The sequence below is a fragment of the Kitasatospora sp. NPDC094019 genome (genome assembly GCF_044764505.1).
GTDB lineage: Bacteria > Actinomycetota > Actinomycetes > Streptomycetales > Streptomycetaceae > Kitasatospora.
This window is the reverse complement of sequence record NZ_JBIWIF010000014.1, coordinates 94,297-208,116: the sequence shown is the minus strand read 5'-3', so window position 1 is coordinate 208,116 and position 113,820 is coordinate 94,297. Positions and strand designations below refer to the sequence as shown.

Here is a 113,820-nt window from a genome sequence, read left to right as displayed (position 1 = left end):
ACTTGAAGTGCAGTCCCGGCTGCCAGGCCGTGCCGACCTTGCCGAGGCTGGTCGGCACCCCGACCTCGGTCGGATCGACCACGTGCACGAAGGTGGTGAGCCCCAGCAGCAGACCGAGCGCGCCGGTGAGGATCCCGCCGAGGGTGACCGGCCAGGACCCGACCTTGCGCCACCGGAGCACGAGCAGACCGACACCGACGGCCAGGAACAGCAGGGAAAGGATCAGCATGGCGAGGTCTCTCGGACTCAAATGATCACACCGGACGGCCGCAGCCTAGACAGCCCGCCCGCCGCCGCATAAGTCACGTCAGCCGATGTTCACGCAGGAAACCCCGGACGTTGGCCGAGGCGGGCGGGTGGCGGCCGACGCTCCGGGTCAGAGCACCGGCTGCGTCGCCTCCAGACGCTGGACGGCGGTCCGGACGGCGTTGGTGAAGGTCCAGAACAGCGGCAGGGTGTTGGCGGCGCGCTCGGTCCTGGTGTTCCTGCCCGGGGCGAACAGCGCGGTGCGCAGCTCGGTGGTCAGCTCCAGCTGGGCGCCCATGCCGAGCAGGCTGCGGTTGCAGATGTTGTCCGGCGAGATCCCCGCGATCTCCTCCTCGCCCGAGGCCGTCACCGCGCGGATGCCCGCCTCCGCGAACTGCTCCGTCAGGTACTGGCGGAGGACGGGGTTCAGTCCGCCGACCAGCACCGCGGCGGCGCCGGTCTCCAGACCGGCCTGGGCGGCGGTGCAGCCGTGCAGCGAGAGCACGTTGAGGCTGCCGGCGCACATCGCGCGGGCGACGGTGTCGTCGTTGTGGGTCGAGGTGACGTGCAGGGCGCTGTTGCCGGAGGAGCGCAGGCCCTCGAACATCCAGAAGTCGTGCACCGGTCCGGCCGCCGGGGTGGGGGCGAGGTCGGCCGGGTGGTAGCCGGCGACCGCGAGGCACAGCTCGGAGGTGCCGCCCTCGATGCCGCCGCCGTGCGGGGCGATGACGGTGGTGCGGACGATTCCGGCACGCGCGGCCGGGTTCTGGTCGTCGACCGCGTGCCGACGGGAACGCCGGCCGTAGTCGACCCCCTCCACCAGCGTCGGGTCCTTGTAGAGCGCGGTGTTGGAGGCGTAGTCGTCCGCGGCGTGGGCCGGGGTGGCGCCCAGGGTGGCACCGGCGGCGGCGAGGGCGGGGACGGCGGCGAGCGCGGTCATCAGAGTACGACGGTTCATCACGGACCGTGAGCATGACAGAGAGCGGTGGTTCCGGCAAACCTCTGTTCGGCTCGCGGTCAGGGTCCCTCGCGGCGGCCCGAGCGGACGGACACCTGGCCCGGGTCGTGGTCCCCGGCGGCGGAGAGGCCGGTCTGGGCGGCGACGAGTTCGCGGTAGGGGGCGCAGCGGGCGAGGAGGGTGGCGTGGTCGGCGGCGTCGACCACGGTGCCCTGGTTCATCATGATCACGTGATCGGCGTGCTGGACCGTGGAGAGCCGGTGGGCGACGACCACGACCGCGCTGCGGCGGGCCAGTCGGTCGACGATCTCGCGGAAGCGCAGTTCGTTGAGGCCGTCGAGCTGGCTGGTGGGCTCGTCGAGGAGGACGATGTCGGCGCCGGTCAGGAGGGCGCGGGCCAGCGCCATCCGCTGGCGCTGGCCGCCGGAGAGGTCGAACTCCCGGCCCAGGACGGTGTCCAGGCCGTGCGGGAGCCGGTCGACGTCCTGGGCGAGGCCGACGGTGGTCAGCGCCCGGGCCAGTTCGCCGTCACCTGCGGTGCCGGTGCGGCCGAGCTGGAGGTTCTCCCGGGCGCTGGCCTCCAGCAGGGTGAACTCCTGGTCGACGTAGGCCATCCGGGCGCGCAGCGGGCCCAGCGGCCAGGTGCGGATGTCGTGGCCGAGGATACTGACCGATCCGGCGCCCGGCCGCACGAAGCGGCCGACCAGGGCGAGCGCGGTGCTCTTGCCCGCGCCCGAGGGGCCGACGACGGCGGTCAGACCGGTGCGCGGGATGCTGAAGGAGGCGGAGTCCAGGGCGGGCCGCCCGGTGCCGGCGTGGGTGTAGGAGACGCCGCGGAAGACCACGGCCGGCGCGTCGGGCACCGGGGTGGGGGTGGGGCGGGCCTCGTCGTCCGGGTCCGCCTCCCGGGGCAGCATCAGCAGTTCGTTGCAGCGGTCCCGGGCGGCGAGTCCGGCCTGGAGCCGGCCGAAACCGGTGGCGAGGGTGTTCACCGACGGGACGGTCTGGAGCAGGTAGAGCAGGAAGGCGGCGAACTCCGCGACCTGGAGGTGGCCGGCCGCCATCCGGGCGCCGCCGGTGAGGATCACCGCGATCATGGCGAACTGGTTGCCGAGGGTGAGCGCCGCCGGTACCAGGGCGCCCAGCCGGGCTCCGGTCAGGGACACGACCCGGAGTTCTTCGGCGTCCTGCTCCAGCACCCGGTCCGCCAGCGGCTCGGCCCGGCACGCCTTGATGGTGGTGAGGGCCTCCAGGTTGGCGGTGAAACGCTGGGCGATCCGGCCGACCGCGTCCTGCCGGCCGGTGACATTGGCCCGCATCCGGCGCGTGATCAGCAGCACCAGCGCGGTCAGACCGGCCAGGGCCGCGACGGTGACGGCGGTGAGCACCCAGTCGATCCACACCATCACCGCCAGGGTCGCCAGCACCCCGAACGCGGCGAGCGGGAGCTGCATCGCCACCTCGACCACCTGGCCGAGCAGTTGGGCGTCGGAGGTGACCCGGGCGGCGAGCTCGCCGGTCCCCCGGGCCCGGACCACCGGCAGCGGCAGGCGCAGGGTGTGGGCCATCACGGTGGTGCGCAGGCGGTAGGTCATGCCTTCGCCGACCCGGGCGAGCTGGAAGCCGGAGAGCGCCTGGGCGGCCGCCCCGACGACGGCGGCCGCGGCCATCAGCAGCAGCCCGGGGGTGAGGGAGCGGTGGGCGGAGAAGTCCCCGACGATCCGGCGGACCAGCAGCGGGAGCGCGAGGGCGGCGAGGGTGGCCACCACGGCGAGGAGCAGGGCGGCGGCGAGGCGGACCGGCTGGACGGCGAGTTCACGGCGCAGCCGGACGGGCGCGGGAGCGGTGACGGCGGCGTCGTCGTCGGCGGGCTGGGCGGCCACGGGGCACCTCTCTGCCGAACGGATCGGCGGATCGTCGGGTGGTGGCAGAGGCGGCGGAGGCGGTAGCGGGGCCGGGGCGGGGACGCGAGAGGGCCGCGGCGTCGTGACGCCGCGGCCCGGGGGGGGGGGGGGGGGGGGGGGGGGGGCCCCCCCCCCCCCCCCCCCCCCCCCCCACCGCCGTGCCGTCGTCGGCGGCTCGGCGGCCGTCGGCGACTCAGTGGCCGTCGGCGGGGATGGTGCCGAGGCGGCCGGCCTGGAAGTCCTCCATGGCCTGCTGGAGTTCGCGGTGGCTGTTCATGACGAACGGGCCGTAGTGGGCGACGGGCTCGCGGATGGGGAGGCCGCCGAGGAGGACGACCTCGAAGTTGGGGTCGCGGGAGTCCTGCTTCTCGTCGGCGCGGACGGTGATCGAGTCGCCGTCGCCGAAGACGACGGCCTGGCCCCGGTGGAAGGGACGGTCCTCGGCGCCGGCCGTGCCGCTGCCGGCGAGGCCGTAGGCGAGGGCGTTGAAGTCGCGGCGCCAGGGCAGGGTGATCCGGGCGCCGGGGTTCACCGAGACGTGGATCATCGTGATCGGGGTGTGGGTGGCGCCGGGGCCCTGGTGGCCGTCGAGGTCGCCCGCGATCACCCGGAGCAGCGCGCCGCCGTCCTCGGTGCTGAGGAGCTTGACGCTGCCGCCGCGGATGTCCTGGTACTTCGGCGCGATCATCTTGTCCGAGGCGGGGAGGTTCACCCACAGCTGGAGGCCGTGGAAGAGGCCGCCGGACCGCACCAGGGACTCCGGCGGGGTCTCGATGTGGAGCAGACCGGAGCCGGCCGTCATCCACTGGGTGTCGCCGTCGGTGATGGTGCCGCCGCCGCCGTGCGAATCGCGGTGGATGAACGTCCCGTCGATGATGTACGTGACGGTCTCGAAGCCGCGGTGCGGGTGCCACGGGGTGCCCTTGGGCTCGCCCGCCGCGTAGTCCACCTCACCCATCTGGTCCATCATGATGAACGGGTCCAGGTACTTCTGGTTGATCTTGGCGAAGGCGCGGCGGACCGGGAAGCCCTCGCCCTCGAAGCCCTCGGGGGCGGTGGCCACCGTGAGGACCGGCCGGGCGCTCGTGACGGCGGGGTCGGGAGTGGTGACGCGCGGGAGGGTCAGCGGGTTGTCGACGGTCACGGCGGGCATGTCGGCCTCCTTCGGGGGGACGTTCCTCTGGCCTACGTCCACGAGATTAGTTCAATCCTCAACAAGAAGCAAGTTGAATTTTGAACCAAATGGGTGAGGCGAGCCGAACGGCGGGCCCGGCCGGCCCCCGGCCCGGCGTCAGTCGCCCGTCAGCCGTACATCCGGCGCATGGTGAAGTCGACCATCTGCTCGACCGCCTTGGCGTCGAACACCATCCGGTGCTCGCCCTCCATGTCCAGCGCGAAGCCGTAGCCGGTCGGCAGCAGGTCGAGGACCTCGGCGCCGGTCACGGTGAAGTACTTGGACTCCTTGCCGGCGTACCGCCGCAGCTCCTTGAGCGAGCTGAACATCGGGATCACCGGCGTCGGCGTGTTGTGCAGGGCCAGGAAGCCCGGCCGCTCGCCGCGCGGACAGTGCACCTTGGAGGTGATGAAGATGGCCTGGAAGTCCTCCACTGCCATCGAGCCGGTGGTGAAGGCCCGGACGGCGTCCGCCAGGGACGGCGGCGAGGGCTCCGGGTAGAGGGACTGCTGCGCCCCCGGCGGCTGCTCGCCGTAGGGGCCGGGGCCGGGCATGCCGTTCATGCCCGGCTGCGGCCCCGCCTGCTGGTAGGGATCGCCCGGGTATGCGTTCTGGTCATAGCCGTACACACGGACAGGCTATCGGGAGCGCGGCCACCCGTGCGGGCGTCGATCCTGACAAGGAGTGGCCGCCCCGGCTTGTGGGACGTGACCACGTTCATAGCGGAATCCACGAGGGATTCACCGGTGAGGGCTTGAAACAAGTTACCGCTGGGTAGCATCATGATGCCTACTGGTGGGTACGGGGCGCCCGAACGCGGCGGTCTCCCGGAAGCGACGAACCGGAGAAAACGGCCATGGGTCACTACAAGTCCAACCTGCGGGACGTGGAGTTCAACCTCTTCGAGGTGTTCGGCCGCGAGCAGGTGTACGGCACCGGACCGTTCGCGGACATGGACGTCGAGACCGCGAAGAACATCCTCAGCGAGATCGCGCGCCTGGCCGAGAACGACCTCGCCGCCTCCTTCGTCGACGCCGACCGCAACCCGCCGGTGTTCGACCCCGAGACCAGCACCGCGCCCGTCCCGGCCACCTTCCGCAAGAGCTACGACGCGTACATGGACGCCGAGTGGTGGCGCCTGGGCATCCCGGAGTCGATCGGCGGCCAGGTCACCCCGAGCTCGCTGATCTGGGCCTTCGCGGAGCAGATCCTCGGCTCCAACCCGGCCATCTGGATGTACTCCTCCGGCCCCGCCTTCGCCGGCGTCGTCGCCGAGGAGGGCACCGAGGAGCAGCTGGAGGTCGCCAAGCGGATGACCGACCGCCTGTGGGGCTCCACCATGGTCCTGACCGAGCCGGACGCCGGCTCGGACGTGGGCGCCGGCCGCACCAAGGCGATCAAGCAGGAGGACGGCTCCTGGCACATCGAGGGTGTGAAGCGCTTCATCACCTCGGGCGAGCACGACATGTCCGAGAACATCATCCACCTGGTGCTGGCCCGCCCCGAGGGCGGCAAGCCGGGCACCAAGGGCCTGGGCCTGTTCATCGTCCCCAAGTTCGACTTCGACTGGGAGACCGGCGAGCTGGGCGAGCGCAACGGCGTCTACGCCACCAACGTCGAGCACAAGATGGGCCTCAAGGCGTCGAACACCTGTGAGATGACCTTCGGCGCCAAGCACCCGGCCAAGGGCTGGCTGCTGGGCGAGAAGGTCGACGGCATCCGCCAGATGTTCAAGATCATCGAGTTCGCCCGGATGATGGTCGGCACGAAGGCCATCGCCACCCTCTCCACCGGCTACCTGAACGCGCTGGAGTACGCCAAGGAGCGCGTGCAGGGCGCCGACATCTCCCAGTTCCTGGACAAGACCGCCCCGCGCGTCACCATCACCCACCACCCGGACGTCCGCCGCTCGCTGCTGACGCAGAAGGCGTACGCCGAGGGCATGCGCGCCCTGGTGCTCTTCACCGCGTCCGTCCAGGACGACATGATGGCCGCCAAGCTGCGCGGCGAGCACGACGGTGCCGCCGAGCGCCTCAACGACCTGCTGCTGCCGATCGTCAAGGGCTACGGCTCGGAGAAGTCCTACGAGCAGCTCGCCCAGTCCCTGCAGACCTTCGGTGGCTCCGGCTACCTGCAGGAGTACCCGATCGAGCAGTACATCCGGGACGCCAAGATCGACACCCTCTACGAGGGCACCACCGCCATCCAGGGCCAGGACTTCTTCTTCCGCAAGATCGTCAAGGACGGCGGCCAGGCGCTCACCGCGCTGTCCGAGCAGATCCAGAAGTTCCTCGGCTCCGCCGAGGGCGGCGACGCCCTGGCCGTCGAGCGCGAGCTGCTCGCCAAGGCCGCCGGCGACCTGGAGGCCGTCGTCGGCAAGCTGCTCGCCGACCTCTCCTCGGTCGAGCAGGACGTCAAGAACATGTACAAGGTGGGCCTCAACACCACCCGCCTGCTGATGATCTCCGGCGACGTCGTGGTCGGCTGGCTGCTGCTGCGCCAGGCCGCGGTGGCCCTGGCCAAGCTGGAGGCCGGCGCCTCGGAGAAGGACGTGCCGTTCTACCAGGGCAAGGTCGCGGGCGCCCGCTTCTTCGCCAAGAACATCCTGCCGACCGTCGCCGCGCAGCGGCTGATCGCCGAGGGCATGGACAACGAGATCATGGACCTCGCGGAGGGGGCGTTCTGACGCCGCCCGCACCGACTGCCTGACCCCACCCTCACACCGAAGGGCCCGGTCCCACGACCGGGCCCTTCGGTGTGTCCCGGGGTGGTCCGCGGGTACGCGGTGGGCGTCCGGGCAGGCGATCCGACAGGTGTTCGGACAGCGCCCGGACGGTGCCCGCACGGCGCCCGGACGGTGCCCGGCGGGTGTCCTGCGGGTGTCCTGCGGGCCGTCAGATCCCGTCAGTTCACGTTTCTGTCTGCGTTCTGCATCCGTTGGGATGCTCCGAGTGTCATGTCCGTGTACGGGCATATGCTCAAGGTGCGAAGCCGATCCCCATTCGGCCTCGGCCCTCCCTCGACCCAGGAGCAGCATGTCGACCGCCGCCAGCCAGGCTTTCTTCGACCGGACGCACACCGATGACCTGATCGCCTTCCTCGGCACCTCGCCATCGCCCTACCACGCGGTCGCGAGCGCCGCCGAGCGGCTGGAGAAAGCCGGCTTCCGGCAGGTACTGGAGACGGACGCCTGGGACGGGGTCGCCGGCGGCCGGTACGTCGTCCGCGGCGGCGCGCTGATCGCCTGGTACGTGCCGGCCGGAGCGGGCCCGGAGACGCCGTTCCGTGTGGTCGGCACCCATACCGACTCGCCCAACCTGAGGGTCAAGCCGATCCCGGACACGGGGACGGCCGGCTGGCGGCAGGTCGCGGTGGAGATCTACGGCGGCGTGCCGCTCAACACCTGGCTCGACCGGGACCTCGGCCTCTCCGGGCGGATCACCCTGCGCGACGGCAGCCGGCGGCTGGTGCAGCTGGACGAGCCGCTGCTGCGCGTGCCGCAGCTGGCGATCCACCTGGACCGCCAGGTCAACGAGGGCATGAAGCTCGACAAGCAGCGCCACCTGACGCCCATCTGGGGCCTCGGGCCGGTCGACGAGGGCGCGCTGGTCGCCTACGTCGCCGAGCGCGCCGGGGTCGACCCGGCCGAGGTCAGCGGCTGGGACCTCATGACCCACGACGTCCAGCCCGCCGCCTACCTGGGCCGGGACCGCGAGCTGCTGGCCGGTCCGCGCCTCGACAACCTGCTCTCGGTTCACGCCGCCACCGCCGCGCTCGCCGCCGTGGCCACCGCGGCCGAGACCGAGGGCGCGGTGCTGCCGTACATCCCGGTGCTGGCCGCCTTCGACCACGAGGAGACCGGCAGCGAGTCGGACACCGGCGCGCAGAGCCCGCTGCTCGGCAACGTCCTGGAGCGCAGCGTGTACGCGCGCGGCGGCGGTCTGGAGGACCGGGCCCGGGCGCTGGCCGGCACCGTCTGCCTGTCCTCCGACATGGGCCACGCCGTCCACCCGAACTACAGCGAGCGGCACGAGCCGGGCCACCACCCGATGCCGAACGCCGGGCCGATCCTCAAGGTCAACGTCAACAACCGGTACGCCACCGACGGCGTCGGCCGGGCGGTGTTCACCGCGGCCTGCGAGAAGGCCGGCGTGCCGTGGCAGACCTTCGTCTCCAACAACGCCATGCCCTGCGGGACGACGATCGGCCCGATCACCGCGGCGCGCCTCGGCATCCAGACCGTGGACTGCGGCATCGCCGCGCTGTCCATGCACTCGGCGCGCGAGCTGTGCGGCGCGGAGGACCCGTACCTGCTGGCGAGCGCGATCAAGGCGTTCCTGGAGGGCTGAGCCCCTCCCCCGGTACGCGGAAGGGCCCGGAGAGCACGCGCTCTCCGGGCCCTTCCGCGTGGGTCGCGGCGGGCGGGCTACTCCATGCCCGCCAGGACCAGCGGCAGTCGGCGCGCGCCGTCGGCGGTCAGCCGCACCGGCACGCCCCAGTCCTGCTGGTGGACGTGGCAGGCCGGGTACTCGATCGCCGGGTCGTCGTCGCAGGAGGCCGCCATCGCCGAGACGTGCAGCACGCCCTCGGTCACCTCCCCGGAGAGCACCAGCTCACGGGAGAGCGCCGGGTCCGCGCCCGCGCCGGAGACCAGCAGCTCGGGCGGGGTGGCGCTGACCAGCAGCCGGGTGGACGGGCCGTAGCGCTCGTCCAGCTTCTGACCGGTCGGTGCCTGGAACACCACGTCCAGCCGCAGGGCGCCCGGCGCGACCTCGGTGGCGGCCCGCCGGGTGCGGTGCGCCACCGCGTCCACCCGGACCGCCTCCTCGGGCAGCCGCAGCCGGGTCAGCCGGTGCCGGGCGGACTCGATCACCACGATGTCCTGGTCCACCAGCACCGCGCCGGACGGCTCGCGCAGATCGGTGGCCAGCGTGCTGACCTCGCCGCTCGCCGGGTCGTAGCGGCGCAGCGCGTGGTTGTACGTGTCGCTGACGGCCACCGAGCCGTCCGGCAGCACGGTGACGCCCAGCGGGTGCTGGAACAGCGCCTGGTCGGCGGCGCCGTCCCGGTGCCCGAAGTCGAACAGGCCGGTGCCGACGGCGCTGCGCACCTCCTTGGTTTCACGTGAAACCCAGCGCAGCGACGAGGTTTCGGAGTCCGCGACCCAGAGCCGCTCGCCGTCCGCCGACACCGCCAGGCCGGAGGGCTGGGCGAACCACGCCTCGGCGGCCGGGCCGTCGACCAGGCCCTCGTTGGTGGTGCCGGCCGCGACGCCGACCGTTCCGGCGGCCGGGTCGTACGCCCACAGCTGGTGCACGCCGGCCATCGCGATCCAGATCCGGTCGTCGAACCAGGCGACGTCCCACGGCGAGGAGAGGTCGACCTCGTGGGCCGGGCCCTCGGTCGCCGAGCCCTGCCACCACTGGCGGCCGGTGCCGGCCAGGGTGGTCACCGCGCCGTCCGCGAGCCGGACGCCGCGCAGCGCGTGGTTCACGGTGTCGGCGACGACCACGTCGAACCCGGCGCCGACGCCCTCGGGCAGCAGCACCAGGCCCTGCGGCTCGCTGAACCGGGGGGCGGCGCCGTCCACCAGGCCGCGCACCCCGTCGCCGATCCGCCGGACCACGGTCTCGCCGTCCGCCTCCAGCTCGACCAGCGAGTGGTGCCCGGAGTCGGCCACCAGGAAGTGGCCGTTCGGCAGCCGGACCGCCTTGCCCGGGAACCTGAGGTCCCCGGCGACCGGCTCGGGCGCCACGTACGGGCCGTCGCCGCGCCGCAGCGTCCCCTTCGCCGCGTGCTCCGCCTCCAGCTCCTCGACCAGCCGGGCGATCGCGTGCGCGTGCCCCTCGCCGGCGTGCTGGGCGACCACGTACCCCTCGGGGTCGATCACCACCAGCGTCGGCCAGGCCCGCACCGCGTACTGCTTCCAGGTGACGAGCTCCGGGTCGTCCAGCACGGGGTGGTGCACCTCGTACCGCTCGACCGCGTCCACCACCGCCCGGTGGTCGGCCTCGTGCACGAACTTGGGGGAGTGCACGCCGACGATCACCACGGTGTCGCGGTGCTTCTCCTCCAGCTCCCGCAGCTCGTCGAGGACGTGCAGACAGTTGATGCAGCAGAAGGTCCAGAAATCCAGGACGGTGATCTTGCCCCGGAAGTCGGCGAGGGTCAGGTCCTTGCCGCCGGTGTTGAGCCAACCACCAGCGCCGACCAGTTCAGGGGCGCGGACGCGTGCACGAGAAGCCATGAGGCAATCAAACAGCACAGCCGCGCCCCGCATTCCGGACGGGGCGGACTCAGGAGGCGGAGCGCGGCCTGCGCTGGTGCTTGCCCGCCTTGTAGGCGTCGACCGACTTCCGTGACGAACGCCAGACCCCGTCCGTTCCCTGCGCGGCGTTCAGACGGCCGCGCTGCGCCGCCTGGCGGAGGGCCGCGAGGGAGAGCTCCGCGTCGACGAGTGCGGCAAGCGGCACCATGCGGGCGGGACCGGCCACGTTGGGGACGATGAACCGGTTGAGGTTGTCCTCCATCGCCCGCGCGACGAGTTCTCCGAGGGCCCCGCAGTCGCCCGCGTCAGCCCTGCGGAGCGCGGCCAGGTAGGCATCCCGCTGGCGCTTGAGAATGATGATCGGCGGATATCCGAGCCGTACGAGGACGAGGTTCATGACGAGGCGGCCGGTTCGGCCGTTGCCGTCGAGGAACGGGTGGACGCGTTCGAACCCGTTGTGGATCCGGGCCAGCTCCTCCGGCAACGGGCGTCCGAGATCCTGGCCCGACTCGATCCGCCGGCCGAGGTCGCAGACGTCGGCCACCCACTGCTCAACCTGCGCCGGCACCAGCGGCCAGGGAGGCGGTGTCATTCCCTCGGCGAAGGGGGCGATGTCGTGCTCGCGGAAGTTGCCGGGGCCCTCGCGGTCCCCAGCCTCGGGATGAGGGGCGACGTTCCAGACCGGGGTCATGGCCACGTGGTGGACGTGGCGGATCTCCCCGAGGGTGACGAGGCGGCCGTCGTGCCAGGAGTCCGGTTCCAGCGCCTGGCCGTAGACCCAGCGCGCGGCGTCGGCGTAACCCTGGACCTCGTTGTACTCGCTGAGCGGTTTCGCCCCGACGGCCCGGCCCTGGTCCAGGAGCGCCTGGACCTCGCGGAGTACCAGCGTGTTGCCCTCGAGGGCGGTGGAGTGGTGCGCCTCCTCGTGCCAGATGTCGTCCCAGATCTCCCGGGCCTCCCTGGGGCTGGGGAGCCCGCCGAAGCGCTCGTTCAGCTCTGCCAGCGCTCCGCCGAGCCGGTTGTAGACGGTGCTGCGGCTGGGCCCGCCTCGTCCGGCCACCGTTGTTCCTCCGCTCCTGGAGTTGATACATGCCCGGAACAGCTAATTGAACTTATCAACTTCAGGGAGGTCCGGGCCCGGATCACGCAGGTTTTCACTCGGGAGTGGGACGGTGCGGGGCAGCGCCCCACGAGGGGCCGGCGGTCAGACGATGAGGTGGGGGAGGAAGCGGGCGCCCTGGTGGGTGATCGGGCTGTCGTCGGTCTCGCGGATGCCGAGGCCGGCGGCCTCGCCGTCGACGACCCAGGTGCCGAGCACCGGGCGGTTGCCGTCGAAGTCGGGCAGCGGGTGCAGCTGCTGGTAGCAGTGGCCCTCGGCGCCGTAGCGGTCCGGTTCCCCGGCCCCGTCCGGGCCCGATGCGTTATCTTTTGCCGATCCTTGACCGCGGGACCGGGCCCCACGCGGGCGGCCGCCCCCACGAGGAGCGACCTGCGACACGGACCCGGGGGGCTGGACAACCCATGAACGACATCCTGCACGGACTCGGCGCGGCGGCGGCCTTCGGCGGCGTCGGGGTCGTCCTGCTGCTGCTCGGCATCCTCCTGGTGGACGCCCTCACGCCGGGTCGGCTGGGCCACCAGATCTGGGTGGAGCGCAACCGCAACGCCGCCGTGCTGCTCAGTTCGGCGCTGCTGGGCATCGGCGGCATCGTCTTCACCGCGATCCTCTACACCTACGAGGACTTCGGGAAGGGCCTGGCCTCCACCGGCTGCTTCGGGCTCCTCGGCCTGGTGCTGATGGCCGTCGCGTTCTGGTTGGTGGACGTGCTGACGCCGGGCAAGCTGGGCGCGATCCTGGTCGACCCGGAGCCTCACCCGGCGGTCTGGGTGACCGCCAGTTGCAACCTGGCGGTGGCGGCGATCGTATCGGCCTCGATCGCCTGAACTTCGGCGGAGCCGGACGCCGCCGCGGGACCGGGTGTCTCCTCGGCGCCGCCCAGCACGTGCCGCCTGCCCCAGGCGCCCAGCGGGGCCAGCGCCTCGTTGAGCCGCCGTCCGGCCGCCGTGAGCGAGTACTCGACCCGCGGCGGCACCTCGTCGTACGGGACGCGGTGCACGATCCCGTCCGCCTCCAGCTCGCGCAGATGGGCGGCGAGCACCTTCTCGGTGATCCCGGGGACGTGGCGGCGCAGCTCGCCGAAGCGCAGGCTCGGCCGCTCGCCGAGGGCCCAGAGGATCAGTACCTTCCACTTGCCGCCGATGACGTCCATCGCGGCGTCGATCCCGCACACGTACGCGCCGGGCCTCGGTGTCGTCGCCATGCCCCTGCCCCCGCCCCTCCGCCGACCTGTTCGCTCACCTCAGGGTAACCACCCACTCCCAAGTGCGTACTTGAGCACAGCAGGGACGGGCGACGAGCCTGGTGGGCATGACGACGAACGACACCGACACCCGTCCCCCGACCACCGGTCCCGCCCCGCTCACCCTGCTCGGCCTCGGCGCGATGGGCACCGCGCTGGCCGGCGCCTGGCTGTCCGCCGGGCACCCGCTCACGGTCTGGAACCGCACCGCCGCCCGCGCCGAACCGCTCGCCGCGAAGGGCGCCGCCGTCGCCGCGACCCCGGCCGCGGCGGTCGCCGCCAACCGGCTGGTGGTGGTCTGCCTGCTGGACGACGAGTCGGTCGGGGAGGCCCTGGCCGGGGCCGACCTGACCGGCAAGGACATCGTGAACCTGGTGACCGGCACTCCCGGCACGGCCCGCGCCCGGGCCGCCTGGGCGGCCGCCCGCGGCGCCCGCTACCTGGACGGCGGCATCATGGCCGTCCCGCCGATGATCGGAGTCCCGCTGGCCGGCCCGTACGTGTTCTACAGCGGCTCCAGGGAGCTGTTCGAGGAGTACCGGGAGGCCCTCGCCGTCCCGGCGGGCACCCACTGGGTGGGTGCGGACGCCGGGTTCGCCGCGCTGTACGACGTGGCCCTGCTGAGCGCGATGTACGGGATGTTCGCCGGGGTCGCGCACGCCTTCGCGCTGGTGCGGGAGGAGGCGGTCGACCCGGGCGCGCTGGCGCCGCTGCTCTCCTCCTGGCTCACCGCGATGTCCGGTTCGGTCGCGACCACGGCGCGGCAGCTGGTGGCGGGCGACTACACCGAGGGTGTCGTCTCCGACCTGGCGATGCAGGTCGCGGGCGTGCCGACCTTCCTGCGCACCGCCGAGGAGCAGGGCGTGAGCGCCGAACTGCTCACGCCCTACTTCGACCTGATGCGGCGCCGTCTGGAGGCCGACGCGCGCAACGGGGCCGAGGACCTCACCGGCGTGGTCGACCTGCTGCGCGGGTGACCGGCCGGGGGCTGCTCGGCGGCCGGCCGACGGGTCGGCCGGTCACCGCTCGCCCGACCACCGCTCGGCCGGTCACCGTTCAGTCGGCCGCAGTTCAGCCGGCCGCCCGGCGGTCGGCCTCCGGACGGCGGCGGAGGGCCGGTTCGGTGAGCGCGCGGGGCTGCCAGACCCCGTCCGGGTGGTAGACGTTGGTGCCGGGCGGCACGATCGCGTCGATCCGGTCCAGGGTCGCGTCGTCGAGGACGAGGTCGGCGCCCTTGAGGGCCGCCGCCAGCTGGTCCTGGGTGCGCGGGCCGATGATCACCGAGGTCACCGCCGGGTGCGCGAGCGGGAAGGCCAGGGCGAGTTCGGGCAGGGTGCGGCCGAGGCCCTCGGCGACGGCGGTCAGCTCCTCGACGGCGTCCAGCTTGGCCTGGTTCACCGGCAGCGCCGGGTCGAACCTGGCCGGCATCAGGGCGGCGCGACCGGTGGCCATGTCGATCGGCCGGTCCTTGCGGTAGCGGCCGGTGAGGAAGCCGGAGGCGAGCGGCGACCAGGTCAGCGCCCCCATGCCGAGCCGCCGCACGGTCGGCAGGACGTCCCGCTCGATGCCGCGCGCGAGCAGCGAGTACGGCGGCTGCTCGGTCCGGAACCTCGGCAGACCGCGCCGCTCCGCGACGTGGTGGGCCTCGACGAGATCCTCGGCGGGGAAGGTCGAGCAGCCGAAGGCGACGATCTTGCCCGCCGAGACCAGGTCGCCGAGCACGGCGAGGGTCTCCTCGATGTCCGTGCCGGGGTCGGGCCGGTGCACCTGGTAGAGGTCGATCCGGTCGGTGCGCAGCCGCCGCAGGCTGTCCTCGACCGCGCGGACGATCCACCGGCGGGAGTTGCCGCTCCGGTTGCGGCCCTCGCCCATCGGGAAGTGCACCTTGGTGGCGAGCACCACGTCGTCGCGGTCGCCGCGGGCCTGGAGGGCCTTGCCGACGATCTCCTCGGACTCGCCCCCCGAGTACATGTCGGCGGTGTCGACGAAGTTGATGCCCGCGTCGAGCGCGGAGTGGACGATCCGGGCGCAGTCGTCGTGGTCGGGGTTGCCGATGGCCCCGAACATCATGGTGCCGAGGCAGTAGGTGCTGACCTCGATGCCGGTGCCGCCGAGGACGCGGTAGCGCATGGTGGTTCCTCCTGGGTCGTCGCTCGTGCGCGGCGCGGGGCCGTTCGGCGCCGGGGCCGTGCGGTGCGGTGCGGTGCCCGCCGTGCGGTGCCGCGGGTGCCGACCATAGGACCTGGAGTGCGCTCGAACGCAAGGGGTGCTTCCCCCTGCCGGGGGAGCCGGCTCGTCCCGGCGGGCGAGGTCCCGGGCGGCCGGGCGCTGCGAGCGTGGGGGCATGACGACGACGAACAGGTGGGCGGAGGCGGGTTCGGGGCCGGGGTCGGGGGAGGTCGGGCCGGGTCGGCGACGGCGCCGCCGGCCGGTGGACGGGCGGAGCGTGGCGATCTGGGGCGTCGGGTACGCGGGGCTCGGAGCGGGCTGCGCGCTGAGCGGGACGCCCTTGGTCGGCACCACCGCCGGGCCGGGCTGGGCGGTCGCGGCGGTCGGCCTCGCCGCGGTGGCGGTCGGCGCGGCGGTCGCGGTCCGCGGTCCGGTCCCGGCGCTCCGGAAAGCCCTGTGGGTGCTCTGCGCGGCAGCCGGCGCGGGCGCGTTCTCGCTGCTGATGGACGTGCTCGCGCTGCTCCTCGGCCAGAGTGTGGACAGCGGTCCGGCTGCCGCGCAGCACGCGCTCGCGGCCCTCGGGGCCGTCCTGCTCGCGGCCGTGGCGCGGGCCGGGCGTCCGGACGCGGGCGGGGTGCGTGCGGTCGGTCCGTCGGCCGCCCCCGGAACGGTTCAACTCGCCGCCCTCGCCGGGAGTTCGGCCTTCGTCCCGTACATCGCGATGAAGCTGTTCTGGGCGTCCGGAGGCAGCTTCGCCGGGGTGGACGGGGCCGACCTGCACGCCGCCGCCGAGCGCAACGGCGCCTCCGGGCTCTGGCTCGCCCTGGAGTCCTGGGGGCTGGACGCGACCGCGCTGCTGGCGATGCTCGGTGTCCTCCTGCTCCAGGGTCTGGTCCGACCCTGGGGACAGGTGTTCCCGCGCTGGATCCTTCCGCTGGCCGGGCGTCCCGTCCCGCGCTGGCTCCCGCTGGTCCCCGCCCTGCTGGGCGCGGGCACGCTCGTCCCGTACGGGGTGCTGGGCCTGGGCTGGGCGGCGCTGGGCACGGCGGGGGTGGTCGGGGTGCCGCGCGGAGACTTCCCGACGCCGGGGGACACCCTGCTGGTCGCCTGGATCGGGCTGGGCGCGTTCGCGGTGTACGGGGTGGCGCTGGCGGTGGCGGCCCGTTGGTACTGGCGGCGCACCGCCTGATCCGCCCGATCCGCCCGCCCCGGAGCGGACCCGGAGCCGGCCCGGCCCGCGCCGGGGCCGACCGCGGGCTTCCGGAGGGTGTTGCCGAAACAGCAACGAAAGTTGCTTCCGGGGTGGTGGTCGGCGCAGCCTGGCGGTGGAGGTGATCGCGATGAGCGACACACACAGCGACGTGCGCGTCCGGGCCGCCGAGGGTGGATACGACGTAGTGGTGGTCGGCGGTGGCGCCGCCGGGCTGAGCACGGCCCTGGTCCTGGCCCGGGCGTGCCGCCGGGTGGCAGTGGTCGATGCCGGACAGCCGCGCAACGCCCCGGCCGCGCACCTGCGCGGCTTCCTCACCCGCGACGGCCTGCCGCCGGGAGAGCTGCTGGCGGCGGGCCGGGCCGAACTGACGGGCTACGGAGTGGATCTGCTCGACGACCGGGTGGACCGGATCGTCCCGGTGCCGGGCGCCGGTGTCCCCGACTTCGACGTCCGCCTGGCGGACGGCCGGACCCTGCGGGCCCGCCGGGTGGTCGTCGCCACCGGCCTGCGCGACGGGCTGCCGGAACTTCCGGGGCTGGCCGCGCGCTGGGGCCGCGACGTGCTGCACTGCCCGTACTGCCACGGCTACGAGGTGCGCGACCGGCCGCTCGGGGTGCTGGGCACCCACCCCGGATCGGTGGGGCAGGCACTGCTGATCCGCCAGTGGTCGGCCGACGTCGTCCTCCTCGCGCACACCCTGGACCTCTCCGCCGACGACCGGGCCCGGCTCACCGCCCGGGGCGTCCGGATCGTCGAGGGCGAGGCTTCGCTGGTGCTCGTCACGGACGACCGGCTGCGCGGCGTCGAACTCGCGGACGGCGCGGTCGTGCCGTGCGAGGCGCTCTTCCTCGTCCCGCGGTTCGAGCCCCGGGACACCCTGCTGTCCGGGCTGGGCTGCGAGCGGGACGCGCAGGGCCGGATCGGCACCGACCGCGAGGGCCGCACCGGTGTGCCCGGGGTGTGGGCGGTGGGCAATGTCGCCGACCCGCGCGCCCAGGTGGTCACCGCCGCCGGGGCCGGCTCCGCGGCCGCCGTCGCGCTCAACCACGACCTGGTCGACGAGGACGTCGAGCGGGCCCTCGCCGCCGCCACCGCTCCGCCTGCCACCGCTGTCCCCACCGCCGCACCGGCGCGGTGACCACCCATCTCGAACGAACGGAGTACCCGATGACCGGGCACACCCACCAGCACGGGCACCAGCACGGCCACGGCCACCAGCACGGCCACGACGGCGAGTTCGACTGGGACGCCCTCGCCGTCCACCTGGAGCGCGAGGCGGACATCCAGTCCCCGGCCGTCGCCGGGGCCGCGCACTGGCTGCGCGGACTGCTGGACGGCACCCCCGTCCGGCGGGTGCTCGACGTGGGCAGCGGACCCGGGGTGATCGCCGGAGTGCTCGCGGACGCCTTCCCGACCGCCGAGGTGGTGGCGGTCGACCAGTCGGCCGCGCTGCTGGAGCGCGCCCGGGTCCGTTCCGTCGGCCGCGTCGGCACCCGGCAGGCCGAGCTGCCGGCCGACTTCGGCACCCTGGGCAGCGCCGACCTGATCTGGTCCGGCAACGCGATCCACCATCTCGGCGACCAGCAGGCCGCGTTGACCGCCCTGGCCGGGACGCTGCGCCCCGGCGGCCTGCTGGCCGTCGCCGAGCGCGGGCTGCCCGCCCGCTACCTCCCGCGCGACCTCGGTCTCGGCCGTCCCGGGCTCCAGGCCCGGCTGGACGCGGCGCACGAGGAGGCGTTCGCGCAGATGCGCGAGGCCACCCCCGGCGCGGTCGCGGTGGTGGAGGACTGGCCCGCCATGCTGGCCGTGGCCGGGCTGGTGCCGAGCGGCAGCCGGACCTTCCTGGTCGACCGCCCGGCCCCGTTGGACCCGGCGGCCCGTGAGTTCCTGCACGTCCAGCTCTCCCGGCGGCGCGAGCAGTTGGACACCCGGCTGGACGCGGACGATCTGGCCGTCCTGGACGCCCTGCTGGACCGGGAGGCGCCCACCGGCGTCCTGGCCCGGCCGGACGCCTTCTACCTCACCGCGGTCACCGTCCACACCGCCCGGGCGGCCGGTGACCGGTGACCGGTGGGGCGTTTCCTGTGGATCGGTCCGGGGCTCACCGGTCGGGCTTGCGGTGCCGTCCCGTCCCCTTCCGCAGCAGCGGCACCGGGGTGTCCGTCTGCGGGAACACCGGCCCCGGCGCGGACTCCGCCCCGGGGCGGACGATCAGCGGGTACGCCTCGGCGTAGTTCTCGGCCACCGCGACCGGCTGCCAGGTGTGGCCGTCCCACTCGACCACCAGGCGCGGCACGTCCTGGAAGAGGTGCGCGGCACGGCGGGGGCCGGGGGCGAGGGTGATCGCGTCCCTGGTCCCCGGCGCCCGGCGGCGGCGCGCCCGCTCGGCGTACCACTCGGCCAGCGGCTGGTCTGCCGGTGACCCCTCCTCGGCGTCCATCGTCGGCGCCTCCCTCGGGTATCGGTCGGGGACGGCCAGTCTTGCCGATCCGTCCCCGGCCGGGCGATTCCACGATCGGGTGAAAACGCCTCCGGCGAGGGGGCTCAGAGCCCGGAGGAGAGCTTCAGGGTGACCGCGCCGGCGATGATCGCGGCGAAGGAGACCAGCTTGGGCAGGGTGATCCGCTCCTTGAGGATCAGCGCGCCGAACACCACCGTGCCGATCGAGCCGAGCCCGGTCCAGATGGTGTAGCCGACACTCACGTCCAGGGTGCGCAGGGCGAGGCTCAGCGAGTAGATGCCGCCCGCGGCGGCGGCCAGGGTGAGGACGGAGGGCCACAGGCGGGTGAAGCCCTTGGTGGCGTTGGTGCCGAGGGCGAAGACGATCTCGAAGACGACGGCGACTGCCAGGTAGGCCCAGGCCATGACGGTTCAACTCCTTGGTGGGGATGCCGGTTCGGCGGTACGGAGGGCTGTGGGCGGGGATCAGGCGGAGGCGGTCGCTGAGCCGGCGGCGGGCGCGGTGGCCGTCGCGGCGGCGTCGCGGCCGCTCGGCCGGTCGGCGAGCTTGAGGCCGAGCACCCCACCGATGATGAGGACGAAGGCGAGCGCCTTCCCGGCGTTCATCTCCTCGTCGAAGATCAGCGTGCCGAGCACGACCGTGCCGACCGAGCCGATGCCGGTCCACACGGTGTAGCCGACGCCGACGTCGAGGGTGCGCAGCGCGAGGCTGAGGAAGAAGATCCCGCCGGCGGCCGCGGCGGCCGTCAGCAGGGACGGGCCGAGTTCGGTGAAGCCGTGGGTGGCGTTGGTGGCGAGGGCGAAGACGACCTCGAAGACGGCGGCGACGAGCAGGTGGATCCAGGCCATGGGACGAGCCCCCCGAGTAGTTGTTGCATGTATGTGCAAACACTTTCTGCTGGGCAAGAGCATGCATGTACAAGTAAGCTTGTGTCAACCACCCAGCCCGGCAAGGGAGGACCCCCGTGCCCACCACCTCGTCCGACCCCAGCCCGGACGCCACCCCGTCCGAGGCTCCCCGCGGCGCCGCCGACGCCCGGATGTGGAACCGGCTCACCGCGCTGCACGCCCAGGTCGAGGGGCGGCTCGCCACCGTCCTGCAACGGCGGCACGGCCTCGGGCTCTCCGAGTACCGCGCCCTCGGCCTGCTCGCCGAGGCGCCCAGGTCCGAGCTGCGGATGCAGGAACTCGCCACCGGCCTCGGCCTCAACCAGAGCTCGGTGACCCGGCTGGTCGCCCGCCTCGCCGCCGCCGACTTCACCTATCGGGACCTCTGCCCGGACGACAAGCGCGGCGTCTACACCGTGCTCACCGACGCCGGTCGCGCCCGTCATCGGGAGGCCCGGGCCACCTACGAGGAGGCCCTCACCGGTGCCCTCGACGAGGCCGCCCTCGGCGCCCCCGAGCTGGCCCCGCTGCTGAGCGCCGCGCGCGGTTCGCTGGCCTGAGCCGGGCGGGCGCGCCCGGTCCCGGCTGCCGCGCCCGGAACGCGGCTCGGCCGCCGCCCCCGGGAACGGGAGCGACGGCCGGGCGGTCGTGCGCCGTGCGTCTTGCGCCGTGCGTCTTGCGTCGTGCGGGTCGAGCCGTGCGCCTACTCGCCGCCGCCGAAGCGGGCGCTCCAGGCGGCCAGGTCCTCGTCCGTGATCTTCGCGAACAGCACCGGCGGCACGGTGAACGGCGTCCCCGCCGGCACCGCGTCCAGCGTCCGGGCCCCGGCCGCGTCCACCCAGTCGAGGGTGCGCGCCGGAGCGTCGCCCGGCAGCGCGAACGCCTCGCGCATCGCCTGCGCCGCCGTCGGGACGAACGGCTCGGAGACCACCGCGTACAGGTGGATCAGGTTCATCGCCGTGCGCAGCGTCAGCGCCGCCGCCTCCGGATCGGTCTTCACCTGGAGCCACGGCGCCTTCTCGTCCAGGTAGGCGTTGCCCGCGCTCCACAGCGCGCGCAGACTCTGCGTCGCCTTGCGGAAGTTGAGCGCCTCCAGCTGGGACTCGTAGTCGGCCAGCAGCTCCGCGATCTGCGCGCCCAGGCGCTCCTCGGCCTCGCCCGCGGCGTGCCCGGCGGGCACCTCGTCGCCGAACCGCTTGCGGCTGAACGACAGCACCCGGTTGACGAAGTTGCCGAGGGTGTCGGCGAGGTCCTTGTTGACCACGGAGGCGAAGAGGTCCCAGGTGAAGCTGGAGTCGTCCGACTCGGGCGCGTGCGCCATCAGGAACCAGCGCCAGTAGTCGGCCGGCAGCAGCTCCAGCGCGACGTCCGTGAAGATGCCCCGCTTCTGGCTGGTGGAGAACTTCCCGCCGTAGTACGTCAGCCAGTTGAACGCCTTGACGTAGTCGACCTTCTTCCACGGCCGGCGCGAGCCGAGCAGCGTCGCCGGGAACATCACGGTGTGGAAGGGGACGTTGTCCTTGGCCATGAACTCGGTGTGGCGGACGGTGTCGTCGGCCTCGTACCACCAGGACTTCCAGTCCCGGAGCTCGCCGGCCGGTGCCTGGTCCGCCCACTCCTTGGTCGCGCCGATGTACTCGATCGGCGCGTCGAACCAGACGTAGAAGACCTTGCCGGAGGCGGCCAGTTCCGGCCAGACATCGGCCGGCACGGGCACGCCCCACTCCAGGTCGCGGGTGATCGCGCGGTCCTGGAGGCCCTCGGTCAGCCACTTGCGGGCGATCGAGGAGGCGAGCACCGGCCACTCGTCGGCGTGCGCGGCGACCCAGTCCTCCACCTGCCCGGTCAGCTTCGACTGGAGCAGGAACAGGTGCGTGGTCTCGCGCACCTCCAGGTCGGCGCTGCCGCTGATCGCGGAGCGCGGCTCCAGCAGGTCGGTCGGGTCGAGCACCCGGGTGCAGTTCTCGCACTGGTCGCCGCGCGCCTTGTCGTAGCCGCAGTGCGGGCAGGTGCCGACGATGTAGCGGTCGGGCAGGAAGCGGCCGTCGGTGTTGGAGTACACCTGGCGGATCGCCCGCTCCTCGATGAAGCCGTTGGCGTGCAGTTCGCGCGCGATCTCCTGGGTGATCTCCCGGTTCTGCGGCGAGGAACTGCGGCCGAAGTAGTCGAACGACAGCCGGAAGCCGTCGTACACGGCCTTCTGCTGGTGGTGCGCCCGCGCGCAGAACTCGGCCACCGGCAGCCCGGCCTCCTGGGCGGCGAGTTCGGCGGGGGTGCCGTGCTCGTCGGTCGCGCAGATGTAGAGGACCTCGTGGCCGCGCCGGCGCAGGTAGCGGGAGTAGACGTCCGCAGGCAGCATGGACCCGACCATGTTGCCCAGGTGCTTGATCCCGTTGATGTACGGAAGGGCGCTGGTGATCAGGTGCCGAGCCATCCTCGGATGCTCCGATTTCTCCCGCACGCACCCCTGTTCCGGAGTGCTGTGACAGGCGCAGGCTCTGGGCAGGCGGCGGGATTCGGGCACAGTCGCCGACTCCCGGTCGGCCGGCCAGAGCGACGTTCCACTGTGGGCTGCGCAATCCTATCCATGGCCGCCCGGTGCCCTCGCTCGTATTTTTCGGCGCCCTGCGCGCCCCGGCCCCGGGCCGGAGGCGTGGGAAGTCGGACGGGCCGACTTCCCACGCGGGGGCCGGAATTGTCCGGCGACTCCTAGGCGACGAAGTGGTCGAACTCGCCGGCCTTCACGCCGAGGACGAAGGCGGCCCACTTGCGGGGGGTGGTGCGGACGACGACGGCGTCGTTCTTGGGGTCGCGGAGTTCGACCATGCCGTCGACGGTGCGGATTTCGAGGGCGTCCTCGCCCTCGCCGCCGGGGGCGGCCTTCTGCCAGGTGTCGATGTCCATGGGGACGGGTCCCTTCGGGATGGGGTCAGCTGTGGGTGAAGTGGTCGAACTCGCCGCGCTTGACGCCTTCGAGCCAGAGCGCGAACTTCGTGGGGGTGGTGGTGACGATCGATTCGGGGGCGTCGGACTCGCGGATCTCTATGCGGCCGGCGGCGGTGCGCACTTCGACGCACTGGTTGCTGTTGCCGCTTGTCGAGGACTTCTGCCAGTCGGTCATCGGGAGTGTCAGCCTTTCAGGTCCGTCATGATGCGCTTGATGAAATCGCCGGACTCCTCGGGGCCGAGAGCGAGGGAGTCGGACTCGGCGACCATGGCGCGATAGGCCGCCAAGTCCGCTTCGGAGTCGATGAACTGGGGTCCTTGGGTCAGGTCGATCTGAACGGTGTCGAGGGCGGGAACCGGGCCCCGGGCGAGGAAGAGGTCCTCGCCCGAGCCGGGATACGTGTCGACGCTGAAGGGGATCGCGCGGAGCGTGACATCGGGGCGCTCGGCATCGTCGAGCAGGCTGGCGAGCTGTTCCCGGAGGACCGAGGGGCCACCGAACTGCATCCGTAGCGCGGCTTCGTGTATGAACGCCGTGAACGGGCGGCCTGCGGAGAGGACTTGTTGGCGCTCGGTGCGGAACGCGGTCCGTACGTCGGCGTCCTGGCGCGGCAGCGGCGGGCGCAGACGGGCGAACATCGCGGCAGCGTAGCGGCTGGTCTGGAGCAGGCCCGGGATCGAGGTCGTGTTCAGGACGAGGAGTGATTCGGCGTGGTGTTCGAGTTCGGCGATGTCGAGCATTCCGGCGGGGACCCGGCCCCGGAAATGGTGCCACCAGTGCTTGCCGCGGTCCCGCGTCATCAGGGTCAGAGCCTCGACGAGCGATGGATCGGCGCACTTGCAGGCCGACGCCCAGGAGCGGAGGCGGTCGGCGCTGATACCCGATTTCCCGTTCTCCATCTGCGAGATCTTGGGGACGTCGGTGCCCAGCTCCGCCGCCATGGCCTTGGGGGTCAGGCTCGCGTGCTCGCGCAGCCTGCGCAGTTCCGAGCCGAGGCGCTGCTGGCGCACGCTGGGCGACAGGCGTGGTGGCATGCGTGTCTCTCCTCGGCCGGGGCTTTCGCTGCAGTTTGCCGCGCCGTGGACAGCGGGTCCACAGAGTAGCTCTATCGGGTGAAGTGCTCCATAAGTAGTAGCAACAATTGCCCCTTGAACCTAGTGTCATCGGCGCAGGGCAGCCTGACGGCCCGCCAAGACTCCGAAGACTGGAGACAGTCGATGTTGCTTCCACTCCTGCGCCCCCTCGACGCCGACCCCCAGCGGGAATTTCGGGTCGATCTCTTCCCGCCCGCGAGCCTCGAAACGGTGGGGGTGGTGCGGCGGCTGCTGCGCGACCTGCTGGTCACGGCCGGCGCCGATCCGGACGGGCCCTGCCTGATCCTCTCCGAACTCCTCGCGAACGCCCTGCTCCACGGCGCCGGGGCACCGTCCGTCGCACTCGAACTCCGGTGCGGCCGCCTGCACATCACCGTCGCCGACGGGTCGACCGCCGTGCCCGCGCGACCCGAGCCGGATTTGGCTCGAACGTGTGGGCGGGGGCTTGACCTCGTCGCCGCTTTGGCCGATGACTGGGGTGTGGAACTCATCGGGGTGTGCGGCAAGGCGGTCTGGGCCGTGGCGGCGGTCGATCGCTGATGGCCGTGGTGTTGCTGACCGGTCTGCTGGTCTCGGTGGTCTTCGTCGGAGTGGTGGCGCAGATCATCGCGACCCGTCAGCCGAGGGAACGACGCTCCGGCGGAGGGGACTTGGCGCCCCGCAACGACAAGTAGCGCTCAGCCCGCGGCGAGCCGCTGCTCCAGCCGACCCTTCGCCTCCGGCCACTCCTCGCGCAGCATCGAGAAGTACGCGGTGTCGCGCCAGACGCCGGTGGCGCGCCGCTTCTCACGCCGGTGGACGCCCTCGAACTGCGCGCCCAGCCGCTGGATCGCGTTGCGCGAACGGTCGTTGAGCGCGTCGGTCTTCCAGAACACCCGGCCCATCCCCAACTCCTCGAAGGCGTGGACGAGCAGCAGCAGCTTGGCCTCGGTGTTCACCGCCGTGCGCCACACCGACCGCGCGTACCAGGTGCCGCCGATCTCGACCAGCTCGTCCTCCGCGTGGAACGCGTAGTAGCCGGTGACGCCGACGGCCCGCCCGCTCGCGAGCTCGATCACGGCGAACTTCACGGCGCTCCCGGCCGCCACCTCGCCGAGCCGGACGTCCAGCATCGCGCCCAGCTCCTCCTCCGAACCCGGCGCGCTGAACGGGACCCAGCGCCACACCTCGGGGTCCGGGCCGACGGTCGCCCACAGGTCGGACAGGTGCCGCCGGTCGAGCGGCTCCAGCCGGATGTGGCTGCCGGTGAGGGTGGTGGGGGAGGGAAGCTTCGCGGTCATGATCGAAAGGTAACCCGTGTCTGCACTAGGCGCAATCGATTATTGCCTTAGTGCAAAGACCCCGGGGTAAGAGAAGAGCCCCGCGGGTCGACCCGCGGGGCCCTGCTCGGAAAGCCGTGCGGCCTAGACGAACGAGTTGATCTGGATCGTCTCGTACCGGCCCGGGCCGACGCCGATGGCGGAGATCGGCGCGCCCGACATCTCCTCCAGCGCCTTCACGTACGCCTGGGCGTTCTTCGGCAGCTCGGCGAAGGTCTTCGCCCCGCTGATGTCCTCGGTCCAGCCGGGGAGGTTCTCGTAGATCGGCTTCGCGTGGTGGAAGTCCGACTGGTTGTACGGCAGCTCCTCGACGCGCTTGCCGTCGATCTCGTACGCGACGCAGACCGGGATCTGCTCCCAGCCGGTCAGCACGTCCAGCTTGGTGAGGAAGAAGTCGGTGAGGCCGTTGACCCGGGTCGCGTAGCGGGCGATCACCGCGTCGAACCAGCCGCAGCGGCGGTCGCGGCCGGTGGTGACACCGCGCTCGCCACCGATCCGGCGCAGCGCCTCGCCGTCCGCGTCGAGCAGCTCGGTCGGGAACGGGCCGGAGCCGACGCGGGTGGTGTACGCCTTCAGGATGCCGATGACCCGGTCGATCTTCGTCGGGCCGATGCCGGCACCGGTGCAGGCGCCGCCGGCGGTCGGGTTCGACGAGGTGACGAACGGGTACGTGCCGTGGTCGACGTCCAGCAGGGTGCCCTGGCCGCCCTCCAGCAGGACGACCTTGTTCGCCTTCAGCGCCTCGTCCAGGACGAGCGTGGTGTCGGCCAGGAACGGGCGGAGCTTCTCGGCGTAGCCGAGGTACTCCTGGACCACCAGGTCGGCCGGGATGGCGCGGCGGTTGTAGAGCTTGACCAGCAGCTGGTTCTTGTCGTGCAGCGCCGCTTCGACCTTCTGGATCAGGATCGACTCGTCGAAGAGGTCCTGCACCCGGATGCCGACGCGGTTGATCTTGTCCGCGTAGGTCGGGCCGATGCCGCGGCCGGTGGTGCCGATCCGGCGCTTGCCGAGGAAGCGCTCGGTGACCTTGTCCAGGGTGCGGTGGTACGGCGTGATCAGGTGGGCGTTGCCCGAGATCAGCAGCTTGGAGGTGTCGATGCCGCGCTCGTCGAGCCCGCTGAGCTCGGAGAGCAGCACGCCCGGGTCGATCACGACGCCGTTGCCGATGACCGGCGTGACGTTCGGGCTGAGGATGCCGGAAGGCAGGAGGTGCAGCGCGTACTTCTGGTCGCCGATGACCACCGTGTGACCGGCGTTGTTGCCGCCCTGGTAGCGAACGACGTAGTCGACGGAGCCGCCGAGGAGGTCGGTCGCCTTCCCCTTGCCCTCGTCTCCCCACTGAGCGCCAACGAGCACGAGTGCCGGCACAGGCGTACACCCCTTCCGGTTGGGGCATCCTGCGTAGGCCGCAGTCTGCCCCGAGATAGACGAAGCCCCTGGCGCAATAGCGCAAGGGGCTCTTGCACCGAGAGATTACCTGAGGAAGGACCGGTTGTGTCGTCCCTGTCCACGCCCGCAACCGGCGGCCCGGAGCCGCTTCTCCTGCTCCTCGACCCGGCGGCCCGGCAGTCCGACGGGGAGTCGGTGCGGATCGCGAAGGACGTTCTCTCGGGTGGGACGGACGTCAAGGTGGCCTGTCCGGAGACGCCCTCCGAGCTCGACCGGGTGCTTTCGCACCGGGGTCGGAGGCGACCGGTGGTGATCGGTTCCGACCTCGCGCTCCAGCGGGTGCTCCAGGCGCTGTACCGCCAACGCGAGCTGGGCGCCGACCCGGTGGGCCTGGTACCGGTCGGCCGGCCGGAGGAGCTGGCGGCGGCCCGGGCGCTCGGGGTGCCGCCCGCGCCGGTCGCGGCGGCGCGGGCGGTGCTGACCGGAGCGGTCCGGAAACTGGACCTGCTGGTGGACGACGGCGGCGGGGTGGCGCTCGGCGGGGTGCGGATCTCGGGCGCCGGGGCGCGGCGGCCGGGAGGCCGTCCGGGCGGGTGGCGTTCGCTATGGGCGAAACTGGCTGCGGCCGAGCAGGCGACCGCACTCACCCCCGGACCGATCGGGGCGGCCGGGGGCGGGGAGCACCCGGGCCCGGCCGGCGGGAGCACCCGGCCGGGCCGGGCCGCGCCGACCGCCCGGCCGGACCGGACCGAGTCGGTCCGGGGCGAGCACAGCGCCCGGCTGCGGGTCGAGGCGGACGGCCGGCTGCTCGCCGACGTCCACCGGCCGGTCCGGGTGGTCCAGGTGACCCTGCCCTCCGGCGCGGCCGCGGGCGAGGGCGTGATGGAGATCGTCGTCCGCGCCCCCGGCGCCCTGCTGCGGGCCCGGGCGGCCAGCATCTCGGTGGCGGGCCGGGGCTTCGGCTACGAGGCGGACGGCCGCCCGGTCGGCCCGGTGCGGGCCCGCACCTGGACGGTCCACGCCGGGTGCTGGGGACTGCTGCTGCCGGTCACCCAGGACGCTCCCTAGCTGTCCCTGAGTCACCCCGGACCGCCCCGGGGCCGCCCCTGGGCCGTCCGTGCGGCGCGCGGCGCCGGGTGAGCAGGCTCACGTTGGGCGAACGGCGGACCAACGCCGGGAGAAGCGCCCGCCGCGCGCGGAACGCGCCAACGGGCGCGAACCGCAAGGGCAACCGCGTCGCCGCCGAATTCGGGACCGCCGAAATCCGGGTCCGGTAAGGGGTTTTGTCTACGCGCGTTACGGAGAGCGGGCCGCGCGACAGCGGCCGCCCGGGGTCCGGAAGGCCGGGCCGACTGTCCTAGACTCGAAGGCGTGCCACGTGGTGACGGAAGACTCAACCACGATCTTCTTCCCGGTGAGAAAGGCCCCCAGGACGCGTGTGGCGTCTTCGGTGTCTGGGCTCCCGGCGAGGAGGTCGCCAAGCTCACGTTCTTCGGCCTTTACGCCCTGCAGCACCGCGGTCAGGAATCCGCGGGCATCGCAGTGAGCAATGGCTCCCAGATTCTCGTCTTCAAGGACATGGGACTCGTCTCCCAGGTCTTCGACGAGGCATCCCTGGGGTCGTTGCACGGGCATATCGCCGTCGGACACGCCCGCTACTCGACCACCGGTTCCTCGGTCTGGGAGAACGCCCAGCCGACCTTCCGGGCGACCGTGCACGGCTCTCTGGCCCTCGGTCACAACGGAAACCTGGTGAACACCGCCGAACTGGCGGCCATGGTCGCCGAACTCCCCGGGGAGGAGCACGTCTCCCGCTCCGGGCGTTCGGCCGCGACCAATGACACCGACCTGGTGACCGCGCTGCTCGCCGGCCACCCGGAGCTCTCCATCGAGGAGACGGCCAAGGCCGTCCTGCCGAAGGTGAAGGGCGCGTTCTCGCTCGTCTTCATGGACGAGAACACGCTCTACGCCGCCCGGGACCCGCAGGGCATCCGCCCGCTGGTGCTGGGCCGGCTGGAGCGCGGCTGGGTGGTCGCCTCCGAGACGGCGGCGCTGGACATCTGCGGCGCCTCCTTCATCCGCGAGGTCGAGCCCGGCGAGCTCATCGCCATCGACGAGAACGGCATGCGCACCTCGCGGTTCGCCGAGGCCAAGCCCAAGGGCTGCGTCTTCGAATACGTCTACCTCGCCCGCCCGGACACCTCCATCGCCGGTCGCAACGTGCACCTCTCCCGGGTGGAGATGGGCCGTCGGCTGGCGAAGGAAGCCCCGGCCGACGCCGACCTGGTGATAGCGACGCCCGAGTCCGGGACCCCGGCCGCGATCGGCTACGCCGAGGCCAGCGGGATCCCGTACGGCTCCGGCCTGGTGAAGAACGCCTACGTGGGCCGCACCTTCATCCAGCCCAGCCAGACCATCCGCCAGCTCGGCATCCGGCTGAAGCTGAACCCGCTGCGCGAGGTCATCCAGGGCAAGCGCCTGGTCGTCGTGGACGACTCGATCGTCCGCGGCAACACCCAGCGCGCGCTGGTGAAGATGCTCCGCGAGGCGGGCGCGGCCGAGGTCCACATCCGGATCTCCTCCCCGCCGGTCAAGTGGCCGTGCTTCTTCGGCATCGACTTCGCGACCCGCGCGGAACTGATCGCCAATGGCATGACGATCGAGGAGATCGGCCGCACCCTCGGCGCGGACTCGCTCTCCTACATCTCGATCGACGGCATGATCGAGGCCACCAAGCAGCCGAAGGACCGGCTCTGCCGGGCCTGCTTCGACGGCGAGTACCCGATGGAGCTGCCCGACCCGGCGCTGCTCGGCAAGCTGCTGCTGGAGGCCGAGATCAAGGGCAGCCAGCAGGCCCCCGCGGTCCGCGGCAAGCCGACCAGCGGCAGCGACCTGGACGGCGTCCAGTCGCTGCTCGGCGGGGCGGGCGCGGCCGACGCGCTGCGCCGCCCGTAAGAACCCTGGGTGGGGTCCCGCGAACCGGGGCCCCACCGCTGTTCCGTCCCCCACCACAGACCCGAAAGGGCCGCACAGCAGTGACTACCGACCAGAACGGTGCCACCTACGCCGCCGCCGGCGTCGACATCGAGGCGGGCGACCGCGCCGTCGAGCTCATGAAGCAGTGGGTGAAGAAGGCCAACCGCCCCGAGGTGGTCGGCGGTCTCGGCGGCTTCGCCGGCCTCTTCGACGTCTCCGCCTTCAAGAACTACGAGCGGCCCCTGCTGGCCTCGGCCACCGACGGGGTGGGGACCAAGGTGGCCATCGCGGCCGCCATGGACAAGCACGACACCATCGGCCACGACCTGGTCGGCATGGTCGTGGACGACATCGTGGTCTGCGGCGCCGAGCCGCTGTTCATGACCGACTACATCTGCGTCGGCAAGGTCGTCCCGGAGCGGGTCGCCGCGATCGTCAAGGGCATCGCCGAGGGCTGCGCCCTGGCCGGCTGCGCCCTGGTCGGCGGCGAGACCGCCGAGCACCCGGGCCTGCTCGGGCCGGACGAGTACGACGTCGCGGGCGCCGGCACCGGCGTGGTCGAGGCGGACGCGCTGCTGGGCGCCGAGCGCGTCCGGGCCGGTGACGTGGTGATCGCGATGGCCGCCTCCGGCCTGCACTCCAACGGCTACTCGCTGGTCCGGCACGTGCTGCTGAACCAGGCCGGCTGGAAGCTGGACCGCAAGGTCGAGGAGTTCGGCCGCACGCTCGGCGAGGAGCTGCTGGAGCCGACCCGGATCTACTCGCTGGACTGCCTGGCGCTGATCCGGGCCGCCGAGGTGCACGCCTTCTCGCACGTCACCGGTGGCGGCCTGGCGGCCAACCTGGCCCGGGTGATCCCGGCCGGGCTGCACGCCCGCCTGGACCGCGGCACCTGGACCCCGCTGCCGGTCTTCCGGACCGTCGCCGAGGTCGGCAAGGTGGCCACGCTGGAGATCGAGAAGACGCTCAACATGGGTGTCGGCATGGTCGCGGTCGTCCCGGCGCACTCGGTCGACACCGTGCTGTCGGTCCTGGAGGACCGGGGCGTGGAGTCCTGGGTGCTGGGCGACATCGTCGACCGCACCGCCGAGCACGCGGACGGCGCGGCCCTCTACAACGCCTACGAGGGCTTCGTGGCCGGCTGAGCACGGCGCGGCGTGAACACGGGAGGGCCCCGTCGGCAGCGAGCCGGCGGGGCCTTCGCGCAGGGTCCTCGGGAGGGGGCCGCGTGCGAGGTTCTCGTGCGGGGTTCTCGTCCAGGTCTCCGGGCGGGGCCCGGAGCGTGCGGGTCTTCGGGACCCTCGCACGGGCGGCCCGCAGGAGTGCGGGAACGCCGAAGACCGGCCTGGTGCCCGAGGCACCGGCCGGTCCGGTCAGACTGGGAGACTACGCGCGGCGGTGGGCCCTGGAGGGCCCGGTACCCGACTCTGCGTCGTCGTCCTCGTCGTCACCGGCGTAACGAGCCGCGTACTCCGCGTAGGGATCGTCGTCCTCCTCGTCCTCCTCGATCGGCTCCGGCTCGATCGGGGAGGTGGAGGGCGATACGCCCAGCTCGCTGGAGAGACGATTGGCGTCGAACCCGCCGCTGTTGTACTTCAGCTCGCGGGCGACCTTCGTCTGCTTGGCCTTGGCCCGGCCGCGCCCCATGGGTCGACCCCCTCAACGATGGGGCTCACGGCCCCGAGTCTGACACGTGTTCATGATCAAGAGCGGCCTGCCCGAATGGGGAGGACCGTCCCTTGGAGCATTAACGGTACCTGTTTCTGCCGCTGGACGGTACGTCGTCGGTGTGACGTGGCGCGCACCGGCCGCACCCGCGACCAGGTCGTCCCAGGTCAGGGGAGGTTTTGCGGCTTTTTGCACGCTGTCCGGAGGTGTCTCGGGTCCGTTGTTCCCGGATCGATTATCCCCCCTAGGGGGGCTTCGGATCACCCGATCGGAGGCAGAATCGAGAATCCGGTTCCACATCGTGATGCGCGGGGGACGGCGGCCGCCCGTCCCCCGCGCACACCGGTCCGGATCAGCCCCGGCGGGCACCCGGCAGCAGCACCGAGCGCAGCGCGCTGATCTCGCGCATCCGCTTCTCCGCGAGGCGGTCGGCCGCGACGGCCGGCGGCACGCCGTCGGCGGCGGCCCGGGTGAAGATCTCCAGGGTGGTGTCGAAGATCTTCGTCGCCTTGTTCTTGGCGCGCTCGAAGTTGAAGCCCTCGATCTCGTCGGCGACCTGGATGACGCCGCCGGAGTTCACCAGGTAGTCCGGGGCGTAGAGCAGGCCGCGGTCGGCGAGGTCCTTCTCGACGCCCGGGTGGGCCAGCTGGTTGTTGGCGGCGCCGCAGACGACCGAGGTGCCGAACTCGCCCAGCGCGGCCACGGTGTCGTCGGTCAGGGCGCCACCGAGCGCGCAGGGGGCGTAGACGTCCAGCTTGGCCTGGAGCAGCGCGGTGGTGTCGGCGACGACCTCCACGTCCGGGTGGGCCGCCCGCACGCGGTTGACGGCGGTCTCGAAGGGGTCGGTGACGACCACGGTGGCGCCGTCCGCGACCAGGTGGCCGACCAGGTAGTGGCCGACCTTGCCGACGCCGGCGACGCCGACCCGCTTGCCGCGCAGGGTCGGCTGGCCCCAGCGGGCCTGGGCCGAGGCGCGCATGCCCTGGAAGACGCCGAAGGCGGTGAGGATGGAGGAGTCGCCGGCGCCGCCGTGCTCCGGGGAGCGGCCGGTGACGAAGTCGGTCTCGCGCGCCACGACGTCCATGTCCTGGACGTAGGTGCCCACGTCGCAGGCGGTGATGTAGCGGCCGCGCAGCGACTCGACGAAGCGGCCGTAGGCGCGGAGCATCGCCTCGTTCTTGTCCTTGTTCGGGTCGCCGATGATGACGGCCTTGCCGCCGCCGAGGTCGAGGCCGGCCAGCGCGTTCTTGTAGGACATGCCGCGGGAGAGGTTGAGCGCGTCCTCCAGCGCCGCCTCCTCGGAGGCGTAGGGGAAGAACCGGGTGCCGCCGAGGGCCGGGCCGAGGGCGGTGGAGTGGATGGCGATGATCGCCTTCAGTCCGGAGGAGCGGTCGTGGCAGAGCACGACCTGCTCGTGGCCGTCGCCGGTGGCGCCGTCCTGGGAGTTGCCGAAGATCCTGCCGAGCACGCCGGGTGCGGAGTGCGTGGTGGCGGCGGTCTGTACGTCGGTCACTGTGGTGACTCCAGTATTCGAGGCCCGCTGCGGTGGTGCGGGCGCCTAGGGCGAAGCGTAGTCGCGCGGGCCCCGCCGGTCGGCCGCCTTGGCGAAGCTCGGTCCCGCTGTCCGGATGCTGGGACGGCAGGGCCGCCAGCAGCCCGTTCGCGCACTTCGGGTGCGTCCGCGAACGGGCCGCCGCAGGACCGGTCCGACCGGTCACTCCCGGGCGGCGGGGGGTGCGTGGGACGATGCAGGGCGTGACCGTCGTCCGTACCTCCGTGCTGCCGCCCTACGCCGCGCACCTGCGGGTCTACGAGCCGCTGGCCGCCTACCCGGAGCCCGAGCGGGCGCGCTGGCAGGCGTACGCGGCGGAGCACGGGCCGGACGCGCCCGAGGCGGGCCGCTCGGTGGCCGCGGCGGCCCTCGCGGAACAGCGCTCGGCCCTGGCCGAGTTGATCGGCCGGACCCCGCGCGCGCTGCCGGACCGGGAGGCCGAGCGGGCCTTCGTCCGGCTGGTGGACGGGGTGCTGTACGTCTGCCCGTGGGCGACCAGGCTGCGCACCTGGCAGGCGCTGGAGGAGTTGCGGGCGGGGGCGCCGGTGACGCTGCTGGACACCGCGCTGCCGCCGGCCACCCGGGAGGTGGCGGAGGCGGACCGGGAGCGCTGGCGGGCCGACCACCCGGACGCCCGGCCGTGGATCCTCACCAGCCGCTGGGAGGTGCCGGTCCGGTGGTTCCTCCCGTTCGGGGACGAGGATCGATGCTTCGTTCCCGCAGAGAGGGGGGAGAAGGGGGAGGAAGGGGAACGGGGGGACGGGGCGTCACTGTTCTATCTGACGCCCATGGCGCAGGCGCGCCGCCGGGTGGCCCGGGCATACCGGGCGCTGCGCGAGGCGGTGCCGGAAGGGGAGCTGGTGCGGGGGGCCGAGCAGGTCGGGCGATGGCTGGAGGAGTTCCATCCGCGGTCGCTGGTGGAACTGGACTACGGGGGACTGGTGCATCTGCTGGGGCCGGAGCGGCTGCTGGCGGACCGTTCGGCGGGGGAGCTGGAGGACGGGCTGCGGGCGCTGCGGGCGGGGGACTCGGAGGAGGCGCTGCGCGCGTACGAGGCGCTGACGGGGCGCTGGCGGCGGGTGCTGGCGCTGCGCCATGCGAACTGAGCGGCCGGAGCCGCCGCGAGGGCCGGCCCGGGGCGGTGGGCGGACCGGGCCGAGGCGGCGTCATCGCTGGCCGCCCGGGGTGTCGGTGGTACTTGTAAGACTGTAAGAGTCCTACGGCCCGAGCTGCATGACCAAGGTCCTGGTTCGGGTCAATACCTGCCGAACGTGACACTACTCACCGTTGACGCGAACTTACCCCTATGTGCAAAAATGGGACAACCAGCCCAACTTCACGCGGGCATGCCCACTTTTGGGTGGTTCTGGAGTCGATGCGTGCTTTGCGGCGAAACAGAGGGTCTGGTCCGCTCGTAACCGAATGTCACTATAAGGTGACTGCCCGTTATGGGGTGGTCCATCGCCATCCGTCGGCCTTGAACCCGTGAGGGGTCAATTTTGGCGGTTTGGTCGATAGGGCTGGACGGATGGTGTAGTTGTAGACACCAGGACAAGCCGTTCGTCCTATAACCGACTCGGCCCGTCTATGCCATTTCGGGCATCGCGGGCCAAGGTGCAGAATTTGAAGGATAGAACCGCCCTGGTTCGGTTCTCCCGAGGAGGCCGCTCATGACCGCTCGTACCCCCGATGCCGAACCTCTGCTGACGCCGGCAGAGGTCGCCACCATGTTCCGTGTGGATCCCAAGACCGTGACGCGCTGGGCCAAGGCCGGCAAGCTCACGTCCATCCGCACGCTGGGCGGGCACCGCCGATACCGTGAGGCGGAGGTGCGCGCCCTGCTGGCCGGTATTCCGGCCCAGCGAACCGAGGTCTGACAGAGCCTCGCTCAAGGCTCTTCGAAAGGGGCTGCTTACCGGACTCCGCCGGGTCCGGTAAGCAGCCCCTTTTTCTGTCCCGGCGCACTTCTTCTACAGCCCTGTCGAACCGACCGCTCCCGCCTCCGGATCGCCTGTCGTACTCGCGCGATCCACCGGAATGTTGAACTCCGGATAACGATTCGATGGTGAGGAGGTGGGGGGGATTTACTGTGAATAACAGTACAATTTTACATATTAAATTAACGGGTACGAGGAAGGGTGATCGAACGGTCGGTTCCCGGAGGGGGTGCGTGACGACCGTCACGCGGGCGTTCGCTTGTGGTCCGGGCCCACTCCGGGATAAAGGAGTGGCCGGTGAAACGCGAGAGGCCCGGAACCAAACGGTTCCGGGCCTCTCGGCTACGGCGATCCTGACGGGACTTGAACCCGCGACCTCCACCTTGACAGGGTGGCGAGCTAACCAACTGCTCCACAGGACCAGAGTGTTTCCTGATCTGTCCGCTTCGCTTGCCGCGCTGCGAACAAGACAGACTGTAGCCCATGCGGGGCCCCCAGGTCGAACCGGCTCCCGGGGGCCTCCTCCGGCCCGTCCGCAGCTCAGGCGGGCCGGAGGAGGCCGAGGGGTCAGAGCGTGGCCCTGGCCGCCTCCATGGCCTTCAGGATCCGCTTCTCCGAGACGGGCGACGGGGTGCCCAGCGACTGGGCGAAGAAGCTGACCCGCAGCTCCTCGATCATCCACCGGATCGCCAGCACCTCGGCGGAGGGCTGCCGCCCGGCCGGCACGGCCGCCAGCAGCTCGCCGTACGCCTGCTGGACCTGCTGCACCTTCAGCAACTGCTGGGTGTCCCGCTGCGGATGGTTGGGCAGCGCCTCCAGCCGCCGGTCCACCGCCAGCAGGTAGCGCTTGAGGTCCGGCAGCCGCTGCCAGCCGGTCGCCGTGACGAAGCCCGGGTGCACCAGCGAGGCCAGGTGCAGCCGGATGTCGTTCACCGCGTTCAGCAGCACCGGGCTGCTCACCGCCTTCAGCCGGGTGGTCGCCCGGTGGAAGGCGATCAGTGCCGTCGCCGTCTTCAGCGTGGTGTCCGCCGAGAGCTCGTACAGGTCCGCCCTGACCTTGTCGCGCAGCGCCGCGAACGCCGCCTCGTCCCAGGCCGGACCGCCGGCCCGGGCCATCAGCCGGTCCGCCGCGCAGGCCACCACGTCCTCGAACAGCGCCGGGACCGAGCCGTGCGGGTTGTACGACAGCGCCAGCTTGGCCTGGTTGCCCAGCCGGCCCTGGATCGACTTGGCGGGCGAGTTGGTGGAGAGCACCAGCAGCCGCCGGGTGCCCTCCCACATCGCCCGCTCCTGCGCCTCCGGGGTGTCGAACAGCTTCACCCCGACCGACTCGCCCTCGTCCACCAGCGCCGGGTAGGCGCGCAGCGAATGGCCCCGGGAGCGCTGCTCGAAGGTCCGCTGGAGCACCGGCAGCCCGGCCGGCCAGGCGGTCAGCCCGGACTGCTCGATGCCCCGGCCGGAGGCGGCCGAGGAGAGCGTCTCCTTCAGCTTCGGTTCGAGCCGCAGCCGCAGCTCCTCCAGGTCCTTGGACTCGGCGAGCTTCTTGCGCCCGTCCACCACCCGGAAGGTCACCTTGAGGTGCTCCGGGACCCGCTCCTCGTCCCAGGCCGTCGGGGGCACGGTGACCGCCGTCAGGCGCTTCAGGACGTGCTCCAGGGCCGGCAGCAGCGGCTCCTGCCGCTCCTGGTGGTTCCTCAGCTCGCGCAGCGCCGCGCGGGCGAAGTCCGGGGCGGGCACGAAGTTGCGCCGCACCGCCTTCGGCAGCGACTTGATCCAGGCCGTCACCAGCTCCTCGCGCAGGCCCGGGATCTGCCAGTCGAAGCCCTCCGCGGTGACCTGGTTGAGCACCGGCAGCGGGATGTGGACGGTGACGCCGTCCGCGTCGCTGCCCGGCTCGAACTGGTAGGTGAGGACGAACCGCAGCTTGCCCTGCTGCCAGTGGTCCGGGTAGTCGGCCTCGGCGACGCCGCCCGCGGCGTCGTTGATCAGCATCGACTTCTCGAAGTTGAGCAGGTCGGGCTGCTCGTGCCGGGCCTTCTTCCACCAGGCGTCGAAGTGCCGGGTGGAGACGATGTCCTCGGGCAGCCGGCCGTCGTAGAACTCGAACAGGGTCTGGTCGTCGACCATGATGTCCCGGCGCCGGGCCCGGTTCTCCAGCTCCTCGACCTCGCCGAGCAGCTTGCGGTTCTCCGCGAAGAAGCGGTGGTGGGTCTCCCAGTCGCCCTCGACCAGGGCGTTGCGGATGAACAGCTCCCGGCAGAGCTCCGGGTCGATCCGGCCGTAGTTGACCTTCCGCGCGGCGACGATCGGCACCCCGTAGAGGGTGACCTTCTCGAAGGCCAGCACGGCCCCGGACTTCTTCTCCCAGTGCGGCTCGCTGTAGCCGCGCTTCACCAGGTGCGCGGCCAGCGGCTCGACCCACTCGGGCTCGATCTTCGCGTTGATCCGGGCCCAGAGCCGGGAGGTCTCCACCAGCTCGGCCGACATCACCCAGCGCGGCGGCTTCTTGAACAGGCCCGAACCGGGGAAGACCGCGAACCGGGCGCCCCGCGCGCCGCCGTACTCCCGCTTCTCCACGTCGAACAGCCCGATGTGCGAGAGCAGGCCGGCCAGCAGGGACTGGTGGATCCGGTCCGCGTCCGGCTCGGCGTCCTCGTGCGCCTCCTCGATCGTGACACCCAGCTGCTTGGCGACCGTGCGGAGCTGGGAGTAGATGTCCTGCCACTCCCGTATCCGCAGGTAGTTGAGGAACTCGGTCCTGCACATCCGGCGGAACGCGGAGGAGGAGAGCTCGCGCTGCTGCTCCCGCACATAGCGCCACATGGCGAGGTAGGAGAGGAAGTCGGAGGTCTCGGAGCCGAACCGGCGGTGCCGCTCGTCGGCGGCCTGGCGCTTCTCGGCCGGGCGCTCGCGCGGGTCCTGGATGGAGAGCGCGGCGGCGATCACCATGACGTCCCGCACGCACCCGTTCCGGTCCGCCTCCAGCACCATCCGGGCCATCCGCGGGTCCACCGGGAGCTGGGCCAGCTGGCGGCCGAGCGGGGTGAGCCGCTTGCGGACGTCCTTCTCGGCCGGGTCGAGCGCGCCCAGCTCGTGCAGCAGGCTGATGCCGTCCTTGATGTTGCGCGAGTCCGGCGGGTCCAGGAACGGGAAGGCGGCGATGTCGCCGAGGCCGGCGGCGGTCATCTGGAGGATGACCGAGGCGAGGTTGGTGCGCAGGATCTCGGCGTCCGTGAACTCGGGGCGGGAGAGGAAGTCCTCCTCCGAGTAGAGCCGGATGCAGATGCCGTCCGAGGTACGGCCGCAGCGGCCCTTGCGCTGGTTGGCGCTGGCCTGGCTGATCGCCTCGATCGGCAGCCGCTGGACCTTGGTGCGGTGGCTGTAGCGGGAGATCCGGGCGCTGCCCGGGTCGATCACGTACTTGATGCCGGGGACGGTGAGGCTGGTCTCGGCGACGTTGGTGGCCAGCACGATCCGGCGCGAGGAGGAGCGCTGGAACACCTTGTGCTGCTCGGCCGAGCTCAGCCGGGCGTAGAGCGGCAGGATCTCGGTGTGCTTCAGCCCGAGCTTGCCGAGCGCGTCCGCGGTGTCCCGGATCTCCCGCTCGCCGGAGAGGAACACCAGGATGTCGCCCGGGCCCTCGGCCTGGAGCTCCTCGGCGGCGTCGCAGATCGCCTGGATCTGGTCCCGCTCGCGGTCGACCTCGTCGGCGTCGTCCTCGTCGTTCTCGTCCACGATCGGGCGGTAGCGGACCTCGACCGGATAGGTGCGGCCGGAGACCTCGACGATCGGGGCGTCCTCGAAGTGCCGGGCGAACCGCTCGGGGTCGATGGTCGCCGAGGTGATGATCACCTTGAGGTCGGGGCGGCGGGGCAGCAGCTGCTTGAGGTAGCCGAGCAGGAAGTCGATGTTGAGGCTGCGCTCGTGCGCCTCGTCGATGATCAGGGTGTCGTACTGGCGGAGCTCGCGGTCGGTCTGCACCTCCGCGAGCAGGATGCCGTCGGTCATCAGCTTGACCAGGGTGTCCGGGCCGACCTGGTCGGTGAACCGGACCTTCCAGCCGACCGCCCCGCCGAGCGGGCTGTCCAACTCCTCGGCCACCCGCTCCGCCACCGTGCGGGCGGCGATCCGGCGGGGCTGGGTGTGGCCGATCAGACCCCGTACACCGCGGCCCAGCTCCAGACAGATCTTGGGGATCTGGGTGGTCTTGCCGGAACCGGTCTCACCGGCCACGATCACCACCTGGTGGTCGCGGACGGCTTCGAGGATCTCGTCCTTCTTCTGGCTGACCGGGAGCTCGGCCGGGTACCGGATCGCCGGCACCGCCGCGCGCCGGCGCTCGACCAGCAGCTCGGCCTTCCCGATGTCGGCGGCGATCTCGGCGGCGATCTGCGCGCGGGCCCCGTCCTTGCGGACCCGGCGGGCGCCCTCCAGACGGCGGCCGATCCGGACCTGGTCGCGCAGGGTCAGCTCGGGCAGGCGCGCGGCCAGCTCGCCGATGCCGGGTGCGTCGCTCCGGGCGGGCTCGGCGGCGGACTGGACTGCGGGAGAACTCACGGCGGACATCCCTCTAGGTTCGCAAGGAGGGGCGGCGGAGCGCACCTCGGTTTTCGAGCGCCTCCAGTGTCACAGGGGACGCCCGTCCGCTGCCAACGGCGGCCCGGCACGGCGGGGAACCGTCCGGAGCGGGGCGGTCGCGGTGGGTGACGGGATCGGTCGGCGCGGCTGCCGGAGGCCGCCGGAGGACGGCGGCGAGCGGGCGGCGGGAGAGGGAGCGCGGCGCGACGGCGGCGGCTACCGGAGGTAGACCACGGCGCCGACGCCGGTGATGGCCAGGGTGACGAGGACGGCGGCCGCGGTCACGGTGATCCGGTCCCGGAACCGCCGGACGGGTTCGACCCGGGCTGCGGCCTCGGTGCTCAGCTCCCACCAGTTGCGGACCCGGTGGAACTGCTCGTCGAAGTCCGGCGACGGGTACAGGTCGCTGTGCAGCAGGCCGGGCAGCGTCCGGCGCCGCCCGCCGGCCAGGAACATCCGCACCTGCGAGGTGCTGTCGCCCTGCCCCTCGACCGTGCGGACGTCGATCCAGCGGATCCGGTCCCAGGCGTAGGTGCGGCCGCGCCCGAGGCCCCAGCAGATGGTGATGCCCTCGGGGCCGACCCTGCTCCAGCTGCGGACCGTGACCCACAGGCCCAGGCCGGAGAGCAGGAGCGTGCCGCCGGCGAGCCAGAGGAAGCCCACCGGGCCGAGCCGGTACACGGCGGCGAAGCCCTGGACGGTCAGTACGACGAGCAGGACCGCCAGGTGCGACCAGGAGGGGCGGTAGCGGTCCCTCCCCCGGAATATCAGTTCGTCCACGCCGGGGACCCTACGCCTCGGATGACGGGCTGTCAGGGTCGGGGGCGGGACGGGGGCCGGGGCCGTCCGGCCGGGGTCACGCCACTCATCTGGCGTGACCCCGGGGGGGCGACAATCCCTAGCCCTCCTGGAGGACGAACTCGCGGACGAGGCGGGACCACTCGGCGCCCTGCTCGTAGACGACCACGTGGCCGCTGTCGATCTCCGCGTAGGTGCTGCCGGCGATGGCGTCGGCCAGCTCGCGGGAGAGGCCGACCGGGACGGTGGCGTCCTGGGTGCAGCCGATCACCAGGGTGCGGGCGGTGATCCGGGGCAGCAGCGGGCGGATGTCGGCGCTCAGGTTGAGGTCGATGTGGCGCAGCGCGCCCTCGGTGGGCTCGTTGCCCTTGATGATGCCTTCGAGCGCGTCGGGCTCCAGCGAGTTCAGGTGGTCGCGGCTGAACGCGGTCAGGGTTCCGAACCGGCCGAACGCCTCGGCGTCGCCGCTGATGGCGCGCCAGGTGGTCATGTGGTTGCGCAGGTAGGCGTCGTCGGGACGGCTCCAGCCGGCGGTGAGCACCAGGCTGCGCACCAGTTCGGGGCGGAGCGCGGCGAGGGTCGCGGCGACGACCGAGCCGAGCGAGAAGCCGACCACGTCGGCCGGGCCGTCGCCGGCCGCCTCGATCACGGCGGCGATCTGCTCGGCCAGCAGCTCGGGGGTCAGCTCCCGGCCGTCGTCCTCGGTGTCGCCGCAGCCGGCGAAGTCCGGCAGCAGGACGGTGCGGGAGTCGGTGAAGTCACCGGTGAGGTGGCCGAAGGTGCCCCCGGCGCCGAAGCCGGTGCCGTGCACGAAGACCAGGGACGGGTGGCCGGAGCCCTCCACGGTGTAGGAGACGCGGGCGCTGGGGCTGGCGGCGAAGGGCATGACGGGGTTCTCCTCGGGAGTGGCGGTCGGGTCGGGGGGAGGTGCGGGGGAGGTACGGGGGACGCGCGGGGGAGCTTCGGGGCTCAGGCGAGGCTCTTGGCGGAGGCGTTCTCGGCGGCGGCCCCGGCCGGGCGGGGGGCGCGTTCGAAGCCGAGCGCGACCAGGACGAGGGCGACGATGCCGCCGGTGGCGACCAGCACGGCGGTGCGCAGGCCGTCGGTGGTGGCGGAGCGGAGGGCCTCGCCGGTGAGGCCGTCGGTGCCGGCGTTGGCGACGGCCACCAGGATGCCTAGGCCCACCGCGCTGCCGACCTGCTGGCCGGTGGAGACGATGCCGGAGGCGATGCCCTGCTCGTAGGGGTGCACCCCGGTCGCGGAGGCGGAGAACATGGTGGTGAAGATGACGCCCTGGCAGAGGCTCAGCACGATCAGGCCGGGCAGCAGCGCGACGTAGCTGCCGTCCGGTGCCATGGTCAGCGCGGTCGCGGCGGTGCCGAGGGCGCCGAGCAGGTAGGAGGCGATCAGGGTGTTGCGGGCGCCGAAGCGGGTGGCGAGCCGGCCGCCCAGCATCGAGCCGAGGAAGCCGCAGACCATCGGGATCAGGAAGGCGACGCCGGTGCGCAGCGCGCTGTACTCGTGCACGGTCTGGAAGTAGACGGTCAGGAAGTACAGCAGGGTGCCGAAGCTGGCCATGAACAGGAAGGTGGTCAGCGCGCCGGTGGACAGGTTGCGGTTGCGGAACAGCCGCAGCGGCATCAGCGGGTCGGCGGTCCGGGACTCGATCGCGACGAAGGCGGCGAGCAGGCCGAGGCCGAGCACGGCGGTGGTGAGCACGGTGGGCGAGGTCCAGCCGGAGGCCGGGCCCTGGACCAGGGTGAAGACGACCAGGGTGGCGCCGGCGGTGGCGGTCAGCGCGCCGGGCAGGTCGAACGAGCGGGAGGTGTCGCGCGGTCCGTCGGCGCCGATCAGCCGGGGGGCGAGCAGCGCCGCGCCGCCGGCCAGCGGCACGTTGACGTAGAAGACGGCCTCCCAGCCGAACGCCTGGGTGAGCACTCCGCCGGCCAGCGAGCCGATGATCATGCCGCTGGCGCCGGCGGCGGCCCAGACCGAGAGCGCCCGGTTGCGTTCGCGGCCCTCGGTGAAGCTGAGGACCACCAGGGCGAGGGTGGCGGGGAACAGGAAGGCGCCGCCGAGGCCCTGGAGGGCGCGGGCCGCGATCAGCAGGCCGGGGGTGCCGGCCAGGCCGCCGAGCAGTGAGGAGCCCGCGTAGAGCAGCAGGCCGAGGACGAACATCCGGCGGCGGCCGAACAGGTCGGAGGCGCGGCCGCCGAAGAGCAGGAAGCCGCCGAAGGCGACCGCGTAGGCGCTGACCACCCACTGCAGGTTCTGGGCGGAGAAGTCGAGGCCGCTGCCGATCTCCGGGAGTGCCACGTAGACGATGTTGTAGTCGATCGAGACGATCAACTGGGCGAACGCCAGCAGGGCCAGCAGGAGGCCCGAACGGCGTGGCCCGGCGGCCTGCTCGGCACCGGCGGACGGGGACATGGGGAGCCTTTCGGGGGCGTCGGGGAGGTGGACGGGGGACGTGCGGGGGCGCCGTGGTGCGCCGGCGGCCCTTTCCGGGGCTACCGGCCGGTCGTCAGGACCACCCGGCGGCCGTTCAACTCGCCCTTCTCCAGCCGCTGGTGAGTCTCGGCGGCGGCGCTCAGCGGCCGGAGTTCCAGGGCCCGGGGCCGCAGCCGGCCGGCCGCGAGCAGCCGGTTGACGGTGACCGCCGCGCCCGCGAGCTCGGCGCCGGAGGCGTGCGAGATGACGAATCCGCGGATCGAGCCGTCCTTCATGTACAGCTGCCCGGCGGGCAGTTCGGGGCGGGAGCGGGCGCCGGCGAGCAGCACGATCCGGCCGCGCGGGGCGAGCAGGTCGACGGCGGTGGTGAGGTCGTTGGTGCCGGAGGTGTCGAGGTGGAGGTCGACGCCGCCGGGGCAGGCGGCGCGGGCCCGGTCGGGCAGGTCGGGGGCGCGGTAGTCGAGGACCTCGGTGGCGCCGAGGGCCCGGCAGTGCTCCGCGTCGGCGGGCCGCGCGGTGGCGACGACCCGGGCGCCGGCCTCGGCGGCCAGCACGATCAGGGCGCCGCCGACGTTGCCGCCGCCGCCCGCCACCAGCACGGTCTCGCCGGTGCGCAGCCCGCCGTGGGTGAACAGGGCGAGGTACGCGGTGGCGGCGGGGTGGACCACGGCGACGGCCGTCGCCGGGTCGACGCCCGGGGGCAGGTGGTAGAGCCGGTCGGCCGGGACGGCGGCCCGTTCGGCGGCCGCGCCCTGCCGGCCGTCGTGGCCGAGGCTGTTGCTCCAGACGCGGTCACCGGGGGCGAAGCCGGGGGCGCCGGGGCCGGCCAGGGCCACGGTGCCCACGAGGTCCCGGCCGATCACGAACGGGAAGGGCAAGGGGGTCCGGAAGAGCCCCGAGCGGACGAAGGTGTCGACCGGGTTGACCGATACGGCGGCCACGTCGACCAGGACATCGGTGGGCCCGGGGGCCGGCTCGGGCACCTCGCCGTAGCGGATGTCCGACGCCGGTCCGAGCCTCGGGATGAACGCTGCACGCATGGGGCCGATCCTGCGGGAGGCGCGGACGGGCGGCGGCGGATCGCGGCATCGTTCGTCAACTCCCTGGTCTCGGGCGGAAAGACGGGCGGGGACGGGGTGTCTCCCGACCTGACATAGATGCTACACCGATCGGTGCAATCTCTCATCTGCACGGAGTAGTTTACTTGGCCTCCGGGTCGGGACGGCCTGCTACTGGTCCGACCCACCGCTCGACACCCAAGGACGGAACCATGGCCACCGACCGACTCCTCGCCCAGCCGGGACCGAGACCCGCCGGCGGGAGCGGAGCGCGGACGACGCAGCCCTCCGCCAGTCGTCTGCCGTCCCTGACCGGCCTGCGCTTCCCCGCCGCCCTTGCGGTCTTCGCCTACCACGCCGCCCTGCCCATCCCGACCCTGCGGCTCTTCGCCGACGACAAGGTCGAGTTCCGTTTCGTCGACCTCGCCGACCAGGCCGGCGGCCTGGGTGTGGCCTTCTTCTTCGTGCTCAGCGGCTTCGTGCTGACCTGGTCGGCCCGCCCGGGTGACACCGCCACCGGGTTCTGGCGCCGCCGGATGGTCAAGATCGTCCCGAACTACGTGGTCGCCTGGGCGCTGGCCATGATCTTCTTCGCGGGTTCCTACACCCCGGTCCGGACGGCCGTCCTGAACCTGCTGATGCTCCAGGTCTGGATACCCGACTTCAACACCTACTTCAGCGTCGACCCGCCGAGCTGGTCGCTCGGCGCCGAGCTGGTCTTCTACCTCTCCTTCCCGCTGCTGCACCGCTTCCTGCGGACGATCCGCCCGGAGCGGCTGCTCCACTGGATCGGCGGCACGGTCGCCGCCATCGTCGCCACCCCGGCGCTGGCCTACCTGGTGCTGCCCGACACCCCGGGCGTCCCCGGCGGCTACGAGTCCTCGGTGGTGCAGTACTGGTTCTCCTACGTGCTCCCGCCGGTGCGGCTGCTGGACTTCGCGCTCGGCATCCTGGTCGCCCTCGCGGTGCGCTCCGGCCGCTGGCGCGACATCGGCATGGTGTGGTCCGGCGTGCTCCTCGTGGCGGGCTACGCCGCCACCCGCTGGGTGCCCTACCTGTACGCCCAGCGGGTCACCACCGTGGTGCCGATCGCGCTGCTGGTCGCCTCCGCCGCGATCGCCGACCGGGACGGCCGGTTCACGCCGTTCCGCAACCGGGCGATGACCTGGCTCGGCGAGATCTCCTTCGCCTTCTACCTGCTGCACTTCATCGTGCTGACCGAGATGCGCGACCTGCTCGGCACCCGGATGTACTCGACACCCGAGGGCATCGGCCTGCTGCTGCTCGCGATCGGGGTCACGGTGCTGCTCTCCTGGGTCCTGTACCGGCTGGTCGAGGCGCCGATCACGAAGCGGTTCTCCTCGCCGCGGCGCAGGCCGGCCGCCCCCGCCACCACCTCCTGAGTCCCACCCCGAGTCCCACCCCCGAGTCCCCACTTCCCGAAAGCGAGCCGTACCCATGGGCAAGATCCTCGTCACCGGGGCGACCGGCCAGGTCGGCGCCGAGGTGCTGGCGCAGCTGCTGGCGGCCGGCGCCGACGTCCGGGCCGGTGCCCGGACCCCGGAGAAGCTGGCACCGCCCGCCCCGGCCGACACCGCGGCGCTCGACCTCACCGACCCGGACACCTACGGCCCGGCGCTGGCCGGCGTCGACAAGGTGTTCCTCTACGCGGTGCCGCAGGGCACCGCCGGCTTCCTCGCCGCGGCGCGGGAGGCGGGCGTGCGGCACGTCGTCGTGCTCTCCTCGCAGACCGTGGTGGACGCCTTCCCGGTGCAGAAGCCGATCGTGGAGATGCACCGCGCGGTCGAGGACGCCGTCCTCGCGTCCGGGATCGCGTACACCTTCCTGCGGCCGCACAACTTCGCCACCAACATCCTGATGTGGGGCTGGCCGGAGTCGATCCGGGCCGAGGGGCGGATCCGCTTCCCGTACCCCGAGTCGCACAGCGACGCGATCCACGAGAAGGACATCGCCGCGGTCGCGGTGGCGGTGCTCACCGGCGAGGGCCACGAGAACCGGGCGTACTTCATCAGCGGCCCCCGGTCGATCACCCAGCGCGAGCAGCTCGCCGACCTGGCCGAGGCGCTCGGACGGCCGCTGGAGTTCGAGGAGCTGACCGACGCCGAGGCGCGCGAGGCGCTCGCCCCGATCGTCCCGATCTGGGTGATGGACGCGGTGGTCGGCTACTGGGCCAACTCCGACGGCGTCCCGACCGAGGTGTCCGACACGGTGGAGCGGCTGACCGGCCGCCCCGCCCGGACCTTCGCCGAGTGGGCCCGCGACCACGCGGCCGACTTCACCGCCTGACCCGGCACCGGCCCGGCATCGGCCCGGCACACCGGAATCCGGACCCGCCGCACCGGCGGGCGGGACTCCGGTGGCCGGGCCACCACCGTCCGCGCCGGACGGGTGGGCCGCGCACCTTAGCGGAGCGGGGCGCGCGGCCTAGCGTGAGCACGGCGCAGTCATCCGCCATTCGAGGGGGACCGATGAGCGGCCCGGCCATGACCCGAACCCTGCCGACGGACCCCCAGGCTCCGCCGGAGGAAGCGCAGTTGCTCGACGCCTCGCACGAGGTGCTGCTCAAGGAGCTGTGCGGCGTGCTGTTCGCCTCGCTGCCGCGCAGCGACCAGCGGCGCAAGGGCGCCCAGTACCTGCGCGGACTGCTGGGCGCGCGCGGACGCAAGTCGATCCGCAACATCGCCACGGTGGTCGGCGGCCCGGCCGCCGAGCAGAGCCTGCACCACTTCATCACCAGCTCCACCTGGGACTGGAGCCCGGTCCGCCAGGCGCTGGCCCAGCACCTCGCCCGGATCGCCCCGCCGCAGGCGTACGTCCTGCGGCCGATGGTCGTCCCCAAGGCCGGCGACCACTCGGTGGGGGTGGACCGCCGCTTCATCCCGGCCCTCGGCCAGGTGCTCAACGCCCAGCAGGCGGTGGGTGTCTGGGCCGCCTCGGAGAGCTTCAGCGGCCCGGTCAACTGGCGGCTGCACCTGCCGCGGACCTGGCTGGAGGACGCGCCGCGGCGCAGCCAGGCGCTGATCCCCGACGAGGTGGACGCGGAGAGCCTCGGCGACTGCGCCCTGGAGGCGGTGCTCGGGCTGCCGGCCCGCTGGGGGCTGCCGGTGCGCCCGGTGGTCGCGGACGCCAGGGACGCCGACGGGCTGCGGCTGGTGCGCCGGATGCGGGGCGAGCGGTTGCCGATGCTGGCCCGGATCAGCGGCTCGTTCCCGCTGCGGCCGGTCGCGCCGCTGCCCGGTCACCCGGCCGGACCGGGGCCCGCCTGCCAACTGCTCACCGCGGCCAGGGAACTGCGCCGGCCGGTGGTCTGGTCGGATCCCTCCGGTGAGCTGCGCGGCGGGCTGGTCGCGGCGGTCCGGGTGCGTCCGGCCGGGCCCGGGGGCGCCCGCCAGGGCCGGGGCCGGCGCGGTGGCGGGGAGTTGCTGCTGCTCGGGATGGGCGCGGCCGGCGGCCGCTGGCCGGCCGAGCTGTGGCTCACCGATCTGGTGGACCTGCCGGTGGCCGCGCTGGTGCGGCTGGCCCGGCTGTCCGACCGGGTGGACCGGGACTTCACCAGGACCGCCGACCGGGTCGGGGTGCGGGACTTCGCGGGCCGCTCGTTCGGCGGCTGGCACCGGCACATCACCCTGGCCTCGGCGGCGCACGCGGTCGCGGTGCTGGCCCGCGGTGACGACCGGCTGTACTGAGGTGGGTTCAGCAGGCGGGGCCGGCCCGGTCGGTCCGGTCCGGCCGGTCGGTCGGGCCGCCGGTCGGGTCGGTCCGGTCGCCCGGACCGCCCGACTGCTCCTCGGGGCGGCCGGGGCCGGTGCGGGTGCCCCGGTCGAGCAGGGTGCGGCGCACCCGGCTGAGCCTGAGCGCGAGCTGGATCTCGAAGGAGCGTTCGGGCTTCAGCCAGTCGGGGCCGAGCAGTTCGCCGATCCGTTCCAGCCGACGGGCCACCGTGTTGGGGTGGACGTGCAGCCGCTGGGCGGCGTGGGTCGGGCTGTTGCCGGTGTCGAACCACGCCTGGAGGGTGCGGGTCAGCTCGGTCAGCCGCTGCCGGTCGTAGTCGAGCACCGGGCCGACCGCCGACTCGATGAACCCCTCGACGTCGTGGTTGTCGGCCAGCAGGACGCCGACGAAGCCGAGTTCGCGGGCCGAGGCGGCACGGCCGACCGCGCCCAGCGAGGTCATCGCGTCCAGGCAGCGCAGCGCCTCCTGGTAGCCGTGGAAGACCGAGGTCGGGTCGCTGACCGGCCCGGCCGCGCCGACCGTCACCGGGAGGCCGAGCAGCGGGGTGAGTTCCTCGGCGACGGCGCGGGCGGCCCGGCCGGGGTCGCTGCCGGGCAGCAGCAGCACCGCCCGGCCGTTGTGGACCCGTTTGAGGCCGCTCATCCGGTGGGCGTAGAGCCCGGCCCAGGTCGCGGTCCTGCCCTGGGCCTCGCCCTCGGGGCGGGCGACCACCAGGACGTGCGCGGCGGACAGGTCGATGCCGAGCCGGCGGGCCCGGACGTCGAGCTGGCGCGGCGGGCGCTGCGGACTGCTCAGCAGTTCGTCGAGCAGTTCGTCGCCGACGTGGCGGACCGGGGCGGCCGAGCGCTGGCCCTCCAGCAGCAGGGCGACCGCGACCGCCTGGGCGACGCTCTGGCAGAACTCCGCGGCGAGGTCCGCCCCGCGGCCGGTCGGCCGGGCGAGCAGGGTGCCCAGGTCGGTGGAGCCGGCCCGGACCGGGGCCGCCCACAGCGGTCCGGCCAGCCGGACCGGGCGGCCGGCCGCGTGGGTGTCGACGACGGTGGCGAGGACGGTCGGGCCGTCGAGTTCGGGCAGTTCGCCGGTCGAGGCCAGGACGGTTCCGTCGCTGGCGTACACCCGCAGGCCGAGGCCGAGCCGGCGGCCGGCGTCGCGGACCAGGGCGTGCGGGTCGCGGCCGGAGAGCGCCAGGTCGACCAGGGCGCGGTGCGCCTCGGCGAGGTCGGTGGGGGAGTCGGCCGCGCCGGCCGTGCCGACCGGGGCCGGTCCGCCGGTCCGGGCCGGCGCCGCGGCGGGGGAGGTCCGGGCGGCGCGCTCCAGCAGCCGGGCCTTCTCGATCGCCACCCCGGCGAGGTCGCCGAGCGCGGCCATCAGCGAGATCTCGTCGGTGGTGAAGTAGCGCACCGCGCGCTCGGCGACGTAGAGGGTGCCGAACGGGCGGGCGCGGTGGCCGAGCGGGACGGCCATCACGGCGCGCAGTCCCTCGGCACGGATCGCCCCGTCGACCACCGGGCTGCGCCGGATCCGCTCGTCCGCCAGGAAGTCCGGGGTCCAGAAGGGTCCCGGGGCGGCCGGGACGCCGCCGCCCAGGCCGAAGCCGTCGGGGACGGCCAGGCCGATCCGCAGCGAGCCGCTCGGGCCGTCGGTGGTGCGGATCCGGACCGGTCCGGGCGCGCTGTCGCCGCCGGCCGGTTCGGCGGTGGTGAGGCAGGAGACGTCGGTGCCCAGCAGCAGCCGGGCCCGGCGGGTGATCACCCGCAGCAGGCTGTCCAGTTCGTAGGGCAGGGCCAGGTCGCGGGCGGTGTCGGCGAGCGCGGCCAGCCCGGCCTCGCGGCGCCGCCGCTGCTGGGACCGGGAGCGGATGGACAGGCCGAGCTGCTCGATCCGGCCGATCGCCTCCCGCTCCCGCGCGGTCTCGCAGCTCCGCCGGGCCTGCTCGACCAGCTCCGCGAGCTGGGCGGCCGGAGCCTCGCTGGCCAGCAGTTCCAGGACGTTGAACGCGATTGAGTCGGCAGACCGTCGCGTCATGACCTTCCCTCCCCCTGGGGCGTGTCGTGTGGATCGGCCCGGGTCCGCGACGCTCCCCCGACCGTCGGCCGGGAGGTACCCCCAGGGCACGCGCGCCCCGGCCCTCCGGCCGGGAGGTGCCCCCATCGCAGCGGCTCCGCCCCCAGCCCGGTGGCCGGGAGGTGCCGCTACCTCCGCCTTGCGGTGCACGCACCCCGACGCCGCGGCCCCGTCCGGGCTGGTCCACAAGACGCGTCCGGACCCCGTGAGCGGGAGGAGTGCGTGACGGCCTGCAATCCGGAAGGTATGCGGGGGCGGTTGTTCCCGTCAAGAACAGGTCCGGGCCGTCCGGGCGGGGTTGGTGATGCCCGAGTGACGGATCATCAGGATGATTCAACCGAGCGGAAGTCGGGCCGGTTCCTGATCGCCGGGGCGGGCGGACGGGCGTCCCTCGACGGCGGCGTGCAGGCGCAGCCAGTGGTCGACCAGCAGCGGGACGCTCTGCTCCTCCAGCCGCCGGGCGACCGCGCCGTAGTCGACGCCGAGCCGTCCCAGCCGGTCCAGCACCACCCGGGCCGCCTCGTACTGGCCGAGCAGGGTGTCGCCCTCCAGCCGGAGCTTGCGGACCGCCTCGTCCAGCACCGGCCGGGTCATCGCGTGCGCGGTGCCCCAGGAGACCAGCCCGGCCACGTACCGGGCCTGGGCGGCGGGACCGCCCAGCGCCGAGTCGGTCCACAGCAGCCGCTGCGGGCGGGCCCCGGAGGCGCGCAGGGTGCGCCAGCGGCCGTCGCCGAGCCGCTCCTCGTACGCCCGGTACATCAGCCGGGCCGCCGCCTGGGCGGTGAGGCCGCGCAGCGCGGCTGCGTCCGGGCCGGCGGTCGCGGCCAGCCGCCGGTCGATCTCCCGGTCCACCCGGCCGACCGGGAGCGAGGCCACCGAGGCGATCGCGGCCAGGGGGAGGCCGGCCGCCAGCGCCTGCTCCAGGCCGTCGAAGTAGGCGTCCACCACCTGCCCGTAGCGCCGCACCGAGTACAGGCCGGTGGCGTGGACGCCGAGCCCGCGGCCGACGCAGTCGCGGAGCGCGGTGAGGCCGGCGGCGGTGGCGGGGATCTTGACCAGCAGGTTGGGCCGGTCCACCGCGCGGGCCAGTTCGACGGCCTCGGCGACGGTGGCGGCGGCGTCGTGCGCGAGCCGGGGGTCGAGGTCGGCCGAGACCAGGCCGTCGTGGCCGTGGGTGGCGCGGTGGACGCCCAGGAACTCCTCGCAGACCAGCCGCAGGTCGTGCACGGTGACGGCCCAGACCGAGCCCTCCGGGGAGACGTGGTGCTCGGCCAGCCGGGTCAACTGGTCCGCGTAGGAGGGGTCGTGGCGCAGCGGGCCGGTCAGCAGGGCGGGGTTGGTGGTGGCGCCGCGCAGACCGGTGCGGTCGATCAGCCGGCCGAGCAGGCCCGAGGTGACCAGGCCGCGGTTGATCCCGTCCAGCCAGGGCGAGACGCCCTCGGCGATCAGCGGCCGCAGGTCTCCGGTTCGGGGTTCGGCGGCCGGCGGTTTCTTCACTGCGGGATCACTGCTCCTCGGCTCTGTGACGGACCGAAAACGGTGCCGTGGCCGAGGATAGGCAGCAATTCGTGCCCGGAAAAGTGACGGACCCGGTCAATGTCAGGTCGGCCCCGGGTCAATGCCGGGCCGGGCGGGGGTCAATGCCGGGCATGGTCATTGCGGGCGCCCGGAGAAGTGGCCGCCGAGTATTTGATGGAGTGCGGCCCCACCTGACGAAGTGCCGGGAACTCCGTTGGCCGGTCGGCCGACCACGGTCAACGATCAGTGGAACGCGCCCACGTCACCGAGGAGTTCGCCGCCGTGACCACCATTGCCGTCATCTATTGGTCCTCCACCGGAAATGTCGCCAGGCTGGCCGAGGCAGCGGCCGACGCCGCCGGGAAGGCGGGCGCCGAGGTCCGGCTGCGGCGCATCGCCGACCTGCCGGACGACACCTATGTGCCGGGCACCGAGGAGGCCGCGCGGGAGTTGCGGGACCGCACCGCGGACGTCCCGGTGGCCTCGCTCGACGACCTGGCCTGGGCGGACGGCATCCTGATCGGCACCCCGGTCCGGTTCGGCCTCCCGGCCGCGCCGGTGCTGCGGTTCGTCGACGCGACGGCGCCGCTGTCGATCCCCGGTGGGCTGGCCGACAAGGCGGTGTCCGCGTTCACCTCCGGCTCGGCGCCGCACGGCGGCCACGAGACGGCGATCCTCGCGCTGCACAACGCCTTCTGCCACTGGGGCTCGCTGATCCTGGCCACCGGCTCCACCGACCCGGTGCTGTTCCGCCCGCAGAACGGCAACCCGTACGGGGCCAGCGCGGTGTCCCGGAACGTGCCGGGCCAGGTGCACGAGGAGAACCTCGCCGCCGTGGAGTTCCAGGCCCGCCGGGTGGTCCGGGTGGCCGGGCTGGTCCGCGGCCTCGCCGACCAGTAGCCGCCGCGCCGGTCCGGGAGGGAGACGTCAGTGGACCACCTGCTCCTGGGACAGCTCGCCGACCGCCCCGCCGGGCAGCAGCCGGACTGGCCCGATCCATTCGAACTCGCCGCCGCCAAGAAGGAGTTGGCCGACCGTCCGGCTCTGGTGGCGGCCGCCGACGTACACCGGTTGCGGACCCTGCTCGGCCGGGTCGCGCGCGGGGAGGCGCACGTCCTCCAGGCCGGCGACTGCGCCGAGGACCCGCAGGAGTGCACCGCCGGCGACATCGGCCGCAAGGCCGCGCTGCTCGACCTGCTGGCCGGCCGGCTCAAGCTCACCACCCACCGCCCGGTGCTCCGGATCGGCCGGATCGCCGGCCAGTTCGCCAAGCCCCGCTCCAGCCCCACCGAACTCTGCGACGGCGTCGAACTCCCGGTCTACCGGGGTCACCTGGTGAACGGCCCGGAGCCCGATCCGGTCCGCCGCACCCCCGATCCGCGTCGGCTGGCGGCGGGTTACGAGGCGTCCCGCCGGGTGCTGGGCCACCTGTCCCGGCTCGCGCCCGGCGACCCGTCCGTCGCCTGCCCGCCGGTGTGGACCAGCCACGAGGCGCTGCTGCTGGACTACGAGCTGCCGCTGCTCCGCCGGGACACCCGGGGCCGGCCGCTGCTCGCCTCCACGCACTTCCCGTGGATCGGCGAGCGGACCCGGGACCCGGACGGCGCGCACGTCGCCCTGCTGGCCTCGGTGGTCAACCCGGTCGGCTGCAAGGTCGGTCCGACCACCACCCCGGCGGAACTGCTGCGGCTGTGCGCCCTGCTCGACCCCGGCCGGGAGCCCGGCCGGCTCACCCTGATCGCCCGGCTCGGCGCCGACCGCGTCGCCGAGGTCCTCCCGGGCCTGGTCAGAGCGGTGCACGGGGCCGGCCACCCGGTGGTCTGGCTCAGTGACCCGATGCACGGCAACACCGTCGCCGGGCCGGACGGGCTGAAGACCCGGCTGGTGTCCGAGCTGGTCCGGGAGGTCGAGGCGTTCCAGCGGGCGGTCCGGGCGGAGGGCGGTGTCGCGGGGGGCCTGCACCTGGAGACCACCCCCGACGACGTGACCGAGTGCGCCGACGACGCGGCCGGGCTGGCCCGGGTCGGCGACAAGTACACGAGCCTGTGCGATCCGCGGCTCAACCCGGGTCAGGCGGTCGCGGTGGTGTCCGCCTGGCGCGTCTGAGCGCCGGTCGCGGGGCCCGCCCGCGGTCCCCGCGGTGCCCGTACCGCCGGTGCCGCCCGCACCGCCCGCACCGCCCGCACCGCCCGCACTGCCTGTACCGCTCGCACCATCCGGCTCCGACCCGTGCACCACCCCCAACCCACCCGCGGCCCGACCTGCCGGTCCGCGTCCCCCAGGGAGGTCCGCACATGAGAAACAAGGTGGCACTGGTCACCGGCGCGGCGGGCGGCATAGGCGCCGCTGTGGTCCGGCTGCTGGCCGGCCGCGGCGCGCTGGTCGCGGCCGTGGACCGGGACGCCGACCGCCTCGCCGAGCTCACCGGCAAGCTGGCGGCCGAGGGCCTCACGGTGGCGGCCGTCCCCGCCGACGTCACCGACAGCGCCTCGGTCGAGGCGGCCGTCGACACCGCCGAGCGGGAGCTCGGCCCGATCGACCACCTGGTCAACAACGCCGGGGTGCTGCGGCTCGGCGAGGTCCGCGACCTCACCGACGAGGACTGGCGGACCACCTTCGCGATCAACGCGGAGGGCGTGTTCCGGGTCTCCCGGGCGGTGGTCCACCGGATGATCCCGCGCCGGCGGGGCGCGATCGTCACGGTCGCCTCCAACGCGGGCCTCACCCCGCGCGCCGAGATGGCCGCCTACGCGGCCTCCAAGGCGGCGGCCACCCACTTCACCAAGAGCCTCGGCCTGGAGGTGGCCCGCTACGGGATCCGCTGCAACGTGGTCGCGCCCGGCTCCACCGACACCCCGATGCTCAGCGGGATGTGGGCCGACGGCGACGACGGCCGGGCCGCCACCATCGCCGGGGTGCCGTCCGCGTTCAAGGTCGGCATCCCGCTCGGCAAGCTGGCCCGGCCGGAGGACGTCGCGCACGCCGTCGCCTTCCTGCTGTCCGACGAGGCGGGCCACATCACCCTGCACGACCTCACGGTGGACGGGGGTGCCGGGCTCGGTGCGTGACGCGACCCCCTCCCCGCTGGACCGCGTGCTGGCCGCCCGGCCGCCCGCGTTCGCGCTGCTGCACCGGCCCGAGGCCACCGGCCCGGGGGTGGTCGAGCTGCTGCTCGGCGTGGTGTCGGCCCCGGCCACCCTGGCGGACCTCCCGCTGGCGGACGTCCCGGCGTCCGGCCCCGTGCCGTCCGGCCCCGCGCCGTTCGGCTCCGTGCCGTCCGACCCGCCGTCCGGGCGGCCCGGCGGCGAGCGGCACGAGCTGCTCGCCCTGGTCCCCTACCGGCAGATCGCCGAGCGCGGCTTCGAGGCGCCGGACGACGGCACCCCGCTGCTCGCGCTGTCCGTCACCGAGCAGGTGGAGCTGCCGCTCGCCGAGCTGCTCGACCGCCTCCCGGACGGCCCGGTCGACCTGTCCGGCGGCGCCTTCGACATCGGCGACGAGGAGTACGCGCAGACCGTGCGCCGGGTACTCGCGGAGGAGATCGGGGAGGGCACCGGCGCCAACTTCGTGCTCAGGCGCTCCTTCGTCGCCGCCGTCGCCGGGGACACCACCGGCGCCGCGCTCACCCTGTTCCGCCGGCTGCTCCAGCGGGAGACCGGCGCCCACTGGACCTTCCTGGTGCACACCGGGGACCGGACCCTGGTCGGCGCCACCCCGGAGCGGCACATCAGCGTGCACGGCGGGCTGGCGGTGATGAACCCGATCAGCGGCACCTACCGCTACCCGGAGCACGGCCCGGAGCTCGACGGCCTGCTGGAGTTCCTGGCGGACCGCAAGGAGACCGACGAGCTCTGCATGGTGCTGGACGAGGAGCTCAAGATGATGGCCCGGATCTGCCCGGGCGGGGGCCGGGTGGTCGGCCCGTACCTCAAGGAGATGGCCCGGCTCGCGCACACCGAGTACTTCATCGAGGGGCGGACCGACCGGGACCCGCGCGAGGTGCTGCGGGAGACGCTGTTCGCGCCCACGGTCACCGGCAGCCCGCTGGAGTCCGCCGCCCGGGTGATCGCCAAGTACGAGCCGGGGGGCCGGGGTTACTACAGCGGGGTGGCCGCGCTGATCGGCCGGGACGCGGCCGGCGGGCGTTCGCTCGACTCCGGCATCCTGATCCGCACCGCCGACATCGACCCGGCCACCGGCCGGCTGGGGATCGGGGTGGGGGCGACCCTGGTGCGGCACTCGGACCCGCGTTCCGAGGTGGCCGAGACCGGGGCCAAGGCGGCCGGGCTGCTGGCCGCGAGCGGCGCCGGGTCGCCCGGGCCGTCCGCCCCGGGGGCCGTCCGCCGGGGCGGGTTCGCCGCCCACCCGGAGGTGCGGGCGGCCCTGGCCGGGCGCAACCGGGACCTGTCCGGCTTCTGGCTCGCCGAGGTGTCCGGGCGGGCCCGTCCGCGTCCGGAGCTGGCCGGACTGCGGGTGCTGGTGGTGGACGCCGAGGACACCTTCACCGCGATGATCGGCCACCAGCTGCGGGCGCTCGGCCTGGAGGTCGAGGTGCGCCGGTTCGACGAGCCGTACACGCGCGACCGGGCCGACCTGGTGGTGCTCGGGCCCGGCCCGGGCGACCCGCGCGACACCGCCCACCCGAAGATCGCCCATCTCCGCGCGGCCGCACGGGAGTTGCTGGCCGCGCGGCGGCCGTTCCTGGCGGTCTGCCTGAGCCACCAGGTGCTCTCCGCCGAGCTGGGCCTGCCGCTGGTCCGCCGCGCGGTGCCCAACCAGGGGGTGCAGCGCGCGGTCGACCTGTTCGGCGCCGCCGAGCGGGTCGGCTTCTACAACACCTTCGCCGCGGTGTGGGACGCCTGCCCGGGCGGGCCGGGGGAGTTCGCGGCCCCCGGCGGCGCGGTCCGGGTCGCCGGGGACGCCACGACCGGCGAGGTGCACGCGCTGCGCGGACCCGGCTTCGCCTCGGTGCAGTTCCACGCCGAGTCGGTGCTCACCCTCGGCGGCGTACGGATCACCGGTGATCTGATCGCTCACGCGCTCGGATTGCCGGACTCCGTTCGAATGGCGCCCGGGGCTCCCGAATTCCCCTGACAGGTTGTACACGGCCCATAACCGTTCCATCTGGAAAAGCATTACCGGAGCCGGAAAACCCCGACCGAACCACCGGGGACCGGACGCCGGAACAGCCGGCCCCGGACCCCGGACCACCCGGAACACCCGGAACACCCGGAACACCCGGTCTCCGGAGCACCGGAGGACCGGACACCGGACCACCGACAAGAGGAGAACACCGTGCTGGACGACGCCATGGTGGACGCGTACCTCGCCCGGATCGGCGCCGAGCGGCCCGAGCGGGCCGACCTCGCCGCACTCACCCACCTCCAGGAACGGCAGGTGCTGTCCGTGCCGTTCGAGAACCTCGGCTACCACCTCGACGAGCCCATCCACATGGACGAGCAGGTCCTCGACAAGATTGTCCGCCAGCGCCGGGGCGGCGGCTGCTACGAGGTCAACCCGGCCCTCTCGTTCCTGCTCACCGCCCTCGGATACCAGGTGGAGATCCTCCCCGGCCGGGTCCACCGCCCCGGCGGCACCCTCGGCGCGGCCCTGTGCCACCTCGCCCTGCGGGTCACCGTCGACGGCGAGCAGTGGCTGGTCGACACCGGCTTCGGCCGCAACAGCCGGCACCCGCTGCGGCTGGACTCGCGCGAGGTCCAGCAGGACCCGGACGGCGAGTACCGGCTGGCCGACGTCGAGGGCGGCGGCTTCGACGTGTTCCTCAACGGCAAGCCGCTGTACCGGCTGGAGGACCGCCCGGTGCGGATCGAGGACTTCCGCCCGACCCTCTGGTGGTACCGCACCGCGCCCGAATCGCCCTTCCTGCAGGACGTGTTCTGCTCGCTGCGGACCGAGGACGGCCGGATCACCCTCAAGGGCAACCAGCTCTCCACGGTGGCCGGCGGCGAGCGCGGCACCCAGGAGTTCGGCACCGACGCCGCCGTCCTGGAGGCGTACAAGACCTACTTCGGGTTCAGCCTGGACCGGCTGCCCGACCAGCCGTCCGGCGGGGTCACCGCCGCCGTCCAGACGGGATGACACCGCCATGACCACCACCGGAACCAACCAGGACGCCGGCCCCGCCGGACCCGACGCCGACCCCGCGGCGCCGCCCACCGACCCCGCCCGGCTGCCACTGGTCTTCGCCCGGGCCTTCAACGCGGGCGACGCGCAGGCCGTGGAGCGGCTGTTCGAGCCCGGCGCCGTCTTCGTCGACGCGCCCGGCAAGGTGGTCACCGGCGACGAGCGGCGCGCCGCCACCGGCCGCTTCCTCGCCCTCGGCCTGCCGATCCGGATCGAGGTCCGGCACTGCTACGTGGCCGGCGACCTCGCGCTGCTGATCGGGGACTACCTGATCGAGGGCGAGGGCCCGGACGGCCCGCTCCGCGACGAGGGCACGGCCACCGACGTCGCCCGGCGCGGCGCGGACGGCCGCTGGCGCTACGCGATCGACAACCCGCCCGGCACCGCCCGCTGACCCGAGGAAGGACCGCTGTGCCTGCTGCAGCCAACCCCGCCGACCCGCTGCTGGACCTGCCGTTCGACGCCGTGCCGGACCCCGACGAGTACCTGCGCGCCGCGATGCGCTGGCACTTCTCGCCGGAGACCGGCTCGCCGTTCTGGCTGGCCCGGGCCGCGGGCCTCGGCTTCGACCCGCTCACCGAGGTCCGCACCCACGCCGACCTCGCCAAGTTCCCCAACCTCGCCGGCGAGCTGCGCACCGCCCGGGTCGAGGACCTGGTCCCGCGCGGCTACGGCGACCGCCCCGAGGTGGTCGGCGTCTACGAGAGCGGCGGCACCACCGGCGCGCCCAAGCGGATCGTGCTGCTGCGCGACTGGCTGGACCGGCTGCTCGGCTGGTCCAGCGCCCAGCTCGACGGCCACGGCGTGCCGCAGGGCGTCAACTGGCTCGTGGTCGCCCCGACCGGCCCGCACATGGTCGGCGACGTGATCAAGGCCCAGACCGCCTACCGCGGCGGACTGGCCTTCACCGTCGACCTGGACCCGCGCTGGGTGAAGCGCCTGATCTCCGACGGCAAGGCCGCCGAGGCCGGCGCGTACGCCGAACACATCGTCGACCAGGTCGCGTTCCTGCTGGAGACGCAGGACATCGGCGTGCTGATGTGCACCCCGCCGGTGCTGGAGCGGATCGCCCGCCGCGAGGGCCTGGCCAAGCTGGTGGGCGAGAAGATCCGGGCGATCAACTGGGTCGGCACCCAGATGGACCCGGACACCCGGCACCTCTACCGCACCGAGGTGTTCCCGGACGCCGTGCTCTACAGCGGCTACGGCTCGACCATGATCCTCGGCAACGCCAGCGAACGGCACGGGCTGACCGACGACGACCCCTGTGTCTACGACCCGTACTCGCCGTACATGAGTTTCGGCGTGATCGACCCGGAGACCGGGCGGACGGTCGAGTACGGCGAGCGCGGGCAGGTGGTCATGCACCACGTGTCCAAGAGCCTGCTCATGCCCAACAACCTGGAGCGCGACCACGGCACCCGGATCGCCGCGCTGCCCGGGCACCTCGGCGACGCGGTCGCGGACATCGCCCCGGTCCAGGAGTTCGACAACGAGACCGTGATCGAGGGGGTGTACTGATGACCGAGCCCACCACGCCCGCCCCGCCGGAGCCGCCCGCGCGGTCCGGGCCGTCCGCCCTGCTGCAGCTGGACGCGCTCGGCCCCGGCGAGCCGTTCCGGGCCCGGCGCCGCACCGAGGTGACCGAGGTGACCGGCGCGCCGTTCGCCGAACTCAGCCTCGTCCCCAAGCTGTTCGTCACCCGGGCGATGCGCGCCCTGCACGCCGCCGAGTCGCTGCCGGCCGAGGAGCGCTTCGCCGCGCTGGCCCGGGCCGGCCGGATCTTCACCTCGGAGACCATCGACGGCCTGGACTTCCCGTCCTACGAGCGCGCCGTCGCCCGGGTCTCCGGAGTGCCGATCACGGTCGTCCGGGACGCCACCCGGGCCATCGCCGACTCGGCCGAGAAGGCCGGCTGGTCCGCCTACCGGGCCCGGCCGGCCGGCGCGGTGAGCGACTGGCGGGACGGCGCGACCCTCGACGGCAGCGCCGTCTGGACCAGGCGCGGCGAGGTCTTCGCCGTCCACGCGGCCGGCAACCACCCCGGCCCGCACGGCCTGTGGCTGGAGGCGCTGGCGCTCGGCTACCGGGTCGCCGTCCGGCCCTCCCGCCGCGAGCCGCTCACCCCGCACCGGCTGGTCACCGCGCTGCGGCTGGCCGGCTTCGCCGCCGACCAGGTGATGCTGCTGCCCACCGACCACGAGGCCGCGGACGAGATCCTGGCCGGCGCCGACCTCGGCATGGTCTACGGCGGCGACGAGGTGGTCCGCAAGTACGCGGGCAGCACCGTGCTGCCGCAGGGCCCCGGCCGGTCCAAGATCCTGGTCACCCGGGACACCGACTGGCGCGAGCACCTGGACACGATCGTCGACTCGATCGCCCACCAGGGCGGCGTGGCCTGCATCAACGCCACCGCCGTCCTGGTCGAGGGCGACCCGGCGCCGCTGGCCCAGGCGATCGCCGAGCGCCTGGCCGGGATCCCGAGCCTGCCGCCGGAGGACGAGAAGGCGGTGCTCTCGGTCCAGCCGGTGGCCGAGGCCCGTGCGATCGAGTCCTACCTGCTGCGCCGGGCGGCCGGCACCAGGGCCTGGCTCGGCGGGGACGGCGTGGTGGCCGAACTCGGCGACGGCAGCGCGGTGCTGCGCCCGGCCGTGCACCAGCTGGACCGGCCGGACGCCGAGCAGACCGGCGTCGAACTCGCCTTCCCCTGCGTCTGGGTGGCGCCGTGGACACCGGAGGCGGGGGTGGCGCCGCTGCGGAACTCGCTGGTGCTGACCGCGCTCACCGGGGACGACGCGCTGTTCGACCGGCTGCTCCGGGAGCCGAGCATCAGCAACGTCTACCGGGGCGACCACCCGACGTACTGGATCCGGCCCGGGGTGCCGCACGACGGCTACCTGGGGGAGTTCCTGATGCGGACCAAGACCGTCATCCGGGGCTGAACCGCGGACGGGGACCTCGCGGGCCGGTCGCCCGCGGGGTCCCCGCGCCGTTCGTCCGGTGGCGGCCCGGTGCCGGACCGCTGCCGGCTCAGTCGCGCAGCGCCCGGTCCACCAGGGCGCCGGCCATGCCGGTGTACCCGGCCGGGTCGCACAGCTCCGCGATCTCGTCGGAGCTGAAGTGCCCCTCCAGTCCGTCCTGTTCGGCCAGCACCTCGGCCAGCGGACGGCCCTCCCGGTCGGCGGTCAGCGAAGCCTCGGTGAGCAGCCGCCGGGCCGCCGCCTTGCCGAGCTTCGGCGCCAGCCGGGCGGCGATCCGCTCCGAGACCAGCTGGCCGCCGGTGAGTCCCAGATTGGCCCGCATCCGCTCCGGCCGGACCACCAGGCCCTCGGCCAGCTCCACCGAGGTGTGCGCGGCGCCGCCGACCAGCCGCAGGCACTCGCGCAGCAGCAGCCACTCGGCGTGCCAGGCGCCGCCCGAGCGCTCGTCCTCGGTGACCAGGCACTGGGTCAGTCCGGCGGCGAGCACCGGGACCTGGAGGGCGGCGCTGCGCAGCAGGGTGGCCAGCACCGGGTTGCGCTTGTGCGGCATCGCGGAGGAGGCGCCGCGTCCGGCCACCGCCGGTTCGACCACCTCGCCGACCTCGGTGCGGGTCAGCGACTGCACGTCCACCGCGATCTTGCCGAGCGCGCCGGCGGTGAAGGACAGCGCGGCGGCCAGGTCGGCCATCGGGGTGCGCAGCGCGTGCCAGGGCAGCGCCGGCCGGGCGAGTCCGGTCTCGGCCGCGAAGGCGTCCAGCAGCCGGTCCAGGTAGGCGCCGGCGTCCACCTCCGGGTCCGGGCCGTCCAGCCGGGCGTACTCCAGGTAACCGGCCAGGGTTCCGGCGGCGCCGCCGAGCGCGACCGGCAGCCCGTCCGCGAGGACGGCGGCGAGCCGGCGGTCGGCGTCCAGCACCAGCCGGTGCCAGCCGGCCGCCTTGAGGCCGAAGGTGGTGGGCACCGCGTGCAGGGCGAGGGTGCGTCCGGCCAGCACGGTGTCCCGGTGCTCGGCGGCCAGTCCGGCGAGCGCGCGGGCGGTGCGGCCGAGGTCGGCGCGGATCAGCTCCAGCGCCCGGGCGGCGACCAGCATGGCGCCGGTGTCCAGGATGTCCTGGCTGGTCGAGCCACGGTGCACGTACTCGGCGGCGGCCGGGTCCTCGGCGGCCACGGCCAGGGTCAGCGCCTGGACCAGCCCGACCACCGGGTTGGCGGTCTCCCGGCAGGCGAGGGCCAGCTCCCGGGCGTCGAACAGCTCGGCCCGGGCGGCCCGGGTGATCGCGGCGGCCGCGGCGGGCGGGACCGTGCCCAGGCCGGCCTGGGCCCGGGCGAGGGCCGCCTCGGCGTCCAGCATGGCCTGGAGCCAGGCGCGGTCGGTGACGGCGGCCTCGACCGGGGTGCCGGCCCGGACCGGGGAGAGCAGTCCGGTGTCGGGCTCCGCCGGGGCCGGCGGACGGGGGTGTGCGGTCATACGACGACGCCTCTCGGTTCGGACTCGGCTGACCCTGCTGACCCGTCGGACTCTACGGAGCGGGCGGTCGCGGCCGGCCCGGTGGCTCCGGTCACGGCCGGGTCCGGGGCGGCGGCCGGCCACTCGGGGGCCGGGGAGAGCGCGAGCACCGCCCGGGCGATGGCGTCGGAGTCGCCGAGGGTGACCGAGTCGACGCCGGGCCGGATGCCCGCCGCGGTGACCCAGTGCACGGACTCGGTCGGGACCCCGTACGCGAAGCGGCGCGGGTGTGCCCGGCCGCGGCCGTCCAGCAGCCGGTAGGGCCGTTCGGTGACGGCGAGGCCACCGGTGGGGTAGCCCGTCCCGGCGGGGCCGGGGATCCGGTAGGCGGCGCACTGCTCGGTGTCCAGCAGGTGCCGCAGCAGCGGGTCGTCGGTGCGCCGCAGGTCGGGTTCCGGCAGCCGGGCCTCGACCAGGACGGAGGCCCGGACCGGCGGGCCCGGTACGGCGGTCGAGTGCGCGGCGAAGGCCGGGTCGACGGGGTCGATCCGGATCTCGGTGCCGGGGCCGAGGAGTTCCACCACCCCGGCCTCGATCAGCGCGATCAGCTGCTCGATCCGCTCCACCGGCGGTCCGATGGAGAGGAAGGCGTTCAGCGGGGTGTACCAGCCGTCGAGGTCGTCCCGGTAGGAGTCGCCCGCGATGCCGCTGTGGTCGACGGCCATCCGGATCTCGTTGCGCAGGTCGCGCAGCACGTCCAGGGCGGCCTTGAGCGGGCCGCTGAGGTTCCCGGCCCTGGCCTCGGCGACGTCCTGGCGCAGATGGTCGAGCAGCCAGCCGCGGAAGTCCGCGCGGTCGCTGAATTCGCGCCCGGCGTAGGGCCGGGAGAGCCGGTCCCAGCTCCACCGTTCGGCCTCGGGAACGCCGTGCCGGTCGAGGACGGCGGCCGGGTCGGCGGCGGTCAGGAAGCGGTCGGTGAACGCCTCGCGCTCGGCGCCGTGCCCCCGGGCGGCGAGCAGCGTGCCGTAGTAGACGGCCTCCACCTCGCGGGAGACCAGCGGCCAGAGGTCGGCGGCGAAGCGGACCGGGCCGCCCCGGCGGGTGCGTTCCCGCAGGTCGGCGACCACTTCGGCGGTGAGCAGCCGGGGCAGGTGGCGGCCGTACGCGCCCTTCTCGTTCTCCCCGCGGGCGTGGTACGGGATGCCGCGCCGGGAGGTGGCGTACAACCGGGGCTCGGCGCCGGAGGGCCGGTACACCAGGCCGCCGTCACCGTCCGCCGGCTCGAACCGGCCGCCCCGGCCGAGGGTGAACAGCGCCATGTGGTCGAAGAAGTTGAGGCCGAGGCCGCGCAGCAGGACGGTCTGGCCGGGCCGCGCGGTGACGTGGACGTCGGCGGGGTTGGCGGGGGTGACGTAGTCGAGGTGGTGGATCCTGGCCAGGCTGGCGGTGCGGGCCTCGCGCGGGGTGGGCCGGGCGGGGAGGTGGCCCTGGGCGAGCACGATGGCGTCCAGCCGGTTCAGCCGGGTGCCGTCCTCCAGCCGGACGCCCTGCGGGCCGCCGGGGAAGCCGTGCGCGTCGGCCATGGCGACGGCCCGGGAGCGGTGCACCCGGACGCTCACGGTGGGCGGGGCGGCGGCGACCACGGCCCGGAAGGCGGCGTGCAGGTAGTGGCCGTAGAAGGCGCGGGTCGGATAGGTGTTCGGCCCCAGGGCGGCGGCCTCGGCCAGGGCCTGCGGGTCGGGGCCGTCGGGTTCCCGGCCGGGGGCACCCGGGCCGGGGTGGCCGGCGCCCGGGACCCGGCCCGGTTCCCGGTCGGGGCTGCCCTCGGGGGCAAGCGACTTCGCCCATTCGTACAGGCTGGGACCGGGTTCGACGGGCCCGTCGATCCGGACGCTGTCGTCGGTGTACACGGTGATCTGCGAGGCCACCGTGTTCATCAGGAGGTGTCGGGACTGGTCCGTGCGCCAGACCCGGCCCGCGCCGGGGGGTGCCGGGTCCACCACGTGCACGGTGACGGTGGCCCCGGAGGGCCTGGACCGTTCGTTCGCGCAGAGTCGTTCCAGCACCGAGAGGCCACGGGGGCCCGCGCCGATGACGCAGATCTGAAGATGACTGTCGATCATGCCCACGGCTCGAAATCGTAGTTGTGATCGTCGGATGATGAAAAGGTCTTGACTCCGTGCATCCAGGCCACCCGCTCGTGCAGTTCACCCTCGGAAAGCGCTCCGAGCAGGCGATTCCTGTTCCGCGCGGCCTCGCCCGCCGGGTGCCAGAGCCGGATCGACTCCCGGGCGGCCCGTTGTACCGCGGCCGTCCGCGCCTGTCGTTCGGAGGCGAACCGGGCCAGGGTTTCCGGGAGTTCAGTGGTCTCGACCATCAACTCGCCCAGCAGCACGGCATCCTCCAGCGCCTGACAGGCGCCCTGCGCCGCGTAGTGCAGCATCGGATGCGCCGCGTCGCCGAGCAGTGCCACCCGGCCGTCCGTCCACCGCCGCACCGGGTCCCGGTCCACCAGGACCCAGGACCGCCAGCCCTCGCCGAGCGCCAGCAGCCGCCGGGCGTCCGGCGCGGTCAGGCCGGCCAGCTGCTCCCCGACCAGTTCCTCGTCCACCGCCACCCCGGCCAGCGCCTCGGTGGCGCCGTTGTCCCGGGAGGCCGCCAGGTTGAGGAACGCCCCGCCGGCGATCGGGTAGTGGACGAAGTGGCAGTGCGGGCCGGTCCACCAGGTCACCGAGGTGGGCAGCCGCAGCTCCTCGGGGACCAGCTCCATCGGGATCACCGCCCGGTAGACGGTGATCCCGGAGATCCGCGGCTCGCCGTCACCGACCAGCTGGGCGCGCACCGCCGAATGGATGCCGTCCGCCCCGACCAGCACGTCGCCGCGGACCGAGCCGCCGTCCGCCAGCAGCGCGGTCGCGCCGTCGGCGTCCTGGCGGTAGCCGGTGACGGCCGTCGCGGCACGCAGTTCGATCCGGGGCTCGGCCCGGCAGGCGCGCAGCAGCAGCCCGTGCAGCTCGGCCCGGTGCACCACCACGTACGGGTTGCCGAACCGCCGCCGGTACCGCTCGGTAAGGGTCAGGCTGGTGACGTGCTCGCCGGTCACGCCGTCCATGAAGCGCAGCTCGGCCATGTGCACCCCGGCCGCCCGGACGGCGCCGCCGAGGCCCAGGTGCTCCAGCGCGAGGATGCCGTTGGGCGCGATCTGGATGCCCGCGCCGATCTCGGCGAACTCCGGGGCCCGCTCCAGGACCACCGCCCGGTGGCCGGCCCGGGCCAGCGCCAGCGCGGCCGCCAGCCCGCCGATCCCGCCGCCGGCGACCAGGACGGTGGCCGGGGCGTCGTGGCGCCCGCTCACCGGACCGGCCCGTCGTCCCCGGCGGCCGCCAGCCGGCGGGCCAGCTCCAGCCGCTTGATCTTGGTGGTGGCGGTGGCCGGGAGCTCGCCGAGCCGCCACTGCACCGGAGCGGCCATCGGCGGCAGGCCCGCCGTGGCGGCCCGCCACTCGTCCGGTTCGACCGGCCGGTCGTCCTTGGTGCAGATCACCGGTACCGCCCGGCCGTCCGGGCCGGGGACGATCACCACCTCGGTGAGCCGGGGGAGGCGGGCGAACAACGCGTCCTCGGCGGCCAGGGTGGAGCCGAAGCCCTCGATCAGGTCGACCTCGCGGTCCAGCAGGTGCACACAGCCCCAGCGGGTGCGGTAGCCGACGTCGCCCATCCGCCACCAGCCGTCCTCGACCTGCCGGTCGTACCGGGCCTGCTCGCCGAGGTAGGTGACGATCCGCCCGTCACTGCGGACCTCGATGTACCCGGGGTTCTCCGCCGACGGGGGCCGGCCGTCGCGGCTCACCACCCGGACGTCGGTGAAGCCGGGGAACGGCATGCCCACGCAGCGGCCGTCCGCGTCCGCGCCGCGCCGCCGGGAGAACGAGCGCACCACCGCGGGCCCGACCTCGCTCTGCCCGTACAGCTGCCCGAAGACCGGCGCGGTCCGGGTGGAGGCGGCGAGCATGGTCCGCACCGTGCGGGGGTGGATCGCGTCGAAGGTCGAGGAGAACAGCTTGACGTTGGCCAGCGGGCGGCGCGGGTCCTCGGCGAGTTCCTCCCACTCCATGAAGGAGTTGGGGTGGGCCTCCAGGATCCCGGGGCGCAGCCGGGCGAACAGCTCGGCCACGTGCCCGGGTTCCGAGTGCGCCAGCACCAGGATCGGGAAGCCGCGGAACAGCGAGATCGCCAGTGCGGTGATCAGCCGGGAGTGGACGAAGGAGACGTGGATGGCGATGGTCTCCCGGCCCGGGACGACCGGCCGCAGGACGAGCGCCTGCGGCCGGTAGCGGGCCTCCAGGGTGTGGCCGGTGTGCACGGCCAGCTTGGGCGTGCCGGTGGTGCCGGAGGTGTGGGTGATCAGCGTCGGACGGTCCGGCGGCGCGGTGACCGGCGTGACCCGGGGCGATCCGGCCAGGGCGGCCAGCTCGACCGCGCCCGGGTGGCTGCCGGAGGCCAGCAGCACGGTGGTGGCCAGGTCGAAGACCTCGGCCGGCAGTTCCTTGGCGAGCTTGACCGCGTCGGTGACCAGGAACGGCTCGTCGGTGCGGCGGACCAGCTCGGCGACGGTCGCGCCGTCCAGCTGGGGCGAGAGCAGCACCGGGACGGCGCCGATCCGGGCGGCGGCGCAGGCGAGCAGGGTGATGTCGAAGCTGTTGGACTTGTGGACCACCACCCGGCGGCCCGGCCGGACCCCGGCGGCCCACAGCCGGGAGGCGTGGTCGTCGACCAGGTCGGCGAGCTCGGCGACGGTGGACCGCCGGCCCAGCTCGGGGGCGATGTCGAGGTCGTGGTCGAGGATCACCACGTTCGCGCCGTTCCGGACGGCGGCCCGCTCGAAGAGCGTGCCCAGTCGGATTCCCCGGTTGGCAATGCGCTGAAGGAGCACCGTTCCGCCCTCTCGTGGGATTCGGGTCGCTGTGCTTTCAGGGGTCTCGTCCCGGGGTGTGCCGCCGGGACGCCGTTCCAGGAGCCTTGATCGGGATTTATGCCAGGGGGGGCGAATTCAGTGGTCCTTCTCGACGACCCGCTTGATCCGCTCCAGCGTCACCCCGAGGTCGGCCGCGACCTTCTCGCCCCACTCGGCGAAGAAGCGGCGCTTCGCGTCCGCGTCCATATCGGCGGTGATGCCCCGGATCCCCTCGGTGGCGGTGCCCATCCGGAAGTGGTGCACCAGCACGCTGCCGTCCGCGTCCGGACCCGGGCCGGGGGCCACGTCGAAGGCCCAGACGCTGTCCTGGGCGTGCCCGGCGGTGTCCCGCATGGCCCAGCGGAAGGTCCGGCCGGGCTCGGCCGCGACCACCTCGGCGTGGGTGAACCAGACGCCGCGGACCACCGGCGCCCAGGCGACCACGTCCGGGCTGCGCAGGTTCTCGCCGCGGAACACCGAACCGACCTCGGCGGGCGCGCCGGAGACCCAGCTGCCGCCCTGGCATTCCGGGCTCCACTCGCCGCAGCGCGGGAGGTCGCTGATCACCGAATAGATCTCGTCGGGGGTGGCGGAAATCCGGATCTCGGCCCGGGAACGGAAAAGCGGGGCGTTTTCTGCGGTGTTTTCTCCCATGGCCGGAATCCTGGGCGGCGGCCGGCGGGAGGGTCAAAGGCGTGCCGACGGGTCCGTCAAGTCCGGCCGTGGACCTGACACACCGCGCCCGGAACCGGTTCGGGGGCTACCCGCCGGGTGCTAGGGCGCGTCTTCGAACCCCCGCCCCGCAGGCGCGGGTTCGAAGACGCGCCCCAGGGCCCGTTCTCCTGCCCTCGGCTCTGTCCCCGCTCCGGTCGCCCGCCCTGGTCCCCGTCCGCCCCTGTGTCAGAGGTCGAGACCGAAGTGCAGCGCGGTGACCGCCATCCGGTGGGCGTGGTAGAAGCGGTGCGCGCCGTGGTTGGCCGTGCCCGAGTCCAGCTCGATCCGGACGCAGCCCGCCGCGGCGGCCCGCTCCCCGAGCACCGCGAACAGCCGCCCGCCGACCCCGGCCGAGCGGGCCGGGGGCGCGGTCACCAGGTCGTCGACGAAGAACAGCCGCCCCCGGCTGGTGGCCAGCACCCGGTGCGAGGCCACCGCCAGGCAGCGCCCGCGTCCGTCGTACGCGGCGGTGAACACCAGCCCCTGGGCGTGCGCCTCGGCCGCGAAGGCGGCGAAGCCGGCCGCCCCGAGCGCCGGACGCAGCGTCAGCAGCAGCGGCGCGACGTCCCGCAGCAGCGCGGGTCCGTCCGGCCCGACGTCCACGAAGGTGAGTTCCATCTCCGGTCCCCCCGACAGGTCGTGGTGGTCGTGGTGGTGGCGGCGCCGCGGCCCGCGCGGTCCGGCTAGCGCGGAACGGCGTACACCGCGAGGAACGCCGCCACGCCGTGGTCCACGACCTCGGCGATCCGCTCGGCCGACATCGGCAGCGCGCCGTAGAAGGTGGGCTGGGCGACGGCGAGGAAGGTCAGCAGGTTGAGCATCCGGGCGGCCTCCTCCGGGTCCGGCACCACCAGCAGCCCGCGCTCGGCGAACTCGGTCATCCAGTGCGTCAGGACCCGGTGGGTCTCCCGGGGGCCGGCCTCCTGCCAGGCTTCCAGCAGCGCCGGGCGGATGTGCAGCGCCTCGGCCTCGATGGTGCGGACCAGCGCCCAGTGCTCGGCGAAGGTGGTGAGCGAGTCGACCCGCTCCAGGCCGAAGTCGACCAGGTCGGTGCGCAGGTCGACGATCTTCCGCAGGTGGCGGTCGGCGATCCGCGCCTGGGTGGCGGCGACCGAGGTGGCGCCCTCCAGGACCACCGACTGGAACAGCTGCTCCTTGTCGGCGAAGTGGTTGTAGATGGTGCGCTTGGAGACGCCGGCCTCGGCGGCGATGGCGTCCACGCTGGTGCGGGTGAATCCCTCCCGGCCGAACACGGTGCGCGCCGCGCGGGTGATCGCCACCCGCTTCTCCGGCATGCCGCGGTGCCCGGCGGCCGGTGCGGCGTCCGGGGCGGTCGCGTCCGGGGACACGGCCGGGGCGGTCGCGGCCGGGGCGGGGTGTTCGGTGGTCACGGGGAATTCCTCCTTGCAGTGCACTACATCGTGTAGTTTACGACATGCTTGACGTGAAGCGGACTTCAAGTCCTACGCTCGTCGGTACGTCCGGAAGTCCCAGGAGGGAAGCGTTCCATGGCCGTTCAGCTGAACCACACGATCGTCCCGGCACGGGACGACGAGGAGACCGCGCGCTTCCTGACCGAGATCCTCGGTCTGGTCGCCCCCGTGCGCAGCGAGCCCTTCCTCGTCGTCCGGCTCGCCAACGACGTCGCGATGGACGTCATGCGGATCGACGGACCGGTCCCCACCGGGCACTACGCCTTCCTGGTCGGGGACGAGGAGTTCGACGAGATCCTCGGCCGGGTCCAGGCGCGCGGGATCACCTACTGGGCCGACCCGTTCCACCGCCACGCCGGTCGCGTCAACGACTGGTTCGGCGGCCGCGGCGCCTACTTCGAGGACCCGAACGGGCACAACCTGGAGATCATGACCCGCGCCTCCGGCGACAGCCGGTAGCGCCCGCGAACGGCCGGCCGCGGCTCCGGGGGGAGGCCGCGGCCGGGCCCGCGCGCGTGGCGGGGCGCGGCCCGCTCCGCAGGCGTGACGGGGTGTCAGGAGCCGTTCGCCGGCGACCTGACAGAGATCGGATACGGACGGGATTGCTCCGCCCCCGCGCGGGTTAGCCTCCCGGCATGATCGAGACCAAAGGGCCGGTGCACCGGCCGGGAGACGACGAGTACGACGCCCGACGGACCGGCTACAACCTCGCGCTGGACCACCGCCCGGCGCTGGTGGTGTCCGCCGCCGACACCGGCGACGTGATCGCCGCCGTCCGGTACGCCGCCGAGCACGGCCTCGCCGTCGCCGTCCGCGCCACCGGCCACGGCATCTCCGTCCCCACCGACGGCCAGCTGGTGATCGACACCTCCGCCCTGGACGAGGTCACCGTCGACCCCGCCGCCCGCACCGCCACCGTCGGGGCCGGCGTCCGCTGGCGCCAGGTGCTCGACGCCGCCGCACCGCACGGCCTCGCCCCGCTGAGCGGATCCAACCCCGACGTCGGCGCCGTCGGCTACACCCTCGGCGGTGGCATCGGCCTGCTCGGCCGCCGCCACGGCTTCGCCGCCGACCACGTCCGCCGCCTGGAGGTCGTCACCGCCGACGGCCGACTGCTCGACACCGGCCCCGGCACCGAACCCGACCTGTTCTGGGCCCTGCGCGGCGGCAAGGACAACTTCGGCATCGTCACCGCGATGGAGATCGACCTCGTCCCCTGCGCCGGCCTCTACGGCGGCGGCCTCTACTACCCCGCCGAAACCGCCGCCGCCGCGCTGCACGGCTGGGCCGAGTGGAGCCGGACCGTCCCCGAGGAACTCGCCACCTCGGCCCAGCTGATCCGCTACCCCGACATCGACGCCGTGCCGGAGCCGATCCGCGGCCGCTACGCCGCCGTCCTGCGGGTCGCCTGGAGCGGCCCGGCCGAACAGGGCGAGGAATGGGTCCGGCCGCTGCGCGCCTTCGGCACCCCGCTCCTCGACACCGTCCGCGAGCTGCCCTTCACCGAGGCCGGCACGATCCACCACGAGCCGCCGTTCGCGCACCCCGCGTACGACCGCAACACCGCCCTGCGCGAGTTCACCGGCGAGACCGCGGACGCCGTCCTGGAACTCGCCGGACCGGAGACCGACAGCCCGCTGATCGTCGAGTTCCGGCTCCAGGGCGGGGCGTACTCGCGCGAGCCCGCCGTCCCGAACGCCGTCGGCGGCCGGGACGCCGGCTACCTGGCCTTCTCCACCAGCATGATCGGCCCGGTCCCGCTGGACGGGCTGCGCACCGCGCACGCCGCCCTGCACGAGCGGCTCCGCCCGTGGTCCACCGGCGGCGCGCTCGCCAACTTCTTCGGCCTGGACGACGCCGACCCGGCCGTCGTGCGCACCGCCTACCCGGAGCCCGTGCACCGGCGGCTCACCGAGCTCAAGGCGGTGTACGACCCGGGGAACCTCTTCCGGCTCAACTTCAACATCCCGCCCGCCGGCTGACCCGCCCGCTCGCCGACCCGCTCGGTCCTCCAGCCTTCTGACCTCCTCGTCTGCCCGTTCGGACTGTCCGCGCGGACCACTCCGCGGACCGCCCCGGCAACGGTTCGCGGCCGGGGCGGACTCTGGGAGGGCGAGGAGGTACTCATGGGAGCCAAGAAGGCCGAGCGGGATGCCGAGTTCAACGCGTTCGTGACCGGTGCCTGGCCACGTCTGATGCGAACGGCGTTCCTGCTGACCGGGGAGCGCTACCTCGCCGAGGACGTGGTGCAGACCGCGCTGGAGCGGACCTACGCCGCCTGGGGGAGGGTCACCAAGGCCGACGAGCCGTACGCCTACGTGCGCCGGATCGTCATCAACGAGCACGCCCGCCGCTTCCGGCGCCGGGTCCCGGAGCAGTTGGTCAACGCCGTTCCGGAACGGACCGGCCCGGACGGCTTCGCCCGGCTGGACGAGCGGGCCGCCCTGCTGGAGGCGCTCGGCACCCTGCCGCCGGGCCAGCGGCAGGCGGTGGTGCTGCGCTACTGGGAGGACCTGAGCGAGACCCAGGCGGCGGCCGCCATGGGCTGTTCGGTGGGCACGGTCAAGAGCCAGGCGTCGAAGGGCATCGCCAAGCTGCGCGAGCTCTCCTCACTCATCACCATGACGAGCATCGGAGGTGCGGCATGAACCGCGACGAGGCGCAGGCGACCGGGGCGGCGGGCAGCGAGGAGGTGGCCCGGGCCCTGGCCGGGCTGGCGGAGACGATGGAGACCGGCCCGGCCCCGTACGGGGCGGTGCTGGCCGGCGGCCGACGGCGGCTGGTCCGGCGGCGGACGTCCCTGGGCGGGGCGCTGGCGCTCGCCCTGGTCGCCGCCCTCGGCGGCGTGGCGGCGGTGAACGGCGGAGCCGGCGGGATCGGCCCGGCCGGCGGCAGGGCGGTGGTGGCGTCGAGCGTGGACGTGTCGACCGTGCTGACCCCGGCCGCCGGCGGGCCCGCCGCGACCCCGGGCACCCCCCGCGACCCGCTCGTCCCGACCCGGATCCAGGTCCTCGCCGGCACCAAGGACGGCAAGCCCTGGAGCGTCTGGGCGGCCCTGTGGCCCGCCCCCGGCAAGGAGCGGATCCGCGAGCAGGCCCGGCTGATCTGGCAGGAGGACGCCGACGCCGGCTCCCCCTGGCCCGCACCCACCGAGGAGTACGTCACCCGCTACGGGACGCCCGACGCGGACCACGTGGTCTTCTACTACATCCAGGACGGCAAGCGGCTCTCCCGCTCCGACGAGACCTTCGTCGCGCCGCCCGGAGCTCCGGTGGGCTTCTTCCACGGGGAGCCCGCGGCACCGGACAACTTCGCCCACTTCTGGTTCGGCGCCCAGGCCAAGAACGGCACCGAAGACCCGCTGTACACCGTTCCCAAGGTGGACATCGGCCTGGTTCCCCCGGGGGCCGCCCGGGCCGTCGTCGAGTGGGCCGACGGCGTCACCGCCGAGCCCGCCATCCTCTCCCTCGGCGACTCCGAGGCCCGCTGGATCGGCGCCGCCAAGCGCGGCGTCGCCGCCGACCTCCGTCTCTACGCGGCCGACGGCTCCCTGATCGGCACCAAGAAGGGCTGGGCGGAGAACTGACCTCCCCCTGACCCGGCCCCACCCCCACGGGAGCGGCCCCACCATCCCCACGACGCCGGCGCACAACCCCGGCGGAGCGTCCTCCCCCGAGGGCGCCGACCGTCCCGGCTGTGGCCCCACCCGCCGAGGGCTCCACCCGCCAGTGGAGCCCTCGCCGCCGTAGCCGCCCCGTCAGCACGGCAGCGGCTCACCCGTCACCACCTACGCGAAAGGCCCCCGGAGAGCGAACTCTCCGGGGGCTTTCCCACTGTGGCCAGGGCCGGGGTCGAACCGGCGACCTTCCGCTTTTCAGGCCAAGCCGGGGCGGTGAGATGCCCCAGTTTGGGTGATTCTGACGTCCACGGAAGGCTGCTTTCGGGTGCCATCGTTCGGGACGGTTGGCGTCAGCGTTGGCGTCAACCGGGACTTCACTGATGATCGCTCTGGCAGCTCCACCGTGAGTGCCCGCCAGCACCAGAACGCTGCCCGGAAGAGTTGAGTGTCAGCATCGCGCCTGCTACTCCACGATGTCGAGCGGCGGAAGCGTGTCGACGATCTTCATCGTCTCCAGGCTGACCGTGACGATGCGCTTGAGCAGGTCGATGATGTAGCGGGGGTCCTCGGACCAGACATTAGGGTCGCTGACAATGTCGGAGTCCTTGTCCGTCTTCAGCCAGTACCGATCCATGATCCACTCAATGGCAGAGCGGGCCCCGAGCTGGTACCGGTACGCCTCCTCCGGGATGTTGGTGAGCGTGATCCGAGGGTTGAAGACGATGGTCGTGCGGTCGAGCTGGCCCTTCGTCCTGGGGAACTTCATCTTCTTGCCGACGCGGTAGAGCTCGCTTGGCGGGGTAGTCGAGGTACCGCCGGTGACCTTCTCGACGATGCCGGGGTACGGCTTGGCCTGCTCGTAGCCGAGGTGGAGATCGGACAGGGCACGGCCCGCAGCGGCGAAAGCATGGAAGTCCTGCACCTTTGGGATACGAGGCAAGGACTTCTTCAGGTCGGCAGCGAACTGCTCTCGATACTGAGGCGAGTGCAGAAGGGCGTATGCGTAGAAGAAGATATCGTCCTTGTTGATCGTGGTGTCCGAGTAAGATTTCTGGTAGGCGGAGAGGGTCGCATCAGTGATGTTTTCGACCTGCTCATATCCGCCGCCGATTTCAGCCTCGGCGGCAGCGAACAAGTCATCGCCTTGCCCGAGCTCTCGGTACGTATAGCGGGCAAAGTGCGGGCCCATGCTGCGAGTTCCGACAGCATGCAAGTTCGGAATGTCATCGAACATGAGTACCGAGAACGGCTCATCCGCGCCAGGGCCGGTAATGTAGAAGCCGATGTTCTCGTGGTCGGCGCTGGGGAACAGTCGCGGCAGTTGGTATGTCATGTCGTTCAACCGCGAATGGAAATACAGCTTCTGCTTGGTAAAGGGACGGTAGGAGGATGTGACGACGCACGCCGCGTCAAAGACGTACTTCTGGCCCTTGGAAAGCCTTGTCTTATCTGCCCGGTTCCAGCTGATCTTCTTCGGATCGGTGTCGATCCACTGCTCGACATCCCGGACGCTGGGGGCGGTCAGGCCATGAGCCTGGCAGTGCTTCTTGAAGCCCTCAACCTGCTCGTTGTAGAAGTCGATCATCGACTCCATATTGGTGCGGACCGTCTCCTCGGAGAAGTTGTAGACCCAGGCATCACGGGCAGAGTTGAGACCGCTGGAGTAGGTGGCGAATACGGCGTTTGCGGCGAGTTTCTTGTCCTTGTCGCCGATGGCCTGGAACGTGGTGTAGTGCTCGGAACGCTGGTTGATCCAGTCGCCATCGGCATTGGGCATCAACAGTTGCCAGTCAATGGTGTCGAGGTGCTGGGATGCCAGGATGCGGAGCTTATCTTCGCGGCTGCGGTAGTCGCCGATGTCGCTGTAGTACAGCGCGCAGCCCGTCGCTGTAGTGGATGCCTTGGTGCCCTTGACCAGGATGAGGACGGCTACGGTGTTACGGCTGCCGGAGCCGAAGATCTTTCCTCCCTCCCGAGCGGACTGTTCGCCGGCGGTTCGCTGGTTCCCGCGCAGGTTGTAGCAGTAGATGGCATCGAACTCTTCGACCAGCGACTTGCGCAGCCCGTCTGCACTGGTGCCGTCGATGTAGCCGCCGTTGGAGACGAAGGCAACGATGCCCTCTTCCTGGATACGGTCCGAGGCCCAGCGGATGGCGCGGATATAGGAGTCGTAGAGCTTGTTCTTGTTGCCGACAGCCGACTTGGCGACGTAGGTCTCCGCGATGCGGCTGTCCAGCGCCTCGTATTTGAGGTTCTGGTTGTTGTCGTTGACGCTGTCCTGTCCAACCGAGTACGGCGGGTTGCCGACGACGACCGTGATCGGCTGGGCCTTCTGCTTCTTTGCTCGCTCGCTGTTGCCCTCGAGCACGTCCATGCCGTCGAGCTTCGCGGCGCCGCCCTCGGCGAGCTGGAAGGTATCAGTGAGGACGATGCCTTCGAACGGCTGATAGACGTCGCTGGCGCCAGTCAGTTCCTGGAAGGCCGCCTCGATGTTGACGGCGGCGATGTAGTAAGCGAGCAGCACGATCTCGTTGGCGTGCAGCTCGCTCGTGTACTTGCGCAGCAAGTCCTCGGGCTTGATCAGTCCGGACTGCAGCAGTCGCACCGGGAAGGTCCCCGTCCCCACAAATGGGTCGATAACGTGGACACCCTCGTCCGTGAGGGAGCGGCCGAAGTGCTTGGTCAGCGCCCGCTCGGTGGAGCGGATGATGAAGTCGACCACTTCGACGGGGGTGTAGACAATGCCAAGCGCGTCTGCGGTCTTCGGCAGGGCGGTCTTGAAGAACTTGTCGTAGAGCTCGACGATGACCTGCTGCCGACCGGCATGGTTGTCGATGCCCTCGGCGCGTACCCGCACCGACTCGTAGAAGCCTGCCAGGTCCTTGCTCTCCGCCTCCAACCCCTGGTCGTCGAGCTGGTCGAGCATCTTCTGCATGGCCTGCGAGACAGGGTTGTGCTCAGTGAACGCATAACTGCCGAACAGCGCGTCGAACACGGGCTTGGTGACGATGTGCTGGGCAAGCATGTCGATCGCATCGGACTCGGTGACACCGGGGTTTATCGTCGCCCGCAGTTCGTCGAGGAACTCCTCGAACGCGGCCCTCTTGTCACCGAGCTTCAGAGCAGCCTTGATCCGGGTGACGTGCGCCTGCGCGATCGACGCGACGTCCTTGGCCCACTTCTCCCAGTAGGTACGCTCGCCGACCTTCTCGACGATGCGGGCGTAGATGGCCTGGCGCCAGTCGTCGACCTTGAGCAGGGCCTCCTGGATGTACTGAGCCGCCTGGGCTTCCTGCTGCTGCGCGTTCTGGGCGTCCGCAGGAGTCGTGGATCCGTCTTGGTCGCCGATCTGCTCGTCGCCGGGGCCGACATGGCCGATGCCGATGTTCTGCGGCGCCTCCTGATTGAGCCTGATCTGGTTGACTGTCGCGTTGAACCGGTCATCGTGGGCGCGCAGAGCCTGGAGCACCTGCCACACGGTGCGGAAGCGCTGGTTGTCCGCCAGAGCCTTCTCCGGGGACGTACCGGCAGGGACGGCGACCGGCAGAATGATGTAGCCGTACTTCTTGCCGTTGGCCCGGCGCATGACGCGGCCAACCGACTGCACGACATCGACCACCGAGTTGCGCGGGTGCAGGAAGAGCACCGCATCGAGGTCGGGGACGTCGACTCCCTCGGAGAGACACCGCGCGTTGGACAGGATCCGGGCCTTGGCCGGCCCCGGGTCCTGCTTGAGCCAGTCCAGCTTCTGGTTGCGGCGCAGGGTATTGAAGGTGCCGTCGACATGGTCCACCTCGCAGTGGAGCACCTCGTCGTCCGCATCGTCGTAGGCTTCGACGATCGTGTTGAAGTTCTCGGCGATGAGCTTGGAATCGGCGATGGAGCGAGCGAAAGCGACAGCACGCTTCATCGGAGCTTCGTCGGTGCCGAAGCCGGTGCCGTCGGTGAAGGTACCGGTTCGCTTGGCCATGGCGTTCCAGCAGCCGATGATCTTCGCGGCGTCGTCCAGGTCCAGCTCGGAGGCGCCACCCGCGAAGCCTTCTTGAAGGGTCTTGGCGACGACACCCTCGTCGACCGTGAGGATCAGGACCTTGTAGTCCGTGAGCAGATTCTGCTCCACGGCCTTGCCGAAGCCGAGCCGGTGGAACTCCGGGCCATAGAGGTCTTCGCGGTCCATGGAGACGACAGCGGCGCTGGACTCCTTGGCCTGCTGCTGGGTCTCCTCGCTGTAGATGCGAGGGGTCGCTGTCATGTAAAGGCGGCGGTCGCTGCCCAGATACGTGTCGTCGTGGACGCGTACAAACGCCGACTCATCCGCGCCAGCGAGGGTGACTCCCGTGGTGCGGTGAGCTTCGTCGCAGAGGATCAGGTCGAACCTGCCGAGACCGTTCTTCTGTGCTTTGGCGATCGTGTCAATCGACTGGTAGGTCGAGAACACAACAGTCAGCCCTGGACCAGTCGCCACGCTGGCCATCTGCTTGGTCAGCTTACCGGGATCGGTCGTGGCCGGCAGCGCCAGGTCGTGGGTGGCCATGTCCACGTTGTCGTTGACGACCTGCTGCTTGCCGACCTTCGTGTCGGAGCAGACCGCGAAGGGACGCAGCGTGACCTCACTCTCCGAGGACCACTCACGGAGGGTCTGCGACAGCAAGGCGATCGAGGGAACCAGGAACAGTATGGTGCTGTGTTCGTGACCTGCTGCCGCCCGCTCCTGCTGCAGGCGCTCGGCGATCTTCAGGCTGGTGAAGGTCTTCCCCGTGCCGCAGGCCATGATCAGCCTGCCGCGATCCTTGCCAGTGAAGCCGGCGAACACGGCGTCGATTGCTTCCAGCTGATGCGGCCGCGGCGACTTCTTGTCGTGCAGCTTCAGGTCCGCAACGAAGGTCGGCCCGGAAGTTGGGAAGAACCAGTCGATCGGGCTTGCGGCAATATCGGACAGGCCGAGGCGAGTGACCGGAGGTTGCTGTCCCTTCATGGTTTCGTCTGCGTTGGGGCCCCACTTCTCAGTCGTCGAGATGATCATCCGACGGCTAAAGTCGCCCTTGCCCGAGGCTGAGAGAAACGAATCGATGTCCGGCTTCTGGACAGTGTGCTTGGGTTCGTAGAACTTGCACTGGATCGCACAGAAACCGCCGGTCTCCCGGTCTTGTGCGACGAGGTCGATGCCGAGGTCCTTCTTGTTCGACGCGGCTCCGGGCCAGTCCGCCCACAGCCAGACCTGGCTGAACTGCTCGTTCCACTGGGGATCGGTGCGTAGGAACTTGACCATGAGCTGCTCGAAGCGACTACCGAGCTCGTGGTTGTCCTTCGAGGTCTCGCGGATCGTCTTCAGGACCTCGTGCACCGTCGTTGCCACTGTTCTCCGCTTCCTCCGCTACCCGGAGGACGGCTGCACAGGCCATTGAGGCAGCCGTCCGTCTACGAGGAGAGACTAGCCGGGCCTGCCAAAACGATCTCGGGAAACGACTCAAGGCGGCCCTCGCGAGCTGGCGAGGCCAGGCCGGCAACGCGCAGACGATCACCCCTGCGTACGTGCCTGGCGGTGGCAGGTTGGCTCAGCGACTTGGTAGTGGAACCCGTGAGTGCCACAAAAGCGACCGGTCACACGAGTCGCCCCTACAAGGCGGTAGCCGCCCGCCTGGTCGCGTCAGCCCACGCACCGGCGAGCTGGGCGCGGAGGTGGGCCTGGCGGGCGTGGTGGTGCTGCCGCTCCAGCCGCCAGGCGCAGAGGTGGCAGGCCGCGAGTGTGACGGTCTCGCCTTCGACGGTGAGTGTGCCCAACTCGGCGACTTGGGTGACTTCCTCGCACTTGAAACAGAACCCGGTCGTCCAGGCGAAGCGGAGTCGGAACTCGGCGGGTGGGTTCCGGTTACGTCGGGGCCTCACGTCCTGTCGCTCCAGCTCGACCGCGGTAGGGGGAGAGGGCTGGAAGAGGTGCCTTCGCGGCGGTGGATCTCGCGCTCTATGACGAAGTCGACCTCGGGCCACGGCAGGGCCATCGGTGAGGTGAGGCTCCAGAATCCGTGGCTCGCCCGAACCAGGGTGCTGACGCCGAGCGGTGCGGCGTCGACGGGGACGGCAGAAAGGATGCGGCGGAGTACACCGCCGGCCCCTCGTGCCGCAGGGGCGATGCCGTTACCGACCAGCAGCGTCGCGGTTCGAACGGAGTCGAGCACGTCGGTAGCCACACCGGACGTCGCGAAGTGGCCGACGGCCAGCTCCCACCATGGGCGGCGGGTGCGGGCCCAGGCGAGACGTTCGAGGCCGGAGCCCAGGTCCACCGCCATGCAGCTGGGATCCGCGGCGTTCCAGAGCAGGACGATGTCACCGATGGGAAGGTCCAGGTGCCGGAAGTGCACCGTGAGGCCGCAGACTTCGCGGCGTTGCCAGACGGCGTTGCGGCCGTGGATGGTGAGGTGTCTGGCGTGGAGGCCGATGCGGGACAGCAGTGTGAGCCAGTGGTCGAGGATCCCGGTGAACTCGGCTGTCCGAGTGACGGGTTCGATGCGCGAGATGTTGACGAACGAGGTGAGGAATCCCTCCCTCAGGGCGCCGACGTGGTCCCGCTCGCCGGTCAGTCGGACGACCGGTTGGGGGAGGTAGCCACGGCGGAAGACGTACGGCTTGCCGTCCTTGAGAAGAGGGTCGACTGCCTGGACGGCGGAGATCGTCAACTCGGTGTCCCGGCCCCACCGCATGGGCAGCGGTCTCGCACGGGCGACGCCAGCCGCGCGGAAGTCGCTCTCCAACTGCTGCAGCAGACCGGCCCACTGGAGCGGTCGACTGGCCGGCCGGTACGGTGTCCCCCAGTCGCGGTGGCGGATCTCGAAGCGGCCGTTGGCGTCGTGCTCGATCTCCCACTGCGTGCCGAGCCCGAGGCGGTCGCTCAGGAGATCGAGCAGCCTCGACGGTGGGTCCGCGGTCAGCACGGCCTGGTCGCAAGGGCGCGGAAGTGTCGCTCGGGGTCGAACCGGTTCAGGCCGATGTCCTGCACGGTCGGCGCGTCCAGTTCCAGGCACCGCTCGATCGCAGTGGCAAGCGCCAGGGCCGCGTCCTCGTCGTCGTGCTCAGGATCGACTCTGGCAACGGCTCCGGTGGTCTCGCACAGAGCCGCCTCAGCGCAGGTGCCGTCTCGCCAACAGAGCGCGGCGACGGGCGTGCTGGCACGCAGGGACTCCCCGAACACGGCGGCGCCGGCCTCCACGTAGCTTCGTGAGCAGGTGTAGACGTAGACCGAGGCGTCGGAGAACGCGGCCGTCTTGGCTGCCCCTCCGACTTCGCCGACCCAGCTGACGTGATCAGCCGCGAAGAGTGCCTGGTGACGGCGCACGTAGTCGTTGTCGAAGACCGGTCCGACGATGTGTATCCGCTGACCGAGCAGTTGGGCCGCGCGCACCGCGAGGTGCGGCGCCTTCTCCTCGTCGATCCGGCCGAGCCAGACGAGGTCGCGGCCGGGTCGGGCGGGAGGTTCGGCTTCACCGAGCCCGAGGTGGACCGCGTGCTCCAGCACCGGTGCGTGGGCGGCGTACAGCCCCGCCATCTCGGGCGAGTAGCAGTAGAGCCGGGAGCGCTTCGCGTCGAAGGCGTCGGCGGCATGCCGGAAGACCGGCGAGTGCTGGAAGGTCGCGACGTCGCAGTCGAGATCGGCCCAGACCCGACGCCACCCGGGGAGCGACGGGTACTCGTGTCCGACCACGAGCAGGTCGTAGCCGGTGGAACGCAGGTCACGAGTCTGCCGGGTACCCGGCTGGAGGTCTTCGAGACGGATCGGACGAGTGGTCCAGTCCGCTCCGAGGTCGGTCCTCCAGCCGGGGCCGAGGAGGTGTACGTCGGCGCCTGCGGCTCGGGCGCCTTCCGCCACTGCCCAGAGCCAGCGTTCGATCCCGCCGTAGCCGACGGGCGGGAAGGTGTAGCTGCTGGGGAAGTCGCAGATGCCGACTAACACTTATGCCTCCGTTGTTCCGTCCGCCGAGATCCGGCGGAATCCGAGGTAGGGCACCAGGGCCTCGGGCAGGACGATGGAGCCGTCCTGCTGCTGGCACTGTTCGAGAAGTGCGGCCAGGGTGCGGCCGATGGGCAGTCCGGAGCCGTTGAGGGTGGCGACGGGCTTGGTCTTGCCGTGCTCGTCACGGGTGCGGATGCCCGCGCGACGGGCCTGGAAGGAGCCGCAGTCCGAGACGGAGGAGATCTCGCGGTAGGTCTGCTGGCTGGGGAGCCAGACCTCGATGTCGTAGGTGATCTGGGCGGAGAAGCCGAGGTCGCCGGCGGCTAGCTGGACGACCCGGTAGGCCAGTCCCAGCTCCTTGAGGCAGGCTTCGGCGTGGCTGAGCATCTTCTCCAGCTCGGCCTGGGAGTCCTCGGGGTCGCAGATGCGGACCATCTCGACCTTGGAGAACTGGTGCTGGCGCAGGATGCCGCGGGTGTCCCGGCCGTAGGAGCCGGCCTCCGAGCGGAAGCACGGGGTGTGCGCGGTGAGGGCCAGGGGGAGTTCGGCGGGCGGGATGATCTCGTCCGCGTAGAGGTTGGTGAGCGGGACCTCGGCGGTCGGAATCAGGAAGAGCTCGCGTTCGCCCATGCCGGTGGCGAAGAGGTCCTCCTCGAACTTCGGGAGCTGGCCGGTGCCGGTCATGGTCTGCCGGGTGACGAGGTGCGGGACCGCGTGCTCGACGTAGCCGTGCCGCTTGGTGTGCAGGTCCAGGAAAAGCGTCGCCAGGGCGCGCTCGATGGCGGCGCCGGCACCGCGCGAGACGCTGAACCGGGAGCCGGAGAGCTTGCTGGCACGGGCGAAGTCGAGGATACCGAGGGCCTCGCCGAGGTCCACATGGTCCTTCGGCTCGAAGGAGAAGGACGGCGGCGCGCCGACGCGACGGATCTCGACGGCGTGCTCGTCCGAGTCGCCCTCGGGGGTGCTGTCGAGCGGCAGGTTGGGAATGGTCAGCAGGAAGTCGCGCAGCTCCTGCTGCACCTGCTCCTGCTCCGCCTCGGCCGACCGGATCTGTTCCTTGAGGTCGCGGGCCCGGTCCTTCAGCGTCTCGGTGTCGCCGCCCTGGCGGGCCGCCTGCTGGACCTCCTGGGCGACCCGCTTCGACTCGGCCCGCAGCTCGTCCACGCGAGTGATGAGCTGGGATCGGCTGGACTGAAGAGACTCCAACGCAGAGAGATCCAGGGTGTAGCCGCGGCGGGCGAGGCGGCGGACCGCCTCGGAGCCCATCTCGATGAGGGCGCGGGGATCATGCATGGGAGTTCGTCTCCTCCAGCTGGACAGATGGTCCATCGAAGGTAGCAAGCGTGCGCCGGTCTTCTGGCCGGGATGACCATCCGCCCGCCTCGGCGGTCTCCTGTTCCTCCGCATCCAGGACTTCGAGCAGGGACGCGGTGAGGTCTTCGAGTTCGCGGTCCTCGATCCTGACCAGGTACAGGCAGGGAACCTCGTCGAAGAAGATCGGCATAGCCCGCCCGGGGGCGTCGCGCGAGGTCTGTCTGTGCCACCGCAGCACGGAGGCCAGCAGGCCGTGCGCGACGACCGTCCGAGGGGAGGGCAGCTGGAGTGCGCTCCGGAGGCCGGCAAGCATTCTGCGGATGGCCTCACGCTGGGACTCGGCGGCCCCGGGAGGGTTCTCCCATGGTCCGGCGGCGACGAGCCAGCGCGCGTACTCCGTGAAGAGGCCGCCTTCGAACTGTCCGTAGTCGACTTCATTGAGGGTGGGCTCGACCCTGACGGGCTGATCGGCATCGCCCATCAGCAGCCGGGCCGTCTCACCCGTCCTGGCGAACGCCGAGGTGAGCCAGATCTTCGGTTGAACGGCAGCGAGCACGCCGCTACCGGTCCGGCAGGCGGCGCGTCCGGCCGGATCCAGCGGAAGATCGACAGTCGGGTCGCCGTTGACCCGGTGAGCCGCGCTGTAGTGGGTACTGGAATGGCGCATGAGGTAGGTGGTCACGTCTGGCCGCCCTTCTCCGGCACCGCAGTGAGATCGAGGTCGCCGGCCAGCCCCGCGATCACCCGCTCCATCACGGAGGCGCGGTGGTCCCCCACCTCACGGTAGTAGAGGAGCCCGTCCACGCAGAGCGCGAGGCTCCAGTGGCGTAGCCGCCGCGGATCGAGGCTGGCGGTGGTGACGGCGATCTCGAAGCGGTCCCGGGTGTGTGTGCCCAGGTCGTAGTAGACGGTCCAGAAGGCCCAGTCGAAGACCTCGTCGCCGACCATCGGCAGGGGGTCCGCCAGGACCGGCTTCCGGTGGGTGTCGAAGAGGACGTTCTCGCGGTAGACGTCCGCGTGAAGGACCGATGCCCGTGCCGCGTCCGGGTGCAGTCCGGCGACCAAGCGCTCGCCGAGCCTCGCCCAGTCGACCTCCAGCTGGGGGCGTTGCGCCGCCAGGCGTCGGTGGACTCGCGGGACCAACTCGCATTCGAGGAAGTCGTGGAGGCTGGGAAGTGCTGCGGCTGCGGTGTTCGCGCCCCGGCCAAGGCGATGCAGTTGCCGCAGCGCGGTGGCCACCGCCTCGTACTCGTGCGTCTCCGGTCCGACGGAACCGCCGGGTACGCCTGCTACCACTTCCAGGGCGGCGACGCCGAGGTCGTCCGCGTGCTCGAGCACCCTGACGGCCGGCCCGGCCGCCCAGATCCCCAGCGCGATCATCTCGTTGCGGTAGCGGCTGTGGTCGGGCCATGCCTTCAACAGGACCTCGCGCCCGCTGGTTCGCTCACGCGCCACCATCAACAGGGAGGCGTGGCCTGCGTCGTGGTAGCTGTCGGGGGTCAACTGCCAGCGGCGTGCGGCTTCGTTGAAGACCTCAGGGGCGCGGGCCAGCCACCCGTGCACCTCCGGACCGTAGTGCTCCCGGAGCCGCTGCCAAGCCCTGCGCGGGGGCAGGAGCGTGGGCGGTTCGGTGTGCATCAGCTGAGCCGGACGCCGTGGTGGACCAGCTCGGCGGTGAGCTCCGGGAAGCCCCCGAGAGCCAGGGCGACCTGGGCCTGTACCTTCTCGATCTCCGGGTCCTCGGCCGCGAGCCGGACCAGGACCTTCCAGGGCTGGTCGAGCCGCTGGCCAGTCGCGCTGACGAGGTGGACCTCGGCGTAGCTGCCGGTCTCGTCGTACAGGCGCTGGGCGAGGCGGGTGGCCGCGAGGTTGTAGAGCTTCCCGACGTGGTAGACGGGGTTCTTGCCGCTGGCCCCTTCCAGGTTCATCGGGCGGAGCGGGGTGATGAGGCCGTTGACCCGGTTGCCGCGGCCGACGACGCCCTCGTCGCCCGACTCGATGGAGCTGCCGGTGTAGGTCAGGTAGAGCTCGTCCTTCTCGGGGACGTCTCGGGCGTTGAGGAGGAAGGTGATCTCGATGCCGGGGAGGTGCTGCTCGGCGAACCGGGCGCACTCGGCCAGGACCTCCTCCTTGTTGGCGAGGTACGAGGCCCGGTCGGGCACGTGCTCGGACTTCTGCGGGACGCACAGGATGGCCTCGGCCTTGGCGCCGTCGAAGTGCCCCATCAGCTTCACGTCGGATCCGCACCAGGGGTTCGCCCAGGTGAACTCGCTGACGCCGGACAGGTGGTTGACGAGCGCGTGGGCGAACTGCTCGAACGGGGCCATCGGGGCCCAGCCGGTGCCGAGCGAGGTGTCGTTGGCGATCAGGGTGTGGCGCTCGCGCAGGTCGTCCACCGAGCGGGGCGCGAACCAGCGCGAGCGGTCGGTGCCGCTCTCGTCGGTGACCACCGCGCCGGGGCTGGGGTTGCTGGTGATGTTGAAGACCAGGTCGAGGTGGCCGGCGAGCTCGGGCAGCCGGTCGTGGAAGAAGGCCAGGACGGCCTGCTCGACCAACTCCCGCACCGGGATTTCCTCGCCACCGCAGGCGTATGCGGCCCGGCCGTTGACCAGTACCTTCACCGGGGTCGTCATCCGGCCGGCGCCGTAGCGGACCTCGCAGGAGCCGCCGAGCAGGGCGAGCTTGTCGAAGTTGTGGTGGAGCACGGCGCCGAAGCGGTCGAGCGTGTAGCGGCTGTACGCGCGGGAGAGCTCCTCGGCCAGGTGGTCGGCGAGGGTGTCGGGGTGGCCGAGTCCCTTGCGTTCCAGCAGGACGAGGTCGGTGGGGAGCGGACGCCCGGTCTCGATGGTGATGCTGCTGTGCTCCACGGTCGTGCTGACTCGCTGCATGGCGATCTCCTCTTCCGTCGGTCCGGCTACGGCGGCAGCCCGCAGGGGCGTTCGGCGCGTGGTTGTGCCGAACACCCTGCACGTCGGCTTGTAGCGGTGTGTAAGCCTGCCCGCCGGACCTCGTTCCGGCGTAGGTCTGCGCGTCGCACCGCCATGGAACCGGCACTGAACCGAGCCTCGCGGCACCGGAGTGCGAGGCGATCACCACTCGTCGCGGCTGTGGTACTCGTGCTGCACCCGTGCTGAACCATCGCCCGTACGACTCGGGGCGCCTCGGAATAGGCTGCTAGCGTCGTTCATCACCGATCGCGGGGGTTCCGAGTGAGCACGGTGCAGCGTTGGTCAGGTCGTGAGGCCAAGGCTCTCCGCGAGGCATTACGGATGACCGTCCGCGGCTTCGCAGCCCATCTCGGCGTCAGCGATCGGACGGTGTCCAAGTGGGAGGCCGGCGGGGAGCACCTGTTCCCCGTGACCGACTCGCAGGCACTGCTCGACACAGTCCTCGACCGGGCGGACCCCGACGCTGTGGACCGCTTCCGACAGCTCCTCGACGGGCACGTCCGTCATCGAGCGACCACTGCGGGAAGTTACGTCCTAGCGCCACCTCCGGAGCCCGGCTTGGTACACAGATCCGAAGACTTCGACAGCGTCATCTCTCTGCTGGCCGAGGCGAACGCATCCGGCAGGAGCCCCGTCCTGGCGGTGTGCGGACCCGGCGGCTTCGGCAAGACGACCCTGGTCACTCAGGTGTGCGAGGACCCCGGCGTCCGGGCGACGTTCCCCGAGATCCTCTGGGTAGAGACGGGAGAAGGCTGCACCGCCGCCCGCGTCGTGGAGCTGATCTCCGATCTCTGCGTACACGTCGACGGAACCCGCCCCGCACTCACCGACCCCGAGCAGGCCGGCTTCCACCTGGCCCGCGTGCTGCAGGACAGGCGGGTGCTGCTCGTCATCGATAACGTCTGGTCTGCGGCGGACCTGGCCCCGTTCCTCTTCGGCGCGCCGTCCTGCACCCGCCTCGTGACCACTAGGAACATCCGCACCTGCCCGTCGACGGCGCGGGTGCTGCGGCTCGGCCCGATGTCGGCTCCGGAGATCAGCGAGCTGCTGACCCGATCCGTCTCCCGCCTGACCCGGCCGGCCGCCGATCGGCTGGCGGCCCTGTGCGGCGGGTGGCCGCTACTGGCCACCGTGGTCGGCTCCAACGTCTCCTCCGACCTGGCCGCAGGAGCCTCGGCCGAACGGGCCGTCACCGAGGCCAGGCAGGCACTGCACGCCCACGGCCCACAGGCGTTCGACGTCTGGGACGCGGACCAGCGTTCCAACGCGATCGGCCACGCCATCACCGCCAGTCTGCGCAGTCTCGACGAGGGCGTACGGATCACCGGCGGCTCGTCGCTGCGCGAGCGCTACCTCTCCCTGGCGGTCTTCCCCGCCACGCTCCCGGTGCCTCTGAGCGTGCTCACCCACTGGTGGGGCACGTCCCACGGCTGGTCGGCCAGCGCCGTCCGCCAGTTCTGCCGGATCCTGGCCGACCGCTCGCTGATCAGCGCGTATCTGGCCGACCGGGACGCGGTGGTCCTCCACGACGTGTTCCGCTCCTACCTGAAGCACATGGTGGGCGATCAGTGGGAATCCCTGCACGCCTCGTTGGTCGATTCCTACCGCGGCGCCGGTGTGGCGGACTGGTCGCAGCTGCCGGCATCCCACCCCTACATGTGGCAGCAACTGCCGTACCACCTGCACGAGGCCGGACTCGATGACGAGCTGGTGGACCTGCTGTCGTCCACCTCGTACGTGGCGCGCAAGGCGGCCACGATCGGCAGCCAGTCCCTGGCGGCCGACGCCATAGTCCTCGGGACCGTCGAACCCTTCCGGGCCGACTCCCATCCCCGGCACCGGCACTGGCATCGGGCGGGCACGCTGACCGGCGCCGGATACCTGCTGCACGGGCTCCGAACGCCGCAGGACATGGCCTCGACGCTGGCCCTCGCCCTCGTGCGGGCGGGCGACCTGCCGTCCGGCAGCACCATGGAGACCGCCGACGCAGCCGGCTTCCATGCCTCTTGGGCCCGAGCCGCCGCAGTGGGGCACGGCCACGTGGGCGCCGTCGTCTCGGTCGCGACCGCTGCGGGCCTCATCGCCTCCGGCGGCGAGGACGGCGCCGTCCGGGTATGGGACCTCGCTTCGCGCACCCTGGTCCACGCGTTCCACGCCCACACCGGCTGGGTGTTCGCCACTGCCCTGACGCATGACGGTGCGCTGCTGGCCTCGGCGGGCGAGGACGGCCTGATCCGCCTCTGGAACCCCCGCACGGGAAGGGCTCTCGGCATCCTGGCCGGTCACGATCGCCGAGTCCGCTGCCTCAGCTTCACCCCAGACGGCCAGTACCTGCTGTCAGCAGCTGAGGACGGGAACGTGCGGGTCTGGAGCATCGAGGAACTGAGCCTCAGCCACTCGATGGCGACCTGCGGAACGCCGCTGTGGACGGTCTCCGTCGACGCCGCTGCGCGGGTCGTGGCCGCAGCGGGTGAGGACGAGTTCGTCCGCCTCTACGACCTGGCGACCGGCGCGCTCCTCGACGAGAAGGCGGGTCACCGGGACTGGGTCCGGTCGGTGGCCTTCTCCCGCACCGGCGGGCTCCTCGCCTCGGGCTCGGGGGACCGCTCCGTGGTCCTCTGGGACACCAGCGGCGGCAGGCTCAACCAGGTCCGGCGGGTGGACGGCCTTCCCGCACGCGTGCGCTCAGTGGTCCTCGACGGCCAGTCGGACCTCCTCCTCGCCGCCACCGAGGACGCCGTCATCCGGGCGTTCGACGCCGGTGGCCCGGTCGGCGAGGTGCGGATGCCGCCGGGCGTCGACTGGGTCCGGGCACTGGCCTGCGCGGCCGACGGCACAGTTGTCGCCGGCTGCGAGGATGGCGCCCTGCGGCTGTGGACGAAGTCGGAACCTGACGGGCTCCACACCGTAGCCGAAGGCTCGAACACGGTCTGGTCCACCCACATCACGTCCGACGGCGGCCTCGGCGCCGTGGGCCACGGTGACGGCCACGTCGAACTCCTGGACCTGCCCACCGCCGCGTCGCGCCGCGAACTGCTGGGCAGCGCGGGCCGGGTGTGGTCGGTGGCCACCGGTGGCAGGTACGTGGCGGCGGCCTGCGGGGACGGCTCAGTCCACGTCTGGTCCCTCGACGACGAGAGCTGGGCACTGCGGCTCAACGACGACGTCACCCGGAGTTGGAGCGTCGCGGTGGCCCGGTCCGGCACCCGGCTCGCCGCCAGCACCGGCGACGGGCACATCCGGTGCTGGGACCTCCCCTCTGGAGCGCTGGTGTGGGAGCAGCAGGCCCATGCCGGCCGCGTGCGGTCGCTAGTGTTCGACGCCGAGGGTCACCTGCTCGCGGCGAGCGGCGGCGACGGCTCCGTGCACCTCTGGGACTCGCGCACGGGTCGGCACCTCAACCGCTTCGTGAACCCCGGAGGATGGGCGCGTTCGATCGCCGTCGATGCCGCGGGCGCCCACCTCGCGGTGGGCTCGGGCACCGGGGAGATCCATGTCCGCGACGTCCGAACCGGCCAGTTCACCGCTCACCTGTCCGGACACGTCGGCCGGGTCCTCATGATGGCCTTCGGCGACGATCCCGACCGACTGCTGTCGGCTGCGGCCGACGGAACCGTGCGGGCGTGGTCGCTCAGCCACCAGCACCAACTCGCTGAGGTACGCGTCGACGCGACGCTGAACTGCGCCGCCGCCGACCCCGGTACGGGTCGCGTGCTCGTCGGGAGCGCGGCCGGCCCTGCGTCGCTGCAGCTCCATCACGGGCAGACCGTGGATCATGTGGCGGAACCCGCCGACAGCCGAGGAGAAGGACGAATCTGAGCATGCCCAGCGCACCCGTGATCCTGAGCGGCACCCCCGGCACGTTCGCCCGGGGCGTCTTCCACGAGCGGCACCCGAAGCTCGTCCGGCAGGTGCTCGATGCACTGCCGTACGGGCCGAGCGAGCGGGCCGCGGTCGAGGAGCTCCTCGCCGAGAGCACTGACGGTGTCCTTCGCCCGCTCGGCACCAGTGCCCACGATCACCAGCAGTGGCTGGAGTGGGGTGAGGGTCTGTTCGGACGGTCGTGGGGCGAGGCGCCGTTCCTGTGGGCCGAGAGCTACTTCTACCGCAGGCTGCTCGAAGCCACCGGCTACTTTCGGCCGGGGGCCTGGCACGGCATCGACCCGTTCGCACCGTTCAAGGAGGCCGAACTCGCCGGCCCGGCCGTCGACGCCGAGCTGGCGGCCCTCGGCGACCTGCCCTCGGACTTCACCGACAAGCGAGCCGCCGCGCTTCTCTCCTCGGCACTCTGGGGAAACCGCGCCGACCTGAGCTTCCAGATCACGGCGGAGGCCGGAGGGTCGATCGCCTCCGACCTGGTGGCCGACGACAGCGGGTCGCTCTGGGCCGAGCTGGAGCGTGCCGAAGGCGGGCGGGTCTGCATCGTCGCGGACAACGCGGGCCGGGAGCTCCTGCCGGACCTGGTGCTGGTCGACCACCTCCTCGCTTCCGGTCTGGCGGCGCAGGTTGTCGTATACGTGAAGCCGCAGCCGTACTACGTGTCGGACGCGACGATGGCCGATGCCCTCGCCACCGTCGAGCGCCTGCGCACCGCGACCACGGCGGCTGCCGGGACGATCGGCGAACGGCTGTGGCGAGCGATGAACAGCGGCGCGCTCGTGATCCGCACCCACCCGTTCTTCTGCGCACCACTGCCGTTCCACGACATGCCGGCCGGCCTCCGGTCCGAGTTCGTCGGTGCAGCGATGACGATCCTCAAGGGTGACCTCAACTACCGTCGGCTGGTGGGCGATCAGCTGTGGCCGCCCACCACTTCGTTCACCGAGGTGGCCAGCCACTTCCCCTCAGCCGTCACGGCGCTGCGGACGCTGAAGTCAGACGTGATCGTCGGCGTCGACGCTGCCGTCGTCGCTCAGCTCGACAGTGCCGGGACGCCGTGGCGTACCAACGGCCGCCACGCCGTGATCCAGGTCGACCTCCGCCGGTAGTCGAGCGCCGTCCGCCCACCCCGCTGTCCTCGCTCGTCTGGGCGTGACGCGGCAAGCGTCGGAGGTGAACAGCGGCGGGTGCGGCGTGGACCTCAGTCCAGGTTCCACGTCGTTCCGGCGAGGAGTCCGTCGAAGGCGAGGGCTCTCATGGCGGTGTCGAAGTCGTCCCATTCGTGCTCGGGTTCAACGTAGTGCAGGTCGAAGTCGGCCCGGGTGAGGTCGGGCTCGCGCCATTCGTGGGCGCAGCGGCAGCGGACGAAGATCTGGTCATGGACGGCGAGGAGGAGCCAGTCGCGGCGGGCGCCGCAGCCGGTGCAGGTGATGGTGATGCCGCGCGGGTTGAGCTCGGCGGGGTGCGGGACGGCGCGGATGACGGCACGCGCGGGTTCGGGGGCGGGGTTGTAGAAGTCGTGGTCGTAGTCGGTCATGCGGTCCCTTCGGGTCGGCAGCGGGGCAGCAAGGGACCATACGACGTGCGCTGCCGGAATGGATCCCTCCCAGCGAGAAGGACATCGAATCGACACCGTCACCTTGCAGCAGGGTAGTTGTGCGCTCCGGCCGCCGGGTTTCCGCAGGGAATCCCGGCGGTCTGCTTCGGCTGGTCTTGGCTTTCGGCGGCGGCTGACGGGTGACGTCCGTGCTGGGCAGGATCGGTGGTTGGTGGGCGGGGCGGAGGCTCCGCACCCGCCCACCTGGGGTGGTCAGCGCGTTCGGCGCACCTGGTCGGGTGCGACCGGCGTCGGCGGTGTGATGACCGGGGTAGCCGGTGTGCCCGTCGTGCGGCTGGTCGTGCGGGCGCGGGCTGCCCTGGTGCGCAGTTCGTCGGGGGTTGCGGCCGGTGCGGGGGCAGGGAGGCCCGCGTCGCGGCGGATGCGCCAGGTGAGGACGGCGGCGGGTGAGTCGGCGGTGGCGAGTTCGCGTCGTTCGGCGGCGTTGGTGAGCAGGGTGGTCGGGTTGTGGCCAGCGGCTTCGGCTTGGGCGAGGGTGGCGGCGAGGGCTGCCCAGTTCTCCTCGGCGAGGAGCCGGGTGGCCTGGTCTGCGGGCAGCGTGCGGCGGACGGCGTCGGCCTGCCGGTCGTGGTCGGGCTTCGGGAGGAGTCGGCCTTCGAGGGTGAGGTGGGCGATCGGCTTGGCCGCGTGCCGGGTGTAGGCGGCGCGCAGGTGGCCGGCCGCCGCGCGGGCGGCGTCGGCCTGGTGGCGGTGGCCTTGGGCGGCGTGCCACTTGGCGATCATGACGGCGAGCAGGACGAGGCTGGTCAGGGCCGTGGCGGCGGCCGTGCCGTCCTCGCCCCGGCCGGTAGAGGGCCCGGCGTGGAGGAGTTCGCGGGCGGCGGAGCGCATCGCGCGCAGGTCGGCACCGGCTGCGCGGGTGTGGGCGATGCGGGTGTACTCCAGGGCCCGTGCGGCCTGGTGGAGTTCCTTCCTGCTGAGGGTCGGGCTGGTGGCGGCGAGCGTGTCGAGGACTTCGAGGCCGCCCCGGATCACCGCCTCGGCGCGGGCGACGTCCTGGTCGTCGTCGAAGGCCAGAAAGGCGCGTTCGATGGTGGTGCTGGCCCGGTGGCGGCCGTCAGCGGGCCAGGTGCGCGGGTCGGGCGTGAGGAAGGCGGGCTCGTCGATGCCGAGGGCGAAGCGGGCTTGGATCTTCGGCTGGGTGAGATCGGAGGCGAGCTTGCTGCCGGAGAACCAGATCGGCCCGCTCTCGCCGCTGGCGGGGAGGGCGAACTTGTAGCCGGTCACGTCGCCGGAGGGTGCGCGGCGCACGGCGAGGAGCACGCCCTTCGCGGTGAGTCGGGCGGTGAACTCCTCCTCGTCCGCGGCCCCGGCCAGGGCCTGGCGTACGGCGGTTCGCAGGCGGTCGCGGTCGGTGCCCTCCCGGCCGAGGCGCTGGGCCTTGTGCAACTCCGTGCCCTTGGCGCGCTTGGGGATCGCATCCCGGTACTCGCGGGTGCGGGTGTCGGAGAGGTCCTTGAGTTTGTACTCGCGTTCGATCTTCGTGAGTTCGGTCTCGACGCGGTACTGGTCGCTGCGTAGGCGGGCCTGCGTGAGGTCTGCCCGGACAACGGTCGCGAGGATGTGGATGTGGTCGTCGGCGTGGCGCACGGCGATCCAGCGGCAGCCGTTCGGATCGCCTTCGGGCGCGATCCCCGAGGCGGCCACGATCCGGCGGGCGATGGTGCCCCATTCCTCGTCGCTGAGGATGCGGTCGGTCGGGTCGGCGCGCACGGGCCGGTGGTAGACGTGTTGGGTGACCGGCTTGCCGTAGCGGACGACGTGCAGGTCGAGCGCGTCGCGGAGCTGGACCAGGGTGGCATCTGGGTCGCCTGGGTCGCGGCCGGGATCGGGGGCGAAGCCGCCCCAGGAAGCGACGATGTGCGGGTCGGTGTGCTCGTTGGCCTTGCCTGGACCGAAGAGGTACTTGAGCGCGCCGTGCGTCTTGGACCCGCGCAGGGGCTTGCTGATCATTGGCGCTTCGCCTTCGCCAGGCGCATGGCGGAAGTGTCGACCTCCGCGACGGCCGCCCGGACCTCGGCGACCAGGGCCAGGGCCCTGTCGAGGACGGCTGCCGCAGGGCCCGGTTCGACGCCGATGCCGGCGTTGAGCCGGTAGGCGATCTGGTTGGCGTTGTTGCCGACTGGCGCCACCTGGCCGCGTGCCGCGTCGAGGGCCACGATGGCCCGCTCCAACTGCTCGTCGCGGGTGGTGATGCCGGCGAAGTCGTCGGCCAGCGCCTTGCGCTCCAGGTAGGCGGCAACGTTCAGTTCGGCTGCGGCGGCCAGCTGCTCGATACGAGCCTTCTGGGCTTCGGTGCAGCGGAAGCCGACCTTCTTCGGCAAGGGGTTATCGGGGTCACGGCGGCGACGCTTCGGGGCGCGCTGTGCGCGGCGGGCGGCGCTCGCGGAAGAGCTGGCAACGGGGAGCGTTAGCACGTCGGCGGTGGGCTCGGACGGCGTGTTGGTGGGCTTCTCCTGCTTCGCCGCGCCCTCGCGGTGAAGCTCCGGTGCTGCCGCCCTCGGCAGCACCGGCTCGTCCACGCCCTCCTGGGCGGGGACGTCCGCGTGCGTGGCCCCGTAGGGGCCCCGTACGCACTCGCTTGCTCCGCCAGGGGCAGGGAGGATGTCAACTCCGTTGCGGTCCTGGGAGCTTACAGGCTTCCCGAGCAGGCTGTGCAGGGTTCGTCGGACGGGGTTCACGCGTGTCGTTCCTCGGTGGCGGCTGGCGATTCGCGGGCTGGTGAGTGTGCGGGTGGGCAGTGTCCGGGTGGTTGCCGGTTTGGCCGTGCCGGGATTCGCAGGTATGGGCGACGTGTCAGGCGCGGTCTTCCCGGGACCGACCGCCGGTGGGACTGGTGTCTGCGGTGCGAGTCGAGTCCGGCCGGGTGCAGTGACCGGGCGGGTGGTGGCCTTCTGCCGAGTGCGGCGGTGGGTCGGCAGAAGTCGGTGTCTGGCTGACCGACCGGGCCGGTCAGCCAGACACCGGGGCCGGTCAGTCGGTCTCGGGGTGCGGAGGGTTCTGTTCGTCGGCTTGCTCTTCGCTGAGCTTTCGCATCAGCTCGGTGAGGCGGGTACTGCCGAGCGGAAGGCCGGCGTCGCGCACGGCCTGCTCGACGATCGCGCGGGTGAGACGGCCCTCGGCGGCGACCGCTGCTCGGCCCACCTCCAGCAGTCGCTCCATCGGCGCGCCCGGCGGACGCCCGATCGGCTTGTTCTCCGCCCCGGCGGTACCTCCGGCGGCTTCGGCCTGGGGGTCCGGGTCATCGGCCGGGCGGTCGTCGGCTTCTGCCGGTTCGGGGTCGGGCAGCGCGTCTCGCCACTCGGCGGGCAGAAGTCCGGCGGCGGACAGGAGCGTCAGGAGCGCGTTCTCGTCGCTGCGGTCCTCCACCCGTTCCAGCCGGAACTCCGGTACAGGGTTGGCGGTCACCGGCTCGACAGAAGCCTCGGTGCGCGGAAGGGCCTTCTGCTCACCGGTGGCGGTTGCGGTGTCGTGGCCGTGGCGGGCGATCAGGATGTAGAGGTGGACGGCGCCGCCGAGGGCGAGCGGGGCGAGGGTGGACAGGACACCGACGACCGTGTCGGTGAGCCTCAGCCCGCTGCCGGTGGTGCGCAGTTCGTTGAGGCGGACAGCGTGCAGGGCATTGGCCCAGACGCTAGTGGCGGTCGCTCCGGCGAAGAGGGTCCAGGCGTAGGCGCGGGCGGGCCAGCGGGCCTCGCGCAGGACGAGCAGGGCCCGGACGCCGTAGGCGATGAAGCCGTCAATGATGATCGGGAACAGGTAGGTGAGCGGGCCGCGCACGTGGGTCGCGCCGGCCATCTGCCGCAGCGCGTCGTAGGACAGGACGAAGCCGAGGACGCCGAGCAAACCGACAGCGAGACGGTCCCAGAGGGTGACCCGGGCGGACGGGGTGTGGGCAGGGGGTATCGCGATGGTGGTCAAGGGTGGTGCTCCAGGGGTGGCCTCGCCGCAGGCGGGCGTGGCGAAGCGGCGAGGCGGTGGTGGGGTGAAGTTCGGGTAGGTCGGCGCACCGGCTGGGTGCGCTGGGCACCGGCGCCGGTCAGGCGGCGGTTCGCCTGCGGCGGTCGGTGCCGGTGAGGATGGCGCGTTCGCACATCTCGGCGAGGCGGGAGGCGGTGCGGTCGCCGAGGGCGTTCTTGATATCGCCGGGCGCCAGGTTGGTGGTGAAGATCGTCGGGAGCAGGTACTCGTAGCGGTGGTCGACCAGCCGCAGGGTGAGCTCCTCGGTCCACTCGGACGCCTTGGCGGCGCCGAGGTCGTCGAGGACCAGCAGCGGGCAGGTCATCAGCTCGCGCATCTCCCGCTCGGTGTCCGTGCCCTGTCGGGGCCGCTGGGAGGCGTACAGCTCGGTGGCGGTGAGCTTGGTCCAGCGCAGGCGCACCCCGGCCTTCAGCAGGCTGCGGATCGCCCCGTACGCCTGGTGGGTCTTGCCCGAGCCGGTGGGTCCGGCAATCAGGAGCGACGGGCCCTGGGCGATGCCCAGGGTGTCGCCGGGGCCGGGTCGGCAGGCCAGGGTGACCTGCTGGACCCAGGTCGTGACCTCGGGGTGGTCGGCTTCGGCACGGCGGTAGCGCGGCGGGATGCGGCGGTCGGCGAGCTCCAGCGCGGTGGAGGGCTGGTCGGTGTCGGGCAGTGGCCGGTCGGGGTCGATGCCCTTGGCGGCCAGCATCCGTTCCAGGCGCAGGACGGCACCGGAGGCCGGCTGCGGCTCGCGACGCTCGTCCGCGCGGCGGGGGTTGGGCAGGCTGGTCACAGGTCCCCCTCGTAGTAGTCGCGGGCGTCGGCCGGGTTGGCGAAGGGCCGGTACGGCGCGCGGGCAGCGCTCTGCCCGGCGCGGGAGGGCACGGCGGGCTGGGCGTTGATCGCCTCGTGGACCATGCTCGGCAGCACGCTCGGGCTCATCGGCTTCGCCGCGTACAGCTGCAGCCCGGCCCGGATGTCGTCGTCGCTGGTGCCGCCTTCGAGCAGGTCCTTGATGACCTTGCCGAGGTGCCCGCGCACGTTGGCCGGTACCGGCTTCGGGCAGCTGGCGACGTACTCGGCCACCAGGTCACCAGCGTTCACCGGCGGCTTGCCGATGGGCGCGCCGACAAGGACCAGGCCGTCCCGGTCAGGTGCTGCCGACGAGGGTGCCGGGGTGGGCGCGGCAGCGCCGCCCCCTTCAGGGGTAGATCCATGGTCCAAGGTCCATGGTCCAGGCACGACATTCTCCGGAGTCCTTCGGAGAGATTCCTGAGACGCGCTCTGACCTGTGCTTTTGCCAGGAGCTGCCGCTTCGGGTGCCGACACGGCCACGGTGGGGGTGGGATCGGCGTCGGCCGAGAAGGGCCGCTGGGCGGGGACGGTCTCCGCGAGGGTCGCGAGCGGTTCCGGAAGGCTCCGGAAGTTCTCCGGAGCCGGGCGCGCGCAGCCCTTGGCCTTGCACTTGCCGCACCAGCCCGCGGGCTCGTGGACGGGGCAGGCGGGCAGGCGCGAGGGGGTGGGGTGGGAGATCTTCTGGTGCTCGTGCCACTTGGTGACGTGCAGGTACTGGCGGCCGTCGCAGCCGGTGTACCGGCAGATCAGGCCGGTTTCGGCGAGCTGACGAAGCTCGTCCTCGGTGTCGAGTGGCGTGTGCTCGGGCCGCAGCGACCACAGCGCGCCGTTGAGGACAGCAGCGTTGTCGCGCTGGCGTCCCTCGTCGTCGGCCTGGGTGAGCAGGCAGACGAACGTGCGCTCGGCGGTCAGGGAGACCGAGGCGAGGTCTTCCGAGACGGGGTACTCGGGCTTGATGGTGCGGATGCGCGCCATGGCCTACCACCCCGCCTTCGGGGCGGAGGCGTGCGAGAGGAGGCGTGCGCTGGCGGCGGGCGGCGTCGTACGCTTGGGCACGGAGATTCCTTCCCCGGTGACATTTCGGACGGCAATCCGGTCACCGTGGTCGATCGTCGTGGATGGGCGGTTAGGGGATCTGTGGAGGCCCTCGGTGTTGGTAGCACCGAGGGCCTCGGTGTTGGTGGGCGGCCTCTTCGGTGAGGCCGCATAAGGTCTGGTCAACTGCCAGCCGTACAGAGGGCGTTGATGCGACCGTCCGCTTGGCGGCGCGAGCTCGACACTATGTCGAGCCCCTCTCGAAGATCCAACGCGAAGTGGCCCCATCCGCTCACGGCAGACAGGGCGGTCCGCCCGGTGTCGCGAGGCTGCTCGACACGGTCCTCCGGTAGTGCTTGGGCGTGAGCCCGCTGGTGCTACGCGCCGGCGCGACGGAAGCGGCCACCGTGCGAAGGTCTGGGGAACTCCTCCGCGGGTTCGGCTTGCAACACAGCAGGCCGGTCTTCTTGTGTGCTCATGGGCTCACCTCGTCCGGCGGGTCGGGAAGTCGGTGCCCCAATCCCTACCACGGACTTGCAGCGACACACAATTGTGGCTACTTTTGCACTCATGACACAGACCGACTGGCCGTCCAAGGTCACAGCCCGCGTGGCCGACGCTCTTCGAGCACGGCGCGAGGAGCTTGGCCTGACCGCCCAGGACGTCGCCGACGCTTGCATCGCGCTCGGGTACCCGATCCCCCGTAGCGTCATCGCCAACCTGGAGAACGGCAGACGGGCGAGTGTCGGTCTTGCCGAGATCCTCATCCTGGCCGAGGTCCTCGGCGTGCCCCCGATCACCATGCTCTTCCCTCTCGGCACCGCCCCCGCCGTCGAGGTGCTGCCGGGGCGGGAAGTGTCGATGTGGGACGCAGTTGCCTGGGTGACTGGTGAACTGCGGGAGGCCCCGGAGACGCCCGCGCAGACGATGCTCAACATGTTCCGCGAACACGGCATCCTCGTCTCGGTCGCATCGCTCAGCCGCCAGATGGGGGAGGAGAAGCGCCGCGAGGCGGCCCTGGCCAGAGATCCCGAGCACCGAGCGAAGTTCCTTGGCATGGTCGCCGAGCTCGACAGAATCCACGCGCAAGACATCCAGGCAATCCGCGACTGGCGTGCTCGCATGCGCGAACAGGAGGTCGTGCCCCCGGCGCTGCCGGATGACTTCGCCTACCTGGAGCCCTCCGAGAGCGCCCAGTAACGAGCCGCTCCGGGCCGACCGCCGGAGCACCCCTCGGCCGTTGCCCTGCCATTTGGTGCGGCCGTGATTCCTGATTAACGTCCACCCCACTGCGGCTACCAACCGCGTAAAACGCCCATCCACGACGATCAACCACGGTGCCGGGTTGCCGCCCACCAACCACCGGGGAAGGAACCGCGTGCTGTCCACGCGCCGCCGTACCGCTGGCCAGACTGCCACTGGCCCGGTACAGGTCGAGGTCATCCTCGGCCGTCTCGCCGTACCTGCGATGCCCGCCGCGATCGCGGCCCACAGACCGATCTGACGGTCTGATCACGCTGTCGCCGGTGACCACTCCCGGTGCGCCTTCGGGCCGACAGCTTCTTCCCAGTCACCCGCCGCCCGCATCGGGCCGGTCGGGACGTCTCTCCTGTTCCCGGCAGAGGCGTCCAGTCGCCAAACCTTCGCCCCCGCCGGGCCAGATCCCTCAGCACCTGGGGCGCTCGTGCGCCCGTCACCAGAAGGGTCCTGTCCTCAGCATGGCACTCTCGATCGTTGCTTCGCCGACTGTCCCGGCGAAGACGCCGCCGCTCACCTCCGCCGAAGCCGCCGGCTCGCTCGGCGGTCCAGTCCTCGTCTCGGCACCCGCCGCAGCTCCGGCGAGCGCGGCCGACTCCATGGCCCCGCACGAGCAGCTCCTGCTGACCGTCCCGGACGTCATGGCCCAGCTCCAGCTCGGCCGCTCCACCGTCTACGACCTCATCCGCACCCGCCGCCTGCCCTCGGTCACCATCGGTCGCTCCCGCCGCGTCCCGGCTGCCGCCGTCCGTACGTTCGTCGCCGAGCTGGCGGAGGTGGCGGCCTGATGGCCAAGCGCAACCCCAACGGCGCGGGCAGCATCACCCTGCGCAAGGACGGCCGCTACCACGGCCGCGCCTACGTGATCACCACCTCCGGCCTCCGCAAGCGGGTCTCCATCTACGGCAAGACCTGGGACGAGGTCCACAACGCCCTCGTCGAACTGCAGGCCGACGCCATCAACGGCATCCCGCTGCCCGACACCGACTCCAACGTCGGCCAGTACCTCAACTACTGGCTCGCCGAGGAGGTCCTGCCCAACCGCCGACCCAAGACCTACCAGGGCTACGAGAGCGTGGTCCGCGTCCACCTCATACCCGGCCTCGGCGCCAAGCGGCTGCGTGACCTGCGGGCCCAGGAGGTCCGGGTCTGGCTGAACCGGGTGCGGGCCGAGTGCCAGTGCTGCAAGGGCGGCTGGGACGCGCAGCGGCCCAAGCCGATCTGCTGTGCCGCAGGCGAGTGCTGCAAGCGGCTGCTGTCCGCGCGGATGATCCAGTCCGTGCACGCCGTGCTCCGCAACGCGCTGGAGCACGCCGTCCGAGAGGAGCTGATCCACAAGAACGTGGCCAAGCTCGTGAAGGTCCCCGCGCCCGACTACCGGATCGGCAAGGGCCTGACCACCGCTCAGGCCAAGCTCGTGCTCAAGGAGCTGAGCGGCCACCGCCTGCACACCCTGTACGTGCTCGCGCTGATGCTCGGCATGCGCCGGGGTGAGCTGCTCGGCCTGCGCTGGAGCTCCGTCGACCTGGAGCGCGGCACCCTCACCGTGAGCACCAACCTCCAGCGCGTCGACGGCGAGCTGCGACTTGTCCTGCCCAAGACGCTGTCCTCCGAGCGCACCCTGCCGCTGCCCGCGCTGGCCCTCGCCGCCCTGGTGGACCACCGGGAGCGGCAGGCCGTCGAGCGTGCCGCCGCCGGCATGGACTGGCAGGAGAACGGCCTCGTCTTCCCGTCCCGGATCGGAACCCCGTACGAGCCGGACAACCTGCGTCGCAGCTGGCACGCGGTCCGCGGGCGCCTCGGCCTGGACGACCTCCGCTTCCACGACCTCCGCCACACCTGCATCACCCTGCTGCTCGACCTCGGCGTGCCCCCGCACATCGTCCGGGAGATCGCCGGCCACAGCGACGTCGGCGTGACCATGAAGGTCTACGCGCACGCCTCGCTCGCCGAGCGCCTCAAGGCCCTGAGCCGCCTCGGGGAGGCGCTCTCCTAACCTCGTGCTCTGGTGAATCAGTTCCAATGGTGCCCGGCGAGACCTGGTCTTGCCGGGCATTGCCGATAACCGCAGATCGCCTGTTCGGCGTCTGGCCACGGCGCTAAAGTCTGGGCAGCCAGCGTCAGGGGGACGGAGGACCTGCTGTGCACTTACCCGATGCTTCCCTTTCGAAGGCGGCCAAGGCACGCATCAGACAGGCCGAGCAAGAGGCGGCGAGGTGGTTCCCGCACAACGGCCGTGCGCAGCATGCCCATGTATCACTAGCCCGGCATATCGAGGGCAAGACACAGGCCGCTGAGTTGCTGGCCCGATTGCGTAGCCAGCCACGCGCGTCCAGCGGCGCGAAGGAGTTCAAGCGCCGCAAGGAACTCAATGCGGCGCTGCGGCGGTACAGCAGAGCCGAGAGGGAGGTGGAGTACGCGCGCGGACTCCTTCTACGTGCGTTGCGCAATCCCGGCCCGGCTCCTGGGGCCGTGGTGCCGACCCCGAAGGCTCCACCTGCCGCTGTTCGGTCTCATCCCGAGCCAATGTGGATCGGATCGCACTGGACGCGGAGCACGAGTTGAACACGGGGCACTCTGCAGAGGGTGCGACCGCGCATTCGGTCAGTCCGCTGGGGCTCACCGGCCGTGGGCTTGGCGGCTGGCCCGGGTCAGCCAGTCCAGGTACCACTTGCCGAAGCTGACACGGTGGCCAGTGGCAGCGAGCGGCTCGAGGGGGCCGTCGCAGGCCCGCAGGTCCTTCCAGAGGGTGCCTCGCTCGGGACCGGTCACGACGAGCCAGGTGTAGTAGCCGCATCCCTCATGGCTGAGACATACCGCCCCGGCGGTCATCTCGTCGTTGAGCTTCTCCCACTCGTCGTCCCAGGCGCGGTACGCCGCGAGATAGGACCGCTCGTCAGAGAAGCGGTCCTTGACGGGCTCGCGAGCGTCGAGTTCCTCCGCCCAGCGAGCCCGCTCCTCCGTGGAGGGGAACGGCTTTCCCAGGAACGTGTTGTCGCTTCGGACCTTGCCGTCCAGCCAGTGCCAACCCTGCTCGTCGCGCCGCAGAGGGAAGACCCCGTAGAAGGGGCCTGCTCCGCCCGCGCCCACTTCGAGGAGGAAGGTGCGGTAGTCCGGTGGAAGGGAGACGCCGAGTTCTTCCTCGACTTCTGCCAGCTCCGTCTCGTTGAGGGTCGGGTCCAGCAGAAAGTCATGCCCAAAACCCTGCCAACGAGCCCCGAAGACCTCGCTCGCGGATGGGGCGTCCCGCAGGGCCAGGACCTGCTGGCGAACTCCCGACCAGTCCACTCCTGAGCCGGCGATTTCTGACCCCTCTGCATCACCCGTCATGATCGAGCCTCCCCGTGATCCTCGGTTGTTTCGGGTCTGAACTTTCGAACGCCCGTACAGGCCACCAGCGAACCGTCAGCGGTGAGGAAGACCACGAAGTGCCACGAGCCGTCCGGACTGTAGACGGCCCCCAGTCGGACTGGCTGAGTGCCGCGCGCCCTCAGGGCCGCCACGGTCTCGGGCAGCCCGATCGTCTCGATGTTCGCGGCCCGTGTGTGTCCGAGCCGGACAGCGTAAGTGCCGGCCAGCACCTCCGCAGGCACCACTCCGCTTGCGATCCTGGAACTGCCGCCTGCAAGCACCGCCTCCCGTGCCGCCTTGCAGGCCGGAGTCTGATCTGCGAGGACGCGGAGCATGGCCTCGGACGATGGGTCGGTGTCCGGTAGGGCGAGATCCAGGTCGTCTTCCCAGCCCTCCGGCAGCCTGGCTGCCGTGACGACCAGGTCATCAGCCAGAGCGAGGATCCGGACACCTCCAGCCTGGAAGGCCATCTCGAAGCCGATGCGGCTGTCGATGGACCGCTGTCGGATGTGTTGGATGGAGACGACCCTGCTGCCTGTGAACGGTGCGAGAGAGAACTCATCCGGTGCGTCGCTGACCGTGACATGCCCGAGCATGTCCATGTCGTACGAGTCGTGGGGCTCATCGATCCGGAGATCGAGTATGTGGTCCAGCGTGTGGAACCGGACCGGACCGAGGTCCTCCATATGCAGCCACATGTGCAACAGCTCGGGCTCGCCACCGCCGTCGTGGGCGTGGAACCACGAGCACGTCACGCGTTGCACTTGCCGACCGACGAGGTCCTCCGGAGTCACCACCGGGCGATCGTGTCAGTCTCGGCTGGAGGGGATCAACGGGATTCCGCCGACGCCGGTCACCCCTGCGGAGCAGCGTCCTGTGATTGGCGTCACGCGCCTCCATTGCCGGGGCCAGCCATCTTGGCTGCTCAGATCCAGAGCGATGCGGGGCCGTTGGCGTCAGCGTTGGCGTCAATCGGCATGAAAATGCCCCCGAAGCGAGCTGCTTCGAGGGCATCGTGCCTGGTCAAGGCTGGTGGCCAGGGCCGGGGTCGAACCGGCGACCTTCCGCTTTTCAGGCGGACGCTCGTACCAACTGAGCTACCTGGCCGTACTGCACCGTCTCTTGCGAGACGAGCGATCCCGACGGGACTTGAACCCGCGACCTCCACCTTGACAGGGTGGCGAGCTAACCAACTGCTCCACGGGACCTAAAAGTGGCGAACCACTCAGGTCTTGCTGGGTCTTGCTTCACTGCACTTTACTACGGTACTGCGGTGCCCCCAACGGGATTCGAACCCGTGCTACCGCCTTGAAAGGGCGGCGTCCTGGGCCACTAGACGATGAGGGCTTGCGGCCTGTCCCGCCGTTTCCGGCGTTCGGGGACGTCGAGAAGCATATGGGATGTCGGGCCGATCGCCAAAACGGGTTTCGGCCAGGTGGGCGGGTGGGTCGTCCGGGCCGGTTCCGGGGGTGGGGGTTCAGGACCAGCCGAGCTCGTCGAGCTCGTGGTCGTCGAAGCCGAAGTGGTGGGCGACCTCGTGGATCACGGTGGTGCGCACCTCCTCGACGACCTGCTCGCGGTCCTCGCACAGACGCAGGGTCGGGCCCCGGTAGACGGTGATCCGGTCCGGGAGGACGCCGGCGTACCACTCGCCGCGCTCGGTGAGCGGGGTGCCTTCGTAGAGGCCGAGCAGTTCCGGGTCGGCCGGGTCGGGTTCGTCCTCGACGAAGACGGCGACGTTGTCCATCATCGCGGCGAGCTGCGGCGGGATCAGGTCGAGCGCGTCCGCGACCAGTACCTCGAACTCTTCCGGGGTCATCTCCACCGGATCATTGTCGGGTCTGGGGTGACGGCGTGCCAGGTGGTCGGCGCCGGTGTTTGATGGGGTTGTGGCGACCTCGGAGGACTTGGTGGCGGACGGTGCCGTGCCCGGTGCGGCGGCGCGGCGGCGGCCGCCGGTGCTGCGGGGCCAGGGGCGGGCGGTGGCGGTGGTCGCGGTCGGCGGGGCGCTGGGGGCGGTGGCGAGGTACGGGGCGGGGCTGTGGTGGCCGACCGGCCCTTCGGCCTTCCCATGGACGACCCTGCTGGTGAACGTGGTGGGGTGTGCCGTGATCGGGGTCTTCCTGGTGGTGGTCACCGAGGGGCGTCCGGCCCACCCGCTGGTGCGGCCGTTCTTCGGGACCGGGGTGCTGGGCGGGTTCACGACCTTCTCGACGTACGCGGTGGACGTCCGCCGACTGGTGCTGGAGGGCCGGCCGGGGCCGGCCGCGGCGTACCTGGCGCTGACGCTGCTGGCGGCGCTGGGGGCGGTCCGGGCGGCGGCCGCGCTGACGCGCCGGCTGCTGCGGCGGACCGGGCCCGACGGCGCGGGGGAGGGCGGGGCGTGAACTGGCTGCTGGTGGTGCTCGGCGCGACCGTCGGCGCGCCGCTGCGGTACCTGACCGACCGGGCCGTGCAGTCCCGGCACGACTCGGTCTTCCCCTGGGGGACCTTCACCGTGAACGTGGTCGGCTGCCTGGTCCTCGGGCTGGTCACGGGGGCGGTGGCGGCCGGTGCCGCGTCCTCCCACGTCCAGTTGCTGCTGGGGACGGGGCTGTGCGGGGCACTGACCACGTACTCGACGTTCTCGTACGAGACGCTGCGGCTGGTCGAGGGCGGGGCCGGGCGGTACGCCCTGGTGAACGTCCTGGGCAGTGTCGTGGCGGGCCTGGCGGCGGTGTGCGCGGGTGCCGGGCTGGCCGGGGCCTTCTGGGGCTGAGCACCCGCAGTCCGGCCCCCGGCCCGGATCCAACCCCCGTCCCGACCCCGCTCGAACCCCCGCTCGACCGCGACCCGTCCGGCGCTCGTCCGAGTGCTCCCGGTGCGTCCACCCGTGTCCGTGCGCCGGGGGCGCGCGTTGGGCACCCGCAAGGGTGGCCGTGCGCGCGTGGTGGGCGGCCCGGGCGGGGCGGGTGCGGGAAGAGGGAGCTCGGTGGCGGCGATGCGTGCGATGCGTGCGGTGGCGGAGCGGGAGACGGCGGTGGAACGAAGCGGACCAGCGCGTTCCGGTCCGGTGCGGTCGGGCCCGGCGTGGTCGGTTCCGGTGCGCTCCGGAGCGGTCCGGGCGGTGGCGGCCCTGGCGGTGGCCGGGCTGGGACTGACCGGGTGCATGTCGGTCGGGCCGGGCGCGGACGAGAAGCACCGCACGGTGCCGGTCGGCCAGGCCGGGACGTCGGCCAGGCCGGGGGCGAGCGCCTCGGCCTCGCCGAGCGGCGGCGGACACCAGGGCGGCGCGGCCGGACGGTCGGAGCGGACGGGGGGCGCACAGGCCCAGAGCGCCTCGGCCGGCGGCCCGAACGCGGCCCCCGGGGACCAGGCGGCCGGCGCGAACGGCGCGGCGGGCGCCGGGGGCGGTAACGGCGCGGGCGGCGTCAACGGCGCGCCAGCCGTCGCGGACCCCGTACCGGCGGCGGCCCCGGGCGATCCCGCGCCCGGCGCGAGCGGTACCGCCGGGGGCGCGAGCGCCAGCCCCGCGCCTCGCCCGGGCGGTGCCGCCGCCGCGGGCGGGGCGGCCGGGGGCACGGCGGGCTCGGGCGCCGCCGCCGGCGGCACCGGCCACCCGGCGGGCGGCACGGGGGCAACCACGGGCAGCGGTACCGGCGACGGCCGCGCCGGCGGGGCCACGGCCTCCGCCCCGGCGGCCAGCCCGTCCGGCCATCCGTCCTCCCCGGATCCCGGCCACGCCACTCCCGCCCCGACCGCCACCCCGGCCCCGGACCCCACGACGGCCCCCAGTGCGACGGCGGCCCCCAGTGCCGGGCCGGCCGCCCACTGAAAGCGACCTGTATCACAGCCTGGCCAGGGCATTTGCCTCCGATCCCCAGGCTCGTCTATGGTGGTAGATCGTTCGTTTGATTCATTTGTCTGGCGCCCTACACCCATCTGGCGCCCTTGGCGCGTTCCGGCGATCCGTGGCTGACCGCATAGAGGCGGTTGTGAAACAGAACCCCGGACTTTGGCGCGTGCCACTTCCGGAAGGTTTTGCATGTCTCTCGTTGACGACGCCCGCTTCGCCATGCCCGCGAGCGAGTCCGCCGCCGATGTCACCACCACCCCCGAGGCCGACGCCGAGCTGATCGCCGCCGTCGACGCCGTCGAGGACACCACCGCCGAGGCCGTCGCGGACGACGCCGCCGAGGCCGCCGACACCACCGACGCCGCCGAGGGCGACGCCGAGGCCACCGAGGCCGAGCCGACCCTCACCTTCGGCGACCTGGGCCTGCCGGACGACATCGTCCGCGCCCTCGCCAAGCGCGACGTCACCACCCCGTTCCCGATCCAGGCCGCGACCATCCCGGACGCCCTGGCCGGCAAGGACGTGCTGGGCCGCGGCCGCACCGGCTCCGGCAAGACCCTCAGCTTCGGCCTGCCGCTGCTGACCCGCCTCGCCGCCGGCGAGCGCACCCGCGCCAAGCACCCGCGCGGTCTGATCCTCGTCCCGACCCGCGAGCTGGCCATGCAGGTCGCCGACGCCCTGGAGCCCTTCGGCTCGGTGCTCGGCCTGCGCCTCAAGGTCGTCTGCGGCGGCACCTCGATGTCGAACCAGATCTACGCGCTGGAGCGCGGCGTCGACGTCCTGGTGGCCACCCCGGGCCGTCTGCGCGACCTGATCAACCGCGGTTCCGCCAAGCTCGACGACGTTCAGGTCGCCGTGCTCGACGAGGCCGACCAGATGGCCGACATGGGCTTCCTGCCCGAGGTCACCGAGATCCTCGACCAGGTGCCGGCCGGCGGCCAGCGGCTGCTGTTCTCCGCCACCCTGGAGAACGAGATCGACACCCTGGTCAAGCGTTACCTGAACAAGCCGGTCACCCACGAGGTCGACCCGTCGGCCGGCGCCGTGACCACCATGACCCACCACATCCTCGTGGTGAAGCCCAAGGACAAGGCGCCGATCACCAACGCGATCGCCGCCCGCAAGGGCCGGACGATCATCTTCGTCCGCACCCAGATGGGCGCCGACCGCGTCGCCGAGCAGCTCGTCGAGGCCGGCGTGAAGGCCGACGCGCTGCACGGCGGCATGACCCAGGGCGCCCGTACCCGGGTGCTCGGCGACTTCAAGGACGGCTACGTCAACGTCGTCGTCGCCACTGACGTCGCCGCCCGCGGCATCCACGTCGACGGCATCGACCTGGTGCTGAACGTCGACCCGGCCGGCGACCACAAGGACTACCTGCACCGCTCCGGCCGCACCGCCCGGGCCGGCCGGTCCGGCATCGTCGTCACCCTGGTGCTGCCGCACCAGCGCCGCAGCGTCTTCCGCCTGATGGAGGACGCGGGCGTCGACGCCGGCCGCCACATCCTCGACCACGCCTTCGACGCCGAGGTGGCCCGGATCACCGGTGCCCGCTCGCTGGTCGAGGTCCAGGCCGAGAGCGCGGCGAACATCGCCGGTGCCGCCGAGCGCGAGATCGCCGACATGACCCGCCAGCTGGAGCGCGCGCAGCGCCGCGCCACCGAGCTGCGCGAGGAGGCCGACCGCCTGGCCTCGCGGGCCGCGCGCGAGCGGGCCGAGCTGGGCATCGTGGACGAGGCCCCGGCCGCCGAGGCCGAGGAGGCCGCTGCCGGGACCGTGACCGAGCCGACGGCCGCCGCCGAGCCGACCGAGGAGCGCACGCCGGCGTACCGCGAGGCGCGTGCCGAGCGTCCGGCGTTCAACCGCGACCGTGACCGTGACGACCGCGGTGGCCGTTCGTTCGGCGACCGTGACCGCGGTGGCGACCGTGGCGGTTTCAACCGCGACCGCGGTGGCGAGCGCGGTGGCTTCAACCGTGACGACCGCGGTGGCGAGCGTGGCGGCTTCAACCGCGACCGTGGCGGCGAGCGCGGTGGCTTCAACCGTGACGACCGCGGTGGCCGTTCGTTCGGCGACCGTGACCGCGGTGGCGAGCGTGGCGGTTTCAACCGCGACCGCGGTGGCGAGCGCGGTGGCTTCAACCGTGACGACCGCGGTGGCGAGCGTGGCGGTTTCAACCGCGACCGTGGCGGCGAGCGCGGTGGCTTCAACCGTGACGACCGCGGTGGCGAGCGTGGCGGCTTCAACCGCGACCGCGGTGGCGAGCGCGGTGGCTTCAACCGTGACCGTGACGACCGTGGCGCCCGTTCCTTCGGCGACCGTCCGGCCCGTTCCTTCGGTGACCGTCCGGCCTTCGGCCGTGACCGTGACGAGCGCGGCGGCAGCAACAACCGTCCGTTCGCCCGTCGTGACGACCACCGCTCCGGTGGCCGTCCGCAGTCCGGCGGTGGCTTCAACCGTGACCGCGGCGACGAGCGCGGTGGCCGCTCCTCCGGTGGCTACAACGCCGGTTTCAACCGCGACGACCGCAAGCCGCGCTGGAAGAACTGACGCCGGGTAGCGCGTAACCGCGCACCGCGTCGCACCACGGCCACGGGCCCGCTCCGCACATCGGAGCGGGCCCGTGGCCGTTCGGCGTCCCGGCGTCCCGGCGACGCGACCCCGGCCATCGTTGTTCTACGGCTGAGAATAACCAGTGGCACGGCGCCCGCCCCGTCCCCTACGGTCGGGCGCATGAGCAGCAGACTGCGTGAAGTGGCGGCGGTGAACGAGGGCATCGCCGCGCGGGGGAGCTACCGCGCGTCCGGGGGCGGCCCGGTGGATCTGGCCGAGTGCTTGGCGGCGGCCAGGGCCGGGACGGTGTCGTACGACCCGGCCGGTCTGGACGCGCTGGTCGCGGCGGGCGGCCCGGGCCCGGCGGCGGGCGGCGGCACCGTCGAGGTCACGGCCGAGGGCAGTGTCCGGGCGGCCCGCCGGCTGGTCGAGGCGGGGGCGGGGCCGGTCGGGGTGCTGAACTTCGCCTCCGCGCGGAACCCCGGCGGCGGCTATCTGCGCGGCGCCAAGGCCCAGGAGGAGGACCTCTGCCGCAGCGCCCTCCTCTACACCTGCCTGGTGGAGGCGCCGGACTACTACGAGGCGCACCGCGCCTCCGGCGACCTCCGGTACAGCCACCGGGTGATCGTCTCGCCGGAGGTGCCGGTGATCCGGGGCGAGGACGGCGAGCTGCTGGCGCGGCCGTACCCGGTGACCTTCCTGACCTCGCCCGCGCCGAACGCCGGCCAGCTCGCCCTGCGGGCCGAGGGCGGCGGGGTGGACGTCCGGGAGGTGCTCGCCGAGCGGGCCGAGCGGGTGCTCGCGGCGGCGGCCCGGCACGGGATCCGCTCGCTGGTACTGGGGGCGTGGGGCTGCGGGGTCTTCCGCAACGACCCGGCCGAGGTCGCGGAGGCGTTCGAGCTGGGCCTGGCCCGGTACGGCGCGGCCTTCGACCGGGTGGTCTTCGCGGTCTGGGACCGGACGCCGGTCTCGCCGAACCGGGCCGCGTTCGAGGCCCGGTTCGGCGGTGGGGGAGAGCGGGCGACGACCGGAGCGGGGTGAGGGGGCGGGCCCCGCCGAGCACCTCGCCCGGCCCCCGCACCCGTCCCCGGTGACCGGACGGCGTCCGCCCGGTGTCGACCGGGCGTCGGGCCGCCGCCCGACTCGCGGAAACCCCGGCGGGAACGGTCCGTCGTCCCCCATACTCGCGCGGGTGATCGCGACCAGTACGTCCGCCGCCGGCGGATCCACCGCCCCCGCCCCCGTTCTCCTCGACGCGGCCGCCGAGCCCTCGCTCCGGGCGGCGCCGCTCGAACTCTTCCTCGATCTCGTCTTCGTCTTCACCGTCACCCAGTTGACCGGCAGTCTGGCCCACCACCTCACCCCGGGCGGTTTCACCCAGGTGCTGGTGATGCTGGCGGTGATCTGGTGGATGTACGACGCCTTCATCTGGCTGACCAACGCCATGCCGCCGAGCACCCACGGCCGGCGCTTCCTGCTGATGCTGGCGATGGCCGGCTTCCTGGTGATCTCGCTCTCCGTGCCGCACGCCTTCGAGGGCAGCGGCGTCGCCTTCGGCTGGGCGTACCTGGTGGTGGTGGCCGTGCACACGGGCATGTTCGCGATGTCGGGGGTGGCGCTGGGGTCGGTGCTCCGGATGGGCGGGCTCAACCTGCTCAACACCGCGCTGGTGGTGACCGGCGGCTACCTCACCGGCTCGGTCCAGCTCACCTTCTGGGCGGCCGCGTTCGCCCTGCAGTTCGCGATACCCCGGCTGGTCGACCTGCCCAGGTTCCAGCTGCGCGCGGACCACTTCGTCGAGCGGCACGGACTGGTGGTGATCATCGCGTTCGGCGAGTCGGTGATCGCGATCGGCGTCGGCGCGGGCACCGCCGAGCTGACCGCTCCCCTGGTCGGTGTCGCCCTGCTGAGCCTGGCCGTCTGCGTGGGGCTCTGGTGGGCGTACTTCGGGCACGACGACGACGCCCGCGCCGAGCACCACATGGCCGCGCTGCCCTCCGATCGGCGGAACCGGCTCGCCGTCAGCGTCTACAACCTGGGCCACTACGGGCTGCTGCTCGGGGTGCTGTTGTTCGCCGCCGGAGTGAAGTCGGCGGTCGCGCACCCGGCGGCGCCGATCACCGCGGCCCAGGCGGGCTCGCTGGCCGGGGGAGTGGCGCTCTTCCTGGTCGTCAACACCGCCGTCCGCCGCACCTTCGCCCTCGGTCCGAACCTGCCGCGGCTGCTGGCGGCCGCCGCGGTCGCGTCCGGCACGCTGCTCGGCACCGCGGTCTCGGCCCTGGCGGAGGTCGCCGTGGTGGCGCTCGCCCTGGCCGGCGCCTTCGCCTGGGAGCAGCGGACCCCGGCGCGGCGGGCGGGAGTGTCGGTGCCCGGTGGGACACTCCACGGGTGACCGAGCACAAGATCACCGACGGCCGCTACCGGATCCGGAACGTCGCGACCGGCCTGCTGCTGGAGGTCCCGGGCGGCAGCCGCCGCAGCGGCGTCAAAGTCCTGCTCGCCCCCGAGGACGGCTCGGACGCCCAGCTCTGGCAGCTGACCGCGGTGCACTCGGGCGGCGCGCTGTTCCACGTCGAGAACGTCGCCGGCGGCAAGCGGCTGGACGTCACCGGCGCCGCGACCGACGACGGCGTGCCCGTCCAGCAGTGGTCCGCCAACGCCTTCGGCGCGCAGGAGTGGCTGGTCGAGCACCATCTCGACGCTCCCGGCACCTGCACCCTCACCAGCTTCATCAGCGGTAAGGCCCTCACCGCCCCGCCGCCCCCGTCCGACCCGGCGGCCCCGCCCGCCCCCGTCCACCAGTGGGAGGACACCGACTCCCCGACCCAGTGGTGGCAGCTGGAACGCCGGTAGGCCCCGGTGGAACGCCGGTGGCCCCGGTCGGTCGCGTCGGTCGCGTGCCGTCCGGGGCCGAAGGACCCTCGTTACGCGGAGAGGTTCGACCGGAGGGCGGTGAGGTCCTCGTCGGTGGCGCCGTGGGCGCGCAGGTAGGCGGGGACGGAGCCGTGGTGGTCCCGGATCCAGGCGAAGGAGGAGGCGAGCAGTTCTTCCGAGATCGGGCGGGAGATCCGCTCGGCACCGGTCTCGTCGATGTACGGGGCCGGGCCGTCCAGCAGACCCAGGCCGGTGTTGGAGCGCAGGTAGTCGGCGGTGATGTCCTCCTCGGAGGCGCCCAGCAGGGTCTGGACGACCGCGATGGTGAGACCGGTGCGGTCCTTGCCGACGGCGCAGTGGACGACGGCCGGCAGCGCGCCCGGGGTGCCGAGCCGGCGGATCGCGGCGACCAGCGACGGGCCGGCCGTGGAGGCCATGAACGGGTACAGCTCCTCCTGGCCCGCCGGCCACGGCCGGTCGGTGTCCTCCCGGTCGGCGGGCAGGGTGGGAAGGCTCAGCGCGTCGTGGTCGAGGCCGTGCCGCAGGTCGGGCCAGACCTCCATCTCGACCGGGCTGCGCAGGTCGATCACGGTGCGCAGGCCCAGGGCCTTCAGCCGCTGGGCGCCCTCCGGGGCGAGCGTGTGGAAGGAACCGGAGCGGAACAGCACGCCCCGGCGGAGCGTGCCGACCCCGCCGGCGTCGCGGAAGTTGCGCACTCCGGGGATGTCGATGAAAGAGGACGGCAGGTCGGCTTCACGGTCCGGCAGGTCGTCGGTCATGGGCCCACCGTAAGGTCGCGGACCTCGGGAGGGGAAGGAATCCCTCATTCCGCCGGATCCGCGACGCGCCCGCGCCGCCGCGTCACCGACCCGCCCGCGTCACGGACCCGCCCGCGTCACGGACCCGCCCGCGTCACGGACCCGCCCGCGTCACCGACTCGCCGACGTCAGCGGCCGCCGGCGATGTCCAGGAAGGCGCCCGTGGTGTACGAGGAGGCCGGCGACAGCAGGAAGAGGATCGCCTCCGCGACCTCCTCCGGTTGCCCGCCGCGCCGCATCGGCAGGTCGGGCGCGACCCGGTCGACCCGGCCGGGCTCCCCGCCCAGGGCGTGGATCCCGGTGTGGATCAGTCCGGGCCGGACGGCGTTGACCCGGACGCCCTCGTCGGCGACCTCCAGGGCCAGGCCCCGGGTCATCGAGTCGACGGCCCCCTTCGCCGCCGCGTAGTCCACGTACTCGTTGGGCGAGCCCAGCCGGGAGGCGGCGGAGGAGACGTTGACGATCGCGCCGCCCTGCCCGCCGTGCCGGGTGGACATCCGTCGGACGGCCTGCGCGGCGCACAGGAACGGTCCGGTGATGTTGGCGGCCCAGATCCGGTTGAGCCGGTCCTCGTCGATGTCCTCCAGCCGGCTCTGCCGCTCCAGCGTCCCGGCGTTGTTCACCAGCCCGGTGAGCGGCCCCAGTTCGGCGTCGACGGTGGCGAACAGCCGGGCCACCTCGGCACTGCGGGTGACATCGGCGCGGACGGCGAGCGCGACGCCGCCCCCGGCCCGGACGGCCTCCACCACCGAGGCCGCGGCGGCCTCGTCCGAGCGGTAGTTGACGCAGACCCGATACCCCCGCCGCCCGGCCAGCAGGGCGGTCGCCGCGCCGATGCCGCGACCGCCGCCGGTGATCAGGACCACGCCGGACGGGTCGGACCGGTGCGGCCGCGCGAGCTCGTTCGAAGTCGACATGGTTCGTACTCTATGCCTCCCCCGGGCCGTCCCCCGGGGCCGCCCGATCGTCCGAACTCGCCCGCAGGGCCGCGATCCTGGGCATTCTGCTTTTCGGCGAGTCGAGGCTGAAGCCGCGCGCGTCCCCCAGCTCCGTCCGGACGAACTCCTCGGTCCGGGCCACCGCCGACCGCAGCTCGGCGTTCGACGGCACGAAGGACAGGTGGACGATCCCGGCGCGCTCGGTGTCGTACTCCCAGAGGCCGACGATCCGCCCCCGGTCCAGCACGATGTGCGTCTGCGGGTCGGCCTCGGAGCCGAAGCTCCGCCCGGCCCGTCCGGCCGGCAGCGGCCGCGCCGCGTCGGCCGGGTCGACCAGCCGGGCCAGCTCGCGGTGCAGCAGGTGGATGCCGTCGATCCCGGCCAGCAGCGTGTAGTACGGCTCGGCCGGCACCGTGAACCCGGCGAACTCGTCGACGAGTTCGGGCAGCATCAGCAGCTCCGAACCGGGTGCCGCCGGTACCGCGCCCGCTTCCGCGAGCGCCTGCCGGGCGGTCGCGGCGCCGAAGCCCGAGAACCACCGGAAGTGCTTCGGTGAGGCCGGTCCGGCCCAGGCCAGGTAGCGCCGGGCCAGGTCCGCGGCACTGCCGCCGACCGGCTGGTCCCACCGCGCGTACCCGTACCGCTGCTGGTCCAGGCGGCCGTTGACCGGCACCCGGCGGACCTGTCCGCGCGACTGCATCAGCCCGAGGGCCAGCGGCAGGGTGGTGGACAGCCCGCGTTTGCGCCCCGGCTCGCCCAGCGACCGGACGGCCTCGCCGACCGCCACCCGGATCGCCGCCGGGTCCAGCGGCCCCGGTGCCCCGGCGAGCGCGCGGTCCACGGCCAGGCAGAGCCGCTCGACCTCGCCCCCGGTCACCCCCAGGTGCTTCGCGGCCGCCGCCACCTCGCCCTCGGGCACCGCCGCGCCGGCCGCCAGGGCGAGCCCGAAGTCCTCGGCCGGGACGATGTAGGTGCAGCCGCGCGCGGCGGGCAGCTCGTGCGCCTCCAGTCCGGCCACCGCCGCGTCCACGGCCGCCCGGCCCAGCCCGGCCCGGGCGAACAGGCCGAGATAGGGCGCCGCCCCGCCCACCGACCTGGCCCACCCGGTGGCCGCCAGCACCTCGCCGGCCGATGCCTCCGGGTGCGCGCCGTCCAGCCACTGCCGGTGCGACCACCAGGCCCGAAGCTTCGCCGCCTCGATGCCCGGCCCCGCCGCCGGACCGCCGTTCGCCCTCGCCATGCGGCCCAGTATCGGCCCGTGGGCCGTCGCGCCCCCGGAATTCGCTCGCCCGGCGCGGCCCGACCCGGCAGACTCCTGCGGACGGCCGACGAGAGGAGTCCGATGAGCACCCGGCCCACCGCCCAGCCCACCGCCCGGCCCACCGCCCCGCCCGGTACCGTCCTGCTGTCCGGCATCGTCGGTTCGACCGCGTACGGACTCGCGCACGCCGGTTCCGACATCGACCGCCTCGGCCTGTTCGCGGCCCCGACCGGGGGATTCCACGGCCTGCACCGCCCCGCGGAGTCGCACGTCTCCACCAGGCCGGACCGCACTCTGCACGAGGCCGCCAAGTGGTGCCGCCTCGCGCTCAGTTGCAATCCCACCGCCACCGAGCTGGTCTGGCTTCCCGACGAGCTCTACGAGGTGCGCGACCCGCTCGGCGAGGAGCTGATAGCGATCCGCCGTTCCTTCCTGAGCGCCCGGGGTGTCCGCAACGCCTATCTCGGCTACGCCACCCAGCAGTTCCGCAAGCTGCTGACCCGCGACACCTCCGACCCGGCCACCCGGGCCCGGGCGGCCAAGCACGCCCGGCACCTGGTCCGGCTGCTCGAACAGGCCGTCCACCTGCACGAGGCCGGCCACAACCGGGTCCGGCTGCCGGACCCGGAGCGTGTCCGCGACCTCGGCGAGCGGATCGCCGACGACCCGGCCCACGCCGAACGCCTGCTCGCCGCCGCCACCGACCGCATGGACCGCCCCGGCGTCCTCCCGGACCGCCCCGACGAGCGCCCCGCCGAAGCCTGGCTGCACCGCGTCCGCGCCGCCCACTGGACACCCGTGCCGAACGCCGCCGAGTAGTACGCCGGCTTCCCGGGCGGACACGCCAGTGGCGCCGCCCGGGGGCGACGCCACTGGTGCCGGTCCTGTTCCTCAGTTGTTCAGCGGTGGATCAGCTGTGCCGTCCCGGGCGGCGGTAGGCGACCAGGCACAGGAGCAGACCGCCGAGGACGGCGAGCCCTCCGAGTGCCGCGATCAGACCGTCGGCGGCCGAGCTACCGGTGTTCGGAAGCGGCTCGCCGGTGGGCTTGTGGGTCGGCCGGTGGGTCGGCTCGTGCGTCGGGCTCGGGACCGTGGACGCGCTGGTCGTGGTCGTGGCGGACGGGGAGGAGGAGGTCGGGGACGCGGTCGGCGACGGCGAGGACGTCGGGCTGGGCGACGAGGTGGGCGACGGCGAGGACGTCGGGCTCGGCGAGGACGTCGGTGACGGGGACGGCGACGGGGACGAGGTCCGGAGGACGACGCCCATGTCGAGGTCGAGGTAGCGCTGGCCGCCGGAGACGGTGACGGACTGGGTCAGACCGGTGGTCGGGTCGGCGTCGGAGTCCTTG

Annotated in this window: 98 protein-coding genes, 4 tRNA genes and 1 pseudogene (1 of these 103 only partly in view); 43 read left to right on the top strand and 60 right to left on the bottom strand. The window is 72.5% G+C overall.

The features are described 5' to 3' along the window. The 5 genes from ACIQ9P_RS28350 to ACIQ9P_RS28330 form a co-directional block, all read right to left on the bottom strand. A protein-coding gene (locus tag ACIQ9P_RS28350; protein WP_402362005.1) for a prohibitin family protein crosses the window boundary here: on the bottom strand, positions 1-229 show its 5' end (the start). It extends 656 nt beyond the left edge of the window; the window shows 229 of its 885 coding nt (coding positions 1-229); its start codon is at positions 227-229; the stop codon falls past the left edge of the window. Between the two features lie 147 nt (positions 230-376). Next, entirely contained in the window at positions 377-1,204 is an 828-nt protein-coding gene (locus tag ACIQ9P_RS28345) for a poly-gamma-glutamate hydrolase family protein (RefSeq protein WP_402362002.1), read from the bottom strand. A gap of 59 nt (positions 1,205-1,263) precedes the next feature. Beyond that, positions 1,264-3,087, bottom strand: a complete 1,824-nt coding sequence (locus ACIQ9P_RS28340; protein WP_402361999.1) for an ABC transporter ATP-binding protein — start codon at positions 3,085-3,087, stop codon at positions 1,264-1,266. Between the two features lie 214 nt (positions 3,088-3,301). Next, complete coding sequence (locus tag ACIQ9P_RS28335; protein WP_402361996.1) at positions 3,302-4,261, bottom strand: pirin family protein; 960 nt, start codon at positions 4,259-4,261, stop codon at positions 3,302-3,304. Between the two features lie 149 nt (positions 4,262-4,410). Next, positions 4,411-4,911 carry an SseB family protein gene (locus ACIQ9P_RS28330; RefSeq protein ID WP_045941044.1) on the bottom strand — a complete coding sequence of 167 codons (501 nt, stop codon included), beginning with the start codon at positions 4,909-4,911 and terminating at the stop codon, positions 4,411-4,413. Positions 4,912-5,138: 227 nt separating this feature from the next. Between ACIQ9P_RS28330 and ACIQ9P_RS28325 the strand changes: the two genes are divergently transcribed. Together ACIQ9P_RS28325 and ACIQ9P_RS28320 are read left to right on the top strand one after the other, a co-directional pair. Beyond that, the gene (locus ACIQ9P_RS28325; protein WP_402361993.1) at positions 5,139-6,968 is read left to right on the top strand and encodes an acyl-CoA dehydrogenase; all 1,830 of its coding nucleotides are present in this window, start codon (positions 5,139-5,141) and stop codon (positions 6,966-6,968) included. Positions 6,969-7,317: 349 nt separating this feature from the next. Beyond that, positions 7,318-8,631, top strand: a complete 1,314-nt coding sequence (locus ACIQ9P_RS28320) for a M18 family aminopeptidase (RefSeq protein ID WP_402361990.1) — start codon at positions 7,318-7,320, stop codon at positions 8,629-8,631. A 77-nt stretch (positions 8,632-8,708) separates the two neighbouring features. Here the strand turns inward: ACIQ9P_RS28320 and ACIQ9P_RS28315 are convergent, their stop codons facing one another. The 3 genes and pseudogenes from ACIQ9P_RS28315 to ACIQ9P_RS28305 form a co-directional block, all read right to left on the bottom strand. Continuing rightward, the gene (locus tag ACIQ9P_RS28315) at positions 8,709-10,529 is read right to left on the bottom strand and encodes an NHL domain-containing thioredoxin family protein (protein ID WP_402361987.1); all 1,821 of its coding nucleotides are present in this window, start codon (positions 10,527-10,529) and stop codon (positions 8,709-8,711) included. Between the two features lie 49 nt (positions 10,530-10,578). Beyond that, on the bottom strand, positions 10,579-11,610 hold the full coding sequence (locus ACIQ9P_RS28310) for a Fic family protein (RefSeq protein WP_402361984.1): 1,032 nt from the start codon (positions 11,608-11,610) through the stop codon (positions 10,579-10,581). A gap of 144 nt (positions 11,611-11,754) precedes the next feature. Further along, positions 11,755-11,964 (bottom strand): annotated as a pseudogene (locus ACIQ9P_RS28305) (glutathionylspermidine synthase family protein); the annotation flags it as partial. 107 nt (positions 11,965-12,071) lie between these two features. Here ACIQ9P_RS28305 and ACIQ9P_RS28300 point away from each other — a divergent pair. Beyond that, positions 12,072-12,494, top strand: coding sequence for a DUF350 domain-containing protein (locus ACIQ9P_RS28300; protein ID WP_402361981.1), 423 nt, complete (start codon positions 12,072-12,074; stop codon positions 12,492-12,494). Here the strand turns inward: ACIQ9P_RS28300 and ACIQ9P_RS28295 are convergent. Continuing rightward, the gene (locus ACIQ9P_RS28295; RefSeq protein ID WP_402361978.1) at positions 12,422-12,871 is read right to left on the bottom strand and encodes a winged helix-turn-helix transcriptional regulator; all 450 of its coding nucleotides are present in this window, start codon (positions 12,869-12,871) and stop codon (positions 12,422-12,424) included. The two genes, ACIQ9P_RS28300 and ACIQ9P_RS28295, sit on opposite strands and share 73 nt — an antisense overlap. A gap of 107 nt (positions 12,872-12,978) precedes the next feature. Between ACIQ9P_RS28295 and ACIQ9P_RS28290 the strand changes: the two genes are divergently transcribed. Next, on the top strand, positions 12,979-13,887 hold the full coding sequence (locus tag ACIQ9P_RS28290) for an NAD(P)-dependent oxidoreductase (protein ID WP_402361975.1): 909 nt from the start codon (positions 12,979-12,981) through the stop codon (positions 13,885-13,887). Positions 13,888-13,981: 94 nt separating this feature from the next. On the opposite strand, the gene ACIQ9P_RS28285 is transcribed toward ACIQ9P_RS28290, so the two are convergent. Beyond that, entirely contained in the window at positions 13,982-15,040 is a 1,059-nt protein-coding gene (locus ACIQ9P_RS28285; protein ID WP_402361972.1) for an aldo/keto reductase, read from the bottom strand. Between the two features lie 316 nt (positions 15,041-15,356). Here ACIQ9P_RS28285 and ACIQ9P_RS28280 point away from each other — a divergent pair, with 316 nt between their 5' ends. From ACIQ9P_RS28280 to ACIQ9P_RS28270, 3 genes are all read left to right on the top strand, one after another. After that, positions 15,357-16,268 carry a hypothetical protein gene (locus ACIQ9P_RS28280; protein WP_402361970.1) on the top strand — a complete coding sequence of 304 codons (912 nt, stop codon included), beginning with the start codon at positions 15,357-15,359 and terminating at the stop codon, positions 16,266-16,268. A gap of 151 nt (positions 16,269-16,419) precedes the next feature. Next, on the top strand, positions 16,420-17,430 hold the full coding sequence (locus ACIQ9P_RS28275; RefSeq protein ID WP_402361967.1) for an NAD(P)/FAD-dependent oxidoreductase: 1,011 nt from the start codon (positions 16,420-16,422) through the stop codon (positions 17,428-17,430). 29 nt (positions 17,431-17,459) lie between these two features. Then, positions 17,460-18,359 (top strand): class I SAM-dependent methyltransferase, encoded by a 900-nt coding sequence (locus ACIQ9P_RS28270; RefSeq protein ID WP_402361964.1) that lies wholly within the window; start codon positions 17,460-17,462, stop codon positions 18,357-18,359. Positions 18,360-18,393: 34 nt separating this feature from the next. Here the strand turns inward: ACIQ9P_RS28270 and ACIQ9P_RS28265 are convergent, their stop codons facing one another. From ACIQ9P_RS28265 to ACIQ9P_RS28255, 3 genes are all read right to left on the bottom strand, one after another. Further along, positions 18,394-18,732, bottom strand: a complete 339-nt coding sequence (locus ACIQ9P_RS28265) for a DUF6087 family protein (RefSeq protein ID WP_402361961.1) — start codon at positions 18,730-18,732, stop codon at positions 18,394-18,396. 104 nt (positions 18,733-18,836) lie between these two features. Next, entirely contained in the window at positions 18,837-19,157 is a 321-nt protein-coding gene (locus ACIQ9P_RS28260) for a DMT family transporter (RefSeq protein WP_402361958.1), read from the bottom strand. A 60-nt stretch (positions 19,158-19,217) separates the two neighbouring features. Next, positions 19,218-19,601, bottom strand: coding sequence for a DMT family transporter (locus tag ACIQ9P_RS28255; RefSeq protein WP_402361955.1), 384 nt, complete (start codon positions 19,599-19,601; stop codon positions 19,218-19,220). A gap of 116 nt (positions 19,602-19,717) precedes the next feature. On the opposite strand from ACIQ9P_RS28255, the gene ACIQ9P_RS28250 reads away from it, so the two are divergent. Continuing rightward, positions 19,718-20,200 carry a MarR family winged helix-turn-helix transcriptional regulator gene (locus ACIQ9P_RS28250; protein WP_402361952.1) on the top strand — a complete coding sequence of 161 codons (483 nt, stop codon included), beginning with the start codon at positions 19,718-19,720 and terminating at the stop codon, positions 20,198-20,200. 143 nt (positions 20,201-20,343) lie between these two features. On the opposite strand, the gene metG is transcribed toward ACIQ9P_RS28250, so the two are convergent. The 4 genes from metG to ACIQ9P_RS28230 all read right to left on the bottom strand — a co-directional run bounded on the left by metG (position 20,344) and on the right by ACIQ9P_RS28230 (position 23,621). Continuing rightward, positions 20,344-22,074, bottom strand: coding sequence for a methionine--tRNA ligase (metG, locus tag ACIQ9P_RS28245; RefSeq protein WP_402361949.1), 1,731 nt, complete (start codon positions 22,072-22,074; stop codon positions 20,344-20,346). Between the two features lie 275 nt (positions 22,075-22,349). Then, positions 22,350-22,544 (bottom strand): DUF397 domain-containing protein, encoded by a 195-nt coding sequence (locus ACIQ9P_RS28240; protein WP_402361946.1) that lies wholly within the window; start codon positions 22,542-22,544, stop codon positions 22,350-22,352. Positions 22,545-22,569: 25 nt separating this feature from the next. After that, entirely contained in the window at positions 22,570-22,761 is a 192-nt protein-coding gene (locus ACIQ9P_RS28235) for a DUF397 domain-containing protein (RefSeq protein ID WP_402361943.1), read from the bottom strand. A gap of 8 nt (positions 22,762-22,769) precedes the next feature. After that, positions 22,770-23,621 (bottom strand): helix-turn-helix domain-containing protein, encoded by an 852-nt coding sequence (locus ACIQ9P_RS28230; RefSeq protein WP_402361940.1) that lies wholly within the window; start codon positions 23,619-23,621, stop codon positions 22,770-22,772. A 183-nt stretch (positions 23,622-23,804) separates the two neighbouring features. Here ACIQ9P_RS28230 and ACIQ9P_RS28225 point away from each other — a divergent pair, with 183 nt between their 5' ends. Next, the gene (locus ACIQ9P_RS28225) at positions 23,805-24,221 is read left to right on the top strand and encodes an ATP-binding protein (protein WP_402361938.1); all 417 of its coding nucleotides are present in this window, start codon (positions 23,805-23,807) and stop codon (positions 24,219-24,221) included. After that, positions 24,221-24,355 (top strand): hypothetical protein, encoded by a 135-nt coding sequence (locus ACIQ9P_RS28220; protein WP_402361935.1) that lies wholly within the window; start codon positions 24,221-24,223, stop codon positions 24,353-24,355. Before ACIQ9P_RS28225 ends, ACIQ9P_RS28220 begins: the two co-directional genes overlap by 1 nt. A 3-nt stretch (positions 24,356-24,358) precedes the next feature. On the opposite strand, the gene ACIQ9P_RS28215 is transcribed toward ACIQ9P_RS28220, so the two are convergent. Together ACIQ9P_RS28215 and ACIQ9P_RS28210 are read right to left on the bottom strand one after the other, a co-directional pair. Further along, positions 24,359-24,961 (bottom strand): GNAT family N-acetyltransferase, encoded by a 603-nt coding sequence (locus ACIQ9P_RS28215; protein WP_402361932.1) that lies wholly within the window; start codon positions 24,959-24,961, stop codon positions 24,359-24,361. A 123-nt stretch (positions 24,962-25,084) separates the two neighbouring features. After that, entirely contained in the window at positions 25,085-26,368 is a 1,284-nt protein-coding gene (locus ACIQ9P_RS28210; protein ID WP_030392265.1) for an adenylosuccinate synthase, read from the bottom strand. A 126-nt stretch (positions 26,369-26,494) separates the two neighbouring features. Here ACIQ9P_RS28210 and ACIQ9P_RS28205 point away from each other — a divergent pair, with 126 nt between their 5' ends. From ACIQ9P_RS28205 to purM, 3 genes are all read left to right on the top strand, one after another. Then, positions 26,495-27,457, top strand: a complete 963-nt coding sequence (locus ACIQ9P_RS28205; RefSeq protein WP_402361929.1) for a diacylglycerol kinase — start codon at positions 26,495-26,497, stop codon at positions 27,455-27,457. A gap of 303 nt (positions 27,458-27,760) precedes the next feature. Further along, positions 27,761-29,344, top strand: a complete 1,584-nt coding sequence (purF, locus tag ACIQ9P_RS28200) for an amidophosphoribosyltransferase (RefSeq protein ID WP_402361926.1) — start codon at positions 27,761-27,763, stop codon at positions 29,342-29,344. 80 nt (positions 29,345-29,424) lie between these two features. After that, positions 29,425-30,510 (top strand): phosphoribosylformylglycinamidine cyclo-ligase, encoded by a 1,086-nt coding sequence (gene purM, locus ACIQ9P_RS28195; RefSeq protein WP_045941017.1) that lies wholly within the window; start codon positions 29,425-29,427, stop codon positions 30,508-30,510. Positions 30,511-30,751: 241 nt separating this feature from the next. Here purM and ACIQ9P_RS28190 read toward each other — a convergent pair whose 3' ends face one another. Both ACIQ9P_RS28190 and ACIQ9P_RS28185 read right to left on the bottom strand, forming a co-directional pair. Continuing rightward, positions 30,752-31,012 carry a DUF3073 domain-containing protein gene (locus tag ACIQ9P_RS28190; RefSeq protein WP_402361923.1) on the bottom strand — a complete coding sequence of 87 codons (261 nt, stop codon included), beginning with the start codon at positions 31,010-31,012 and terminating at the stop codon, positions 30,752-30,754. Between the two features lie 373 nt (positions 31,013-31,385). Further along, positions 31,386-32,546: a Glu/Leu/Phe/Val dehydrogenase dimerization domain-containing protein gene (locus tag ACIQ9P_RS28185; protein WP_402361920.1), complete on the bottom strand. Its 1,161-nt coding sequence runs from the start codon at positions 32,544-32,546 to the stop codon at positions 31,386-31,388. Positions 32,547-32,779: 233 nt separating this feature from the next. Between ACIQ9P_RS28185 and ACIQ9P_RS28180 the strand changes: the two genes are divergently transcribed. Together ACIQ9P_RS28180 and bldC are read left to right on the top strand one after the other, a co-directional pair. Beyond that, complete coding sequence (locus tag ACIQ9P_RS28180) at positions 32,780-33,691, top strand: hypothetical protein (protein WP_402361917.1); 912 nt, start codon at positions 32,780-32,782, stop codon at positions 33,689-33,691. 564 nt (positions 33,692-34,255) lie between these two features. Then, positions 34,256-34,462 carry a developmental transcriptional regulator BldC gene (bldC, locus tag ACIQ9P_RS28175; RefSeq protein ID WP_030459248.1) on the top strand — a complete coding sequence of 69 codons (207 nt, stop codon included), beginning with the start codon at positions 34,256-34,258 and terminating at the stop codon, positions 34,460-34,462. Between the two features lie 408 nt (positions 34,463-34,870). Here bldC and ACIQ9P_RS28170 read toward each other — a convergent pair. The 6 genes from ACIQ9P_RS28170 to ACIQ9P_RS28145 all read right to left on the bottom strand — a co-directional run bounded on the left by ACIQ9P_RS28170 (position 34,871) and on the right by ACIQ9P_RS28145 (position 43,389). Continuing rightward, positions 34,871-34,944, bottom strand: a tRNA-Asp gene (locus ACIQ9P_RS28170). A 145-nt stretch (positions 34,945-35,089) separates the two neighbouring features. Beyond that, entirely contained in the window at positions 35,090-39,088 is a 3,999-nt protein-coding gene (gene hrpA / locus ACIQ9P_RS28165) for an ATP-dependent RNA helicase HrpA (RefSeq protein WP_402361914.1), read from the bottom strand. 228 nt (positions 39,089-39,316) lie between these two features. Next, positions 39,317-39,880: a hypothetical protein gene (locus ACIQ9P_RS28160; protein ID WP_402361911.1), complete on the bottom strand. Its 564-nt coding sequence runs from the start codon at positions 39,878-39,880 to the stop codon at positions 39,317-39,319. Between the two features lie 118 nt (positions 39,881-39,998). Next, on the bottom strand, positions 39,999-40,784 hold the full coding sequence (locus ACIQ9P_RS28155; protein ID WP_402361908.1) for an alpha/beta fold hydrolase: 786 nt from the start codon (positions 40,782-40,784) through the stop codon (positions 39,999-40,001). Between the two features lie 83 nt (positions 40,785-40,867). Then, entirely contained in the window at positions 40,868-42,328 is a 1,461-nt protein-coding gene (locus tag ACIQ9P_RS28150; RefSeq protein WP_402361905.1) for an MFS transporter, read from the bottom strand. An 80-nt stretch (positions 42,329-42,408) separates the two neighbouring features. Beyond that, entirely contained in the window at positions 42,409-43,389 is a 981-nt protein-coding gene (locus tag ACIQ9P_RS28145; RefSeq protein ID WP_402361902.1) for an NADPH:quinone reductase, read from the bottom strand. Between the two features lie 230 nt (positions 43,390-43,619). Here ACIQ9P_RS28145 and ACIQ9P_RS28140 point away from each other — a divergent pair, with 230 nt between their 5' ends. From ACIQ9P_RS28140 to ACIQ9P_RS28130, 3 genes are all read left to right on the top strand, one after another. Continuing rightward, on the top strand, positions 43,620-44,810 hold the full coding sequence (locus ACIQ9P_RS28140; protein WP_402361899.1) for an acyltransferase family protein: 1,191 nt from the start codon (positions 43,620-43,622) through the stop codon (positions 44,808-44,810). 55 nt (positions 44,811-44,865) lie between these two features. Further along, entirely contained in the window at positions 44,866-45,714 is an 849-nt protein-coding gene (locus ACIQ9P_RS28135) for an NAD(P)H-binding protein (RefSeq protein WP_402361896.1), read from the top strand. Positions 45,715-45,911: 197 nt separating this feature from the next. Further along, positions 45,912-47,114: an IS701 family transposase gene (locus ACIQ9P_RS28130; RefSeq protein WP_402361893.1), complete on the top strand. Its 1,203-nt coding sequence runs from the start codon at positions 45,912-45,914 to the stop codon at positions 47,112-47,114. Positions 47,115-47,121: 7 nt separating this feature from the next. Here the strand turns inward: ACIQ9P_RS28130 and ACIQ9P_RS28125 are convergent, their stop codons facing one another. Then, positions 47,122-49,185, bottom strand: coding sequence for a helix-turn-helix domain-containing protein (locus tag ACIQ9P_RS28125; RefSeq protein ID WP_402361890.1), 2,064 nt, complete (start codon positions 49,183-49,185; stop codon positions 47,122-47,124). Positions 49,186-49,557: 372 nt separating this feature from the next. Next, complete coding sequence (locus ACIQ9P_RS28120; protein ID WP_402361887.1) at positions 49,558-50,721, bottom strand: transaldolase family protein; 1,164 nt, start codon at positions 50,719-50,721, stop codon at positions 49,558-49,560. 303 nt (positions 50,722-51,024) lie between these two features. Here ACIQ9P_RS28120 and ACIQ9P_RS28115 point away from each other — a divergent pair, with 303 nt between their 5' ends. The 8 genes from ACIQ9P_RS28115 to ACIQ9P_RS28080 all read left to right on the top strand — a co-directional run bounded on the left by ACIQ9P_RS28115 (position 51,025) and on the right by ACIQ9P_RS28080 (position 59,828). Beyond that, complete coding sequence (locus ACIQ9P_RS28115; RefSeq protein WP_402361884.1) at positions 51,025-51,642, top strand: flavodoxin family protein; 618 nt, start codon at positions 51,025-51,027, stop codon at positions 51,640-51,642. 30 nt (positions 51,643-51,672) lie between these two features. Beyond that, positions 51,673-52,848, top strand: a complete 1,176-nt coding sequence (locus ACIQ9P_RS28110; RefSeq protein WP_402361881.1) for a 3-deoxy-7-phosphoheptulonate synthase — start codon at positions 51,673-51,675, stop codon at positions 52,846-52,848. A 188-nt stretch (positions 52,849-53,036) separates the two neighbouring features. After that, positions 53,037-53,810 carry a 2,3-dihydro-2,3-dihydroxybenzoate dehydrogenase gene (locus ACIQ9P_RS28105; RefSeq protein ID WP_402361878.1) on the top strand — a complete coding sequence of 258 codons (774 nt, stop codon included), beginning with the start codon at positions 53,037-53,039 and terminating at the stop codon, positions 53,808-53,810. Continuing rightward, the gene (locus ACIQ9P_RS28100) at positions 53,803-55,836 is read left to right on the top strand and encodes an anthranilate synthase family protein (RefSeq protein ID WP_402361875.1); all 2,034 of its coding nucleotides are present in this window, start codon (positions 53,803-53,805) and stop codon (positions 55,834-55,836) included. Before ACIQ9P_RS28105 ends, ACIQ9P_RS28100 begins: the two co-directional genes overlap by 8 nt. A gap of 201 nt (positions 55,837-56,037) precedes the next feature. Continuing rightward, positions 56,038-56,841: an arylamine N-acetyltransferase gene (locus ACIQ9P_RS28095; RefSeq protein ID WP_402361872.1), complete on the top strand. Its 804-nt coding sequence runs from the start codon at positions 56,038-56,040 to the stop codon at positions 56,839-56,841. 7 nt (positions 56,842-56,848) lie between these two features. After that, entirely contained in the window at positions 56,849-57,280 is a 432-nt protein-coding gene (locus ACIQ9P_RS28090) for a YybH family protein (RefSeq protein ID WP_402361869.1), read from the top strand. 17 nt (positions 57,281-57,297) lie between these two features. Beyond that, complete coding sequence (locus ACIQ9P_RS28085; protein WP_402361866.1) at positions 57,298-58,407, top strand: phenazine antibiotic biosynthesis protein; 1,110 nt, start codon at positions 57,298-57,300, stop codon at positions 58,405-58,407. Next, entirely contained in the window at positions 58,407-59,828 is a 1,422-nt protein-coding gene (locus ACIQ9P_RS28080) for an aldehyde dehydrogenase family protein (protein WP_402361863.1), read from the top strand. The genes ACIQ9P_RS28085 and ACIQ9P_RS28080 overlap by 1 nt, the downstream gene beginning before the upstream one ends. A gap of 88 nt (positions 59,829-59,916) precedes the next feature. On the opposite strand, the gene ACIQ9P_RS28075 is transcribed toward ACIQ9P_RS28080, so the two are convergent. The 7 genes from ACIQ9P_RS28075 to ACIQ9P_RS28045 all read right to left on the bottom strand — a co-directional run bounded on the left by ACIQ9P_RS28075 (position 59,917) and on the right by ACIQ9P_RS28045 (position 68,369). Continuing rightward, positions 59,917-61,332 carry an adenylosuccinate lyase family protein gene (locus ACIQ9P_RS28075; protein ID WP_402361860.1) on the bottom strand — a complete coding sequence of 472 codons (1,416 nt, stop codon included), beginning with the start codon at positions 61,330-61,332 and terminating at the stop codon, positions 59,917-59,919. Then, entirely contained in the window at positions 61,329-63,434 is a 2,106-nt protein-coding gene (locus tag ACIQ9P_RS28070) for an FAD/NAD(P)-binding protein (protein WP_402362066.1), read from the bottom strand. Before ACIQ9P_RS28070 ends, ACIQ9P_RS28075 begins: the two co-directional genes overlap by 4 nt. Continuing rightward, positions 63,431-64,666, bottom strand: coding sequence for an FAD-dependent monooxygenase (locus ACIQ9P_RS28065; RefSeq protein ID WP_402361857.1), 1,236 nt, complete (start codon positions 64,664-64,666; stop codon positions 63,431-63,433). The genes ACIQ9P_RS28070 and ACIQ9P_RS28065 overlap by 4 nt, the downstream gene beginning before the upstream one ends. Continuing rightward, positions 64,663-66,243, bottom strand: coding sequence for a class I adenylate-forming enzyme family protein (locus ACIQ9P_RS28060; protein ID WP_402361854.1), 1,581 nt, complete (start codon positions 66,241-66,243; stop codon positions 64,663-64,665). The genes ACIQ9P_RS28065 and ACIQ9P_RS28060 overlap by 4 nt, the downstream gene beginning before the upstream one ends. A gap of 117 nt (positions 66,244-66,360) precedes the next feature. Continuing rightward, on the bottom strand, positions 66,361-66,918 hold the full coding sequence (locus ACIQ9P_RS28055) for an SRPBCC family protein (protein WP_402361851.1): 558 nt from the start codon (positions 66,916-66,918) through the stop codon (positions 66,361-66,363). A gap of 246 nt (positions 66,919-67,164) precedes the next feature. Beyond that, positions 67,165-67,596 (bottom strand): GNAT family N-acetyltransferase, encoded by a 432-nt coding sequence (locus ACIQ9P_RS28050; protein WP_402361848.1) that lies wholly within the window; start codon positions 67,594-67,596, stop codon positions 67,165-67,167. Positions 67,597-67,661: 65 nt separating this feature from the next. Further along, entirely contained in the window at positions 67,662-68,369 is a 708-nt protein-coding gene (locus ACIQ9P_RS28045) for a TetR/AcrR family transcriptional regulator (protein ID WP_402361844.1), read from the bottom strand. Positions 68,370-68,486: 117 nt separating this feature from the next. On the opposite strand from ACIQ9P_RS28045, the gene ACIQ9P_RS28040 reads away from it, so the two are divergent. The 4 genes from ACIQ9P_RS28040 to ACIQ9P_RS28025 all read left to right on the top strand — a co-directional run bounded on the left by ACIQ9P_RS28040 (position 68,487) and on the right by ACIQ9P_RS28025 (position 71,997). Then, on the top strand, positions 68,487-68,870 hold the full coding sequence (locus tag ACIQ9P_RS28040; protein WP_402361841.1) for a VOC family protein: 384 nt from the start codon (positions 68,487-68,489) through the stop codon (positions 68,868-68,870). Positions 68,871-69,046: 176 nt separating this feature from the next. Further along, complete coding sequence (locus ACIQ9P_RS28035) at positions 69,047-70,393, top strand: FAD-binding oxidoreductase (RefSeq protein ID WP_402361838.1); 1,347 nt, start codon at positions 69,047-69,049, stop codon at positions 70,391-70,393. Positions 70,394-70,537: 144 nt separating this feature from the next. Next, positions 70,538-71,059: a SigE family RNA polymerase sigma factor gene (locus tag ACIQ9P_RS28030; protein WP_402361835.1), complete on the top strand. Its 522-nt coding sequence runs from the start codon at positions 70,538-70,540 to the stop codon at positions 71,057-71,059. Next, entirely contained in the window at positions 71,056-71,997 is a 942-nt protein-coding gene (locus ACIQ9P_RS28025) for a hypothetical protein (RefSeq protein ID WP_402361832.1), read from the top strand. The genes ACIQ9P_RS28030 and ACIQ9P_RS28025 overlap by 4 nt, the downstream gene beginning before the upstream one ends. A 496-nt stretch (positions 71,998-72,493) precedes the next feature. Here ACIQ9P_RS28025 and ACIQ9P_RS28020 read toward each other — a convergent pair whose 3' ends face one another. The 8 genes from ACIQ9P_RS28020 to ACIQ9P_RS27985 form a co-directional block, all read right to left on the bottom strand. After that, positions 72,494-77,386 carry a DEAD/DEAH box helicase gene (locus ACIQ9P_RS28020; protein ID WP_402361829.1) on the bottom strand — a complete coding sequence of 1,631 codons (4,893 nt, stop codon included), beginning with the start codon at positions 77,384-77,386 and terminating at the stop codon, positions 72,494-72,496. 260 nt (positions 77,387-77,646) lie between these two features. Next, positions 77,647-77,811: a hypothetical protein gene (locus ACIQ9P_RS28015; protein WP_402361826.1), complete on the bottom strand. Its 165-nt coding sequence runs from the start codon at positions 77,809-77,811 to the stop codon at positions 77,647-77,649. A gap of 101 nt (positions 77,812-77,912) precedes the next feature. Next, a complete protein-coding gene (locus ACIQ9P_RS28010) occupies positions 77,913-78,959 on the bottom strand; it encodes a hypothetical protein (protein WP_402361824.1) in 1,047 nt (348 codons plus the stop codon). Continuing rightward, complete coding sequence (locus ACIQ9P_RS28005) at positions 78,953-79,975, bottom strand: glycosyltransferase (protein ID WP_402361821.1); 1,023 nt, start codon at positions 79,973-79,975, stop codon at positions 78,953-78,955. The genes ACIQ9P_RS28010 and ACIQ9P_RS28005 overlap by 7 nt, the downstream gene beginning before the upstream one ends. Then, positions 79,976-81,268 (bottom strand): serine--tRNA ligase, encoded by a 1,293-nt coding sequence (gene serS / locus ACIQ9P_RS28000; protein WP_402361818.1) that lies wholly within the window; start codon positions 81,266-81,268, stop codon positions 79,976-79,978. Beyond that, entirely contained in the window at positions 81,261-81,971 is a 711-nt protein-coding gene (locus ACIQ9P_RS27995) for a histidine phosphatase family protein (protein ID WP_402361815.1), read from the bottom strand. The genes serS and ACIQ9P_RS27995 overlap by 8 nt, the downstream gene beginning before the upstream one ends. Continuing rightward, positions 81,968-82,852: an aminoglycoside phosphotransferase family protein gene (locus ACIQ9P_RS27990; RefSeq protein WP_402361812.1), complete on the bottom strand. Its 885-nt coding sequence runs from the start codon at positions 82,850-82,852 to the stop codon at positions 81,968-81,970. Before ACIQ9P_RS27990 ends, ACIQ9P_RS27995 begins: the two co-directional genes overlap by 4 nt. Before the next feature lie 74 nt (positions 82,853-82,926). Beyond that, positions 82,927-84,177 carry a methionine adenosyltransferase gene (locus tag ACIQ9P_RS27985; protein WP_402361809.1) on the bottom strand — a complete coding sequence of 417 codons (1,251 nt, stop codon included), beginning with the start codon at positions 84,175-84,177 and terminating at the stop codon, positions 82,927-82,929. Between the two features lie 381 nt (positions 84,178-84,558). Between ACIQ9P_RS27985 and ACIQ9P_RS27980 the strand changes: the two genes are divergently transcribed. Both ACIQ9P_RS27980 and ACIQ9P_RS27975 read left to right on the top strand, forming a co-directional pair. Beyond that, positions 84,559-88,056, top strand: coding sequence for an NB-ARC domain-containing protein (locus ACIQ9P_RS27980; protein WP_402362063.1), 3,498 nt, complete (start codon positions 84,559-84,561; stop codon positions 88,054-88,056). 2 nt (positions 88,057-88,058) lie between these two features. Continuing rightward, positions 88,059-89,225, top strand: a complete 1,167-nt coding sequence (locus ACIQ9P_RS27975) for a damage-control phosphatase ARMT1 family protein (RefSeq protein WP_402361806.1) — start codon at positions 88,059-88,061, stop codon at positions 89,223-89,225. 92 nt (positions 89,226-89,317) lie between these two features. Here ACIQ9P_RS27975 and ACIQ9P_RS27970 read toward each other — a convergent pair whose 3' ends face one another. From ACIQ9P_RS27970 to ACIQ9P_RS27945, 6 genes are all read right to left on the bottom strand, one after another. Further along, a complete protein-coding gene (locus ACIQ9P_RS27970) occupies positions 89,318-89,653 on the bottom strand; it encodes a hypothetical protein (protein WP_052707436.1) in 336 nt (111 codons plus the stop codon). Positions 89,654-89,926: 273 nt separating this feature from the next. Next, positions 89,927-91,687 carry a hypothetical protein gene (locus ACIQ9P_RS27965; RefSeq protein ID WP_402361803.1) on the bottom strand — a complete coding sequence of 587 codons (1,761 nt, stop codon included), beginning with the start codon at positions 91,685-91,687 and terminating at the stop codon, positions 89,927-89,929. Continuing rightward, positions 91,684-92,256: a plasmid mobilization protein gene (locus ACIQ9P_RS27960; RefSeq protein WP_402361800.1), complete on the bottom strand. Its 573-nt coding sequence runs from the start codon at positions 92,254-92,256 to the stop codon at positions 91,684-91,686. The genes ACIQ9P_RS27965 and ACIQ9P_RS27960 overlap by 4 nt, the downstream gene beginning before the upstream one ends. A gap of 451 nt (positions 92,257-92,707) precedes the next feature. After that, positions 92,708-93,655: a DUF2637 domain-containing protein gene (locus ACIQ9P_RS27955; RefSeq protein ID WP_402361797.1), complete on the bottom strand. Its 948-nt coding sequence runs from the start codon at positions 93,653-93,655 to the stop codon at positions 92,708-92,710. A gap of 118 nt (positions 93,656-93,773) precedes the next feature. Next, complete coding sequence (locus ACIQ9P_RS27950) at positions 93,774-94,403, bottom strand: ATP-binding protein (RefSeq protein WP_402362060.1); 630 nt, start codon at positions 94,401-94,403, stop codon at positions 93,774-93,776. A gap of 80 nt (positions 94,404-94,483) precedes the next feature. Beyond that, positions 94,484-95,524: a hypothetical protein gene (locus ACIQ9P_RS27945; protein ID WP_402361794.1), complete on the bottom strand. Its 1,041-nt coding sequence runs from the start codon at positions 95,522-95,524 to the stop codon at positions 94,484-94,486. Positions 95,525-96,154: 630 nt separating this feature from the next. On the opposite strand from ACIQ9P_RS27945, the gene ACIQ9P_RS27940 reads away from it, so the two are divergent. The 3 genes from ACIQ9P_RS27940 (at position 96,155) to ACIQ9P_RS27930 (ending at position 98,837) form a co-directional block, all read left to right on the top strand. After that, positions 96,155-96,784, top strand: a complete 630-nt coding sequence (locus ACIQ9P_RS27940; protein WP_402361791.1) for a helix-turn-helix domain-containing protein — start codon at positions 96,155-96,157, stop codon at positions 96,782-96,784. Between the two features lie 656 nt (positions 96,785-97,440). Then, positions 97,441-97,629, top strand: a complete 189-nt coding sequence (locus tag ACIQ9P_RS27935) for a helix-turn-helix domain-containing protein (RefSeq protein ID WP_402362057.1) — start codon at positions 97,441-97,443, stop codon at positions 97,627-97,629. Beyond that, positions 97,629-98,837 (top strand): tyrosine-type recombinase/integrase, encoded by a 1,209-nt coding sequence (locus tag ACIQ9P_RS27930; protein WP_402361788.1) that lies wholly within the window; start codon positions 97,629-97,631, stop codon positions 98,835-98,837. The genes ACIQ9P_RS27935 and ACIQ9P_RS27930 overlap by 1 nt, the downstream gene beginning before the upstream one ends. Before the next feature lie 623 nt (positions 98,838-99,460). Here the strand turns inward: ACIQ9P_RS27930 and ACIQ9P_RS27925 are convergent. The 6 genes from ACIQ9P_RS27925 to ACIQ9P_RS27900 all read right to left on the bottom strand — a co-directional run bounded on the left by ACIQ9P_RS27925 (position 99,461) and on the right by ACIQ9P_RS27900 (position 102,011). Then, on the bottom strand, positions 99,461-100,171 hold the full coding sequence (locus ACIQ9P_RS27925; protein WP_402361785.1) for an SMI1/KNR4 family protein: 711 nt from the start codon (positions 100,169-100,171) through the stop codon (positions 99,461-99,463). After that, positions 100,168-100,989: a hypothetical protein gene (locus ACIQ9P_RS27920; RefSeq protein WP_402361782.1), complete on the bottom strand. Its 822-nt coding sequence runs from the start codon at positions 100,987-100,989 to the stop codon at positions 100,168-100,170. Before ACIQ9P_RS27920 ends, ACIQ9P_RS27925 begins: the two co-directional genes overlap by 4 nt. A gap of 233 nt (positions 100,990-101,222) precedes the next feature. After that, a tRNA-Phe gene (locus tag ACIQ9P_RS27915) sits at positions 101,223-101,299 on the bottom strand. Between the two features lie 27 nt (positions 101,300-101,326). Continuing rightward, positions 101,327-101,400 (bottom strand) — tRNA-Asp (locus tag ACIQ9P_RS27910). Between the two features lie 66 nt (positions 101,401-101,466). After that, positions 101,467-101,539 (bottom strand) — tRNA-Glu (locus ACIQ9P_RS27905). Between the two features lie 130 nt (positions 101,540-101,669). Beyond that, on the bottom strand, positions 101,670-102,011 hold the full coding sequence (locus ACIQ9P_RS27900) for a metallopeptidase family protein (RefSeq protein ID WP_328959342.1): 342 nt from the start codon (positions 102,009-102,011) through the stop codon (positions 101,670-101,672). Between the two features lie 70 nt (positions 102,012-102,081). On the opposite strand from ACIQ9P_RS27900, the gene crcB (ACIQ9P_RS27895) reads away from it, so the two are divergent. From crcB (ACIQ9P_RS27895) to ACIQ9P_RS27865, 7 genes are all read left to right on the top strand, one after another. Next, positions 102,082-102,579 carry a fluoride efflux transporter CrcB gene (gene crcB, locus ACIQ9P_RS27895; protein WP_402361779.1) on the top strand — a complete coding sequence of 166 codons (498 nt, stop codon included), beginning with the start codon at positions 102,082-102,084 and terminating at the stop codon, positions 102,577-102,579. Further along, entirely contained in the window at positions 102,576-102,950 is a 375-nt protein-coding gene (crcB, locus tag ACIQ9P_RS27890; protein WP_402361777.1) for a fluoride efflux transporter CrcB, read from the top strand. Before crcB (ACIQ9P_RS27895) ends, crcB (ACIQ9P_RS27890) begins: the two co-directional genes overlap by 4 nt. Positions 102,951-103,274: 324 nt before the next feature. Next, entirely contained in the window at positions 103,275-104,006 is a 732-nt protein-coding gene (locus tag ACIQ9P_RS27885) for a hypothetical protein (protein ID WP_402361774.1), read from the top strand. A gap of 210 nt (positions 104,007-104,216) precedes the next feature. Next, entirely contained in the window at positions 104,217-106,577 is a 2,361-nt protein-coding gene (locus ACIQ9P_RS27880; protein ID WP_402361771.1) for a DEAD/DEAH box helicase, read from the top strand. A gap of 183 nt (positions 106,578-106,760) precedes the next feature. After that, the gene (locus ACIQ9P_RS27875) at positions 106,761-107,621 is read left to right on the top strand and encodes a TIGR02452 family protein (protein WP_402361768.1); all 861 of its coding nucleotides are present in this window, start codon (positions 106,761-106,763) and stop codon (positions 107,619-107,621) included. A 151-nt stretch (positions 107,622-107,772) separates the two neighbouring features. Further along, on the top strand, positions 107,773-108,972 hold the full coding sequence (locus tag ACIQ9P_RS27870) for a low temperature requirement protein A (protein ID WP_402361765.1): 1,200 nt from the start codon (positions 107,773-107,775) through the stop codon (positions 108,970-108,972). Next, positions 108,969-109,433 (top strand): RICIN domain-containing protein, encoded by a 465-nt coding sequence (locus ACIQ9P_RS27865; RefSeq protein WP_402361762.1) that lies wholly within the window; start codon positions 108,969-108,971, stop codon positions 109,431-109,433. The genes ACIQ9P_RS27870 and ACIQ9P_RS27865 overlap by 4 nt, the downstream gene beginning before the upstream one ends. A 71-nt stretch (positions 109,434-109,504) precedes the next feature. Here the strand turns inward: ACIQ9P_RS27865 and ACIQ9P_RS27860 are convergent, their stop codons facing one another. The 3 genes from ACIQ9P_RS27860 to ACIQ9P_RS27850 form a co-directional block, all read right to left on the bottom strand. After that, complete coding sequence (locus ACIQ9P_RS27860; protein ID WP_402361759.1) at positions 109,505-110,233, bottom strand: tyrosine-protein phosphatase; 729 nt, start codon at positions 110,231-110,233, stop codon at positions 109,505-109,507. Positions 110,234-110,400: 167 nt separating this feature from the next. Beyond that, a complete protein-coding gene (locus ACIQ9P_RS27855) occupies positions 110,401-111,189 on the bottom strand; it encodes an SDR family oxidoreductase (RefSeq protein WP_402361756.1) in 789 nt (262 codons plus the stop codon). 10 nt (positions 111,190-111,199) lie between these two features. Then, the gene (locus tag ACIQ9P_RS27850; RefSeq protein ID WP_402361753.1) at positions 111,200-112,450 is read right to left on the bottom strand and encodes a DNA glycosylase AlkZ-like family protein; all 1,251 of its coding nucleotides are present in this window, start codon (positions 112,448-112,450) and stop codon (positions 111,200-111,202) included. Positions 112,451-112,552: 102 nt separating this feature from the next. On the opposite strand from ACIQ9P_RS27850, the gene ACIQ9P_RS27845 reads away from it, so the two are divergent. Then, positions 112,553-113,290: a DNA polymerase beta superfamily protein gene (locus tag ACIQ9P_RS27845; RefSeq protein ID WP_402361750.1), complete on the top strand. Its 738-nt coding sequence runs from the start codon at positions 112,553-112,555 to the stop codon at positions 113,288-113,290. Positions 113,291-113,381: 91 nt separating this feature from the next. On the opposite strand, the gene ACIQ9P_RS27840 is transcribed toward ACIQ9P_RS27845, so the two are convergent. After that, the coding region (locus tag ACIQ9P_RS27840) for an LPXTG cell wall anchor domain-containing protein (RefSeq protein ID WP_402361747.1) at positions 113,382-113,820 on the bottom strand (439 nt) is incomplete at its 5' end.

Coding starts and splice junctions, on each gene's coding strand:
- ACIQ9P_RS28145 (WP_402361902.1), bottom strand. CDS start 43,389: ATGCGTGCAGCGTTCATCCCGAGGCTCGGACCGGCGTCGGACATCCGC.
- ACIQ9P_RS27975 (WP_402361806.1), top strand. CDS start 88,059: ATGCCCAGCGCACCCGTGATCCTGAGCGGCACCCCCGGCACGTTCGCC.
- ACIQ9P_RS28080 (WP_402361863.1), top strand. CDS start 58,407: ATGACCGAGCCCACCACGCCCGCCCCGCCGGAGCCGCCCGCGCGGTCC.
- serS (WP_402361818.1), bottom strand. CDS start 81,268: ATGCATGATCCCCGCGCCCTCATCGAGATGGGCTCCGAGGCGGTCCGC.
- ACIQ9P_RS28335 (WP_402361996.1), bottom strand. CDS start 4,261: ATGCCCGCCGTGACCGTCGACAACCCGCTGACCCTCCCGCGCGTCACC.
- ACIQ9P_RS28025 (WP_402361832.1), top strand. CDS start 71,056: ATGAACCGCGACGAGGCGCAGGCGACCGGGGCGGCGGGCAGCGAGGAG.
- bldC (WP_030459248.1), top strand. CDS start 34,256: ATGACCGCTCGTACCCCCGATGCCGAACCTCTGCTGACGCCGGCAGAG.
- ACIQ9P_RS28070 (WP_402362066.1), bottom strand. CDS start 63,434: ATGATCGACAGTCATCTTCAGATCTGCGTCATCGGCGCGGGCCCCCGT.
- ACIQ9P_RS27860 (WP_402361759.1), bottom strand. CDS start 110,233: ATGACCGACGACCTGCCGGACCGTGAAGCCGACCTGCCGTCCTCTTTC.
- ACIQ9P_RS27965 (WP_402361803.1), bottom strand. CDS start 91,687: ATGATCAGCAAGCCCCTGCGCGGGTCCAAGACGCACGGCGCGCTCAAG.
- ACIQ9P_RS28230 (WP_402361940.1), bottom strand. CDS start 23,621: ATGCCACCACGCCTGTCGCCCAGCGTGCGCCAGCAGCGCCTCGGCTCG.
- ACIQ9P_RS27930 (WP_402361788.1), top strand. CDS start 97,629: ATGGCCAAGCGCAACCCCAACGGCGCGGGCAGCATCACCCTGCGCAAG.
- ACIQ9P_RS27970 (WP_052707436.1), bottom strand. CDS start 89,653: ATGACCGACTACGACCACGACTTCTACAACCCCGCCCCCGAACCCGCG.
- ACIQ9P_RS28190 (WP_402361923.1), bottom strand. CDS start 31,012: ATGGGGCGCGGCCGGGCCAAGGCCAAGCAGACGAAGGTCGCCCGCGAG.
- ACIQ9P_RS28255 (WP_402361955.1), bottom strand. CDS start 19,601: ATGGCCTGGATCCACCTGCTCGTCGCCGCCGTCTTCGAGGTCGTCTTC.
- ACIQ9P_RS27925 (WP_402361785.1), bottom strand. CDS start 100,171: ATGACGGGTGATGCAGAGGGGTCAGAAATCGCCGGCTCAGGAGTGGAC.
- ACIQ9P_RS28220 (WP_402361935.1), top strand. CDS start 24,221: ATGGCCGTGGTGTTGCTGACCGGTCTGCTGGTCTCGGTGGTCTTCGTC.
- ACIQ9P_RS28090 (WP_402361869.1), top strand. CDS start 56,849: ATGACCACCACCGGAACCAACCAGGACGCCGGCCCCGCCGGACCCGAC.
- ACIQ9P_RS27980 (WP_402362063.1), top strand. CDS start 84,559: ATGACCGTCCGCGGCTTCGCAGCCCATCTCGGCGTCAGCGATCGGACG.
- ACIQ9P_RS27855 (WP_402361756.1), bottom strand. CDS start 111,189: ATGTCGACTTCGAACGAGCTCGCGCGGCCGCACCGGTCCGACCCGTCC.
- ACIQ9P_RS28155 (WP_402361908.1), bottom strand. CDS start 40,784: ATGCCCTTCGCCGCCAGCCCCAGCGCCCGCGTCTCCTACACCGTGGAG.
- ACIQ9P_RS28295 (WP_402361978.1), bottom strand. CDS start 12,871: ATGGCGACGACACCGAGGCCCGGCGCGTACGTGTGCGGGATCGACGCC.
- ACIQ9P_RS28035 (WP_402361838.1), top strand. CDS start 69,047: ATGATCGAGACCAAAGGGCCGGTGCACCGGCCGGGAGACGACGAGTAC.
- ACIQ9P_RS28270 (WP_402361964.1), top strand. CDS start 17,460: ATGACCGGGCACACCCACCAGCACGGGCACCAGCACGGCCACGGCCAC.
- ACIQ9P_RS27850 (WP_402361753.1), bottom strand. CDS start 112,450: ATGGCGAGGGCGAACGGCGGTCCGGCGGCGGGGCCGGGCATCGAGGCG.
- hrpA (WP_402361914.1), bottom strand. CDS start 39,088: ATGTCCGCCGTGAGTTCTCCCGCAGTCCAGTCCGCCGCCGAGCCCGCC.
- ACIQ9P_RS28320 (WP_402361990.1), top strand. CDS start 7,318: ATGTCGACCGCCGCCAGCCAGGCTTTCTTCGACCGGACGCACACCGAT.
- metG (WP_402361949.1), bottom strand. CDS start 22,074: ATGGCTCGGCACCTGATCACCAGCGCCCTTCCGTACATCAACGGGATC.
- ACIQ9P_RS28315 (WP_402361987.1), bottom strand. CDS start 10,529: ATGGCTTCTCGTGCACGCGTCCGCGCCCCTGAACTGGTCGGCGCTGGT.
- ACIQ9P_RS28150 (WP_402361905.1), bottom strand. CDS start 42,328: ATGTCCCCGTCCGCCGGTGCCGAGCAGGCCGCCGGGCCACGCCGTTCG.
- ACIQ9P_RS27880 (WP_402361771.1), top strand. CDS start 104,217: ATGTCTCTCGTTGACGACGCCCGCTTCGCCATGCCCGCGAGCGAGTCC.
- ACIQ9P_RS28275 (WP_402361967.1), top strand. CDS start 16,420: ATGAGCGACACACACAGCGACGTGCGCGTCCGGGCCGCCGAGGGTGGA.
- ACIQ9P_RS28125 (WP_402361890.1), bottom strand. CDS start 49,185: ATGACGCGACGGTCTGCCGACTCAATCGCGTTCAACGTCCTGGAACTG.
- ACIQ9P_RS28235 (WP_402361943.1), bottom strand. CDS start 22,761: ATGACCGACTGGCAGAAGTCCTCGACAAGCGGCAACAGCAACCAGTGC.
- ACIQ9P_RS27935 (WP_402362057.1), top strand. CDS start 97,441: ATGGCCCCGCACGAGCAGCTCCTGCTGACCGTCCCGGACGTCATGGCC.
- ACIQ9P_RS28135 (WP_402361896.1), top strand. CDS start 44,866: ATGGGCAAGATCCTCGTCACCGGGGCGACCGGCCAGGTCGGCGCCGAG.
- ACIQ9P_RS27845 (WP_402361750.1), top strand. CDS start 112,553: ATGAGCACCCGGCCCACCGCCCAGCCCACCGCCCGGCCCACCGCCCCG.
- ACIQ9P_RS28040 (WP_402361841.1), top strand. CDS start 68,487: ATGGCCGTTCAGCTGAACCACACGATCGTCCCGGCACGGGACGACGAG.
- ACIQ9P_RS27875 (WP_402361768.1), top strand. CDS start 106,761: ATGAGCAGCAGACTGCGTGAAGTGGCGGCGGTGAACGAGGGCATCGCC.
- ACIQ9P_RS28345 (WP_402362002.1), bottom strand. CDS start 1,204: ATGAACCGTCGTACTCTGATGACCGCGCTCGCCGCCGTCCCCGCCCTC.
- ACIQ9P_RS28225 (WP_402361938.1), top strand. CDS start 23,805: ATGTTGCTTCCACTCCTGCGCCCCCTCGACGCCGACCCCCAGCGGGAA.
- ACIQ9P_RS28300 (WP_402361981.1), top strand. CDS start 12,072: ATGAACGACATCCTGCACGGACTCGGCGCGGCGGCGGCCTTCGGCGGC.
- ACIQ9P_RS27940 (WP_402361791.1), top strand. CDS start 96,155: ATGACACAGACCGACTGGCCGTCCAAGGTCACAGCCCGCGTGGCCGAC.
- ACIQ9P_RS28240 (WP_402361946.1), bottom strand. CDS start 22,544: ATGGACATCGACACCTGGCAGAAGGCCGCCCCCGGCGGCGAGGGCGAG.
- ACIQ9P_RS28140 (WP_402361899.1), top strand. CDS start 43,620: ATGGCCACCGACCGACTCCTCGCCCAGCCGGGACCGAGACCCGCCGGC.
- ACIQ9P_RS28050 (WP_402361848.1), bottom strand. CDS start 67,596: ATGGAACTCACCTTCGTGGACGTCGGGCCGGACGGACCCGCGCTGCTG.
- ACIQ9P_RS28260 (WP_402361958.1), bottom strand. CDS start 19,157: ATGGCCTGGGCCTACCTGGCAGTCGCCGTCGTCTTCGAGATCGTCTTC.
- ACIQ9P_RS28290 (WP_402361975.1), top strand. CDS start 12,979: ATGACGACGAACGACACCGACACCCGTCCCCCGACCACCGGTCCCGCC.
- ACIQ9P_RS28285 (WP_402361972.1), bottom strand. CDS start 15,040: ATGCGCTACCGCGTCCTCGGCGGCACCGGCATCGAGGTCAGCACCTAC.
- ACIQ9P_RS28325 (WP_402361993.1), top strand. CDS start 5,139: ATGGGTCACTACAAGTCCAACCTGCGGGACGTGGAGTTCAACCTCTTC.
- ACIQ9P_RS28180 (WP_402361917.1), top strand. CDS start 32,780: ATGCAGGGCGTGACCGTCGTCCGTACCTCCGTGCTGCCGCCCTACGCC.
- ACIQ9P_RS28265 (WP_402361961.1), bottom strand. CDS start 18,732: ATGGACGCCGAGGAGGGGTCACCGGCAGACCAGCCGCTGGCCGAGTGG.
- ACIQ9P_RS27950 (WP_402362060.1), bottom strand. CDS start 94,403: ATGCTGGCCGCCAAGGGCATCGACCCCGACCGGCCACTGCCCGACACC.
- ACIQ9P_RS28075 (WP_402361860.1), bottom strand. CDS start 61,332: ATGACCGCACACCCCCGTCCGCCGGCCCCGGCGGAGCCCGACACCGGA.
- ACIQ9P_RS27945 (WP_402361794.1), bottom strand. CDS start 95,524: ATGGCGCGCATCCGCACCATCAAGCCCGAGTACCCCGTCTCGGAAGAC.
- ACIQ9P_RS28030 (WP_402361835.1), top strand. CDS start 70,538: ATGGGAGCCAAGAAGGCCGAGCGGGATGCCGAGTTCAACGCGTTCGTG.
- ACIQ9P_RS27900 (WP_328959342.1), bottom strand. CDS start 102,011: ATGACCCCGGAAGAGTTCGAGGTACTGGTCGCGGACGCGCTCGACCTG.
- ACIQ9P_RS28055 (WP_402361851.1), bottom strand. CDS start 66,918: ATGGGAGAAAACACCGCAGAAAACGCCCCGCTTTTCCGTTCCCGGGCC.
- ACIQ9P_RS28215 (WP_402361932.1), bottom strand. CDS start 24,961: ATGACCGCGAAGCTTCCCTCCCCCACCACCCTCACCGGCAGCCACATC.
- ACIQ9P_RS27985 (WP_402361809.1), bottom strand. CDS start 84,177: ATGCAGCGAGTCAGCACGACCGTGGAGCACAGCAGCATCACCATCGAG.
- ACIQ9P_RS28130 (WP_402361893.1), top strand. CDS start 45,912: ATGACCCGAACCCTGCCGACGGACCCCCAGGCTCCGCCGGAGGAAGCG.
- ACIQ9P_RS28105 (WP_402361878.1), top strand. CDS start 53,037: ATGAGAAACAAGGTGGCACTGGTCACCGGCGCGGCGGGCGGCATAGGC.